Consider the following 115,343-nt stretch of genomic DNA (forward strand, 5'->3'; position numbering starts at 1 on the left):
CCTCAAAGTTGATGTAGGCACACCGAGAGCTTCCGAAACATCGCTGATCTTTATAAATGGTTTCATATCTTATTTCCTTTACTTAAGTTATTGACTTTAAAGTTGCTTTAAAGTTTATAATTTTTGATTGTAGCATATTAGAAAGGCGAATAGAACTAAACTTTCATATGCGCATTTACTTAGAGAACTTGTAAAGCATCGATAAAGAGGAAACACAGGGGGAGAGCAACGATGGTTACGTTACTGCTAATTATTATTTATCTCGCATTTATAGGTCTTGGATTGCCAGACGCCTTGCTAGGCAGTGCTTGGTCAGTTATGAAACTCGATATTGGCGCCAGAACAGAAATGGCAGGTTATATATCGTTAGTGATCTCATTTTGTACGGTTATATCCAGTTTATTTGCAAGCAGATTGTTGCATAGATTTGGCACAGGTAAGGTAACTTTATTCAGCATCCTATCAACAACGATCGCCTTATTTGGATTTTCTTTATCAAACGAGTTTTTATTCTTTATATTCCTTGCAATTCCTTTGGGCTTAGGCGCCGGTTCTGTAGATGCAGCATTAAGTAACTATGTAGCGCTGCATTTCAAAGCCAAGCATATGAGCTGGCTGCATTGTTTCTGGGGAGTTGGAGCCATGTCGGGACCTATTGTTATGTCATTTTCGCTTGATAATGGAGGTGACTGGCGTGCAGGATACGTTACGATAGCGATATTACTTACTGTTATAGTGGTAATATTATTGGCATCGCTGTCTTTGTGGAGAATATTGGATAATAAAAAGCTAGGAAATGACGACGAAAAGAAAGCAGTCAGTAACAGAGAGGCTTTGCGAATCCGTGGTGTTAAAATGTCCATGGTTTCGATGCTTTGTTACAATGGCTCGGAAACAGCCGCAGGTCTATGGATGGCGTCCTTTTTTATAGCTAGTAAAGGGATTTCTCCTGGGAAAGCAGCGGCCCTGTCCTCCTTATTTTATATTGGCATCATAATAGGACGTATCTTTTCAGGATTTCTCTCGACTTATGTATCAAGTAAAAGCCTTATAAGATATGGTGGATTAGTTGGCTGTGTGGGACTGCTGGTTCTTATTTTACCGGTTCCATACGGGGTTGCTGCAGGAGCTTTGTTTGTAGTAGGGCTAGGTGGCGCACCCATCTATCCTAGTATTGTTCATGCAACACCGGAACGATTTGGGGAAAAAGCTTCTCCGAGTGTAATTGGACTTGAAATGGCAAGCGCTTATACGGGTTCAACTCTGATTCCATTATTAATGGGGATTATTGCAAGCCAATTCGGTATGTTCATGGTACCCATTATTTTGCTGATCCTGTTTAGTATTATGTTTGCATCTTCAGAAATGGTTAATAGAGTTCACAAGCATAAGCTTGTATAACGCAGTACTAATTCAGCAAATATCATCATCCTACATAGTTTTCTTTAAAATTCATGGCTGATCTGGCCTCAAGTTCATCCCTCTGCTTGTTCCTTCTCTTATCTGCGCATGATATCATCATTATTATTCGTAGTTTTGGAATCGAGCAAGCAGGGGGGCAAGGAATCAATGTGGGGTATAAAGCAATTCGTGCAGCAGCGCAAGTTGTTGTTAAAAATGATCTTCTCTTATTTAATCGTCAGTTTTATATTAATCGGTATTTTTTCATTTCTTGTCGTCGATAAAGTGACCGGGAATTTGACCGATGATATTTTCGACTCGGTGGAGACGATGAACAATCAATCCTTTAATACGGCGAATGTGCTGCTTTCATCGACCTATCATTATTTTTCATCCGTCTATATTGGCAATGAGCATATCATTAACGGGTTGTACGGGGAACAATTCTCCGTTTTGGATACGTACCGAATTAATCAATATTTAATTGATTTAAAGGCAGCCAACCCCTTAATTGAATCGATATATATTTATAATTTTGAAAATGATGCCGTTTTCTCATCGGAGACGATGCTGCAAACCGTAGACGATTTTTATGATCAAGATATGACCCAAATTATTAAAAATACGAATACGTCCAAGCTGGGCATTTTTATACCGCGCCATTTGGTCGCCTTAAAATCGGATCTGAAAATAGATAAAAACCTGATCTCGCTCGTTTATTCCAAATATGCGACCAAAGAAATCGTGGACAGTACGTTTGTTGTAAATCTGGACCAGCAGACGCTGCAAAATCTAGTCACCAAGGGCATCGGCAATGAATCCCTTCAATCGATGATCATTAACGAGGAAGGAACCGTTATCTCTCATTCTGATTCCAGCCTGATCAACCAAAATTGGGGGAGCGAGGCGCATATTAAGAAAGTGATTCAATCGAAATTCTACAAAGGCGAATTGAGGGAAGAGATTGATGGCAAAAGCTATCTGATTTCATATATGAAAGCGGATTCTTTGGGCTGGAGCTTCATTGGCATGGCGGAAATAAACAGCCTGCTCACAAAGGTAGATAAATTAAAGCAATTTATTGTATGGCTGACCTTTATTTTTATCGCGATTGCGGCGCTGACGGTGCTGTTCTCTATTCGCTTAATCTACACCCCGATACATCGGCTGATTAAACGAGTGGGCTCCTCTCTCGGAGAGCTGCGTGATGGCGCACAGCTTAATGAATATGAGTTTTTAACAAAATCCTTTCAGCATTTGGAAAGCAAAGTGAGCGATTTGCAGCATAATATTTCGGGTTATAAGCCTGCGAGAAGGAAGGAGCTGCTGACCTTTGTCGTGAAAGGCGGGTACGTTCCGCATGTGCATGACAAGCAGCTTTCAGAGCTGGGCATTCGTTTTAAAGGTGACCGGTTTCAGGTGTGCATGCTGCGCTTGGATGGTTTCGAGCAGCATTTTGGACGGATGGATTTAATGGATGTGTCCTTAATTAAGTATGCTGCGGCGAATATTGCCGAGGAAATTATTGCAGGCCAGCTTCAAGCAGCTGTGTTTGACGATCAGGATGATGGCATCGTTATGCTGCTGCATTGGTCATCCGAGAGCGAGATTACGCAGCATGCTATTTTGAAAATGATTCAGGATGTGCAGGCTAGCATTTCCTCTTATTTGAAAATCAGTGTGACGGCTGCGGTAGGCAGCGTCGTTCATACGATAGAAGAAATTCCGCATTCCTGGAATTTGACCTATCATGCGTCCCGTTATCGTTTGATTTACGGCCATCATGCTTTCATCACGTCTGAGGCTATTCGCGCTAATGAGCAGCAGGAGCATGAATACCCGCTCGCTTTCGAGAAAGCGATAACGGACAGTCTGAAGATGGGGGAGCGGGAGAAGCTCCAGCAGGCGATTGGCGATTTTTTTCATGAATTAAAGGGTTATCCGTACGATGAAATTATGTTTTTCCTGTCCCAGCTTTGCGGAAGCATGATCCGAATTTTCAAAGGCATGCTGAACGAAGAGGATTTAATGTACAATGGCATCTCTACCCTGCCGGAGAAAATAAGAAAGCAGGAAACGATTGAACAAATGGAAGTCGAATTTCAGGCGGTATGTGGGCAAATCATGGAGCGGAGAGATCAAAATTCATCGCAGAAAAACGTGAAGGTCGTTTTGATCATTACGGATCTCATTCAGCAGGAATACGCTAATCCGAATTTATCGGTGGAAGGATTGGCGGAGCAAGTGGGCTTATCTACCAATTATGCCCGCAAAATATTTAAAGATCAGACAGGCAAATCCATTACCCAATATTTGACGGATTATCGTTTTGAGAAGGCGAAGCAGCTATTGCTGGAAACGGATCATTTGGCAGGAACGATATGTGAAATGATCGGCTTGACCAGTAAAAATCATTTTTATGCCGCGTTTAAAAAGTATACCGGAAAGTCGCCGATTCATTTTCGCAAGGAATACCAATTAATCGATAAATTGAAGGATATCCAAACGCAAGAAGGCTGATTCAGCCATTGATTTCGCGTGGAATGGGGGGATTAGTCGTGAAGGCAAGTCACTTATCAAATTATAGATTAGCTCTTATACTCGTGTTGGCCTGTCTTCTTCTTGCAGCGGGCTGCCAAGGAGGCTCTGCCAAAAGCCTAAAGAATGCAACAGCAAAGCAAGGAGAGAAAGCGGGTGATCCCGTCACCTTAAAGGTGATGTTCTTTGGGAGCGAGCCAGCCGATATGGACAAAATTTTGGCGGAATTCGAGCGTTTAACGAAAGATACCCTTCACATCAAGCTGGACATTTCATGGGATATGGCCGATACCTATAATCAGAAAATGAAATTGAAAATGGCGGCAGGCGAGCAGATTGATATGCTGTTCGATGCTTCGTGGATGAATTTGGAGCAAAACATTGGACAAGGCTACTACCAGCCCTTGGATGATTACTTTCAGAATGAGAAGTACCCGGGCTTGAAGCAGGCGTTCCCGCAAGCGGTTTTGGATGCTAATCGGATCAATGGCCGCCTGTATACGATTCCTTTGATGAGCAATTATGCGGATTTTGGCACGATATTCATTCGGAAGGATTTGCGGGAGAAATATGGGCTGCCCCAGATTCAAAACATGGAACAGTTCAAAGTGTTTTTGGAAAAGGTTGAGCAAAACAATCCGGAAATCATTCCGTTCGGAATTGGCAATCGCGGATTTTTTGATATGTTTTATAATTTTAACGATAAGCAAACCCGGTTTCGAGCAGTGCCTCATGTGATTTATGGGACGGGCGTTGAATTTAATTTAGTTTTGTCTGACGACGGCAAGCATGTTTTAGGCGCAACAACAATAGGAGATCCAGACGCGGACTACGCCAAGCTGCCTGCGCCGTTTAATCAATCCGATTATTTCTACAGCCACAATGATAAGAGAGTAGAATTCAGCCGTTTCATTCCGAGGGATGTGCTGAGCAATGTAGAGGATCTGGTCGTTACGGGGAAAGCGGCTGCGGGAGAAGGGGCCATAAGCGGCATTTCAAAAATCAAGCAGCGGCTGAAGGCAGCCGTGCCGGAAGCGGATCTAGAGGTTTTTGTTTATAATGATGCGGCTCGCACGATGCAGCCGAAGGCGATAGGAACCTCCTATAAAGCGTGGAATAATATCGTCATCCCGATCTTTTCCAGGCATAAGGAGGAGTCGATGAAATTTATAAATTGGCTGTACGAGAGTGAGGCCAATCATGATCTATTCGAGCTAGGTATTGAAGGGCTGCACTGGAACCAGAAGGGCGACCATATGTATGAGATGACGCCGTATGCGAAGGATTATTTGTTTCCCGCCTACGAATTGACGCTTAACCCGTTATTATCCCGTCTGAATGCTGATCATGACGAGCAGACGCTGCAATATTTGCAATATCAGGCGAGCGAGGATTCTTATTATCGGGTAGCCTTAAGCGGCTTTACCTTTAATCCCGAGCCGGTGAAAATTGAAATCGCGAAAGTGCAGCCGCGCTACGATGCTTTTAATCTCATTACGCAGGCCGGGCTTGAGCCGAACTGGCGAGAAGAGGGAAGCAAGCTGAATGCCGAGCTTCGCAGGCTGGGACTGGAGAAGATCCGGGCAGAGTTTATAAAACAGGTACAGGCATATATCGATAGCGGTGGCCACTAGATAAGGGCTAGCCCACAAAGTCATTTCATGACGGCGGGGGCGGCCCTTTTTTGTGCGTTTTAGGTAGAAAAAGTGAGATTAGATAGTTCATAAATGGTAATAAACATGGTTTTCCCTAGATTGAATTCTAGCCTCGAACAGCCCGAAACGAAATAATAAAGGAGCCAGTTGGAGCTTATATAAGTTGAACGAAAGCAAGCGATGGGGCAAGGGAGAATCGGAGAGAAAGGTTGGAACTGGAGAGAGCGATAGCGTCCGCCTTTGTTTTCTTATTTCAACCTAAACAAGGAATAAAATCAAGAAATCAGAAAACAACAGCGGCCGGAAGTCCAACCTTTCTAGCAGTGAGACCAGCGTCCTCATGCTAATTAATCGTTCAACTTCTATAAACAACAATCAGATCAGATAAAGGAGGTTCAGCATGGAAAATTCCATAGCGCATCAAGACCAAGCATTAAAGCGAATCACACTGAACAAGAAGCCCTCTTTTTTTAAGGAGATTCGAAAAAATCATTTGCTGTATTTGTTAACACTGCCCGGCATTCTGCTGTTATTTGTCTTTTCCTATTTGCCGATGTTCGGGATTGTCATTGCCTTTCAAAATTACAATCCGGTAAAGGGGATTTTGAAAAGCGAATTCGTTGGCTTTAAAAACTTTCAGTTTTTTCTGGAATCCAGCGATGTGTATCGTGTTGTCTTTAATACGCTGTTTCTAAATTTCCTATTTATCGGCTTCGGCACCCTTGCTTCATTAATCATCGCCATCATCTTCTCGGAGCTGAAAGGAAAATATTTTAAACGGATCGCACAAACGATTGTAACCCTGCCGAACTTTTTGTCCTGGACGGTGGTCGCGACCTTTGCTACCTCATTCCTCTTGTACAAAGAGGGGCTGATTAATCAAATTCTGAGGGATTTTGGTTTAGAAGGCTTGGCCTTCTATAACACAGCTGCGTATTGGCCGCTTATTCTCGTCATCATCAAGCTGTGGCATGCCGCAGGCTTTGGCTCAATCGTGTATTTGGCCACCATATCGGGCATTAATCCGGAAATTTATGAAGCGGCTTCCATGGACGGCGCCACGCGCTGGGGCAAAATCCGCCATATTACGCTGCCGATGGTGAAGCCAACGGTTATGCTGCTGCTGCTGCTTGCTATGGGGAACATTTTCTACGGGGATTTCGGCATGATTTATGCGATCGTAGGAAAAAATGCGCTGCTCTATCCGACAACCGACGTCATCGACACCTATGTGTATCGGGCACTGGTGGATTTGGGCAATGTGAGCATGGCCGCCTCCGTCGGTCTCATTCAATCCATCGTCGGCTTCGTGCTGGTCGTAACGGTAAACCAATTGGCAAGGAAATTTTCGCCTGATTCAGCGCTCTTCTAATAAATCTATCAGTAAAGGTGTGGCGTAGCATGATAAAAGAAAGCGCTGGAGACCGGCTGCTCCTATCGCTCATGTATGTCGGAATTACGGTATTTGCTCTCGTATGCCTTATCCCGTTTATGACCGTCATCAGCGGTTCATTATCCACGGAGGGCTCCATCATTAGAAACGGATTTACGCTGCTTCCTAAGGAATTTTCCCTAGAAGCTTATAAGCTTTTGCTTAAGGACAGCACAATTTATAAATCCTATGGCGTTACGATTTTTGTGACGGTCGTTGGTACCGTATTGGCGATGATTGTGACCTGTGCCCTTGCTTACCCGCTGTCTGTCAAATCGCTCAGATATCGCAATTCGATTAACTTTTATGTCTTTTTTACGATGCTGTTTCATGGTGGTTTGGTAGCTACATACCTGCTCATTTCCAAATATTTAGGGCTTAAGGATACGATCTGGGTGCTGATTATTCCCGCCCTTATTAACCCATGGAATATGTTCCTCATGCGTAATTTCTTCAATTCCATTGATGAATCGATTGGCGAATCGGCCAAAATTGACGGGGCTAATAATGTTTATATTATGTTCCGCATTATGATTCCGATCTCCTTGCCGGCTATTGCGACGATCAGCCTGTTCTATGCGCTCGCCTTTTGGAACAAATGGTTTGAGGCGATGCTTTACATTTCGAATGAAGATTTGTTTCCGCTGCAATATTTGATTAAACGAATTTTGGATAATGCGGCATTTGCCAACAATCTTGCATCAGGCGTAACGGCTCCGGGCTATATTGTCCCTACTTTGACCTCAAGGCTCGCAACGACAGTCGTGACGATCGGCCCGATCATATTCCTCTATCCGTTCTTGCAAAAATATTTTGTAAAAGGGCTGCTCGTTGGCTCAGTCAAAGGCTAATCTCATCGCAGGATGATTTTAGATAGATGCAGATAGATTCAGCAGCACAAAAAAGGGAGGAAAAACAATGAAAGCAAAAATGTTTATGGCGGCAACGCTGGTTATGGTGCTATTTTTAATGGCGGCATGCAGTGGAAACAACGGCAGCACCGGAACTAACGGCAATGCGAGCGGGAAGCCTTCCCCAAGCAGCAGCGAGACGGCAGGTACGAGTAACCCAGATGCGGCAGCACCGGATCCGGTGACCTTGAAGTTCATGCTATTCGGCGATAAGCCTGCGGATTTGGATAAGGTTCTCGCTAAGTTTGAAGAAGTGAGCAAGGATTCGCTTAATACGAAGCTTGAATTTGAATACAACACGCCTCAGGATCATCGGCAAAAAATGCAATTGAAGATGTCGACAGGCGAAGCCGTTGACGTCATGTTTGATGCGGGGTGGATGAATTTGTACAATCATGTCAGCCTCGGCTATTATGCAGAGCTTGATAAATATTTTAACAATGATGAATATCCAGGGCTGAAAGCGGCATTCCCTGCGGAGTTCGTTGAAGCGAACAAAATTAATGGCCATCTTTATACGATTCCGCTTACTTACTACTATACAGATCTTAACGTCATCAGTATCCGCAAAGATATTCGCGAGGAATTGGGACTCGGCCCGATTACAACGTTGGAGGAATTAGAAGTTTATCTTCAGCAGGTTCAAGAAAAGAAGCCGGACTATACGCCACTCGCCTTAGGAGGCCGAGGCTTTCATAAGCTGTTCACGCCATCCGAAAATGGGCGGACCGATATTCGCCTAGCCGCGATTGGAAGCGATTCCTTTACCGGAGGCATTCCATTCAGTGTCGCGCTGTCGGAGGATGGCAAGAAGGTTATCGGCGCCGCAACATTGGGTGATCCGGATTCGGAATTTGCGAGCTTCCCTGCACCGTTCAATACGCATGCTTCGATTTACGGCCACTTCCAGAAGCGGGTGGACTGGAGCAAGTACATTAACAAGGATGCTCTAGCTCCAGCAACGGGTGTTGTCTCAGATAAGGGCGGCGCTGGAGAAGGCACGATTGGCGGCATTTCAAGAGATCGGCAAAAGCTGCAAGAAGCATACGGTACAGGGCTGGATATCGAGCCGTTCGTGTATGAGAGCGACGATGTCCGCAATATGAAGCCAGGCGCTATTCGTACGGATTTCCGCGCGAACAACAGCGTCGTTATTCCGGCAAGCTCCAAAAATATTGATCGCACAATGAAGTTTTTTGATTGGCTGTTCAGCAGCAAGGCCAATCATGATTTATTCGAGCTTGGCATTGAGGGCGAGCATTGGGTAGCCGATGGCGACAATGGCTACAAAACAACGGCAAATACGACGAAATATCAATTCCAGCCGTATGAGCTAACCTGGAATCCGAGCTTATCGAGGCTGAATTCAGATCAGGACCCGGCTACGATGAACTATTTGCAGTATGCGCTTGATAACAAAAACTACTTCCAAATTGCGCTTTCGGGCTTTATCTTCGATTCCAAGCCGGTGGCGACAGAGCTTGCCAAAATCAAGCCGAAATTTGATGAGGTCGAGCAAATTCTCAAGGTAGGATACGAGAAAAACTGGCTGGAAATGGCGCAAAGCTTAAACAAACAAATGCGCGATTCCGGACTAGAAACGGTACGTGCGGAAGTGCTCAAGCAAGTGCAGGCTTATTTGGATGCAGGCGGTAAATAAGTAAAGGGAACAATGTTGCGTATAGCGGCAACATGTTCGATGTAACGGGAAATGCAGCACAAATAACAGCCCCTTCCGTCATTTGGTGACGAAGGGGCTGTTTCCTATTAATCGGACAAAAACGTAATGTTCTTGGCAAATGGATTGATGCGAAAATGGCCCTTAGAAGCATCACTAATCCATTGGTTATTGATGCGGAGGTTAACAAAAGTAATATTTTCAACAGGTCTTTGTTCATCAAAACCGTAAATCCGATTGGGATTGCTATTCTCTCCACTATAGGCGACATTGCGGAACGTAATATTTTCGATACGGTTGCCAGGTACAGGATTATAATCAGCATTGTGCACGACCCGAATGTCAATCAGCTGTCCTTGCTCGAATGGCTCGACGCGGATATTATCGTACAGCACTTGGCGAACAATATTTTTATCTCCTGCATTAATGGCCAGCGCTCCCCAATAATTTTCTTGAGGCTCGTGATGCTCAAGGATGTCCAAATTCATAAAGGTAATATCCTCAATCGTATCTCCGTCATGATGGTGATCGCCATGGGTCCCAATCATTAGCGGGTGAGCGACGTCCGCCCACAGCACTGAATTGCGGACACGCACGCGGCGCGTATTTCCTTTATAATCCCAGCGAGTGCCATAAATAGCGATGCAATCATCGGATGTCCGCAGAAAAACATCATCAATGTCAATATCGGAGCTAGCCATCATATCGATGCCATCTGACCAGCCTCTTGTGCTGAACGATTTGAAGTTGCTAATGCTTATATGAGAGGACTTTCCAATATAAATGCTGTAATGGGGCGGATCGAGCAAAATAAGCCCCTCAACCTGAATCTTTTGCGAGAATACAATACGTACGCCACGGAAAGCCGAATAGCGATGGAAATCGGACAGGTACAAGATGCCTCTTCCTCTAATGGTTACATCCTCAACATGCTCGCAGACGAGCGAGCCGACAACGATGGCGCCCCCGGCAATATAAACTGTTTTGCCTGAAGGAATGCGGAGAATCGTTTCTTCTAAATAATGCATACCGGGAGCGAAATAAATGACATCGGGCGCATGACCCGTCTCAGCTGTCGGGGTCTTGGCTAATTTTAAAATATCCTCTGTTCGGTGAATGGCGGGCTTCCCGGCTCTCTCCAGCACGAGCACGCCTGGATCTCCGGGCCTAGGTGCTGTAAGCTCAAGCTTACCGGCGAATAGATGCAGATTGCGGAAGCGTTCGTCATTAACCTCAATTGATAACTTTTCAGGTCGATCCAATGTGAAGCGAATGGAATGGCTGCTATATTCAGTCTGAATGCCAGTCGATAGCGGGCGTACGATGACGCTGCTTATAGGCGTGAAGCAGCAGTCGATTTCTACCTCAACCGTGCCCTCCATATCAAAATAAGCCATGGAAGCTTTGCGAACGTTATGCATATCCACCTTGACTTCGTACACGAACAGCTCTTGCCAGTCGCCTCCAATTTCCCGTACGCGAACGCGATAGTTATCTGAACCAATTGCACCTTCCGGTGCTGGATAAATGATCGTCTGACTCATATGTACCTCCCAAATACGAAATAGTGATTGCCTGTATTCAGGTTAATATAATGGGGCGGCCGCTAACAATTGCATAAGTTAATGATAGCAATGAATTTTAATCATTTTGGGTTTTATTATTTATAGGATGAGTTGAACAGTGATGGGGATGTTTATATATAAGAGTATGTAAGAGCGCTTGTATGAACAAGCACTCCACAAGCTTAGCAATGATTTTTCTTTGTCCAATGCTTCTTACCGATAATAAGAACTTTTTGACCAGGTTTAACAAAAATTACTTTTACCTTTTTCTTTTTGTCATATCCGTATCCCATTCAAATCATCTCCTTTCCAGCTAGTAATCTATTATATACATGGATTAATGGATTCGATTGGGCTATTTGACAAATTGGATAAAATTGGGTGTTTAGTTAGGCTTACGAATCAACATGAATAGTGGAGTTCATAATGTTGAATAGGGTGATTTATGGATGGACTGAGTAGCAAGCTTCAGCATGTAAATAATATTGGTGAAGGAGGGGGGAAGTGCGAACATATATGGAATTAAGAAAACCATTAATTGACTATATGAAAAAATGAAAGGAATTAAGAATCTTTATATCTACCGTTTTTTGATTTGAATGATGATACATATGAGGTGTTTATTTTAGAAGACAGATTGTCAAGCCAAGTGCGACACTTCAACCTGAAAAGCTTCGTGTGCGGTTTTCCATCCTAGACACTTTCGAGGACGGTTATTAATAAAGAACAACGCGCACGCTAATTCCTCTTCTGTAACGTCTGCGAAATCATAGCCCTTAGGAAAGAACTCTCTTAGCAGTCCGTTCGCATTTTCATTCGTGCCTCGCTGCCAAGAGGAATAAGGATTGGCAAAATACACCTTCATGCCATGCAAAGCAGTTAGGCGTTCGTGGCAGGCAAACTCTTTACCACGATCAACGGTAGCCGTTACGAAGGCCGTTGCCGGGATCGATAGGACAGCCTGTTTATAAGCCATCTCCATGGAAGAGGCTGTACGATCCTGCATTTTAATCGCGTGGTAGAACCTTGTTTTACGCTCAGCGAATGTAGCTACGCAGGCTTTGCTTTTTCCACGACTAGAAACAACCGTATCCAGTTCCCAGTGCCCAAAGGTCTCACGCTTACGGATCTCTTTGGCGCGCTGGTGAATGGACAACCCGATTGTAAAACGTCCGCGCTTCTCCAGCGGTTGACGACGTTTCCCTTTATGCCTTAGAAAGGCTGTATTTCCTTTAACAAGCCTTCCTTGGTACAGCCATCGGTAGATCGTTTTATGGCATACACGAAGATGAGGCTCGTCCCGTTTCATCCTGCCTTCAATCTGTTCAGGCGACCAGGTCTCTGCGAGCTTCATCGTGATGTAACGTTGCCTTTCAGCATTCCATTTACCCGAAGGTTTACAACGGGCTCGCTTGGTTATATACGATGTCTGGGCTCGATCTGCACAGTAAGACTCTTCTGTTCCTTGACGCTTGAGCTCACGGGATAGGCTGGAATGATGGCGCCCGAGCTTACGTGCAATCGCTCTAGCCGACCATCCCAATTGATGGAGTAATTCTAGCTGACTTCTCTCTCTTGTGGTAAGATGTTGGTAGCTCATGGCTGATTCTCCTGTGTAGGGGTAGTGTGGTAACTTCATTCTACACACGAATCGGTCATGGGTCATTTTTATGTGTCGCACTTCATATTACAATCCGTCAGAAGAATTAATGAGATAGCTAAATATAAGTTTCGATATAACGGAATTATATAACCAATATTTATTATGACTTCACTGATCAGCATAATATGGTGAAACTAGGAGTCCGTTGTGAAATTAAACATGAAAAGAAAATAAGGAATATATTATATAACATGTACTCAAGGGCAGAGATAAAAAGTAAAATAAAAGAGAGTAATGATGATTTACTGAAGTTGGAAATCAGCAGCATATGTAACCAATGCACACCATAATGTTCAGTTATTATAGAGGGGTATTATATGAAAAAATTCCGTGGTTTACGTCGGCATTATCGAAAGATAGAAAAACTGATTTTTACCCATCAATTTCATTTTGATGATGAAACGTGGTATAACCACTGGCATATGCACCTTGACTGGAAAGGAATAACGGATGAAAGTATCAGGCATAGAAGGAGACATTTTAAATATTACTTAAATATGTTAGACCAAATTGAAGAACAATCAGACGGGAATGAAATCGACTTTCAAGCTTGGATATATATTGATCCTGAATTTGGTTCGAGTGATGCAGTATTTATGCATACAAAAAATCCGTATAGTAAGTTTCCAGTACAACTATTAGAAATCGAATGGGATATTGAAGTACCTGAACTTTTAAAGAAATTGATCATGAGTAATGATTATGTAATAGGAAGAACGAAGCATGAAGCTTCTTATAGTTATTATATTTATAAAATAGGGATTGGAATTTCATTGAAGTAACGCAGGGAGGTTGAGCGATGGGCACCGAGTGGTACGACATGATCGCTAGAAGAAATGGCGGTTATAAAAACAATGCGATATTTACCATTGAAGGAATTTCAGCGGAACAGATCTTTGAAGAGAGACTGAGGGGCATGTTGCCAAATTTTAATTCAGTTTTAGATGCTGGGTGCGGACATGGGGATTTCACACTAAAGATGTCGAGACATGCTAAATCAATCATTGGATTTGACAACTCTGTTGAAATGGTAAAGATTGCTGAGACAATTTCAGAAGAAAGTAAAGTGAATAATGTAAGGTTTGTATATGCTACGACCAAAACTGACTTACCTTTTAAGGATGAACAATTTGATTTAATTTATGACAGAAGAGGGCCAACTTCTATATTAAATCATAGTAGAATCCTTCTTTCTGGAGGTGCGATATTCGGAATTCACTCGGGAGCATTAGACACAGTTAAAAACAGATTAAACAGTAATGGATTCATAAACATTGAAATCGAAGAGTTTAATAGCGCGATTATCTTTTTCCCTAATGAGATTGAATTTGCTAAGTTTATTTCAGGAATACCCGGCAATCCAGATTATACAAAGCCTGAATTACAGAAGGAACTAGAATTGAAGATTCAACAGAATATAATTAACGGAAAACTTGGATTGCGAGATTATAAATACATATGGAAAGCAAACAAACCTTAATGTTGTAAGTTACTTGAAGAAGATGGCGACATTTTCTAAAACCATAGACTATTAGGTTCATAAAAATAATCATGTTAAATGCAAGAGGTCGAAAGTTTATCAAAGTGGGTGATTTCATTGGGAAATTGGATAGAACTCGATTCGGAACTTTATCGAGTTGTTTGGGATAAGTTCTCTAAGGATTTCAATTTTAAGCCTGGTGGCCTTAAAGAAAATTCACCAACATTTATTACACCACGCCCGTTTGTTATTTATGATATTTCGCATCTTTATGGTAATGGTTTTGAATTTCGCTATAAGGATTTAGAAAAGTGTATTGTCAATGCCATGTTAGAATGCACGGATGAGTATGAATATATATATGTACTTGATTGGCAACATGATTCTTATCTATTTAACCCTCATTTAGAGAGTACAAAAAATGAATGGGGTGAATGGCCTATACCACTTTATCCAAATGGTGACTATTATTTTTTCCTAAACAAGACTATGACATGGGGGTATTTAGGCCACCCATGGGAGAATTCCATTTGTATCTTTGGCAATGAATTTTTAAAGGCCGTAGAAAGAATTAAACCTAAATTATTTAATAAAGTTATCAGACAAGGTTGAAAACAGGAGAGTTATAATAGATTTTCAAGGAAGCGGGTTCAACCTGATAATCTGCAAGACTAATCTCGCTTCTGAAATCGGTATGCTGGATAGCTATGTAGATTCGAACAATCCCCTAAGTTTTTCGATGTGGCGAATCTCAGAAAATTATATGCAATCGTGGTGAACAATTTAGGAGGTAATTTCATGGGGTAATTTTTACTGCTTTAATTCAATTTCCTCAAAATATAGATTTTAAGACCCTTTACCAAGATATTAAAAATAAAGATAGCTTTGTTTACTTAAATCTTTTAAATGACTTTGAAACAAAGGAAAGAGAAACTAGTGGAGAAATTAATGTGTTCATGGAGAAATATATTGAAATAGACTATGGATTAATAGATCTTACATTTAATAAAGATATGGTTTGTTGTGTTAGGGCAAATCGATACTGGGATCATTTTTTAACCCATTTAGAGACGAGAGATACTTTGAGAAAGATATGTATCGAGTTTGCAAAATATTTTAGAGAAGAAAAAATTGTGTATTTGCCAGATCATTTCGGTCTGGATTATGTATTTAGTGATATGGATTTAAACAATATTTTAGAGTCACTTGAATCTCGTCTTGGAAAAGATGCTCCAAGCATTGAATCCATATATAAAGAATTTGATGAGCATGTAGAAAGTGATGGATATTATATAGAAAGGTTATGATTTTGAATGCTATTTAGTTCCTTAAATCTATTGGAGTCGTAACTACACGAACGCTATCAGAAACTATCAAATAAATAATTTACTCATGAGGGTAACTACAATGAAGCTATTTAGATTACATGAATTAGAAAATTTAAATTACATTGAACTATTTCCTAGACGATACACTGGTGGTGGTTATCTGAAGCCAGAGTCAGTATACTTAACCGATGATGCTTTCAGTTTTATAGTCGCAGCAGTAAAGAGGGGCTTCGAAGGATATGAACCGTTCAACTGTTTTGTTTTAGAAAGAAGTCAATGGAAATTAATTATGAATGAAGTTAAGAAGCAAAATGAATTCTTAATCAAATATCAAGATGAAAAGTTAGAAGAGTACATTTCAATATTCTATAAAGAAAGAACTCTAAGAGCATGCAAAATAGAAGAGTTTCAAATGATTAGGCATGAGATAATTTCATTGCTTAAAGATTTTCTTGATTGGATCGAATCTCAGCTTGAAATCAATGAATTTATTACTTTAATAGGGATTTAATCAGTGCTAGCTTATGAAGAGGTCAACAGCATAAGCTAACAAAGTATTCACGCTGTGGACATTCGCTCTTGGTCTGGTAGCGTCTTTTGGCATGGAAGTTGAATCAACCAGGGTTTAAACTAGTACGTTTGGTGAAAAAGGGCTGACACTGATTAAAAAGTATCAAGAAATATACCCCAAAAGGCGTTGATTGTTTAAATGGAACTGACTATCGATCAATTTAAAGAATTACTTGAAGCTGGTCAAAAGACTTTTTCAGGGATAGAGGTAGAAGAAGGGAGCCTTCAAAACTATAATCTGAGTGGATGCTCATTTATAGAGTGCATATTTGCCCTTGATTTTTCAAATGCAAGTTTAAAAAACAGCAAATTTATAAATTCGAATCTGAAGACCTGTAATTTTACGGAAGCGGATCTGACAGAATCGGAATGAACAGGAAATATGTTATGTTCGGCTGTGTTTAATAAGGCAAAGAGAGATAGCATACGATTCGTTGGAAATTACTATCATTCCGTGATTCTTGAAATAAAAGATTTAGAAAAAATGATATAGGCTAAATACGGGGGAGGGTTATGATGGACAGGGAAGATATTTTATTAGAACGCTTCGGGTTAGAACCAGAGCTAAAAAATTTACAAGAAATTAGGTCGTTACTAATTGAAGAAACGAATGATTCTAATACAGAAGAACATGAGTATTTGAAAACGCTCTGTATTTTGCTTTTTACCTTTGGTTATCCCGAGGACACTCTCCTAATCTGGAATGCTAAGATGAAAGATTTTGATGCAGGCTGCTATATTGACGGAGAATTGCTAATGGGTGCAGGACTTAATGAGACTATTCATTTTTTGAAAGAATTAAATACGACATTAGCTAAAGAGATATTGGAATACATAGAGCAATATAAAACAAATGATGATTACATGACTAGAGAAAAAGTAATTGATTTTTACAGTAAGTATTACAGGTTAACATAAAAGAAAGATGTGTATGTTGGTAAGCATAAGGAGTGGCTAAAACCACACTGTTTAACAAAGCGATACCAAGATATACAACCCATTAAGGAGCTCAGTATAGTATGAAATTTTTTAACAAACCCCCACGAGAAATAAGAACTAAATTTGAAGTGGATTTGTTATATAAAGCACAATCAATGAAACCAGCCAAACCACCGCATCCTTGGGAGACTGAGGTTATTATTCCCGCAGCTGGCTGTATGGCTTGTGGGTGGAATAGTGATGAGGAACTTGTCCTAATTAGCAGTTCAGGCTATAGCATTAATCAAGCTAGAACAGGGGTTTTAATACATAGAGATAGGGATTCTAATTTAACTTACGAAAGAATGAGTAATAACGATTTAACTTTTCAATTGCCATTAAATAATGAGTATATAAGTATTTTTGGTTTTGAATCAGGGGATGGGATTCATACAACAAACGATGGCTGGATCGTTGAGGTTATTTACCCTTGGTGGCCAAGAGCATCTGTAATCATAGATAATGTTTTTAAAGCAGCTTATACATACCTAAATGATGCTATTATGCTTGATATAAACCGTTTAGATGGAAACATTAAATGTGGATTTTCACCATCGGGCAAAAAATTAGCTATTATGGGCTCAGGCGGAGCATTGATTTATTCAAGAGACTAAGGCCTTTTAGTAAATTCAAAGAAGGCATTATTATCACCTTAAGAAGAACTTCTAAAGAACATGGAGAAAGCCATGAAAACCATAAAACAATTATGCGGATACCATTACATTGGATTAGTTATCGGATACTTTAGTAAACAAGACATCATAAAATGGGTAGATACTGTGATTGAGGATATGGAAGATTTTCCGTATGAATTAATTGAAGTCTCATTGTCCAATAATAAGTCTCTTAAAGAAACCATTTCAATGCTAAAAAAAGCCAGTTGTGAGAATACACTTTTTGAACCACTATACAAAATAATAGGTGAATTGGTAACTGAACTTGAAGAGGCGCGTATGACAAATGAGAATTTTTTTAGATATATTAATAATATCCTTGATCAAGGAATTGCTTTATTAGTTGATGATAAGTTATCTAAAATATTGGATCGATTGGATGACGGATATTACTTGGCGACACAAGGAATCTATGGAGATATAGAAACTATTCGAGAAGAAGCATTAGAGGAATTAAAACATTTTAAAAACTATAAGTAGATTCAGCAAATAACCCTGCATGTACTAAGATAAGAGCTATCTAAATCTGTGAAGGTTTGTGATTGTGACAACCGTATCTGCAAGTATCGAAAAACGATGAAATTGTTGAAGAATTCAAGAAAGGAATTTAATATGGCCATTAATCATGTCATTTTAGAATTGTATTGTGGATTTGATAAAGAAAAGAACAGAAAGGCTCCTCTGTATTGCAGATATGGATCGTATCATCCTGGTTACCATTGCTTAGAAAACTCTTGTGAATCTTTATCTTATACAAAGGCTCCAAGTGAAATTGCCTACTCTGATAGTGAAGGCGAGTCAGAATTCGAAAAGAATGCTTGGATTGGTTTTGGTGGTGATATGAATCCGGAATCATTTGATGATGAAAATAACTATGAAAGCTTAAAAAATATATGGGAAGAAATATGTAAGAGAAAAATTCAAGAATCTTATATCGAGTACATGGAAAGAACTGAAGGAATGCGTAATAATAAATAATTATTCTGGGAAAGGCAAGAATCATTAAAAAAATCAATTCACGTTATGGGAATTCGCCCTCGGTCTGGCCGAAGCTGAAACCATGTAAGATGATTCAACCAGGTGCAGTTAATATTAGGCATCGATTATCCGAATTTTTGTTTAATGCTGCTGGGCATATTGGGTATGGCATTCGACCGTCCGAAAGACGGAAAGGCTTCGCTACAGTTTTATTGCAATTATCTTTAATCGAGGCAAAGAAGCTAGGAATAGAAGATGTTCTAGTTGTTTGTGATGCTGGTAATGTAGGATCTGAAAAAACGATCATTAATAATGGCGGAAAACCGGACACAGATTTCATTGAGGATGATGGAAATATAATTAAAAGGTATTGGATAAAGAATAACTAAGTTCATTTATAAACTTAGACGGAACAAATTAGTGTATCATTTGACTATTTAATTATAGACCGCATGATCAGCCTCTGGGCTGTGCATGCGGTCTTCTTTTTATTTCTGCAGCTAACTCTGCATGTAGGAATTGCGACTAACGTAGCATTCAAGCCTAGGATGCGGTTCAAGAAGCGTTCGCGGAGGCCTTCGTCAATCTCGCTAAATTGCAAGAGACGGATGCGTTTCCGGGATGGTTCAAGACCATTATCGAACGTCAATGCCACCGGGTTCTGCACCGGAAAAACATTCCACGATGCCGATGGATGAAGTGACTGCAATGGATGAAGAAAAATTCAACGTGGAGTCCATCGTAGAGAGAAAGGAATGGCAGGAAAGGCTTCATCAATTCGGGGAGGGTTTGTCCAGCCATTCAAAGCTATCTGTTATTTTATTGAATGGGCTAAGTAGATTCATTTTTTAGAATATGGCGCTACCCCCTTTGTATATAGGTTTTCCACTAACTCGAAAAATTCTTCTGGCGATAAATCCTTTTGTCGCTGGAGCCAAAGACGAAATAAAGAAAGTGATGTTGATATGTGAAACTCAATCAAGTATGGCGTTATGGCGTTGTTTTGCGGAAGGTTTAATGCCAAGCTATCAAGGGTGATTTCTCTTTTCAAGCGTTCTAAAAAACGAATACTGCCATAATCGCCCAAGAGGGCTTTGAGAATCGAGAGATACTCCCTTTTCTCCATGCAATGAAACGGATTTTGAACAGCAGTATGTGTAGAAAGCTCATTATTCGCCAATTCTTCTTTTATGTAGTTCAATAAATCATTTTCAACAAAGTCTAACAAATCGTAAATATCAGTAAAGTATTGATAAAATGTGCTGCGGTTATATCCCGATTTATTCGCAATCTCTTGAATCGAGATTTTTTCAATAGGCTTTTGACTATATAACTCACAAAAAACATCTATAAACACTTGTCTTGTTTTTTCCGTTATTTGGGGCTGCTTTTTCATTTTTTTTAGTCTCCTATTGGGAACAAGAATATCATCCGACAAATCATAAAAAACTGATGTTTGATGAAGGCATCATAAAGATTTATGATTATATCATACAACATGTTGTCTGATATTCAAGAAAAAATGGTTAAAAAATAGGGGTGATTTTTATGTCAGTAAAACAAAATAGAATTTTAATTTTTGGTGCAGGTGTTATAGGGAGCATATACGCAATTAAATTCATTGAAGCAGGGCTTGACGTTACTATGTTAGCACGTTCTAATCGATTTAATACATTGAAAGAAAATGGCCTGAAATATAATGAAAAAGGTGTGGTCAAATCTATAAAAGTAAATGTCATTGATGAGCTTGAAAATGATGATGTTTATGATTTTATTTTCGTTACCGTTCGTTACGATCGATCCGAATCAGCGTTGTTAGCACTAAAAGACAATCAAAGCAAAAATATTGTTACAATGATTAGTAATCCAATTGGATTTTCTTCATGGATGGATATTGTAGGGGATAGACTTTTACCAGGCTTCCCCGGCGTTGGGGGACAGATTAAAGATGGAATATTGTACGCTCGAATTCCACCAAAGTTATTAGCGGCTACGAGGTTCGGAGAAATTAATGGCGCAGTGACAGAACGTATAGAAAAACTCGCAAGATTATTCAGAATAGCAAAACTTCCTTACGAAATAAATAAGGATATAAGTGCGTATTTAATAACTCATGCCGTAACGGATATTGCAATGCTTAGTTTTTTGAAAAGTGATAATAAGATCATTGACCCCAAAACAGCTAGAACCAGAAAAACGGCACATCAAATAACATACACGCTGAAAGCGAATTTAAGGGCTGTACAAAAAGCTGGTGTTACGTTTGATCCGTCTAAAATTAAAATTTTGCTTAGATGTCCGGATTGGATTTTGGATTTTTTCTTTATGATATGGTTACGGACGAACATGGTAAAGGATATGATGTTGCCGGATTATGCGAGTAATGCAAACAACGAAATTGTACAGTTGAATAACGACTTAATGAAGTTTTTAAGTCAAAATGAATCCACACCATATGAACGATAACAGATATTGGATTGTCAAATTTGACCATTCCCTAATAGATCGCATGATCAGCCTCTGGGCTGTGCATGCGGTCTTCTTTTTATTTGTGAAATCATTAATTATTATTTTCAACAATTCTGATCAACAATACAGCAATATAGTCCTGATTCTATTTAAATGACTATGATACAATTCAATATAAAGCGCTATCATTTTTAATTATTGATCAATATTGCTGATTCTATTCATAGAAGGGAGATAGTTATTGGTGCTATCCATCCACACCCCGACGAATGTTGCTTTGGAGGAAAATGAAGTTTATGTGCGGTCAGAAGCGGATAATTTTCAGGATGAATGGCCTATTCATACTCATAACGGTTATGAAATTCATTATTTTATACAGGGGGATGCGACCTTCTTAATCGGAGATCGAATCTATAAGCCTTCGCCTGGGGATATGTTTGTATTCAGAGGGGCGGTGCCGCACCGGATTAATCCCTCAAGAGAAATCGTATACAAGCGAAGCTTCGTCAATTTTACAGAATTGTTGCTTTTGGACATGCTCAGCGTTAGCCAACTCGAAAATCTGATGTCTATCTTTCGTCATCCTAATGGATTGTTGGTGCACTGGTCCTTGGAGGAGCGTGAACAGATCAAAAGCATTTTCAAAGGAATCAAGGAGGAGATGGAAGCCAGAAATACAGGATATAAAATGATGGTCAAAATGAGCCTGACTCAATTGCTGCTGCGTATCTACCGGAAAATGAAAATGGAGCAGTCGGTGAATGAGATTCCATCTTCTACTCAGAAGCAAACAAGCGTGAGCCGGGTTCTTAACTATTTGAACCAAAATTATACAGAAAATGTTTCTTTGGATGAGCTGTCCAAGATGCTTCATTTGAATAAATATTACATTTGCCACTCTTTTAAAGAGACGACGGGATACACAGTGAGCAATTACGTGATACGAAAACGGGTGGCTGAGGCCAAAAAGCTGCTGCTGTCTACGGATGAGCCGATTTTGTCCATATCAGAAACGCTGGGCTTCAACACACCAGAATATTTTAGTAGAGCTTTTAAACAATATGTTGGTGCATCGCCACAGCTATTCCGAAAAAATAAAGTGCTTAACTAAAGCGAAATTCATTAATCATTTCAAAGGAGATGTTTGTATGAAACGAAGAACGAACTTCAAGCTCAGCTTTAGCCTGGTTTTGATTATGTCACTCATTATGCTATCTGCTTGCGGCAATACCGATAATAGCACGGTCAATACCGGTAGCACCGGAGGGGCCAAGCAGGCTACTCTAGATTTCTTGTGGTTCTCTGATGGGAACGAAGGAGAAGTCATCAAGGGGATTATTAAAGAATACGAGCAGTCCAATACCAATGTCAAAATCAATCTGATTGAAGTCGGCTTCAAGGATCTTCAAACAAAATTGAAAACGATGATATCTGGCGGCAAGCCGCCTGCTCTGAGTCGGATCACGGATACGGGATCGTTCGCTAATCAGGCAGTGGATCTTGCCCCTTACGTGGAAAGTGCCGATCAGTTCGAGGGTCAATTTATTGATTCGCTTAAGCCTTATTATGTGATTAACGACAAGCTGATCGCTGCCCCGATGGATGTAACAGCGAATGGGCTGATTTATAACAAAACCTTATTTGATAAAGCGGGCGTCAAAGTACCGACTTCCCCAGAGGAAGTGTGGACGTGGGATGAGTATATCGCTGCGCTGAAAGAGGTTATGGCGAAAGGCGGAGCAAGATATGGCATGGTTTGGGATGTCACACCGCATAGATGGTCTACCCTTCTGTATCAGAACGGCGGAAGCATTGTGACCGAAGATGGCAGCGCAGCAGCGATTAATAGTGAAGCCGGAGTTCGCAGTATGGAGCTCTTTAAGCAGCTTCATAAGGATGGGATCATGCCGGAATCCGTATGGCTCGGCGGGGAGAATCCTAACAATTTGTTCCGTTCCGGGACGGTAGCTGCCCACTGGGCTGGCAACTGGATGATTAGCAATTACAAGGACATTACTGATTTTGAATGGGGAGTTACCTATATGCCGAAAGGAACACAACGTTCCTCGGTGCCAGGCGGGAAATTCCTTATGGCTTTCAAAGGCAGTGGCAATGAGCAGGAGGCAGCAGCCTTTATTAACTATTTGACGTCCAAAGAAGTGAATTCTAAATATAATCAAGAGTCACTGTTTATGAGTCCTCGCAAGGACAGCTCTGTGCTGGATTATGAGTTTGGCAAGGAAATGTATGAGGTCTTCTCGGATGAACTCAAAAATACTTCGCCGCTTGCAGCCAATGACTGGTCCAGACAGACGCTTATCTCCAAAATTTCGACGGACTTAAAAAATAATATTATCGACGTTCTGTCGGATAAAGCAACTGCTCAGGAAGCAATGGACAAGACAGCCAAGCTGATTAACGAGGCTATTGGAAGCCAGTAGGCGAGCCTAAGGCTACAAATCGTATTACTAAAGGGGTGGCGGACCGATTTCTGTCAGGCCGCCCTTTCATTTTATTCATATGGAAGGGGCAAGCAGATGAACGGAGGTCAAAGTTTAAACCGTAAAAAGCAGACAGGACAGACGAGGAAGCTCGCCATTGCTCCTTATCTGTTTATTCTTCCCAACCTCCTGATATTTGGTGTTTTTATCGTAATTCCCTCCTTATTGGGCTTGTTTTATTCTTTCCATGTTTATGATGGCTTGAATCCAATGAAGTTCAATGGACTCGGCAACTATATCAAAATTATTGGGGATAAGGAATTTTGGTCGACGATAGGACGAACGGGGATTTATGCGGCGATTGTTGTTCCGCTCATTTATGCAGTGGCATTAGGCATTGCGATGCTGCTTGCGCGTGAGATTAAAATGCGCGGCTTGTTCAGAGCCATATTTTATTGGCCGACGATGATTTCTTTTATCATAGTAGGTTTGACCTGGAAGTGGATTTTTGGAGATTCATTTGGCATTTTGAACCACATGCTTACTCTGATCGGAGTGGAGCCGGTCGGCTTTTTAACCTCGCCATTCTGGGCCAATGCGGCTGTTATTATCGCGACGGTATGGTCACGGGCCGGCTTTTTCATGGTCATTTTCATAGCGGGCTTGCAGGCGATACCTACGGATTATTATGAGGCTGCTCGATTGGACGGGGCAACGGGACTAAAGGTGTTCCGCCATATTACACTCCCGCTCTTGAAGCCAACTAGTTTGCTCGTATTCATGCTGTCTCTGATTGATGCGTTCAAAGCGTTCCCGCTTATGTTTGCGCTTACAAGCGGCGGGCCGGGCAAAGAAACGACCTATATTGTTCAATACATTTATGAGATTGGCTTTACGAAGCAGGAGCTTGGCTTGGCTAGTGCGATGTCCGTGATGTTATTTGTCATTATCGGCGGGTTTTCTGCCCTGCAATTCCGTATTTCCAAAGGGGGTGCTGTCTAATGGAGCTTAGGCCTCTAACCAAAATCGCCATCTACAGTCTGTTAAGTGTAGCAGCATTATTTTGGCTGCTGCCGGTATTATGGGTCGTCATTTCTGCTCTAAAAACGAATAGCGATTTGTACAGTTATCCTCCAAAACTATGGCCGCAGCCTGTAACCTTCGAGCATTTCAAGGAGGCGTTCAGCAAAGGCGATTTTGGCTTGTATTTCAAAAATAGTACGATCGTGACGCTCACTTCAACGCTGCTCCTGCTGCTGATCAATTCCATGGCAGGCTTTGCATTGGCCAAGTACCGCTTTCGCGGGAGCTCTATCATTTTGATCGGTTTTATCTCCACCCTGATGATTCCAATCGAGGTCATTATGATTCCGATATTCAAGGTGCTGAGCGCACTTGGCATGTATAATAGCATGCTTGCGATTATTATCCCGCCTGCGGCCACCCCGACAGGGGTGTTCCTGATGCGGCAGTATTTGCTGACGGTACCGGATGAGCTGCTGGAAGCTGCACGGATGGATGGAGCAGGAGAGTGGAAAATTTACTGGAGCATTATTCTTCCCATGGCTAAGCCTATTCTTGCCGTGCTGGCGATCTTCTCCTTTATGTGGAGATGGGATGATTTCCTATGGCCGCTCATTGCAATTAGTGATCCAGCTAAATACACGATCCAGCTGGCACTGTCTAATTTTATAGGAGAATACAGCGTGGATTGGGGAAGCTTGCTTGCCATGTCCGTCATCACGATGATTCCAGTGCTTGTCGTTTTTATCGTTTTCCAGCGCTATTTTGTTAGCGGCATGATTACTTCAGGTATGAAAGGATGATTAGAATGTCTGACACCATAAGTGGCGGAATTGACGCCTTATCTTATAAGCCCATGAAATTAGGGCAAAATCAAATGATTAATCATTGGTTGATTAGCGGAATTTACACGAAGCCTGTTAAATTTGTTCCAACAACGATGGAGGGGGACATTAATGATTGGCTCATAGAGGGTTTTGCCATTCATGAAAATCCTTGCCGCAAGGAATTTGTAGACAATCGGAGAATGCAGCCCCCGGGTCGCTTCTTCGATCAATGGAGCAAGTTTCCAACGCCAGGAGACAGACTGCAGGGAATAGAGGGTGAGAGATCTTGGGAGCTGTATTCGCCTTGGAATAATCCGAGGGTGGAGAAATCAGGATTTTGGTTCGTCCCGACCCATCTTCGCAGCTATGCGGCGACACGGCTTGTATCGCCTGCTAGCCATACTGCCTCGTTACGGGTGAGAACCTACGGCAGCTTGGCGCTGTGGATTAATGGACAGCTGGTGGCAGACTTTGCCCCGCTCACCCGGAACAAGGAGCAGGAAATCGTCCTTGAAGCAGAGCTTGTGGCCGGAATCAATGAAATTTATGCCTGCTGGGAGGATCTTGCCGAACGGGATACGATGTATGCTTTCGCAGTGGAATATCAAGGCGGCGAGGAATTGGCTATTTCCTTGCCTATCGCTCCCGATCTGGTGCAGCTTGTGCAATCGGCAGAGCAAGCTCTTGAACAGGCTTATTTTCCTTCGGATATTTTTAAAGGGGAGGAGATCAAGCTGCGGCTCCCGCTCCCCTTTTCTGACATCGTTACAGAGGCAGATATACAGTATGGCAATTTTTTTGATGGGACGGAAAATAAAACGATACGCATTGCTGAAGGTGCAGCTGATCTGACCTTGGCACATACGAATGAAATCGGCCATCATTACGTTTATTTCACATTAACCATTTCCGTTTCAAACGTTGTACTGACGAAGAAATTTGGTTGTCAATCCTATGATACTGCCTATGACGAGGCTGCTCAGAAGGCTGCGGATATAGAAGCTCGAAAATCTCTCGCTCTGCGCTGTATGGCCGAGAAGGGGAGTCCTAATATACATAAGGCCATCGCCATGCTGAAAACAGGAGGCGATCCCCAGGCAGCAGAGAAGATTTTGCTGGATGGGGTGGAAGGGATAGAACAGCGGAAAGATTGCAGTGACTTCTACCTGGTCGGGCTATTCCGCCTCTGGAGAGATGAGCGAAATAGCGGTTTGTTTACCGAATCGTTCTGGGATCGGGTAAAAGCAAGCATTCTGGGTTATCGCTATTGGATTGATGAGCCGGGCGATGATGTGATGTGGTTTTTCAGTGAAAACCATGCCCTATTGTTTCATACCAATGAGCTGCTGGCGGGCCAGCTGTTCGAGGAAGAAACGTTTGGCAACAGCGGGGAATCCGGTGCAGTACACCGCCAAAAAGCAGAGCAGAGGCTTTCGTTATGGTTCGAGCGCTTTTTTGACGAAGGACTGGCAGAATGGAATTCCAGCGCCTATATTCCTATTGATGCGGTAGGGCTGCTGCATATTTATGAATTTGCCCATAGTGACCGGCTCCGGGAACAAGCGAAACAGGCAATGGACCTCTTATTCTATTATATTACCGTCCAAATGCATCGAGGAGTGATGACGACAACCTTCGGCCGCAGCTATGAGAAGGAATTGTTGGGCCATTATGCAGCGGGAACGACCTCCATGTGCTGGATTGGATATGGAGTCGGCAATGTAAACAATTATTCAATTAGCAATGTCGCCTTGTGTTTATCGGATTATATGCCACCGGCAGCGTACCAGGAGCATCTGCTGCTCGGGGAAAATCAGCAATTAGTGTTCATCAATCAGCAGGGCAAGGGCGGTTATGCCCAGCTCTATCACTATCGCACTGCGGAGTACACTTTATCTTCCATTATTCGGTTTCGTCCAGGCAAACAAGGCTATCAGGAGCATGTCAATCATTTATCATTGTCTCCTGAGGCGCAAATTTGGGTGAATCATCCGGCAGAAATCTATAAGCATGGAGACGGCAGGCCTTGTTTTTGGGCAGGCAATGGAATATTGCCCGACGTCGTTCAGCATGAGAGCATAGCGCTCATGATTTTTGACATTCCGACTAATCAAAGCTCAGATTGGACACATGCTTATTTTCCTTCCTATTCCTTTACGGAATGGACAAGGGAGGGGAACTGGCATTTTGCCCGTCTGGATAAAGGATATGCAGCCATCTATGCGGCCAATGGGGCAGCTATGGAGACAGCTGGGGTGACGAAAGAGCGTGAGCTCATTTCGCACGGCTTGCGCAACGCCTGGATTATAAGGGCAGGCAGCGAGCAGCAGTTCGGAAGCTTCAGCCATTTCAAAAACCAAATGTTAGCTGCAAGCCCGCAATTCGACAGTCCAACCTTATCGCTTACCCTAGCAGACCCGATATATGGTCAAATGCAATGGGGGATGGATAAGCCTTTCCTTATAGAAGGAGAGGAAATCATACACGGCGGTTATGGCGTGAGAGGACAATTGCAGCTGCTGGACATGGGGAACTGAGCCTGGGGCAACAAAGCAAAGGAGCGAATACGAACATGCTGAACAGAACGATGCTGCTGGAGAAAATAAGCAAGGTATCCCATGCGATGGAGTCTATGGAAAACACGGCAATGGACGAGCAGTTTCCAATTGGACTGATTGATATTCACTTATGGGAATGGCCGCAAGGTGTCGGTCTATATGGCTTGCTTCAGCTTTATGAGGCAACGAAGGATGCCAAGGTGCTGGAATTTCTGGAGTCATGGTACAATGCCAGGCTGATGGAAGGATTGCCGGAAAAAAATGTGAATACATGCGCCCCGCTCCTTACAATGATTTCGCTCTGTGAGATTACCGGGAACAAGGAATATGAACGTGTCTGTGAGGAATGGAGCGGCTGGATTATGGAGGGGCTGCTGCGCACGGGAGATGGTGCATTTCAGCATATGATAACTGGAGATGCCAATGATGGCCAAATTTTAATAGATACCCTTTTCATGACGGTTCTATTTTTGGCGAAGGCAGGGGTTTACTTTAACAAACCTGAGTTTGTAGAAGAAGCCAAGCGACAGTTCCTTGTGCATATCAAATATTTGTATAATAAGAAAACCGGATTATTCTATCACGGTTGGGATTTTAACGAAAATCATAATTATGGTGCTGTCCATTGGGGCAGAGGCAATGCGTGGTACACGGCGGGAGTTATTGATTTCCTTAATATTGTGCCGCTAGAAGAAGGGCTGAAAGCCTATTTGCTGGATACGGCGACTGCTCAAATCAGAGCACTGAGCAAGCTTCAGGAAGCGGATGGCATGTGGCACACTGTACTGGATGATCCGGACTCTTACAAAGAAGCCTCGGCTACAGCAGCGTTTGGCTACGGTATTCTTAAGGGAATCCGGTATGGGTACGTGGATGAAGCCTATCGTCAGACAGGCTTGAAGGCACTTGAAGCTGTATTGCAGCAAATTGATGAAAAAGGGATTGTACAGCAGGTGTCCTACGGAACTCCTGTGGGCACGAATGCCCAGTTCTATAAGGACATTCCACTTAGCCCGATGGGCTATGGACAGGCGCTTGCTTTGTTCATCCTGATAGAGGGATTGAACGCAGCAACTGCCGAATAATAGCAAGGCTTGCTTAGGGGGTGGATATGGGAATGAAAGTTCCTGTATCCTCCCCTTTTGTGTGATTTTATAGTAATATTATTCCAAGTCATGGGGACGAAATTTCATATATGACTTATTGCCCAGGTGATTAAAAAATGAATAAGAATCAAAAGAAGAATAAACCAAAAGAATACCTGATTGATTTTTTAGAGTTACGGGAAATAGTAAATAGCTACGATCCCTTGGGACTTATTAAGGGTGGGGCCCCTGAAGATGAACATGATAAATTAACAAGTGAATTGCAAAATTTACTTTGTGGAAATAAATTGAATGAAATACGTCCTCTATTAATTAATTGCTATGAATGGTATGGGTCTGATCCCAATGAAATAAAAGATGAATATGTTGAGAGATTTCAGAAGAAAGTTGATGAAACTCTTAATAGGATTATGGGATGGTATAAACACAAAAATGATCATGAATGAAATAGGTGATAAAAATATGAGAGAAAATCAATTTTGGTTTTTTATTAATAAGGAATTAAATGATATAACGGAGTTATGGCCAAGTTCAATATGAGCGTTCTTTAAAGTATTCATATAACAGGATTAGAGAATGGAGTATTAATTAATTTTCGTAAATAACAAGAACGTAATCGCAATTGATTAAGATTCATGAGTATTGGAGGTAATAAATTTAATAATGCTATAAGAACGATTAGATAATTCGAAGACGAGGAAACTGCGTATAACACTCTAGTCATGCTACGTCACTATCGCTCCTTGATCCAGCAGAAGTGAAGATAGGGAAGAGGATTTAGCCGGACAACTACTACAAGTTTGTTACCTATAGCCACTTAAAACTATCAAGTTCGTGAATACAAGAACATAAATGAGGTGAACTTCATGGAGATTAAAATGATATCGGACACAGAATATACGGTATCAGGAGTGTCTATTAAAGATATAGTGAAGCAAAGATATTGTGTATTTGATTTTGAATCTACTGGAATAAATCATGAGACAGAGCACATTACGCAGATTGGTGCTGTAATCATAGAGAACAAATGCATACAGGAATCAAAGACTTTTAATACTTTTATTAAATCTCCAAAACCAATTCCTAAATCAGTTGAACAATTTACTGGAATTTATAATACACAGCTAGAAAACGCGCCTTTATTCAAGGACCAGTATCATGACTTTCTCGAATTCACTAAAGATAGCATCTTAATTACACATGCAGGGTATGAGTTTGATTTGCCTCTGTTATTAAATGAATGCAAGAGAAACGAACTTCCAATGATAACGAATACTTGTATAGATACTAAAGCGTTATTTTCATATTTATATCCAGAAGTAACGGAAATCATTTGGACAGATTATTTGATCAAATATTATAACATCCAGGATAAGGATCTACGAAGGCATGATGCACTAGGTGACAGTATTTTAATTGGACGGATTTTTTTGAGAATCATCGAAGAGCTGCAAGCTAGAAACATAAATGATATCGAGTTTATAGATCCAGTAATCGTTAAGAGATTTCAGATCAAACCATTAGTGTAAGCTGCTCATGAAAGACAGCAATCCCAGATTACACTGTGTTTGCTCTGCAGGCATATGCCCGTTGTCTTCACACTATTAAGTCGATGGGATATCGTGAATACGAAAGCGTTAGATGAAAGAACAAGAAGTCTTAGTTTGGAGGAACTCAATGGAGGTATTTATTAAAGAAAATGGTACAGCTCATGAAGATTTAATCGTAAGCTTTAAAGAAATGGACTTATTAGTCATTGCTGATACCTATTATTTTGAGATAGAGGATACGATACAACCTGAAAAGGATGGCTTTTGTAAGATAGCTGCATCGTTAAAAAGTCTATTATCATACTGGATTGAAAACATAATTAACCTCGGTAGTAAAGAAGAACGCTACTTACCAATTGATTTCTCAGATCAATATATAGGATGTTTTAGAATCAGAAGAGTTAGTAATCAGCAAATAGAAATTTCTTATGATTATTCTTTAAGGGAGGGATGGAGCGTCTGTCCATCAGATCCCAAAGAATATGCTACATCAATCCATGATTATAAAGAAACCTCGAATAAATTATTAATAGGACAGGATGAATTAATAGAGCAAATAGTACGATCTCAAGAACGGTTGTGAGTAGTTAATCATATCCACAGCCGCCCATTGAGCTTAAGGTGGCATGGCGCACAAAATACAGAAACGTTTTCTGAAAGGTACGAAAGGCAGGTTGAAAAAAATGAGGAAAGAATTTAATTCGACAACCATCGAATTGATGAATGGGGACATTACAAAATCTGAAGTAGATTGTATTGTCAATGCTGCAAACACTAGTTTACTGGGCGGTGGAGGCGTTGATGGTGCCATTCACCGTGCCGGTGGAAGTGAAATACTGGAACAATGCAAACAAATAAGAGCCAGACAAGGTGGATGTGCTGTAGGAGCAGCAGTTATAACGACTGCTGGTAAGTTGAGTGCGAAATATGTCATACATACTGTAGGGCCGGTATGGAATGACGGAAAAAATAATGAGGAAGAAAAACTGCAGAGTTGCTACATAAATAGCTTAGAACTTGCATGTAAGCATAATATAAGAAGCATAGCTTTTCCTAACATAAGTACAGGGATATATCGATTTCCCAAAAATGTTGCAGCTCAAATCGCGCTGAAGTCAGTCAAAAATTATATTGAACTGCATCCAGTTATAGATAAAATACAATTCGTTTGTTTTGATGAAGAAAACTATCAGATCTATCAGAAGATGCTTGAAGAATTGTATATGTAGGTTCAAGAAGACAGGTACATCGTGAATACAGTAAAATTAGGCGAAATTGCTGGAACTTATTAAAAAAATGATTATATAATCCTTATTCAATCCAAGGAGAATAGACTGATGAAATACGCTTACTTACTGCAGCATGGTTACGAAGTTGGTGAATATGACGAAACAAAGATAATCGGAATTTATTTTTCTAAGGCTAATGCAGAAGATGCAATTGAGAATTTTAAAAGTCTAAATTAGAAAATTAGAAGTGAGTGAAATCATGGAAGATAGATATGTTACTTGCAGGAGCATAGGTAATTACGGCCATGCGATAAGCAAAGGGAAGACCTATAAAATCATAAATGAAGATGAGGAAAAGTATAGAGTAAAAGGAAACCATGGAAGCGCAGTATGGATCTCGAAATATTATTTCATAGAGGGAATTGCTTCAATACCGTTATTAGACAGCTGGAAATTTGATGATAATATAAATGATTTTGATTTAGTGGAAGTTACACTTACTTTTACTGATAGAAGCAAACGATGGTGTCTTGTGACAACTCCACAAAAGCTAGTAAAACATTTTAGCAGCGATAACCTTGATCCGCCAGGCTTTAATATACAACATTTAATAATTAACAAGACATTAGATATAAGTGACGTTGACAAGATTTTGAAGCATCTGGATGAACAAGATGAATTAATAATTGCCAGCAAACCTTTGTTTGAGAGCTGATTTGAAAAAGAAAAGTGATAGAGAAAAAGAGAGGTGTACAGAATGAAAGTATATATACAGACAGATAAAAACGGAGAGTTCTACAATGTGAATGCTTTTATTGCTAACGAAGGTTTCACGTCATTAGGGTGGGAGATCATTAAGTTTAAAGATATAACAGAAATCAAAGAAAATAATCCAGAAGATTTAGTAGTTGGCGGAATTGGTAATGTGAGAAAGCGCCTTGAGATTTTAGGTGTAGAAAGGAGTCAAGGAGAAATTGATTATCCGAATTCCTTGTCTCATTATTTTGGCAGAAAAATATGGACAACTACTACTCAAGAGCTTTTTGAAAATAAACAGAACTGGAACGTTTTTATAAAACCAAAAGACATAACGAAAAAGTTTGTTGGAACCGTTGTGAGTGAATATAAAGATTTTATAGGTTTAATTGCAGAAAATGAGGATACGAATATTTGGTGTTCAGAAGTTATTGATTTTACAACGGAATGGCGTTGTTTTATACGCTACGGACAAATACTTGATATTAGATATTATAAAGGTGCTTGGGATTCAAAATTGGATTTAAATATTATAAAAAGTGCGGTTAGGGATTTTATTGATGCGCCAGCTGCATATGGTATGGATTTTGGCATTGATCAAGAAGGCAATATGAAGCTGGTAGAAATAAACGATGGTCATTCGCTAGGGAGCTATGGAATCAGTCCTGTGAACTATGCGAAATTTCTCTCAGCTAGATGGTCAGAATTAACAGGGACTACGGACTATTTAAGAAGCTTATAGGTTAAGGGGGCATCTTATCTGGCTCTGGGCTACTAATATCCCTTTAAGAATCAGTATATAAATCAGGAGGGATGCGAAGCTGTGAATATATATGGACATATAAAACATGCCACAGAAGAGTTAGAGCCCATATTTTCTGAAAAAAATATAATCGATAATGATGTGATTATCGCTGCGATCAGGAGCTCATGGATTTATATTCACAAATATATTAAAAACATAAATCCTATGTGGACAAACCACTTTAATGATAGACTCAATTGCATAAAAGCATTGGAAATAATGATTACGAAAGATATGTTAACTGACACGTCACGGGCTTATGAAAGGCTGAAAAATGAACGAATAGTTAAGAGCTATATGATGATTTATATTGGACTCATGCAATCATTGTTAGTTTTTAATAAGCCATTTGAAGAATCCTGTGATATATGTCAAGGAGACCTTTATTACTATACTAACTTAACAGAGAACATTCTAATTAAAGAATGTAACACTTGTTCAACTTGGTATGATAGTAAAACAGGCAAGAGTCTTCAAGGAAACAGAGAAAGCATATTACGACCAACAACAAGATTCGAATTGATATATGCAGAATTATATAGAGAAACAAGGGATTAGAATGAGCCAGAAGCATCTGCGACAATAATTTTTCTTCTCGAGTACCAGGACGTTATTATGAAAGGAAAGTAACGAATGAAATTTATATTTGAAAACTTTTCATGTGATGTTGATGTTTTTTATAAAGAGGATGACCTTTTATTAAGATTTTATGATAGTTCAAGAGAGCAAGAGGAAGAAGAGATTATCAACTTGGTTATAGTAGACCCTGGATTTGGGTATCTTTGTTTAAAAGTTAAGGGTGAAGCAGCCTTGCTGAGCGGATATTTAGATGAAAGTGTTTTTCAAACTAATGAAATTGTAGAAGCTGCTATCACTTTTATAGAAAATCTATCCCCACATACAAGGAATAGTTATATTCCAAGTCATGTAGCACGATTTAGACGAACAAGTTTTATTGAATATAATGGCGAGTATTAAATTCAGATTTAACGCTACCCAACCATACAAGAACATGAAATAAAATCGGCATAATTCATAAATAGAAGGAATGGTTAAATGAAAGGAATTATTGGATCCATTTCTATTTTCATTATCTATTTGTGCTCAGGAATCTTCTTAGGAACTTGGCCGTTCAAATACGGATATGAATCATGGCTACTTTATTTAATTTCTTATTCTATAATTTCTATAATGCTTTATTATTCGTCAAAAATCGTGAATAGGTATAGAGGCATAAAAGGAATAATAATATGTTTGCTTTGGGTTTCAATATCGACCATTTGTGGAGTCATTAAAATGAAGGAAGACCATGATCTGTTTTTTTCTGGAGACTGGAATAAGTTCTTTGGATGGGAGTTTGTCTTATGGGAAGCTGGAATTCCAATATATATTGGGACTTCTCAATTAGTTTTTATTGTGGGGTATTTTGCTATCCGTACTGTAATTCTAGCAAATAATCTTCGAGACGATAGTAATAAGAGAATTAGGTAGGCTAGATCAATGAAGGAACATACTTCAAATGGCAGCATATTCAAGCATAGTATCAATCCATAAATTCAGTTTTTCAGGGGGCAACATATGTTCAAATCAATCATAGATCAGGATTCCTACATTTCACTTTTAGAAAATAGACACGCGGAAGAATTATTTGAGTTAATTGATAATAGTCGAGACAGCATTGGAGAATGGCTTGATTTTCCCAATCATACACACGAAATAAATGATACAAGGAAATTTATCGAACGAACATTAAATTCATTTGCAGCTAATAACGGCTACTGGGTTGGGATTTGGCATAAAGGAAAACTAGCAGGATCAATTGGCTATTTATATTTTGATTGGCAAAGCAAGAAGACGGAAATCGGATATTGGTTATCTAAAGATTTTGGAGGATTAGGTTTAGTTACTAAGGCGTGTTCGTTATTTATGAAATATGCTTTTGAAGAACTTAAATTAAACAAAGTTGAAATATGCATGGCTACCAGCAATATTAGAAGTAGAGCTGTTCCAGAACGCCTAGGGTTTAAGGAAGAGGGAACCGTTCGCTGCTTCGAATTTCTAAACGGCAAATATTTAGATCGAGTAACTTACGGGATGATTGGTGAAGAGTGGAGTGGAAATTTCAAAGACCAAAAAATTAAAGGAGAATTATATGGCATTTATTTTGAAAATGAACTGACAGGAATTATCGGTTTGATCCATCATGCATTGGAAACAGAGCTAAAACATATAGCCGTACATCCAAATCATAGAAACAAAGGGCTTGGCAGCAAATTGATAGAAGAAATACAGAAACTCACGACACCAGCACATATCATTGCTGAAACCGATAGAGAGGCAGTAAACTTTTATAAGAAGAATGGGTTTATTATTACGAGTTTAGGTGAGAAGTACCCTGGGGTAGAACGATTTAAATGTATATATAATTTTATGAAAGCATAACATCCACAGCATAATTTGGGAGGATCACTTGACTTCTTGCGAATTCTTCCCACTTCTCCTGCCATTGTTTAGCATCCCCTCAATAACATGAAAGAACAATACTTATTCCAGCCTTCTCCATAATCAATTGTTTTGTCTCTCCGCTATGAACGCATTTTGTTCATCTTACCCTCCTCAAAATCCGACCGGTCGGTCGTCCAATTACGCCATGATTTCACTTAAATTTCAATGTAATAAAAATGAGGGATATGGTGCACAGGAAGTTCACTAGGATGTTCTATTGAAAACTGTGCTTTAGTGATATATAATGTACTGCAACGATAAGTACATTGTTGGGAAGTGAGCTTGATTGGAAATTATTATCAGCAGCAACTCGAGTAAGCCTATCTATGAACAAATCACAACACAAATCAAAGCGATGGTGATGCAAGGAGAATTAAAAACAGGCGATCCGATTCCGTCTATGCGCTCGCTCGCCAAGACGATTCATGTAAGTGTAATTACAGTGCAAAAGGCATATGAAGATTTGCAACGAGATGGGTTTATTGAAACGACAGTTGGACGAGGCAGTTTTATATCTGCACAGAACAGGGATTTTATACAAGAAGAACAGCAGAAAAAAATAGAAGAGTATTTAATGCTGGCTGCGGAAACCGCACGAACAAGCGGGATAAAATTAGAAAAGCTTACGGAGCTTTTAAGCATGTTCTACAAGGGGGACTAGTCGATGAATTATTGTTTGGAAGTTAAAAATCTATCGACGGCCTATGCCGGATCTCATTTTCATTTGGATAATGTTTCTTTTTCTGTTCCTCAAGGAAGTATCATGGGGTTTGTGGGTGAGAATGGAGCAGGTAAGACAACGACGTTTAGTTCAATTCTGAATACAATCAGGAGAGACAGCGGGAAGATCGAAATTTTTGGGGAGGAGATGACAGATGAACAACCGGACATCCGCAATCATATCGGGGTTGTTTTTGATGCCATTAATTTCCCGGGGGATCTCACTGCCGATAAATTAGCTGCAGTATTCAAAGATATTTATCAAAAATGGGACGATGATCTCTTTCAGAATCTAATTCGCAGACTTCAGGTGCCTGCTCACATCAAAGTAAAAGACTTGTCACGTGGCATGACGATGAAGTTGGCCACGGCAGTGGCTATGTCGCATGGAGCAAAACTGTTGCTGTTGGACGAGGCGACTTCCGGACTTGACCCTGTTGTCAGAGAAGAGATGCTGGATTTATTTTTAGAGTTTGTGGAAGATGAAGAACATTCTATTCTCATGTCTTCCCACATCACCAGCGACTTGGAAAAAATTGCAGATTATATCACATTTATTCACAATGGAAGAATCATTTTAACAGAGAAAAAAGATACGCTTTTATACAATTACGGGATTGCTCGTTGCAAATCGGAGCAGTTTCAGATTGTTGACCAGTTGGAGTATCTCGCATACAGGAAAAGAGGACTGCAGATCGAAATGTTGATCTCTGACAAAGCTAAGTTTGCCAAAAAGCATCGTGAAATCATCATTGATGATATAACCATTGATGAAATTATGTTGTTATTAGTTAAGGGGGATCAATAAATGAGGGGACTACTCCGCAACAATTTTTATTCCATGGCAAGCAATATCCGACTTTCCTTAATAATGGCTGGATTTTTATCATTGGTTCCTTTGGTTCTTAAGGAGTCGGCTGCGATTCCCATGATTTTGTCCATACAAATATTCCTGTTTGTTGTCAATACCGGTGCCTCGCTGCGAGTGGATGAAACTTCTAAATGGAACAAGTTTGAACTGACGCTGCCAATCAGGCGTCGTACGATTATTGGGGCGAAGTATGTGTCATTTACCTTACTAATCCTCCTTGGTGTGATGATGAGCTTGCTCACGCTTGGTTTTGTGTATGTTGCAGGTTTTGAACTCGATCCGAAGATTGTGATTTATAGTTATGGATTCGGGTTGACGTTGTCGATCACATTAGTGTCTTTGATGTATCCGATCATGTTGAAGATTGGCACGGAAAAAAATGAACTTGTCGTATTTTTCTCGGGCTTTGCTGCGATAGGGATGATGCTGGTACTTGCCGCGTTACTGGCCCCTGTTACAGGAGGCATGCAGCTTCGTCACCCGCTGGTTGGTATGATCTCTTCGTGTATGGCAACAATCCTGTTTGTCATATCCTACTTTGTGTCAGTCCACATTCATCGGAAGAAAGAGTTTAAGTAATGTAAGAGTAGCGCTGCCACTACTTCACGCGGAATCGTAGCTATAAGCAGGCACTCTTATTGAATGCAACCTACATCGGATGTTGGTAATTAGGGAGGGGAAATAATGAAGCCAATATCTATTATCGTAATTATTTTAACGGTAGGAGTATTCATTTTTTTAAAGACTTTTCAAGATTCAATTCCTAAAATTAATGAGCCAATAACTAATCTATTCGTATTTGTAGGCTTCGTAATTTTTGCTGTTATATATGGCATTTCACGAATTAGAAAAAAATAGGCTCTTCACCTTTAGCAATGCAACGAGCAGGATAGCATCTTATGCAAGTCAGGTTTAGATGTTAGACGCTAACTTAAAGATGGCTGCAACTATATATTAACTCTAAGGAAGTTGATTCAATTCATAACTATCCGTCATTCATCCTTGGAGAGTACTATTGTAAATCTATTGATTTTTGGAATGAGCATATTGATTTCTATAATAGGACTTTTGAAAGTGATTTCATGATTGAGTGGAAGCATTTATTTATTGAAATTTATCCGAAAACAGGTAATGAAATTAAAGGAGGATACTTTTAAAGACTCTAGAACTCGTTTCATTAAAAAATCCCGGTGATTGGCATGTATATTGGAATCATTTTTATGTGAAGATCTTAGGCATAGCCTATAATGTAACTCCGGTTGCGGACAGGCTTGACCGCCGACGTGTGACCGAGCACCACGTGCCGGGATGGCTTTGATGTGTGGGAGAATCATGATTGCGAGCTGGTATTCTGACAGGCGTGAAAATATATATAAACTTAATAGGAGGTGACACTCATATGTTCTATGTAAATACGAGAGCATTTATTGAGAGGAATCGAAATAAGGGTACAGAAATTATTGTCCAGGTTCGCAATAAGAAAAATGAAGAAGCCATAGAGCTGCCTGGTGGAAGATTGGAACCCTATGAATCTATATTAACTGGATTAAAACGAGAGGTGCTGGAAGAAACAGGTTTGACTGTTACAGAAGTAGAAGGCAGTGAAAAGCGTATTGACACGGTTGGCATTAATTCTGATTTTGAAGTGGAATGCTTAGAGCCTTATTGTGTGTATCAGACCATTAAGGGACCCGTGGATTCAATAGGAATGTACTTTATTTGTAGAGCGGAGGGTCAATTATTATCTGTTGGAGATGAAACCTTACATATTCGATGGGAAGCTATTGAAGATATTTATTTATTAATGAAAAATGACCCGCGCAAATTTTCAGATGTCGATCGAGCAGGACTGAAATACTATTTGAAACATAAGTTTGGAAAGCAATTTGAATAAGCGAGTATTCTCTTATAACCATATATTCGTACTTCGGCCGCGTACCGTTCAGAAAACGTATAGGGAGGAGATATAGAATGGATATCATCTTATGCAAGTCAGGTTTAGACGATTGGAAGATTATTCATGCACAAATTTGATAAAACGATAATAGGGTGATTATATGTATGACTATGTAAGTGTATATTCGGATCAGCATTATAGCAAAAAGATTAGAACAGAAGTTATTGAAGCTTTTTTTGTTGAGACATTACATTTTGAACGAACCAGTCGATTAAAATTTTCTAAAATGATTTGCGGTGAGCTAGTTACTGCAAAAGGTATTTCTGCCAATCAGAATGGAAACTATGCTTTTGATACTTTAGATGATGTTAAGGAAATAAATTTAATTGAGATAGATATCCCCCAAGCCAGTACCGGGCAAATGGAAGACGAAATTGAAGAAATCGTATATGCGATAGCCAAAGAATTTTCATGGATCGTGGATTTACGAGAATGATTATGAAATGGAAGGGAGCTGGCCCTATGCTTGTCGTTCACTGGTCGCCAGTTAACAACACAAAAAATATTTTAAAAAATGGCATTACAAAAAGTCAAAACGGGGTGTACTGTTTTCCGGTAGACTATCAAATTGTATTAACGAAATCAATCGAGGCGAACCGAATCATTCGGGTTATACCGCCAACAGAGCAGTTCGGTACAATATTATATAAAAACAAGAAACATAAATATGATAAGGGGCATTTGAAGGAAGCCCAGCGCTTCGACTAATGGCCCATATTTGGAGCATAAGGAGCTTTTATGGTCATTGAAATCAATGTTTTTCTCATCATAGGCATATTTATTGTGCTGATAGCGGGGTTTGTTCAAGGGTTAACCAGCTTCGGTTTCGCGTTAGTGACTATGCCTTTTTTGGTGAAAATGATTCCGCTGCAAGAGGTCGTTCCGATCGTTGTCATCCTCAGTCTATGCACGAATATTATCGTACTCCTAAATAGTTGGCGGCATATCGCTATTCGAAAAATATGGATCTTAATCCTATCAAGCCTATTGGCTGCGCCGCTAGGAACCTTGTTGCTCGTCTATCTCAGTGCAGACCTTCTAAAAGGATTTACAGGAATATTAATTATTGCTTTTGCCGGCATACTGTTATCAGGGAAATCCTTCCCCGTCCGTAATGATAAAATCGCTTTTATACCGATCGGCATGACAAGTGGCTTATTAAATGGAAGCATCTCGCTCAGCGGGCCTCCGGTAGCGCTGTTTTTGTCCAATCAGGGATACAGCAAAAATGAATTTAGAGCCAACATAACCGTTTACGGCGTTATTTTAAACATGATCACAATAGGTACATTTTTTTATAGCGGCCTGCTGACTCCAAAAGTGATGATGTACACCTCGCTATTTGTTCCAAGCGTGTTAATCGGTGTTTTCATTGGCATTATAGCGATCAAAAAGTTAGATGACCAGCTGTTTAAAAAGCTGACCTTGTGGCTCATCATCCTCTCGGGGGTGTGGACGATTCTGGGTTCGCTGAAGCTCGTGTAGGGCCTAAGAAATCATCAGAATGTAAAGTGATATTATAGCGGAAATTATTAGAGGATTGATTGGGAAGCAGCCGTAAGGCTTTATTTTCACTTAGTATAAAATACGGAGGAGCACTCAATGATGAACATGGACAATATATACTTAATAACCGATATTCCTGGATATTCTCCTCAGATCAGTCGACTGATTTCCATGATGAATTATGCAAGATTTACTACACTAGAGGCAGTGAAAGATTTGTCGAAGGATCAGCTTGATTTTTTACTGGATTCTGAAAGCAATTCAATTGGTGCTTTATTATTACACTTTGCCGCTGTTGAATATGCCTATCAGGTAGAAACGTTTGAAAATAGAGAGTTAAATGAAGAAGAAATTAGAGTTTGGGGCCCTGCACTTGATTTAGGTAAAGAAGGACAAGAAAAGATAAAAGGGAATGACTTACTATTTTATCTTACTAAAATGGAGCAAGTAAGAAATAGAACATTGGACTTTTTGAAATCAGTTAATGATGACTGGCTATATATGGAGGAGCAATTTTGGTACAACAAACAAGCTAACCATTATTTTATGTGGTTTCATGTATTTGAAGATGAAATCAATCATAGGGGCCAAATCAGAATGATTAGAAAAAGATTGAATGTATAGCGAAGAAGATTTGGTCAGCATCAACAGAAGTCTAATATTAAGTTACTGATTGAACCGTAAAGGTTTCAGGAGAGGATGAAAATATATGTCGACTAAAAGCTTTACGCACTGTCTTCAAATTTTTCCAAGCTCTGATATAAACAAAACAACAGCCTTTTATGAATTGATTGGATTTAGAGCCGTTCGTTATCTTGATTCAGAGGAACCGCATATTTGTTTATATAGGGATCAAATAGAGATCGTTTTAACTAAATCGACTAAAGAAGTTATCGCACCTAATCGAGAAATTCATGGTTATGGATATGATGCTTATTTTATAACAAATAACCAAGAGGAAATGGAGAATGAGTTTAGAACATTAGGAGTTAAGATCGTTCGACCTTTGTCAACGACGGATTATAACAATAAGGAATTTGTATTTGAGGATATAGATAGAAGATGGATTGCTGTTGGGAACAAACAGTAGAGAAGAGGGTTATAAAAATATATGAATAGAGTTTTCGAAGAGTGCTTGAGCATTATGCATAATTAATGCAAATCTTGATGGGAGAGTCGATGGAGAAATGGATCATATTCGGTTTCCTATAGGTCAGTTTAAACCAGTAATTAATCGAACAGATGAAGAACGGGTTTTCCTCATCACTCGAATACCAGAAATCATAAAGACGTTAAGAATGATTTTGAGTGATTTGGAGCCTGCTCAAATTAACATTCCATACCGCCAAGATGGCTGGACAGTGAAGCAAATCGTTCATCATCTTGCTGATAATGATATGAATGCTTACTTAAGATTTAAGAGGGCGCTAACTGAAGAGGGACCGATGGCGAACTCTTATCGGGAAGATTTATGGGCAGAATTAAGCGACTATAAAAATATACCTATTGAAGACTCTTTATTACTAATTGAAATCCTTCATAGACGATTTCTGATCTTACTTAACCATTCAAGAACTGAAGATTTCAGGCGAACTTTGAAAACTCAAGCGCTAGGCGAAGTAACATTAGATATAGCCCTTCAAAGATTTATATGGCATAACGAACATCACATAGCTCAAATCCAATCTTCTTTTAAAACGAATGAATATTAAGCTAAATGAGATTTTGTAAGTACATGGAAAAGAATATTCGAGCTAGTCATTCGAAAAAGCAAAGAACAGAAAGGGCGGAAATCATTTGATTACAGTTAAGACTCAGATTGAGATTTCTGCTCCTATTCAGGTTTGTTTTGACTTAGCAAGAGATATAGACGTACACACAAAAACAGTCTGGAAACACACAAAAGAAAAAGCCATTATGGAAGCTGCCTCAGAGACGATCGGATTAGGCCAAACCGTAACTTTTGAAGCTACTCATTTCTTAGTAAGGCAAAGGCTGACCTCGAAAATGACCGAATATCAAGAACCTGTTTTATTTGTCGATGACATGCAAAAGGGAGCGTTTAAAAGCTTAAGGCATGTACACGAGTTCAAACAACTAGGTGATAAGACTATAATGACGGATACGCTGTATTTTGAAGCCCCATTTGGGATGCTTGGAAAAGCAGTTGAAAGACTGATACTTAAGAAGTATATGCAAAAGTTTTTGGAGCATCGGAATCAACAATTAAAGATATGGATCGAACAACGTTAGGTGAAATCTGTGCAAGTAGCAAGGAGAAAAAATGAAAACAATTAATGACCTACAAACGAAACTATCAAGTCGCTTTGATGAATATGATCCTGATCAGGATGGAAATAAAAACACCAAATTTGCTGATATCATTATTGATGGCAGATCGCTATACCAGATGCTCAAAAAGAATGATATGGTTCCATCTCTAGGTTGGGGAAGCGAAGAGAATCAAAGGCAAATGATTGATTATTTTCTACTGAAAAAACAACACGAATATATGTATTCTAGATACCCAATACTAGTCTGCCCTTGGTGCGGGGATGAAGAATGTGGTTTTATCTCCGTTAGAATCGAAAGGGAAGATGATATTGTTGTATGGAAAGATTTCAGAAAAGAGCCGGACAATCAACGTATTCAACTAGGGCCTTATTATTTCAAGTGGGATAATTATGAGAAAGCCATTAATGATACTTTTGGGACTGCAGGAATTCAATGATATTTAGGTTAGTGATACGTTTTATGACAGAACCAAAAGGAGAAATATGAAATATAAAATCTATAAAGAAGTTTTAAAAAATAAAATAAAGAGTTACATCCCGCCAAGATATTTTTGTAAACTACCTGTATCATGGCCTGAAAAAATTACAATCATTGTTTTCAAAACAGATAGAAATAATGTTGTTTTATCAAATACTGTAGAAGCTGCTTTATCAAATGAAGACTTAAATAACCAAATAAATATTGTTGTTTTTGGAGGTTGCTTTACAATTGAATCAATTCAACTATTAAGGGATAGAGATATTAGCTATATATCTATAAGTGATTTTCTATGGACAGATGAAAGCTATAAACAAATATTAATGAATAGTTAGGCAGATACAAATGACTGTAACTACTAAAAGTTAAGGAAGTGTTTTAGTGTCAGACCAATGGGATGTATATCTAACTCAAGTGAACAACAATCGTATTTTTGTAAGATTAGATATGGGGATAAGGAATGAGGTTCCCGTCAATGATGCGAACAAACTTGTAATAGTAAAAATTCAAACTAAAAGCTTATTTTCAAAGAAGTTGGACTTTAAGCTTCTCAGTGATATTGAAGATGAATTCAATATACAATTAACGGAGATGGATTTCTTTATTGGAGCAGTAACAGGCGCGGATTTCAGGACATTTTACATATATACAAAGCAAGAACAAGTATTAAATAAAATGCTTGAAAGAACACTATCAAAAAATAAAAAACTTAAATTTGAAATTTCAATTGAAGACGATCCTAATTGGAAATTCTATTTAGAAACTCTCTATCCTAATATTTTTGAAAATCAATGGATACAAGATAGGAATGTTGTTGAACAATTGAAAGCAAATAACGATAATCTTCAAATTCCTCGTGAAATATGTCACTGGCTTAATTTTAAGGATTTTGAAAGTAGAGAAACCTTCAAAAGAAATTTGAATACGAATGTATATAAATGTGTTAAAGAAGAAGCTCATGACGAAGAATCAGAATTCCAATTTCAACTTTTAATATCCCATACAAGTACTGTCGAACTTGAAGCCATTTATCAATACACAACGGATTTGCTTAACAAAGTAATAGAAGTCGGCGGAGATTATGAGGGATGGGAAACCCCTGTAATGAACAATAAGTAAATCAAGAAGCCGTCTTCGCCAGACGTCGTGAATTAGGAGGAGGGTGACTGTTATGTGCAGATACGCCATGTATGGACCCTATAAAGATATCTATGCTTGTTTTAGCTGTAGAAAAGTATTCAAGCAAACATCCGATCAAGAACTTAGCAAAGCCGAAATAGGGAATAGAGAATATAAATGTCCGCAATGCAGCGAAATCATGAAGGATATGGGGCATGATTTCCAAGCTCCTAAAAAAGATGATATTAAACAATGGATGAAAGTAGAGATTTTATATCGTAATGGATTTACTTATCACTCTTGCGGTTGTAGCGTAGGATATAGACCCGCAAAGTTATCCGAAGTGGAACAATTTTTGGAGAAAAATAGAGTGTTTAAGTCCGCTGGAGAAGCGTTATTAAACCGTCTAACGATGAAGCAATCTTATATAGAGGCGAGGTAAGCATACGATTGATAAACGAATTAAAACAAGCCTTGCTAACTTTTGGCCGTGCCCAAGTCAGAGAACGTATATTTAGATATAATCAAAATAATAAATCCAAAAAAGCAGGAAGCCTTGTCACACAGGGGTTTTCTGCTTTTTTTGGTTTATATGAGGACTTTGCTTGAAGACTCATTTTCGGATCAACGTACTTGTAACCATATAGATAAAAACAGGAATAAACATCCTTATTATCCAATAATATGTTACGTAATGAGGAGGGAGACAGTTGTTTCCTTTGGTTGGTCATGCCTGTAAGAGCCGATCCTTGCTTACAACGCAAGCTGGACTGATGAAGAAGGGAGGGCGGGGATTTTTATATCGTTGACTATGAGTAATTATGGTATCTGTTCTACTTGTTGCGCAACCAAATAACATTACCGGAGGTTTAGACATGCTCGCAAAAATGAAGAAATACGGCATTTGCAGTTTAGCTTTTGTCTTGCTGACTACAATGGTTTTTACGGGATGGAGTGCTCGGGCATCGGCAGCAACACCCATTACATCTGATTTCAGGTCATTGCAGGCTTCGCAAATCGTTTCCGAAATGGGCGCAGGATGGAACTTGGGCAATCAGCTTGAGGCGACGGTGAACGGTACACCAAGCGAGACAGCTTGGGGCAATCCTATTATTACATCGGAGCTGATAAAAAAGGTGAAGGCAGCAGGCTTCAAGACGATTCGCATCCCCGTCTCCTACTTGAGTCATATTGGAAGCGCTCCCAACTATACGATTAATACCGCATGGCTGGATCGGGTGAAAACGGTCGTTGACTATGCCTACAATGAAGGTCTATATGTTGTTATTAATATTCATGGCGATGGCTTTAATTCTATCCAGGGTGGATGGTTACTGGTAAATAGCGGAAACCAGGCTGCCATCAAGGAGAAATACGAACGTGTTTGGCAGCAAATTGCCAACAAGTTTATCAACTATGACGAGCGGCTTATTTTCGAATCGATGAATGAAGTGTTTGACGGTACTTACGGGAATCCGAATTCTGCATACTACGCTAATCTTAATGCATACAATCAAATTTTCGTAGATACAGTCCGAAAGACCGGGGGCAATAACAGTGCCAGATGGTTGCTGATTCCAGGCTGGAATACGAATATTGACTATACGGTTGGCAATTATGGCTTTGTCCTCCCAACGGACACGTACAGATCCTCCACAATCCCTATCTCGGAGAAAAGGATCATGATTTCGGTGCACTATTATTCCCCGTGGGATTTTGCAGGCGAGGAAAACGGCAATATCACCCAATGGGGAGCCACTGCGACGAATCCTTCCAAAAAGTCTACTTGGGGACAGGAGGATTACCTGAACGCACAGTTCAATTCCGTGTATAATAAGTTTGTGACTCAAGGCTACCCTGCTGTAATTGGCGAATTTGGCGCGATTGACAAAACCGCATATGATTCCACAAACAATGCGTACCGCGCAGCATTCGCCAAAGCCGTTACGTCAACCGCCAAGACATACAAAATGGTTCCTGTATACTGGGATAACGGCTACAATGGCCAGCACGGATTTGCATTGTTCAATCGTTCCAACAACACCGTAACACAGCAAGGCATTATTAATGCAATTATGCAAGGCATCCAATAATTGCTCAATGAACTTCATCGGTGAAATCGGCGTGTTCCTTGGAAAAGGAGCGCGCCGTTTTTTTTAAAACAAACAACCACAGCCGATATAATCAAGACAACGAAAAAGGTCGAACAGCTCTCTAAAGTAGCCTTTCCATTTAGTTTAATTATATATTTTTGTAGGCGTTAATGTTCGGCCTTTACAAGTAGCTTCGTCAGCCAGCGCGTGAGTTGTAGCAAGCTGTGTTTCACCTTCGTTTCCAGCTTCACCAGCACGAGCAAACAGAAGGCGATGAGTGTGATCCAAATCTGGTTGGTAACGGCGTGCTCACTCGTCCCATAAAAATGCTTGATCTGTAAGTGCTGCTTCATCCACTTGAAAAAGGTTTCAATGGCCCAACGGCTGCGGCGTAGGCTATAGACCCACAAACAGGCAGAGCTCGGCTAATTACGCCGTGCTCTGCCTGTTTCTATCTGCAGCTAATTATCTAAGCTCTATTTAATTGTATACCTGCAAGCTTATACTTGTATTATAGCCGCTAACGAGAAATGAAACCTTATTGCTATAGGTTGCAAAAATATCATTTTTTCCAGTTCCGGCCATGACAGAGCCTTTCGTAAAAGTATTTATTGTCGTGTCACCTGTCTTGAGTGTCTCCAATATATCCGCAGATGCTGTCTGTACATCTTTAATCGAACTAGTGAAACCCCCTGCCGAGGCCCACCCTTCCTTCTTGCGACGCTCATCATCCTTAAGATACTCATTAAATTGAAGAATATCCTCATTCAGCAGGCGATGCAATTCCTCATATTCCTTCACATCAAACTCCAAAATGTTATCTTCCCCAATATTTTTCTCATAGAAGGCGGTTTGAATATTTTGGGCACGCATTAATAAGCTCATTGCGTAGTAACGAATCATGTAGTCTGAAGCTTTCAATGCTTCCATTTCCTCCAGTTTTGACTGCTCTGTTAATTTCTCTAAATCTTGGAAATATATCTCCGACAATGTTTCGTATTGCCCATACAGCTCGAATAGCTTAGCGTGAAGTGCCTTCCCTTGCTTCCAATCGTCTTGCTTATAGGTTCCCTCCTGATAATACTCTAAAGCCTCATCTAGCGTTTTCATAATGTCCGTCATATATGGAATCAGCTGTTTTATAGAATCGTCAACCGCACCGAAGGCAGGTTCACTTGAAGCCAATTTCATTGTTTCATTCATTGTGTCAACCGCATCCAGCCCAAACGGACTGCTGTTAAACTCAGTGAAGCCTTTTGGGATAACCATTTCTTGCTCCAATCCGAACTTGCGTACATAAACAGTCAGCAGTTTTTCAAACAATCCATCATTCATCTTATTTGCCAAATCGATATAGGCATTGTATTTCTTCGTTTCGAGATCTTGCTCCGCTGAAGCATTCACAGCAGACCCGCTTGTACCTTCTGTTCCTATTGCTTCAGAAAGCGGGCTGCAGGCTGTCATCGTCATAATTGCTATAACCAAACCAATAACCATGAATCTACTCATTCTTTATTTCTCCCTTTATGTGTATTTACTTGTTGTTTATCGGCGATCAACTCATATTTTTTAATACATTGATAATAAAAATAGTGAATTTATTTATGGGGTTATTTATATTTGAATAAAATTGAATACTGATCTTCAATGGTAAACTATTATAGTGAAAAAATCCCACGTTAAAGCCGATTATATTAAAGTATGGTCCATATGGTTGCAAACCTATTTCGTGAAAGGAAGGTATAAGTGAAGCATTTAAAGGAAATCGTCACTCAGGCTGCTGCTTATAATGAAGATGGCAGATACGAGGACGCAATAAGCTTGCTCGACCCTTCTTCTGAGTTCAGCAGAGCTTTTTTAAGTCCGAAGGAAGAATGGTATTTGAATTTTCGTAAAATGTACATATACATAGAAGCGCTATTGTACACCGGGGAGGTGGCTGAGGCGAAGCAAGTCACGTCTTTGCTGCGGCAGCATGCAGTGAACGGACAGGAACGTTTTGGCCTGAATAAAGAGACGGATCAGTTGCTGCAGTTTATACAGGGGATTATACCGGCGTTTGATGCTGATCAGAATCAGTATGAGATTGTTCGTTCGTTGGGTTGGTTGATCTATGAAAATTCTCTGCCTGCAGATTTGAAAGGGCAGGCGCTGTATTATTTGGCACAGTCACATTATCGCGAAAATAATGTTGTAGATGCTCTTAATAGGCTGAAGGAGCTTCCGGAAACTGCACCTTCATCTTTTACAAGAAAGGTAGATGAACTACGTAAACAAATAGAGCAGCGAATGCTGCTTCATGCCAAAGAGCCTCGCAAAGAGCATCAAGTCTTTATAGAAATCGGCGAGAAGGAAAATGTCTGGATTATAGAGCTCCAACATAATTCACAAGGCACGATGCTTGCTGTTATGTACAGAGATGGTATTCTCAAGCTTCTGAATGCTGAAGATGGAGCAGAGATTGTCTCGTTTGAGGATAATGTGCCACTTTACCGTGAGGAGAAGGCGGAAGAGGTTTGCCTTGCTTTTAGCCCGGACTCTCGTTATCTTGCGGTTGGGCTGGGTGTCGGTATTGTGAAGCTGGAATGTATTTATTATGATTATCGTGATGGCGGTGACTTCATAGGTAAGGATGGCAAGCTATATCGTTATATTCAGGGTACCTATTCCATTTTAGCAGACAGCGTTCAGGAGTTTTTGGAGAGTGAGGCTGTTAAATATGGGTTATTGCAAAAGCAAAAGCAATGGCTTGTAAAAACAGTATACGATTCTGATATTTCAAGATGGCTCTTAGATAATGAATTAGGACTTACTGAAATAAAAGAAGCGAGTGGAGCATATATCAAGTGGTGGAAAAGCAGCGATGGCAACATTTTTATTCATGAATATGATAAAGAAAGGCTCGGGAATGCCAACGCATATGTGGCGAATACAGTGGATTTACAAAGATTGTACAATAATAGTTGTCTGTCCATTCAAGGTTTTCCGTTCCATTGCTATTATAACATCGAAGCGAAAAGTGCCGAAATTGATAATGTAAGAGAGCGGTATTATTTTAATCATCAGCTGTACAACACCTGTGATTACTCCCGAATCCAAATTAAACAGGTGGAGGGGCCGGAAGATATATATTTGAGCTATTTAGGTGAAAAAGAGTTCATGCTAAGACAGCCGGTGTCAGATTTTCTGAAAAAACTTCCTGTGCTGTCTCTCCCCCTTACCGATTATGATTCAGACTTGGTGGATTTCGCCATTAAACAGGGCGATGAAAGTATATTAAAGCTCATATCCTATCTCACGAGATTAGAGGATGCAGAGGATACAGGAAGACGAACGGTAGCGGAAAGCGATGTAGATATGCTGTATGTCAGTGAATATTTCCGCCGTTTGGTTCAGTTTAGTGAAAAGATGGGAATTAAAACGCATCCCCTTTTCTTTCATCCTTACGAAGCGGCAGGAATTAGCTATGAGCTTACGGCTGAGGATTGGTATCCTCAATTGAAGGAAATAAAACTTACCCATGCTCAAAGGGCTTGCAAGTACACATTACTGTACATGAAGCTAGCGCAAGAGGGCAATGAAGTTGCGGCAAAGGTGTATCCTATATATGAGCCTCTGCTTATGTTCTATATTTTAGGGGGATGTTTCAGAAAAGGGCATGGTTTTATTGATGTTGGCACCTATTCGTTTCATCAATCCGGGTGGCAGTCCATGGCGGCAATACAGCCGATAGATGTTTACAGCAATACGATTGGCACCTACAAAAAAAGGTATTTAGGACATGCCGTAAGGAAAATCGGCGAAATCAATTGGGTTGAGAAAAAAGGGGAGCTCTCTCATTTTAACGGGAATTCGTTGAGTTGGTGGATTGAAAATGTAGGAGCAGCACCTGCTTTTTTGTTTAAGGCAAAGGAGCTTAATATAGATTACTCGCCAAATGTATTTTCTTTGTGTCCGGATATGATACGGGTGGAGGGCACTCTGGTACAATGGATTTGTGAAAGCTACTTACAGTGGGCGTCTTTAGTAGACAATCGAAACCCTGAAGCTATGAAAAATCCATGTCTGTATGATCCGTTTATTGAATTGTTTAGGAATGAGAATGAATTAGCCGTTATGGAGAAAAAGATCATTGATTTAATCCATCTGATGGAGAAAGAACCGATGATCAGTTATGTAGAAGCATTGAAACGGGAGAAATTTTCTTTGTAATAATAACTCTAGAATCAATCATACAACATTAAATAAATCAACAATGAAAGGGTGAGCAGCCATGTTATGCATTTCTGTCGAAAACATTCAAACGCTCAATCATAAAAATAAACCAACGAATGAAAAGGATGGTTCTTGATTGAAAATTAAAAATAGCAGCCATGTACCTGTACGTTTTTTCATTAATGACGATATGAAGCTTGAGAAAAATGCGTTGGCAGAGCTGGATCAGCTCCTAACGGTGAATGAATCGGTCGAAATGCTGAAGCAGCAGCAGACCGGCTATTTTTCTAATGCGGATGCCAAGATCGAAGAAGTTGCGATTACGCCGGATTTCCATAAAGGAAGCGGCATCCCAATTGGCACAACCCTACTGACCAAAGGCTTCGTCATTCCCCAAGCTGTAGGCAACGATATTAACTGCGGCATGCGGCTGTACACGACCTCGCTTCAGGAGGACGACATTCGTTCTAATTTCAAGAAAATCGAAGCCGACATTCGCCACATTTTCTTCGAAGGCGGCCGTAACATCCCGATGACCAGATCGCAGCGCGAAGCGATTTTCAAAGAAGGCTTAATGGGTGTTTTGGCATCGCAGCAAGGGAGCAGTCGCCAGGGACTGTGGGATTTTTATGATGCGAGGCAGCAAGAGCAAGACCTTGCCAGAGTCAATCGTTCCGGCTCGTTCATTGCAGGCGAAGTAGACGGACTCGACAGCTTTCTGGGCAGCTCAGAGCTTTCCTATGACAGCCAAATTGGCTCTATTGGCGGCGGGAACCATTTTGTCGAGATACAAAAGGTAGTAAATATTCGCAATCATGCCTTGGCTAACGAGTGGAACATTAAGCACGGCCAAGTGGTCGTGATGATTCACACAGGCTCCGTATCCATTGGACATCATGCAGGTGTAAATATAAAGGAAATGCTGAAAGACATTTATCCTGCATCATTAAAGCATCCGAGCAATGGCATCTATGTGCTGCCGCAATCTGAGCGCTATGCGCTGCAATGGAAGCGTTATTGGAACCTCCTTCATAATGCGGCTAATTTTGCTTTTGCGAATCGCTTGTTTTTGGGACTCATGCTGCAAAAAGCATTGCATCAAAGCTTGAAGTCGTTCGATTATAAATTACTGTACGATGCGCCGCATAATTTTGTTTGGGAAGAAACGATTGATGGCAGCGCGGGTTTTATCCACCGCAAGGGTGCCTGTACTGCAAAGTCGGCAGAACAAATGATGAATACGCCTTTCCAATATACGGGGGAGCCTGTATTCATCCCGGGATCAATGGGCGCAAAAAGCTATATTCTTGCAGGACTCGGCAATCGGGATAGTCTGTTCAGTGCCAGCCACGGTGCGGGCAGAAGTCTTTCCCGAGGCGACTCGATCAAGGTGGATAATGCTTTATTTCGTGAATTTATTGCCAAGTTTAATGTGGTTACGCCGATTGATCCGAACCGCAACGATATTAAGTCGAGGCCGGATATTTTGAAGAAGTGGGAAGAGGAATTAAAGAAAGAAGCTCCTTATGCCTACAAGGATATCAATGCCATTATTGAATCCCATGAAGAACACGGCATGGCCCAAGTCGTAGCCGAGGTTGAACCGATTTTAACGATTAAAGGTTAGTCAACCGCTTAAAAGCATGGCAGCTTCTACGGTACGCTTAAGCGTATAAAGAACTTTGATAACAATTGCTTTGAGTCCAAAAAAACCGCCTGTCAAATGTCTTATGACAATGACAAGCGGTTTTTTAATGTTACAAGATGTTACGAGGCGTTACAAGATGTTGCATGTGCTGCAAATCCAAGCTTTAAACAGCTCGAGCAATCAGCGCAGCCAGCACTTTTGCCCCTTTTGCCGTCAGATGAACACCATCCTGTGAAAAATAGTCGTCTTTCCCCGAGCTGGCAGCGTGCCAGTCAACAAGTACCATATTCTTATTATCTTTAGTTGCTTTGGCTAGAGCATCGTTGACGATTTGCTCCCATGGACGGGGAACACGTGTATTCACTAAAATAATTTTTTTATGGTCCTTAAGCAGCTCGGAAATTCGCGCAAGCTGCTTGCTTGCAAAAGCGCCATTCGTTCCCAGCTCTATAATAACGGTGTCGCCAAGCTTGCCGTTTTTCTGGAGCTGCTCAAGGATAGGCGGAGCTTGGGACATTTGTCGGCCAATTTGACCGTCTACCGCTATGCCCGGAACGAGTTTTTCCAAAGCGCTCTGAATGTCGAGCATGACGGAATCGCCAATTGCGGTTACCTTCGATTCAGCTTGTGGAGGCTGCTCCTCATGCTCAGGCGCCCGCTTGACTCCATCCTCACCCGACTCGCTCGGTTTAACAGACGGGCTCGGCTCGGTGCTTGCATGGGTGATCGCTTCGCCGCTTCCTTCCGGGCTTGCCACTGCACTTGGCTCCCCGCTTGGCGACGGCTTCTGCTCGGGTGCGCCCGTGCTGGGCTCGCTCGGTGCAACGCCCGTACCAGCCCCAGAGCTCCCTTGCTCAGCGGGCTCCGTCTCCGAACCATCGGCATTCCCCGCGGCATAATTACCCGACGCCTGAACATGTGAGAACGGTTTATTGCTCCAGATCGACGCTAACCCATCCATTCGGAGCGCATACGACATCGTGACGACTAAGCAGACGCTGAAGAAAGCGATAAAGGCTCTTCGATAGGAATGGGCGGCCATCCAACTGGGGAATTGCTTGCACAGCTTACTAATGCTTCCGTGACGAAGGGGCTGCTCAACATATTTATAGGATACGGTGGCAAGCACAAGCATCAACACAACTTGCAGGCTTAGGCGCATAACCGAAACTTCACCCGTATCAACAGCTGGGCCCGTCAAAATAACGACCGGATAATGCCATAAATATAGCCCGTAAGAGCGAACGCCGATAAACCGTAGCGGCGGAATCGAAAGCAAACGGCCAATTCGGCTGGCTGGATGCGCCGCTGTCATAATGAGCAGCATGGACACAACGGACAGCAGCAGCATGCCCCCCAAATATAAGAAGGGCTGATATTCGTTCGTATACCAAAAAGCTAGCAGCGTTAGGAGCAGTGCCGTTCCTCCAATGATATCCAGCGTAAGCCGCGCTTCATTGGATACGCGTGGTTTAAGCTTATGAAAAGGCCATATCAAAGCTAGCACCGCCCCCATCAGCAGGCCGAACATGCGCGTATCGGTTCCATAATAAACACGGCTAGGATCGCTGTCAGGCTCGTAAAGCCATGCCATAGCAGCAGCCGATAATAGTGTCAGCACAAGTATGCCCAGCAGCAGCGCACGGCGCCGTTTCAAAAAACGCAGCCCTACTAAAAGCATAAGCGGCCACACCAAATAAAACTGTTCTTCTACAGCAAGCGACCATAAATGACCGAGCGGCGATGCGGGTCCAAAGCTTTCGAAATAAGAAACGTTATGTAAAATGAGCCACCAATTGCTTACATATAGCAGTACGCCGGGCAAATCGGTTAAAAAAGGAGACCAATGCGGATAAGCAAACAGCAAGGTCGCTGCTCCGGTGACCGTGATCATAAACAGCATGCCGGGAAGCAGTCTTTTTGCCCTGCGGGCCCAAAAAGCTTTCAAATCTATTTTTCCATGCTGCTCTAGCTCATGCATTAGTATACTAGTAATCAAATAACCGGATAGGACAAAAAAGATGCCTACACCGAGCAGTCCGCCCGGCATCCATCCGGGATGAAGATGATATACAATAACCGCAATTACGGCGACTGCTCTAATTCCGTCAAGCCCAGCCCTGTACGTTTTGTTTCCTGATTGCTCGTTTGCATTTCGTGCCATATGTCCTTGTGACTGCCTGCTGTTGTCCATTTTGCCTCTTACCTGCCTATGTCTAATTTTGTTGCACAACATTTGAATCGAATGAGGGCTGTAACCTTTATTATCATAATGATTATAGAAAAATGCAAAGGATAAAAAGTTACAAATCAGGTATTGAAATTGTGATCTTTTACCATGCAACTATTTAGACATAAGATTCGTTTTGGTGGATGAAGGGTATTAAGAAGACAGAATCATAATGTTTATTACACCACCTACGAAGCAGGAGGACATTCATAATGAAAACATCCAAACGATCGATCTCCAAAGGGAAAAGCATGATGGCAGCAGCAGCAATTGCAATTGGTTTGGCTGCGGTTCTGCCGACAGCGCAAGCTGCGGATCAGGCAGCAGGTCAGGATTTGTTCGGCGGCAAGCCAGCAGGCGACAGCGCGTACCATTTTAGCGATATTCAATTTTTAAATGCAACGACGGGAAGGGCGGCCGGAAATGGCTTTCTAATCGGGACATCCGATTCAGGCTCCCATTGGCAGTCGATTTATAAAGGAACGTGGCAGTTTGCACAGCTCGACTTCATCTCCAATACGACGGGCTGGGCGCTAGCTAAATCTGCAAGCAATGGGCCGAACGCTTTACTATTTACGACGGATGGCGGAAGCAAATTTTCGAAGCTGCCTACAGGCAAGCTTCAGCTGCAGCGTATTCATTTTATAGATAAAAATAACGGCTTTGGTTATACGAATGCCTTTGCCTATAAAACGAAGGATGGCGGGAAAAGCTGGGCGAAAATCGCAACCCCGGTAAACACGCGCTATGCGGAGTTTGTGAATGACAAGCAGGGCTGGGCGCTAGTCATCCTGCCGGGACTCGGCTATAACTTGTCGAGAACGACGGACGGAGGCGTGACGTGGACAACTTCGCTCCATGTGAAGGCGGACGAGCTGAGCGGCGGTAAAATCGTTGCTGATGGCACTCAAGTTTGGGCGCAATTTAATGGCGGAGCTGGCATGTCGCAGCAATCCTATTCGGTGTACGCTTCGGCTAACAACGGTGCCAGCTGGCGCAAAGTCATTAGCCAAAGCACAGCGGGCGGCGGCAATGCGCCTGGCGAAGCAAAGGGACTCGTGTCTCAAGGGCCGGCATCCCCGGGCGGACATCCGAGCGACCTTGAGCTTGTGGGTGGAACAGCGATTTTGAGCGCATATTCCCCAGCGGCGCAGCGCATTGGAATCGGACGTTCCTCCAATGGCGGGCAAACCTGGTTTGCGCCGTCCGATACGGTCGGTTATGCCAATACGATCTCGTTTACGAGCACCTATGTCGGGTTTATGGCGGACACGAGCCTGAATTCACCAGCGATCTACAGCACGGTGGACGGCGGGAAAACCTGGTATACGAAGCTTGAAATTCCGACTAAGCCATAAGCAGCAATAGAGCCTATTTAGCATTTGCAAAATGGCGAATTTCATAACACAGCCGCTTGCCGAACTGGATCATCAGGCAGCGGCCGTTTGAACAAACAAACCTCTTGGCAAATCGCCAAGAGGTTATTTTTTTGTGCTTCTCTTGGTGCGTGAATTCCAATTCAAACATAAATTTACACATTTTCACCATAAATCTGTATTCAACAACTTATGAAAACGCTTTATTATTTGTGAAGAACGTGAACACGCATGCCAATAAAAACAAGGAGGTTCAACTTTCATGGTTTTTTTGCGCAATAAGCTTTTACGAGATGTCATAGCAAGCACGATGGTGCTGTTGCTGTGCTTCTCTGTTGTGTCCCCGGTGTTTGCAGCGGATGAGAATACAATTTATACAAATGCGGAGGCTGTTGTAACAGAAGCTCCTGTATCAGAAACGGCTGACCCAACTGCTGCGGCAGTGCCAGATGGTCTGCTGCTTCATTACAACTTTGATGAAACAGCAGGCAGCACGGTGAAAGACCGCTCTTTGAACGGACATGACGGTTTATTGGCAGGAGGAGCGGCCTTCACGGCAGATGGCAAAATAAATGGAGCCATTGATTTATTTGGAACGGATGGTTATGTTAAGCTGCCCGATGGATTGCTTTCGTCCACCCATGATATGACCATCGCCACTTGGGTGAAGGCGGACAGCTTGGGAACGTGGGCGCGAGTGTTTGATTTTGGTACCAGTACGACAAATTGGATGTTTCTGACTTTGAAAAATCATGCTGGTGTGGCGCATTTCGCGGCACTACCGCAAGGGAACGGGGAAAATGCTTTGGCTGGCCCGGCTTTTCCGGCATCCAGCTCATGGCAGCATGTAGCGGTTGTCATTTCCGGCAACACGTATACGATGTTTATCAATGGCATTCAAGTGGCCACCGTAAGCAACATGCAAAATGATCCCTCCGAGCTTGGCTTTACGACGAACAATTATATTGGCAAATCCCAATTTGCGGCTGATCCTTATTTTGACGGCAAAATCGACGATTTCCGCATCTATGACCGCGCCTTATCATCAAGTGAGCTTGTCTCTCTAGTTGGAGAGGCGCTAAGCGATATCGAAATCATTGCTTATGATAAAAACTGGCTGGAGCTGGGCGATACGACGCAGCAGACGAAGGATTTGACACTTCCCGCGGCAGGTCCCGGGGGGACGGCTATTACTTGGGTTTCTTCTGATCCGGCAACGGTGAGTGCACAGGGGAAGGTAACGCGTCCGGAAGCGGGCCAAGGCGATAAGACGGTCATCCTGACAGCGACGATTGCGAAAGGGGCGGAGCAGGATACAAAATCCTTTACCATCGTCGTATGGGAGCTGGATTCGGCATCCTACACCTTGAATATTAACGGAAGAGAGGCGGCTCATGAGGTGAGCCCGACGTTATACGGCATTTTTTATGAAGATATCAACTATGCGGCGGACGGCGGATTATATGGGGAAATGGTGCAAAATCGCTCCTTCGAATTCGGTACTTCTTTGTTTGCTTGGAGCAAAACCGCTTATGGCGGCGCTTCGGGCGAGCTGACGACCGCAACGGATGGAGCGCTGAACGCCAGCAATCCGCGATTTGCACGCCTGACGATTACGAATGCGGGAAGTACTGCCGGGGCAGGCGCTGGGTTAGCGAATGCGGGCTATTCTGGCCTAGCTGTAGCAAGCGGCGAAACTTATCATTTCAGCGTGTATGCACGGAGCGCAAGTCCTTTGACAAAACCGTTAGATGTACAGCTTAGAGGGCAAGATGAAGCGGTTTATGGCTCCTGCGAGGTGACAGGCCTTACAGCTGATTGGCAGAAGCTTGGCTGTGCGATTCAATCGAATGCCGCCAGCACGAACGCCAAGCTCGTCGTTATCGGAACGGAGCAGGCGGTCATCGATCTGGATATGGTGTCGCTGTTCCCGGAGAAGACGTGGCAAAATCGCACAAACGGGCTGCGTTATGATCTAGCCGAAATGCTGGACAATTTAAATCCGGGCTTTCTCCGTTTTCCGGGCGGCTGCATCGTCGAAGGCGGTTCTCTTGAAAACCGCTACAGATGGAAAAATACAATCGGCGACGTAGCGGAGCGCCAAGTCCAGCGCAATCAATGGGCGGCGAATTATTATCAGTCGTTTGGCCTCGGCTTCCATGAATATTTCCAGCTGTCTGAGGATATTGGCGCCGAGCCTTTGCCGATTATTTTTATCGGTCAGGTGTCCTGTCACGGCAATCCGCCGAAAGTGCCGATGAACGAGCTTGACCCTTATATTCAAGACGCGCTTGATCTCATTGAATACGCGAATGGGCCGATTGATTCCACTTGGGGGGCCGTACGCGCTGCAAACGGTCATCCTGAGCCTTTTCAGATGAAATATCTTGGAGTGGGCAATGAATTGTGGGGCCAGGATTATTTGGACCGGTATGAAGTGTTTTATGATGCGATAAAAGCAAAATATCCCGACATTCAGCTGGTGCTGAGCGCGGGCGCTTTTCCAGAAGATTCGATGTTCCATTATGCCTATGATTGGCTTGGAAGCAATGGCAATAAAGCGGATTTGGTCGATGAGCATATGTATCAGAGTCCGCAGTGGTTTTACAATAATGTCAATCGGTATGACCATTACAGCCGCAGCGGGCCGAAGGTTTTTGTAGGCGAATATGCAGCGCACGGAACGGGCAAAAAAAACAATATGGAAAGCGCCCTTGCCGAAGCAGCATTTATGACAGGGCTTGAGCGCAATTCGGACGTAGTAGCGATGTCTTCGTTCGCGCCTTTATTTGCAAGGCAAGGCAATACGCAGTGGACGACCGATTTAATTTGGTTTGACAACAGCCAGGTGTACGGGACGCCGAACTATTACGTGCAGCAGCTGTTCAGCCGCCATGTCGGCCAGCAGCTTATGCCATCCCAGCTTCAGAAAAATAAAAGCTATAGCAGCAGCACCGTTCAAGGCTCGATTACACTCGGCGCTTGGAACACAGGTGTAGAGTATGATGATGTAACGGTTACGGCTAACGACGGTACGATTTTGCTGCAAAATGATTTCAGCGATCCGTCGACGCTTTCGCAGTGGAGCAGCTTCAAGGGCGCATGGTCCATTGACAGCGGCGTGCTGAAGCAATCCTCCACAAGTACAACGGATGCGCGGCTTCTATTGAAGGAAGGCCAGCAATGGAGCAATTACACGCTGCAATTGAAAGCGAAGAAGGCGGCGGGCTCGGAAGGCTTCCTGATCGGATTTGGCGCCAAGGATACCGACAACTATTATTGGTGGAATCTTGGCGGCTGGACGAATACGTTGACTGTAATTGAGCAGGCGGTTGGCGGCACCAAGTCGAACGTCAGCAATTCCTTGAACAGCGGAGTAGAAGCCAATCGTTGGTATGATATTAAAATCGAATTGCAGGGCTCGCTCATCCGCTGTTATTTGGATGGCGTGTTGGTGCATGAGGTGGATCGTGACCCTGGCCCGCTTTACAGCGTGACGACGAAGGATGAGAAGACAGGTGATCTAATCGTCAAAGTCGTGAATATTGGCGGCAGCGAGCAAACCTCAATCGTAAATGTGGATGCTGATTATATCGACGGCAGCGCTACCGTGCTGGAGCTGAAAGCGGCATCGGATGCGGCGGAAAACTCGTTTGCCACGCCGGAAAATGTAATGCCTGAGGTTAAGGAGGTTGCCGGATTAGGCCAATCCTTTACTTATGATTTTCCCGCCTATTCGGTCACTGTATTAAGACTGAGAACAGTGCCTGGAGCAGCCATAACAGCGATTCAGCCTGTGCAGGTTAAGGCAACTGTTGGAGCGGTGCCACAGCTTCCAGCTTCCGTTTCCGTCAGCAAGAGCGACGGCAGCGAGCAGCATGCAAACGTGCAATGGGGAAAAATAGATGAGGAGCAAATGAGCAAAACAGGCCTTTTCAAAGTAAAAGGCGAGGTGGCCGGCACCTACTTGACGGCGGAGGCAACCGTCCTTGTTGCGGAAGAGGACGAAGGCCCAACGCCGACGCCAACGTCAACCCCGACACCGGAGCCAACGCCAACGTCGACGCCTGAGCCGTCTGCAAGTACAGCGCCGCAGCCGACGCCAAGTGCGACACCATCGCCAGGCGAGACGCCGCAGCCAACTGCGAGTCCGGCACCGACGCCAAGCGCAACACCGAATCCGACATCTAGCCCGTCTGGCGGTTCGAGCTCATCGCAGCCAACTGCGACACCTGTGGTGACGGGAGGCGGCAAGCAGCTGGTGGAGTTGGATGAAAATACGGTGAAGGCCGCGCTGGAAAGCGCCATTGATGGCAAAATCAAGCTGAAAATCAAATCAAATGCGGAGGCAAATGCATGGCAAGTGAAAATCCCGCTCACGCGATTATTGGAAGCTGGAAGCACAGAGAAAGCCGAGTCGCTCGAAATCGATACGGGTTTTGCCATCGTAACGTTATCCTTGAAATGGCTTGAAAATAATAAAGGCACAGCGCCAAAAACCTTGACCCTAACTATAACGAAAGCGGATATTTCCAAGCTTCCTTCCGAGACGCAGCAGCAATTGACTGGTGCAGTCGTTTATGACTTTCAGTTGGAAGTGGATGGGGTGAAGGTCAGCGATTTTGATGGGCGAGAGGATATCGTTGTAGCTTTTCCATATTCATTGCAGCCTGGTGAAAATCCGCATCAAGTCATTATTTGCTATATCACGGATAGTGGGGCGCTGGAAGCTGTGAAAAATAGCAAATATGATTCGTTAAGCGGAAGCGTGGTGTTTAAGCCCAAGCATTTCAGCAAATATGCTGTCGTGTACAAGAAAGTCGGCTTCAAGGATGTAACGAAAGCATGGCAGCAGGAGCCGATTAACGCGTTAGCTGCCCGAGATATCATCAGCGGTACGGGCGGAGGACAATTTAAACCGGAAGCTGTGGTGACGAGAGCGGAGTTTATCGCCATGCTGATGAATGGACTGGATTTGACGGAGGCGAATGCTCTAACATTGCTGAGTGATGTCCAGCAAGGGGCATGGTATTATGACGCCGTTGCCACAGCCTATAAACTCGGGATCGTTAAAGGAAAATCAGACGGCAGTTTTGGGGTGCACGACAAACTTACAAGACAAGATATGGCGGTCATGGCCTATCAGGCAACGAAATATGCGGAGCTCGAGTTAGCTGAGGAAGCAGCAGCTCCATTTTCAGACGAGAATGCTATTTCGGTATACGCCAAAAAAGGTGTTGCTGCCATGCAAGCGGCTGGAATCGTGAGCGGCATGGGCCAAAATGAATTTGCTCCACAGGCCGAGGCTACACGGGCACAGGCAGCATTAATGATCTACAAGCTTCTGGGCTTGCAAGGCGAATAACTAAAAAAGGATCTCCTTTCCCTGCTGGATAGCAGTTGGAATGGAGATCCTTTTTTGCTGTTCTATATTGCTGCTTGCATCGATTGTTAAAAGCCGCCTATTTTCCGCCCTGCGCGAAATTGCTTGTACCAAAAATAAACGGTGCAGCCGATGCAATAACCTAGCAAGGCGGCGCTGGCGGCTAGCAGCAGCATAACGGAGAACGCATACGCTGCAATGTCCCAGCCAAACGCTGCGGTTGCGAGCGCCAACGTAAGGAAGAGCACAGCCAGCACATTGTTGAAACGCTGAAGCTCAGCCGCTTGCATCTCTGTGCCTGTCTCTTTTATAAACAGCTTCGCGATCCGGACAAAAAGATTAAGCTTCCCAGCGGAAGCAAGTCCGACCACTTGAATCATCCATAATAGTCCCAATAACAAAGGCTGATTGAAGAAAAAGGAGAGAAGAACAAAAGCTACGATTCCAACTTGGTTCGCTTTTACATAGCGCATCGGCACTTCACGCATCACCGTTCACCTCTAATTCCAATTTATTTACTTGGTATTATTGTATGCCGTAGTTGAAATTTGAGCAACACAAATATTTTGTATCGTCGTCTAAAGGAAACAAGCTTTAAACCGGGCTATAAAGGTGCTATATTTTAGCTACTATTATTTCTCGCCCTTGGGACTGTGCAATGGCGGCGAAATGCAAGGAAATGATTCAAGAAATAATGCTTGAAAAAACGCATGAAAAAAAGATTGTACTTTTGCATCGCTGTGTGTTAAATTAACTTATGACCAATTGACCAAAAATGAATTTTAGTCAATTTTGATCATTAAGTTGAGCAATAAACGGTTGTAACGCTTTTTGCAAGGGAGGTTATGGGGATGGCGGTTGATCGCAAAACATTGATTTTGGAAGCGGCGGCGCAGTCGTTTGCACAGTTTGGCTATAAGGCGACGACGATGGATCTTGTTTCGAAAATCGCAAATGTAGGCAAAGGGACGATTTACACCTTTTTCAAAACGAAGGAAGAGCTGTTTGAGGAAATACTTGGCAAAGCCTTTGCAGAGCTGCAAAGCATTATGTGTGAGGGGACGAAGCAGGACGCGGCTTTTAGCGACAATTTGTTTAATGTGCTTGATTCGATTCTCGATTTCCGCTCCGACCATGAGCTGGCAGTGAAGCTTTCGCAGGAGGTTCGAGACATTGGAACGGTGCAGGCGCTTGATGGCATTCGCCGAATGGAACAGTTCGCGCTGGATTTTCTGAAGCAGCAGCTTGAACGGGCGATTGATAATGGCGAGGTGAAGCCTTGCAATCCGGCGATTGCCGCGTTTATGATTTTTCGGCTGTACATTGGATTGACGTCCGATTGGAATAAGCTGAGCGAGCCGCTTAGCAAGGATGAGATTAAACAAAATATGCTTTCCTTCATCGCATATGGCATTGTCGCCGATCCGGTGAAGTAATGGGCAAAGTCAGAGCAAGACGGCGATGCCTATTTTTTTGAAAAAAACTGACCAATATACCGAAATGGTCATTGGTTCAACATATAAGCAGCATAGATCAGCATATTGAAAAAGGACGTGTTCGCGATGGGTGTATTTCAAGTGTTTTGGAAGGAAATCAAGCTGCTCGGCGAGAAGCCGATGGTGCTGCTGACGTTAGCGGGGGTTGCTCTGCTGCCAATGCTGTATAGCAGCTTTCTAGTAGAAGGCTCGTGGGACCCTTACGGACAGACGAGCAAGCTGCCGGTAGCGGTTGTTAATCTTGACCAAGGGGCAGACTATGAAGGCAAGCAGCTGCATATTGGCGAGGATTTCGTCGATGAGCTGGGGGGAAATACTGACTTTAGCTGGTCATTCGTTACGCAGGATCAGGCAAAGACCGGCATGAGCAATAATCATTATTATATGACGATAACGATTCCTGAGCAGTTTTCGCAGGATGCGGCGACGCTGACAGAGGCTGAGCCGAAGCAGGCGGAAATTATTTTTGAACCGAATAGCGATTATAACTTTGTAGGCGCACAAATCGGCAGCACGGCAATGAAAGAGCTGAAGTCGAAGCTGACCGTGCAAATCACGGAAGCCTACACGCGCAGCATGTTTGAGCAAATCGATAAAATTTCCGATGGGCTTGGAAAAGCAGGCTCCGGTGCAACGGAGCTGCAAGATGGGGCTGGCAAGCTGGGCGAAGGCATTACGACGCTGAAAACGAATTTGAACAAGCTGGCGAGCGGCACAGCGGACGTTCAGGTAGGTGTGAAGCAGCTCGCGAGTGGCGCGGGCGACCTTGCCAAAGGCGCAGGCACGCTGAAGTCGGGAACCGCGACTTTGTCGAGCGGGCTCAGTGAGCTGTCTGCGGCCGCTGCCAAGCTCGGCGCTGGGGCAAGCAGCGCAGGCGATGGCGCTGCGAAGCTTGAAGCTGGCTTGCAAGCGGCAAGCGCAGGAAGCGGGAAGCTGTCCGCTGGCCTGACGGCTTCGGAGAAGGCCAGCGCGCAGGTTGCGGCCGGCGCAAGCCAGGTCGCTGATGGTTTGGAGCAGCTCGTGGCAAGCAGCCCGGAGCTGCAGAGCAATGAGCAGCTGGCAAAGCTGCTGGCTGCAAGCCGCCAGGTGGCGTCCGGCAGCGAGCAGCTGCATGACGGACAGAAGCAATTGCTGACGGGCAGCACGGAGCTTGCAAAGGCGCAGAAGCAGCTGCTGGATGGTGCAGCTAAGCTTAGCAGCGGACAGCAGGAGCTGGCTCAAGGGCTGCATACCTTCAGCACCAAGATGAAGGAAGCTGCGGCCGGCGGCCAGAAAACAGCAGAAGGGGCTTCAAGTCTACAGGCTGGCGCTGCCAAGCTGCAAACAGGGCTTGGCAAGCTGAACGGCGGCGTTAGCGAATTGGCCGACGGCTCGAAGAAGCTTGACGATGGCGCAGGCCAACTGGCCGACGGCTCCGTGAAGCTTGTTGACGGATCGGGCGAGCTTGCAAGCCAATTAAATGAAGCGGCTAGTAAATCGTCAGAAGTGCAGTCAGGAGACAGCACGGTTAGCATGTTTGCTGCTCCAGTCAAAATTACGGAAAACACCGATCATAAGCTAAGCCATTATGGGCTGGGCATTACGCCTTATTTCCTATCACTGGCGCTGTTTATGGGAGCTCTCGTGTTTACTACCGTGTTCTCTTTGAGAGAGTCTGGCATTGCCAGTGCTACACCTATGCAGCGTTTTGTCAGCCGGACGATGACGTTTACGATGGTCAGTCTCGTGCAGTCGGTCATTGCCGACACGGTTCTGCTATACGGCCTCAAGCTCGAAGTTCATAGCAAGCCATTATTTTTCCTATTCACGATTATTACAAGCTTGACCTTTACATGGATTGTCCAAATGCTCGTCACATGGCTTGACAACCCGGGCCGCTTTGCGGTCATCGTGCTAATGATCTTGCAGCTCACTTCAAGCGCAGGAACGTTTCCGCTGGAGATGCTGCCGGACTGGATGCAGAAGGTGAACCCTTGGCTGCCAATGACACACAGCATTATCGGCTTCAAAGCGATTGTGGCAAGCGGGGATTTTGGGGTTATGCGCGAACAAATGATGCTTTTAGGCATTTTTGCGATTATTGCGCTCGCCTTGACCTTCCTGTATTTTTATCGCCAGACTGGCAAAAATGAAAAATTACAAGCCATTACTGCTTAATGAAGCAGCAGAAAGAATGAAGAGGAATAATCGGAAAGAACCTCCTCTTTCATTCAACACGCAAATGCGTTAATATAATCTTAACAATTATCATTCAGGAAGCGGCCATCACGTGTTGATGGCTTCTTTTTTTTAAATATTCACCTTGATTATATTAACGTGGAATGCGAGAGAGTGAGTGAGGCTTATGCAACAACAGCTATTTGGGGAAAATAAGCAGCGGTCGCCTTTTTTGCTTGTTTATGCAGCGCTGCTGATCAAGCTGGCTTTATTTCGCTATTTTATTTTTGATACGATTACGATTAGAGATGTGGCGATGGACGGCCTAGGCTTGCTAGGCGTATTATTACTGTTCGAGCTGATTGCCCCCGGCAAGCGCAAAGGCGCTCTTTTTTTACTCGTTAATGCGGTGCTGTCGCTGCTGCTGTTTGCCTCGACGGTTTATTTTGACTATTACGGCTCGGTGCCGACGTATAATGTGTTGAAATCGATTAATCAAGTCGGTCAAGTACGGGCAAGCGTTCAGACGCTAATCCAGCCTGTCTATTTTACTTATTTTCTTGATGTGGCCATTTGGCTGGCGGTATATGCGGTGAGGCGCTTTCGCACGCGGAAAGTGTATGAATACAAACGTATGGGCCGAGTATCGGTGCTGCTTGTCGTGCTGATCGTCAGTACATCGTTTCTCAGCCGCCAGGTTTATATGGATCAGTCGATTGCTAATGAGCTGGAGCGGGCTAAAAATCTCGGTTTTATCGGCTTTCAGGCATCTGCCGCTTGGCAGGCCAGCACGGAAGCCATTGAGACCGAAACCGGCAGTCTGTCAGAAACGATAGCTGAAATTAATAAGCTCCAAGCGAGCTATCCTTATGCTGAGGCTGGAGCAAATAAGGATGCGAAAGGCAAGCTAGCGGCGAAGCAGCCTGTGCAATTTGGTACGGCAGCAGGTAAAAATCTCATTGTGCTGCAAATGGAAGCTTTCCAAAAATTCCCGATTCATCTTAAGGTGGACGGCCAAGAAATTACGCCGACTCTCAATCAGCTGGCGGATGAGGGCTATTATTTTCCTCATGTGTATCAGCAAATCGGTCAGGGCAATACGTCGGATGCCGAATTTATGTCGAATACGTCGATCTATCCGGTTGGGAGCGAAGCAATGTCCAAAGGCTACGGGGACCGGGCGTTCCCAAGCCTCCCGAAGCTGTTACAGGAGAAAGGCTATGATACAGCTACCTTCCATATTAATAATGTGACGTTCTGGGATCGCGATAAGCTGTATCCAGCGCTTGGTTTTGATGCTTATTATGATAAGCCTTATTATACAGATGACCATTTTAATGATTTTGGCGCGTCGGATGAGGAGCTTTATCGGGTCGGGGTCCAAAAGCTTGCAGAAATGAAGCAGCCGTTTTATGCGCAGTTCGTTACAGCTTCCAGCCATTTTCCCTTTAAAGTGCCAGCAGATCGCGTAACGCTAACGCTGCCGGATTCACTTGCAGGCACTCAGCTAGGCGACTATTTGACGGCGATTCATTATACCGATTATGCCATCGGTACATTGATTAGCAAGCTTAAGGAGCAGGGATTGTGGGACAATACGGTGCTGGTTATGTACGGCGACCATTTCGGTCTGCAGCCTGACAAAATCGATCCAGAGCAATTTAAGACGGAGCTTGGCATGACGTATGATGCGCGGCTCAGCCGTTTTAATATTCCGTTTATCGTCCATGTTCCAGGCGGCGCCAAAGGCGGCAAAGGGCAGGTAGTCGAGCAGGTCGGCGGACAGCTGGATATGATGCCGACGATTGCTAATTTGCTTGGTCTTAAGCCGGAGGAATCGGGTGCTACGCTGTTTGGCCATGATCTGCTGAACATTGATCGAAACGTGCTCGGGATGCGTTATTATTTGCCGAGCGGATCATTTTTCAACAATGATATTTTGTTCGTTCCCGGCAAAGGCTTTGAGGACGGCACTGCCGTATCGCTTGATACGATGGAGCCGGTTACGAATTTTGAGCAATACCGCAGCGATTATGATTATATTATGAAGCTGATGGGCTTGTCAGATAAATACGTGCGAATGCTGCCAAAGCGCGAGCTTGAGGCGTATTAATAAGATGATCTGGGTTAGAAAAATATAGTTTTTTGTTGTAAAAAAGCTCCGCCTATTGGCGGAGCTTTTCACGATTGCTATTCAAATTTTTCCACTCTTCAATGGCTTCGCTAACTTCTTTATCGCGTTGTTCGTCTTTCGGTCCGGGTATAGTCGGGGAGACTTCATAAACATTAAAACGAGTGTCTGCTACATCTGTGCGTCCTCTGCCAGAGCTTTTTACATAGTTGCTACTGTTCATTTGAAATCCACCACCTTTAATTCAAGTATAACCTAATCAGGTTATGCCCAGCAACATTAGGAATAAACATACGACTACTGCCCATAGAGACTGCGCCATATTCATTGACGTAATGATGAATAAGTCCACTTTTTGCTTCGTAAGCTACAAATCCGTCTCCACCTTGCTCAATATGTCGCTGAGCAGCATAAGCAAAGAGATGGTGGGCCACGTATTTATATTTTTCTCTCACCCCACGATTATGAGGAGCCTTTTCAATTAAGTGTATCCATTCATGGTCGCCACGATTTTCTAATGCTATGGCACCCTCTATTTGATCAGAGCCGACGACACAGATTTTATACACTTCCACATTACCCATCTGAAAGTACAATCGCCAGTTAAAACCTGGTGTCCAGTTTGGCCGCATTCCTTTTACATCATCTATATTCATTTTTGTTATGTAAATTGGAATACGGTAGCCTGTCTCGTTTTCAAAAAGCATAAAACCACCTCTAAAATTGTCAGAAATAGCCGGATTTTCAGAAGGATTTATCTGAATTGTTTAGCAATATTTCTTTAAATGAATAAGACAAAAAATACCTCCAACATTGCTGGAGGTGCTTTTTGTAGCTTATTTGAAAAAGAAAACGGCAGGACAGGCAGGCGGCTATTCCCGCGAAAAGCCTTCCTCTTCCAAATACTCGACAGCCTCTTCGTAGGTTTCGAAGGCCATCTCCAAATTCATGCCGTCGTAAATCATCCAAGTATCTTCCTCGAATCTCACTTGAAGCGTCTGCGCGTCATCGTTAGCCCATTGCTGATCGGAATTGGCCTTTTGTCTTCTGCGCTGTGCTCTGGTAAGCGGCACTTCAGGCTTGAACGATAGCGATTTGATCGCTTCGGCAATCAATGTGCGAAGCTCGGATTCATCCAGGCTGCGAATGTTGACAAGGCCCTTGTCGTCGATGTCATAGCCGTCCAGCAGGGCGGCGTAAACAAAGCCATTGCCGTTTGGATGAAGGTGGTAAACGACATTTTTGCGGTCGTATACGCTGCCTGCATATTGAAAATTAACGCGTCCGAGCGACACATCGCTGCGCTCCAGCTCGGGAAAGGACGTAATGATTTCAAGCTTTTGTTCAAAAGTTAGCATAATTTCCTCCATCGTTGAATCCATTTTACTTTAGCGTAAAGGGCGCTGGCTACAAATGCGCCTTGTTGACCTGCTCGTTGCGTACCATTTGCTCCAGCTTGTCGACGAGAGCCTGATGCTCAGGCGGCAGCTTCCGCAAGCCGAATAAACGTTTGGCTTTGTTTTGCTTCAGCGTCTTCAGCATATACAGCTTCTCCCGATAGGTGAACATGGGTACCAGCCTCCAATCCAATTGCACCATAAGTTCCTCCATTATATAGGCTTCACCGTCAGGATGAAAGCTATAACCTGAACAATCAAGCTTTTTAGCAAGGGCAAGGCTGGTGGAAGGGTCTTCTTCTTTTTTTGCCTAGCCAAGCATAAGCTTGAATACGGAGTGGGACGATCCTTATGGCGGGAGGCGATAGAAGCATGGCAAGATGGGGGCGAAAATGGGGACTGCTTCAGCTGTTGAACCGCAATCGCAAGCTATCCTGGCCTGGACTGCCGCTGCGGCGGGTGAAGACAGTGAGCTGGAGCAGTCGTGGAAGCGTTAGCGAAAATTCAGGCAGCCGCAGCGGCAAAAGCTGGGGAAATGGCAAACTAACTGGCGCAGGCATTAGCCGCCCCAAAGGCTGGGGCAGCGGCAAGCTGACTGGCGCAAGCATGGGCCGGCGCAAAAGCTGGGGCAGCGGAAGCCGTCCTAGCTCCGGCAAGAGTCGCCCCAAAAGCTGGGGAATGGGCAAGCCGCTGTTTGGCAAAGGCAGCAGCTCTAGCGGTTTTGTAGCAAAATCGCCGTCAGGGCGTACGGCTTCCAGGCCAACTGCTTATGATGCCTTTCAGCCTGGGCAGTCACAGTCGTCCGGCGGGGGAAGCTGGGGCTCAAAGCCGAAATCGCCCATGCGAAAGCTCAAAATATGGGCGGTCATCATTGTGCTAACGCTGCTCATTGGCGGCATTCAGTCTTTTATATACGTAGATAGGCATTTGCGCGAGCCGCTTACTAAGGTTGCCCAGCTGCGAATTAAGCAAGTAGCAACGCAGGCAATTAATAAAGCGACGACGGAGCAGGTGTCCAGCCAGTCCGAGTTCGAGAAGCTGGTCGATTGGAAAATGAACAGCAATGGCAAAGTATCGGGGTTTATGCTGAACTATAACGAGCATACGAAAATTAGGGCGCAGACGATTGAAACGGTGCAATCGACGCTTGAGCATCTTAAGGAAATTCCCGAGCATATCCCTATTGGCAATGCGCTGGGCAGTCCGCTTATCGCGTCTTATGGTCCTCGTGTTCCCGTCAAGTTTGAGCCAGTCGGCGCGGTTAAAGTAGATCTCAGCACACGCCAGCAAAATGCAGGCATCAATATGATTTTAATTGAGGTGTATATTCATATTGTCGCGGAGGTTGCCATCATTATTCCGTTCGAAACGGAGCCGCAAATGGTGGAGACGGAAATTCCGATTTCCTATTTGCTCGTCGTTGGCGACGTCCCGATGTATTATTACGACAACAAAGGCAATCCAGTTGGCAGCTCTGCCCCTGGAGCCCCTAATATTGCTCTGCCGCTGTCAAAAGGAAGCGGAGTGACGCAGCCATCGGACGGCAGCATGCTGGAGGAGCAGCTTGATGCACCGGTGCTGCCTGCGCCGAGTGCAGAGAATGAGAGCGAGCATTAGAAGCAGAAGCAAGGAGCCTGCAATACGGAAGCTGAAAAAAGGAAAGCCACTGATGCAATTGTCGCCTCAGTGGCTCATTCATGATTTTTTAGTTAGTAGCTGAATTACATGTACAGCATGAAGAAATTCAAGTCATGCCCGTTTTGCTTCAAGTAGTTGTAAAGCTGCGAACGGTGATGGAACGTATGGGTAGTGACCTCAATCAGCCATTTGACCTGAACCATGCCATGCTCCAAATAATAAGCTTTAGAAGATTTAGTCAGCAGCTCATCCTCGCTTAAGGAAAGGATATACTGCTTGAACAATTCAAGGTTAGCTTGAAAACGCTGAATCAGCTCGTCCGGGCTGGTGATGCCAGCGGCTCCATTTTCAACCTCTGCAACTTCCTGCTCTGTCCTTTCCTGCAAAATAGCAAGATCGGTAGCGGGAATAGCCACCAAATGATGAACGAGCTCCATCAGCGAACGCATATTGTCCTGCGGGCGAAAGTCCCACTGGGTTGGCTGAATTTGGGCAATTAAGGTGCAGCTTGTCCGAACGGACAGCTCCAGCTCCTCCAGCAAATGATCTCTAACTGCAAATGTTCCTGACATCATGTATCGTCTCCTTGTTTGGTCGATTATTTTTTTATTGCTGCTCATAGCGGGCAGCGAGCTGGCATACTCGTTGATAGATAGCTGCCCGCAGCTCCGGCGGTTCTGTCACTTCGGCATCCATGCCGATATAGGTGAAAAACTGAACGGCCCAATCCCATTCGGACATGGGCAAATCCATCTCAAGCTTCCAAAGCTGGCTGTCGACCTGCTTGACCAGCTGTCCAAAGTGGGGGTCCTGCTCAGCGAGCAAAGCTCCCCTGTACGTTAATTGGGCAGCGATGTGTACGAGCTTCACGGCGTTATTTTCAGCAGGTGCAGCCTTATCCAAGTACGCGAAAGCCGCTAGTGGCGGCTCAATGGGCTCCAATTCCACAAAACGGTCGACGCGGAACGTTCGCTGTTCCTCATGCACGACGGAATAAGCTTCACAATACCAGAAGCCATGGGCTGTGTAGAGCCGAAGGGGCAGCAGCTCAAGCGACCTTTGATGCTGCTCGGAGCGGTAGAAGGCGCGAATCCAGATCGACGTTCCTGCATATTTCAGCAGTTCCTCCAGCAGCGGCGTTTTGTAATTCCGATCGGGAATGGCAATCTCCAAACGATCCAGGATCGGCTCTATATGCTGCAAAATATGCTCCGGCATCGTGGCTCGAATTTTATCAATAGCTGTAAAACGTGCTTGGTTAAAAGGGGTGTCGGCCATTTTGGTCATGGCATTCAGCGAAAACAACACAGCGAGCGCTTCCTGTGAATCGAAATGCAGCGGCGGCAGCTTATAGCCCTCCATTAATCGGAAGCCTCCCGCAGGTCCCGATAGGGCATATAGCGGTATTCCCATCTCGGCCAGCGCCTGCATATCGCGAAGAATCGTTCGCTTGGATACTTCAAGCTTGCTGGCCAAAGCCTGCGCTGTCTCGGGCCGCTGCTGCAAAGCCATCATAATGGCAATGAGGCGATCATTCCTTTTCAAACGTGGCCTCCCTCCCTTTTTAACCCAGTATAGCATGCCATTAGTGACAACATGTTTGTCATCATTAAATCAGGCTGCTCACGAAAAATGAAGGCTGCTATCCATGAAAAAAAACCGCTAGTCGCCAGCCAGAGGCCAGCAATTAGCGGTACATAGTGGAGCTGGACTGCTATTTACCCATTTTTCAAAATATAGAGAAAGCATATCCTAACGCAATCCTTTCTCTATATTTCTCGGAATGAAACGCACCGCTCGCCAAAGAAGGCGACAGCCGTTTCACCTTGATCGCCGCAGTTCCTCGCGCTCCCATGCTTTAAGCAGCGGATACGGGTCGAAGGACCATTCGATCAGGCCGCGGTCACGGTAAATGCCGTAATGAAGATGGGGCGGGAATTTGCCCTGGGTTCCCGGCTTGCCATAGCCGGAGCTTCCAACCCAGCCGATCACTTGCCCCGGCTTGACCACCGTTCCGGCGGCGAGCGATTTATCGAACCCGGATAGGTGTGCGTAATAATGGTAATAATTGTTGAGATCACGGATGCCAATGCGCCAGCCGCCAAACGGGTTCCAGCCCATCACCTCGACAATGCCGTAGCAGGTGCTTTTGACCGAGAGGCCGTAGCCAGCAAACAGATCGGTGCCTTCGTGGCTGCGTCTGCCGCCCCAGCTGCGGGCGTTGCCCCAAGTGCTTTTATAAGAATAGTTATTACCGACTGGCAGCGGAAAAGCATGCTCAAATAGATCTAGTCGCCCAAACGTTTCATAAATGCGCGTAAACTGCTGGATGCGCTGGACAGATCGGCTGTTATGATAATATTCCCATAGTCCGATAGCCAAATCGTCCTCAGTCGTTCCATGCTGCAAAATTTTGCTAGCGATCGCATACAGCAAATCAAAATCATTGTTGCGTTCCGCTTGCCCGTCGCCATCGCCGTCCCGGCCAATGCCGTTGAACCAGCGAATGGAAAGCGGCGATACGTCGGCTTTATTCGGATTCAGCAGGCCGCTCCATTGATCCTCTTCAATAAAGACGCCAACGGTTTGGCCTAGAAGCGGCCGCGTTTTGGGGCGTGCGCTGGACAGCGTGCGCTCATATTGATCAATAGCGGCAAGCTGGGGCCAGGATATGCCCGTCATCAAGCTTAATTTGTCGTACAACGTTTGCCGGGTAGCGAACACTTCGGCAGCTTTTGGCGTGGTCTGCGCGGAATGGACTGGCAAAAGGCTTTCATCCTGATGCTCTGCAGGTCGGGACGCCGCAAGGACTTGCCCGGAGTGCCCGGTTAATAGGCAGGCGGATAGTGTGAGTGCTGCTGCAAATCGCACGGTCTGTTTCAAGCTGTCCATCCTTTCTGTAGCTGTATGGCTTGATGGTTAGGTTTTGCAAATCATTGGTTTTTATGCGAAGCATGCACACTCGTCATCCATCGTAAATCTGTATGGCTTTTATCTGAAATTCGAATGAATCTAATGTGCGATAACGTGCTACATAGGGAAGAAACATGCTATAATAGCGAAAGTGATACGGCCAGGGCTTATCTTGAGACGGGACCATTAGAGCGTTTGAAGATACGACCTTGTTAAATGGAGTGAAAGCAGGGATGCCGGATGAAACCAACCAAACAAACAGAAAAACTGCCGAAGCCCGATTGGCTTCGCATTAAATTAACGACTGACGGCAATTACGCCGAAATAAAAGACATGATGCGCACCAAGACGCTGCATACGGTATGCGAGGAAGCGCGTTGTCCAAATATTTATGAATGCTGGGCGAATCGTACAGCAACCTTTATGATATTAGGTGACATTTGTACGAGGGCTTGTCGCTTCTGCGCGGTGAAGACAGGTATGCCGACGGAGCTTGATACACAGGAGCCGGAACGCGTTGCTGAAGCAGCTGAGCAGATGGGGCTGCGCCACTGCGTCGTAACATCCGTAGCGCGTGATGATTTGAAGGACGGCGGCGCATCCATTTTTGCCGGAACGATTCAAGCCATCCGCGAGCGCGTTATGTTTTGCCGCGTCGAGGTGCTCATTCCGGACTTCCTTGGCAATGAAGCTGCGCTTCAAGTGGTCATGGATGCAAAGCCGGATATTTTGAACCATAATATTGAAACGGTAGAGCGCCTTTCTGACCGCGTGCGTGCCCGGGCCAAATATGCCCGTTCACTGGAGCTTCTCAAACGCGCGAAGGCGATGAATCCGAAAATTCCGACGAAGTCGAGCATTATGCTAGGCCTTGGCGAAACATTTGAAGAGATTTTGAAAACGATGGATGATTTGCGTGCTGTGGATTGCAATATTTTGACTTTAGGCCAATATTTGCAGCCAACGCCAAACCATCTGCCGCTAGTTCGCTACGTGCATCCAGATGAATTCGCCGCTTTGAAGGAAGAAGGATTGAAGCGCGGATTCCGGCATGTCGAGTCTGGCCCGCTCGTTCGCAGCTCTTATCATGCGCATGAGCAGACGGATTCCGCTGTCGCCGCTGAGGAGCGCGAGCTGAGCAACGTATAAAGCTTGAACTGAAGCTTCGAGAGGTGGGAAGTCGTCTTGATTCAAATCGGTGGTAAAATTTATGAGCTTGTTCATGAGAACAGAAATGGCTGGAATCAAGAGGCCTTTCGTGCCCGCTACAGCGAGGTGCTGGAGCGGTATGATTATATCGTGGGCGACTGGGGCTATAGCCAGCTGCGCTTGAAAGGTTTTTTTAAAGACAACCATATGAAGTCAACTCGTGATACGATGTTCTCTTATGCATCGGATTACATTAATGAATATTGCAACTTCGGCTGCCCTTACTTTGTGCTGGAGAAGACCGGAAGCGTGAAGCAGTCTCCCGAGCTTGAGGAAGTGGACGAGGAGGATGCGCTGACGGCTGATCTCAACGACAAGCTGTTCACGGCGCTGGAGGAGGCTTTTCAGTCGGTGGGGCAGGAGGAAGACGGCCAAGTTGTGCAGGCTGCTGCTCCGGCAGCCAAGTCTCCTGGCGAAGCACGCGCTCTGAATCAGAGCCAGAAGCCAACCCAGCAAGGCCATAGTCATCATTCACGCGGCAGCTCTGCCAATCGCAGCGAGGATTCTTCGCAGCGCAGCGGAAGCAAGCAGCGTGAGCGCCGCAGCTACCGGCCGAATGGCGGCAATGGCGGGGGCGGAGAACGTGCTGATCGCAGCGGCGGCAAGAAGCCGCCGAGAGGACTTGCGGCAAGCAAGGAAATTGCCGCTTCCGCTGAAAGCAATGAAGGGTCGCCGGCTCAGCCGCAGCGCCAGAAATCGCCATATCGCGGCAAAAACCGCCCGCCGAAAACAAATCATTCCGAGCCAACCGCAGAATAAGCAGGCTCGGGTACAGGCTTAAGTTTAATAAAGCAGGAATGCTGGAGCTCATCCAGGTTCCTGCTTTTTTTTTTGCAAATATAAGAATTTATAAGTTGTAGCTTATAAATAGGACTTATATTTCTCGGACTGAAACGCGCTGCGCCACCAAAGGACGGCGACATCCGTTTCACCTTGGTTCAACAGCAATTGGTAAAATCGGACAAAATGCTACATGGACGGTCACAGTCGTTGCCGATATCATTGATAATGAAAATCAATTAAAAATTCCAGGAGGTGCTTCAAACGGGAATGGCTTACGCGAATAAGGCAGCAATAGGCGAACTGGCAAGCTCACAGGCTTTTCAGAGGGCGAGAAGGCGGGTGTTCACCCAACTGATTGAAGCGCTCGTATTTGAAAGGCTACCCGCTTTCACATGCACAGAGCAGCGGGACGGCCAGCTGGAAATACTTATTTTCGGTCGCGATGATCAAGAGCGGCCGGTCCATTATAGCTGCCAAGGCAGAAAAATGCTAAGTTTTGGAAAAATAAAGCTGACGAACAGCATCATAACTCGCCTTCAGGATGGAAGGCAGGAAGAGGCGCAAGATATTGCCCTCTTTCTGGAGGAAATGGCTCGCTCACTTGCTGAGGCACCTAGCCAGATCAGCGCCTTTGCCGCTGAACTTGAGCAGACACTGCTGAAGGAAGCGGCTGCTTTGCAGTGGATAAGCGAGGAGGAGAGCAATAAACGGGGCGGCAGCCGCAGCTACGACGAGCTAGAGGGAGATGTGCTGGAAGGGCACCCGTACCATCCATGCTTCAAGTCGAGAATCGGCTTTACGATGGCTGATAATGAGGCATACAGTCCGGAATTTCATCCGCAATTTCGGCTGCTCTGGCTCGCTGTCTGGCGTGAGGATGTGGAAGTGACGGCATCCGAAGGGATAGATGGACGAGAGCTTATCCGTGCGGACGCTGGCGTGGAATTGCTCACGGAGTGGGAGCAGCGTCTGGAGCAGAAAGGCAGCAAACCGAAGGATTATGTATATATGCCTGTACATCCATGGCAGTGGCGGGAGGTGCTCTCTGGACTATTTTTCCTAGAGATCGCTTTAGGGAAAATCGTCGTATTAGGCGAAAGCCGCCACCTCTACTCGCCCCAACAATCCATTCGTACTTTAGCTAACCGCACAGAGCTTAAAGGGCTGTCGATTAAATTGCCGCTAAGCATCCGCAATACTTCATCAATGCGGACGATTAGTCCGCGGCATGCAAGGAACGGTCCGAGATCCTCAAGCCGTCTTGCGGCTATGGTGGCGGGGGATCGTTATTTGAGCGAAACGCTGCGGCTCATTTTATTGCAGGAGCGGCTCGGCATTTCTTACCGTTATGAACGGCTCCCAGAATCAGTGCGCGGGCGGGCAGAAGGAACCCTTTGCGCCTTATGGCGGGACAGCGTCCATCTCTATGTAGATCAAGGTGAGCAGGCGGTACCATTCACGGCGCTATGCCATGTTAGGCGAGACGGGCAGCCCTTTATCGCGCCATGGGTGCAAGCGTCAGGAGTAGAGGTATGGCTCCGTCAATTGCTCGACGTTGTTTTGCGTCCGCTGCTCCATCTGTTGTTCGCACATGGAGCCGCAGTTGAAGCGCACGCGCAAAATCTTGTGCTGCTGCATCGCAGCGGCGTACCGTCGCGGCTAGCCGTAAAGGACTTTTCCGGCGGCGTATTGTTTTATAACGGAGAAAATGCGGACTCCGCGGCCTTGCCGGAAACGGATGTGAAGCATGAGGTTCGGGACGTTGTGCATAACGCTTTGTTTTTTGTGAATTTGGCGGAGCTTGCGTTGTTTTTGAACAAGCATTATTCATTCGCGGAGCAGCATTTTTGGCAGGCGGTTGCGGATGCGATCGGCGAGTATGAACGGGATTTTCCGCAGCTTGCAGAGCAGTTTGGGGCCTATAATCTGTTTGAAAATCGCGTCTTCGTCGGGCTGCTTGCCGCCCGCAGGCTGCGAGGAGATGGCGGAGAGCGGGACCACTGGATTGCGAATGCATTAGCTGGCTACCGTGACAGTGACAGTAACCGTAAAGCTAACCGCGAAGCTGGGCGTGATCAATCGGACTTCATAGAGGAGGAGAACAAGAAATGAAGGCACTTGAGCTGACGCAGCCCGAGGCGGGAATAGAGGAGATTGTCCATTCGGAGGCTTATCCGCCAGCGCGGCGGCGCGTATTTCGCCAACTGCTGGAGGCGCTGCTGTATGAGCAGATGATTGCTTACGACAGCCGCATCGCTGCTGATGGAGCGGAAGAAATAACGATCACGGGAACGGATGCCGAAGGGCGTCCCGTCTATTATCGCTGTGCATTCCGGCGCAAGCTGAGCTTTGGCAAGCTTCGCTTAACCAACCAGCTGCTGTATAGACAGGCAGCGGAGCATCAGGATGGACTCGGGCAGGAGGCCGAGGATATTGCATTATTTTTGCAGGAAATCGTTTCTGCGATGGTAGAGGAGCCGCGTTACCTGGAACGCTTCACGCAGGAGATTGAGCAGACGCTGGTCAAGGAAGCTGCTGCCCGCAGTCATCGCCTGCTGCATCCGGTTAGCGGCAGCCGGGAGCTGGCGGATTTGGAAGGCGACGTCATCGAGGCCCATCCGTATCATCCGTGCTTTAAATCGCGAATCGGCTTTCAATTGGAGGATAACGCGCGGTATGGCCCAGAATTTCATGGACGCTTCCAGCTAGTCTGGCTAGCGGTCCATAAGGAGGATCTGATTTTCGCCGTATCCAAGGATCGTTCATGGACGAAGCATATTGCCGATGAGCTTGGCGAGGAGACCGTTGCCCGGTTTGTACAAAAGCTGGAGCGGCAGGGGCTTGCGGCAGCGGAATTTACGTTCGTCCCGGTTCACCCCTGGCAGTGGCGGGAGAAAATCGCTCCACTATATTTCCGCTTCATGGCCAGTGGGCGTATGGTTGTGCTCGGCGAAGAAGGGGATCATTATTCTCCGCAGCAGTCGATCCGTTCGTTGTCCAACCGCAATAACCGGCTCAAAAATAATGTCAAAACCGCGATCAGCATCGTCAATACATCCGCTGTACGCCTTCTCGGAACGCATCATGTGACGAATGCGCCGATTTTATCGGATTGGCTTGAAAGCATTGTGGCTAGTGACCGCTATTTGCACGATGAGCTTAAGCTTGTGCTGCTTAAGGAGCATGCGGGCGTCTCCTTCCGCTACAATTTATTGCCAGGCCCTGTGCGGGCCGCCGGCTATGGAACGCTTGGCGCTATATGGCGCGAGAGTGTGTATGTCCACTTGGAGGAGGGAGAGGAAGCAGCTCCGTTCACCGTTTTATGCCATATTGGCGCAGACGGCAAGCCTTTTATCGACAGCTGGGTGCAGCGCGAAGGACTTCGAAGCTGGCTGGACAAGCTGCTTGCAGCCAGCATGCTGCCGCTCATTCATCTGCTGTTCGAGCATGGCATTGCAATGGAATCGCATGGTCAAAATTTAGTGCTCATTCACAAGCAAGGCGTGCCTTCGCGGATTGCGCTTCGGGATTTGCCTGGCGGCGTGCGTTTCCATACTCGCGATGGCGAGGAGGAATCGAGACCTGAGCATTTGCTGGACTCCGATCCGCTGCATCCTAACAGCTACAGCACGTCGCCAATGGAAACGAATAATGTTCAAAAGATTCGGAATTTTCTGATGGATTCTTTTTTGCAAATTATGCTGGCTGACCTTTGTCTCGTTCTGGAGGAGCATTACGGGCTAGAGGAGACAGAGTTTTGGCAAGCCGCTGCGGCGCCGATCCATAGCTATTTGAGCGCATTCGGTCTGCATAAGGCAGAGCGCTATGATCTATTTGCTGAAACGATAGAAGTCGGGCAGTTAACGAGGCGCAGGCTGTTCGGCGAGCATGTGATCCGCAATCATTCAGTCGTCAATCCGCTATATCAAATGAGAGAAACAGGAGTGTGAACAAGATGAATGTGAATACGGTGCGCAGGCAAGAGGCAGGAGTGACTTCAGTAGTAGATTGTGTGGGCGGAACGCCGCTCGTCCGGCTGAAAAGAATTTTTCCAGACTCAAGCGTCCGGCTGTTCGCCAAGCTGGAGATGATGAATCCGGGCGGAAGCATGAAGGATCGATCCGCACTGTATATGATTGAGCAGGGCTTCGAGAGCGGCTTAATCGGGCCGAATACGCATTTAATCGAAAGCACTTCCGGCAATCTCGGCATCGGGCTGGCGATGGTTGCGAAGATTAAGGGGCTGAAGCTTACCTGTGTCGTCGATCCCAAAATATCAAAAACGAATTTGCAAATTATTAAAAGCTTGGGTGCCAACATTGATATGGTTACCGTCAAGGATGAGCAGGGCGGCTATCTCAAAACGCGGATTCAGCGGGTCAATGAGCTGCTGGGCCAAATTCAGGATTCCTACTGGATCAATCAATATGCCAATGAGTGGAACTGGAAAGCCTACTATTCTACTGCGGCGAGCGAAATTTTAGAGCAAATCGATGAAAAAATTGACTATTTGGTTTGTGCGGTCAGCACGACCGGCAGTATTTTGGGCTTTGCCCGGCGGCTGCGCGAGACGAATCCTCATATGAAAGTAATCGCAGTGGATGCGGCAGGCTCCGTTATTTTCGGCGGCCAGCCGGGCTCGAGAGAAATTCCTGGCATTGGCGCAAGCCGCGTGCCGGAGCTGCTCAGCAGGGAGGAAATCGATGAGGTCATCTATGTGCGCGATTTGGAATCGGTAGCCGGATGCCAGCAGCTGCTTGGACAAGAGGGGATTTTTGCCGGGGGCTCTACGGGGTCGATCATAGCCGCGTTAGGCAAGCTGCTGCCGTCTATTTCTCCGTCCTCGACGATTGTTACCGTATTCCCCGATCGCGGGGACCGTTACATGGATACGATTTATAACGACGATTGGGTCAGTATGCTTGAACAAACAGGAGGAGCACTAGTATGAATAAAATGCTGTATTTGAACCGCGAGGATATTCGCCGGGCGGGAGGCGATTCGTCAGAGCTGTATGTGCAGGCGGTCAGCCGGGCACTTGCGCTGCATGCGGAGGGGGATTTTGTACAGCCGCTAAAACCCTATTTGCGCGTCAATGAACAGAGCGGGCATATTGCCGACCGGATTATCGCTATGCCAGCACATTTGGGCGGAAACGAGCCGGTATCCGGCATTAAATGGATCGGAAGCAAGCATGACAATCCATCACGGCTTGGCGCTGAGCGGGCCAGCGGCGTCATTGTGCTGAACGATCCACAGAGCAATTATCCGGTAGCAATACTGGAGGCGAGCTTGATTAGCGGCATGCGTACCGCAGCCGTTACCGTTATTGGCGCCCGTTATTTGGCGAAAAAGCATTTTGCTGCTTTAAGCTGCATCGGCTGTGGCGCGATTGCCGGTATGCAGATGCAGGCGATGCTTGAGCAGTTTCCAGCTATAAAGACGCTGCAGCTTTATGATTTGAATGCAGCGGCGGCGGAGCGTTTCGCCGAACGCCTTCGCGAGCGCTTCAACCATGTGAACATTACAGTTATGGGAAGTGCGGAAGAGGCTGTTCGCAGCGGCGAAGTGATCGTAACCTGCACCGTAGCCGACCAGCCGTACATTCCATTCGAATGGCTGCAAAAAGGCGCTTTCATCAGCAATATTTCGATAATGGATTTGCAAAAGGATGTTTTTCTCCGTGCGGACAAAATCGTCGTTGACGATTGGCAGCAGGCAAACCGGGAGAAAAAAATTATTCACCAGCTCGTCACGGAGGGCAATTACTCGCGCGAGCAGCTGTATGGCGAGCTGGGCGAGCTGGTCACTGGCCGGAAGCCGGGGCGCGAGAATGATGAGGAAATTATCGTGCTGAATCCAATGGGCATGGCCATTGAGGACATTGCCAGCGCCGCAGAAATTTATCGGAAGGCGAGAGAGGCGGGCATTGGCAGCGAGCTGGAATTGTTTGGCGCTGAGCAGGCCGCGCCATCTGCAGGGTGATGCCATGAGTGAGCGGAAAACAATCGCGGCTCCGCCTTCAATAGCGGAGCAAGCGCATGTGGAGCGGCTGCTCAATGCATATATGCGGGAAGCGGGACATTTTCGACCGCTTCTTCATGAGGAACAGCAGCTGCCGATGGAGCTTCATGCGGCGATCGCTCGTGAAGGTGGGCTTGGGGCATTTATGCTGGAGCTGCCCCATTCCCGTTCCGCAATTGTTGGCTCTATTCGCTGGCTATCGGCGATGGGCCATCATAAATATGGCGACTCGCTATGGCTGGTGGAGGGAACAGGAAGAGCTGCCCGTCATGCCCCGTTTAGCAGGCTGGATGGTGCAACTGGGCTAGCGGCCATTATGGTAGCCGAGCTCTCGCTTGCGAGCGGAAGCCGAGATGCAAGCAAAGAAGAGGCGTTTCTGGCGCAAATCTCCAGCTCGTTGAGCAATATGAGCCATTTCCTAGAGCAGTCAGGCAGTGGCGGGAGCCAGCTTGCGAGGACGTATGGCAGCGGGCGAATTCGGCTGGCAGAGCAGTCGATGCTGCAGGGCCATCCGTTCCATCCTGCTCCGAAAAGCTCGCAGGGTTTTACGGCGGACGATAAAGTCCGCTACGCGCCCGAGCTTGGCGCTGCGTTTACGCTGCATTATTTTGCCGCTGAGCCGGAGCTCGTGCAGCAGCAGTGGATTGGAGATCAAGCATTGGGCGAGAAAGGCGATTCGGTTACCCCTGAGAAGGTGCGCCTTGCCGCGCTGAAGCTGCTGCCTGCTGCTCGGCAGCATTACGTTCTTCTGCCTGTTCATCCTTGGCAGGCGGCGTATTTGCTCCGCTTGCCTGTGGTCGAGCGGCTTATGGAGCAAGGCGGGCTTGTGCATTTGGGCCCGCTGGGGAATGAAGTGGTACCAACCTCATCTGTGCGCACGGTTTGGGATGTGCAAAGCCCTTATATGATCAAGCTGCCGCTGCAAGTGCGAATTACTCATTTTGTGAGAAATAATCCAACAGAGCAGTTGGTAAGAACGATTGAGGCAAGCCGAATTCTCGCGCAGCTGGAGCAAAGCAGTCCGTTTGGAGAAACGTTCCATATTATCCTTGAAGAAGGCTACCAGACGATCAATTTGCTGGAGGATGTGCCATCTGAATCATTAGAGTCTGCTATAAGCGCAACAGAAGCGGCGGAGCTGGCTGCGAGCTTCGGCGTCGTGTTCCGCCGCAATCCGGCTTATATGACGTCGGGGGATGAGCCTGAAGAAGCGGCTAGCCCGCTAGTAGTCGCCGCGCTGCTTGAGGAGGGAGCAGAACCGAAGTCTGCGCCAATAGGTGCTTTCATCCAGCTTGCTGCAGAGTCTCGGCAGGCGGCACCTGATCTTTCCTTTGCCCAGAAATGGCTGGAGCAGTATGTAGAAATATCACTGGTGCCGCTGATTTGGCTATTTGCAGAGCATGGAGTCAGCATGGAAGCACATGTGCAAAACTCACTTGTGGCATTGGAGCGGGGCTGGCCGGCACGTTTTTACGTCCGGGATTTGGAAGGGACTAGCCTTAGCGAAGAGCGGCATGGACAGCCAGCTTCCGGGAGGAAGTCCAGTTACGCAGCACGTGGGCACAGCTCAATTGGTAAGACTACCTTTACACTGCCGCAGGGCCATCCGGCGCTTTATGCAGACAAGCAGGCATGGGATCGATTTAAATATTATGTGCTGGTCAACCATTTCGGCCATCTCATTCATGCTATTGCTTATTCGCTGGATGTGGAGGAATTGGCGCTGTGGCAAACCGTTCATCATACGCTTCGCCGTTCTTCATGGCTCAGTGAGGCTGAACCGTATATGACCGATTTATTTCAAACGCCCCAGCTGCCAGCCAAAGCGAATTTGTCCAGCTGGTTCAGCCAGCGCGGCGAAAATCCGTCCTATGTCACGGTGCCGAATCCGCTTTATGCGGTGGCGGAGCGCAGGGACGGGCCTATTGCTGCCACCGTGCTGAAGCGGGTAATGTCGGATAAGCAGGAGCATGCCGATCAGCCCTATTGCGCATATTTGTACAATTTGGCGGAGCTTCGCTCGCATATTAGCCGCCTGACCGCCAGCCTGCCGGACTTCTGCCAGCTGTTTTATGCGCTGAAGGCAAACTCCGAGGCGCCTATTATAGGAGCGCTTGCTCCTTATGTTCATGGGTTTGAGACAGCTTCCGCAGGCGAAATCCGCAAAGCGCGCGAGGTGGATGCTACCATTCCGGTTATTTATGGAGGTCCCGTCAAAACCGATGAAGCGCTGATGGAGGCTATGGAGCGAAAGGTTCGCCATATTCATGTGGAAAGCAGGCATGAGCTGCTGCGATTGAATGAGCTTGCCGCTAGGCGCGGGGAAATCATGACGGTGCTGCTGCGCGTAAATGTGAGCATTCCTTTGCCGGATGCAAAGCTCGTAATGGCGGGACGGAAATCGCAGTTCGGCAATGACGAGCAGCAAATTCCCGAACTGCTGGAGCTGTCGCGCACGTTAAGCCATATCAAAATCGACGGTTTTCATTTCCATTCGCTATCGAATAATTTGAGCGTCGATCGGCATTTGGAGCTGCTCGCCTTTTATTGCCGCCGTGCTGCGGAGTGGACGCAGCAGTTTCATCTGAACATCGCTTACCTCAATGTAGGCGGTGGAATTGGCGTCAATTATGCGGATTTGCTGCGCCAATTCGAGTGGGAACGGTTCACGGACGGGCTGCGGGAGCAGATTGCTCCGCTATGTGCCTCTGGCGTCAAGCTCGTATTTGAATGCGGCCGCTACATTGTCGCTTCTTGCGGCTATTACGCGGCTGAGGTAGCCGAGGTGAAAAATAATCATGGCAGCCGCTTCGCCCTGCTGCGCGGCGGTACGCACCATTTTCGCCTGCCGGCATCATGGCAGCACAGCCATCCGTTCCGCATTATAGCGGTGGATAGCTGGCCCTATTCCTTTGAACGTCCGCAGCTGTCTGACAGCCGGGTAACGATAGCCGGCGAGTTGTGTACGCCTAAAGATGTGCTGGCGCGTGACAGCTATATCGAGCGGGTGCGTGTCGGGGACATTGTGTTATTTCCTTATGCAGGCGCTTACGGCTGGGCGATATCCCATCATCAGTTTTTAAGCCACGCGCAGCCGCAGCACATTTACCTTGATTAAAGAAACGGAGCTGAGAACGATGACCCAGACGAAAAAGCAGCTGCATCTGAATTTATTTCTGATGAGCACCGGCCATCATGAGGCTTCATGGCGGCATCCCGACAGTACGCCGGAGAGAGCAGTCGATGTGCATTATTATGTAAAGCTGGCGCAGACCGCGGAGCGGGGCAAGCTGGATTCGATTTTTCTGGCCGATTCATACGGTTTGCCGCCTACGATTCAATACAAGGTGCTTCAAGGGCTGGAGCCGTTTACGCTGCTGTCCGCGCTTGCGATGGCAACGAAGCATATCGGGCTCATTGGCACCGCCTCGACCACTTATAATGAGCCGTTTCACATTGCCCGCAAATTCGCCTCCCTGGATCTCATCAGCGGAGGTCGGGCGGGCTGGAATATTGTGACCTCTACCGGCAATACGACGGCTTTCAACTTCCGCGACGAGCAGCTTCCTGAGCATTCGATGCGCTATCGTCGGGCCGAGGAATTTTTGCAGGTTGTCAAATCGCTGTGGGACAGCTGGGAGGATGGTGCGCTCATCATCGACAAGCAGTCCGGCGTATATGCGAATCCTGAACGGATCAAGCGGATCGATCATAAGGGAGAGCATTATGCGGTTCGCGGTCCGCTGAACCTTCCACGCATGCCGCAGGGGTACCCGCTGCTTGTGCAGGCAGGCGCTTCGGATACGGGTAAGGAATTTGCCGCGATGGCGGCGGAGGCTGTATTTACGGCACAAAACACGCTGCAGGGCGGGCGCGACTTTTACAGCGATTTGAAATCGAGAATGGCGAAATACGGCCGCAGTGCGGATAGCCTTTGCATTTTGCCTGGCTTCTGCGCCATCATTGGTGATACGGAAGCAGAGGCGAAGGAAAAGGAGCAGGAGCTGCATGAGCTGGTACAAATCGATTACGGATTATACAGGCTGTCTAATTTATTTGGGATAGACCTGTCTGCTTATCCTTTGGATGGACCGCTGCCTTATGCCGACCTGCCGCAAACCGAGCAAATCAATTCGCAGAAGGGCCGGCATCAAATGTTTATTGAAATGGCGCAGCAGGAAAAGCTCAGCATTCGCCAGCTCATGATGCGCACCGCATCTTCGCGCGGACATTTCTCCATGGCGGGCACGCCGATACAAATAGCAGATGCGATGGAGCGCTGGGCAGTCGCAGGAGCAGCCGATGGCTTTAATTTAATGCCGCCTTCGCTGCCGTCGGGGCTGGATGACTTTGTAGACAAGGTCATTCCTGAGCTGCAAAATCGCGGCTTGTTCCGTTCCGATTATACTGGCAGCACGCTGCGGGAGCATTACGGCCGCAGCGCCGCGGCTCGGTCTGGCGTTCACGCGTGAAGGGGAAAGGGGCGCCGGCAGGAGCGGACAAAGCAGCGGTTAACTGGCGGCTGAATCTCACCATTTTATGGCTGGGCAATTTTCTCGTTACGGGCAGCGCGACGATGGTCATCCCATTTCTCCCGCTGTTTCTTGAGGATTTGGGCGTGAGCTCGGTCAGTGAAGCAGGGTTTTGGGCGGGGGCGATATTCGCTGCCCATTATGTGACCTTATTCATTTGCCAGCCGATCTGGGGAAGAATAGCCGACCGCTATGGGAGAAAAATGATGCTGCTGCGCGCAGGCTTCGGCATGGCTGTTGTCATTGCTATGATGGGCTTCGCTGAGGCGCCATGGCAGCTTCTGCTGCTTCGTCTGCTCAATGGCGCTTTTGCTGGATTTTCACCTTCGGCAACGGCTATCGTATCGACGAATACGCCAAGCAGCCGAATGGGCTTTGCGATGGGCACGCTCCATTCCGGCAATATTTCCGGCACGGTCATGGGGCCGCTTATTGGCGGCTTGCTGGCGGAATGGCTTGGGCTGCGGAGCGTTTTTTTCATAACGGGTACGGTGATGTTTATGGCGGCATTGTTAACTGCTATCATCGTGAAGGATCATTTTGTGAAAGCCGATCAGCGCTCCGAGCAAAATGTTTCCACGATCGGCGGCTTTCTCGTGCTATGTAGGGTCCGGCAAATTCCCGCGCTGCTGGCGGTCAGCGTCATGATTCAGTTTGCGCTGACCGGATCACTGCCGTTTATTCCGCTGTTCGTCAAGGAGCTGCATGGCGAGGCTGGCATGCTGGCTTTATATGTTGGGCTGGTCAGCTCGATAACGGGTGTGTCCAATATGATTTTTGCACCGCTGCTGGGCAGGCGCTCCGACCGCACAGGCCCGCACCTCATATTAAGCTACTCGATGCTCGGCGCTTGCCTAATCGTACTGCTGCATTATTTTGTCGCTTATTATTGGCAGCTGCTGCTGCTGCGGTTTCTGCTGGGCATGTTCATTGGCGGGCTCATTCCGACGGTGCGGACGCTCATTAAGCAGTATGTGCCGAAGGGGATGGAGACGCGGGCATACAGCTTTGATACGAGCGCAGTCAGCCTGGGGGCTGTTCTTGGGCCTATCGTTTCTGGGGCAGCTTATGGCTACGTGGGCATAAGGGGCGTATTTCTCATGTCTGCTTTTCTCATGCTGCTTAATGCTGGCTGGAGCTACAAAATGCTTGGAGGCGGGAGCAAGTCCAAAAGCGACTCTAGAGCAAATCCCGAAACTCTTTCTGACACGATTGCCATTGCTGAAAATAACGCTACTACGCCCCGATCTGCGGGCGAAACATTCAAAAAGCCTATGTAGCCGCGATACCGCGGCCGCATAGGCTTCTTTTTGTTGAAAGCGGGATTTTTTCATCCGTGGTGAAAAATTAACCATGCTGCTGGCCGTTCGTATAAAGGAGCAGCGAATCCATAATCGTTTTGCGGCCGATCGGCGTCCAGCACATGGCATACCAATTCGGGATGAAGCGCACGCGGCCGCTCTGGACAGCCTCATGCTTTTTCCAGAAGGGGCTGCTCTGCATCCGCTGCAATATTTGGTCGCTGCTCGGTCCATGATGCAGCTTCTGAACGAACAAATAATCGGATTGAATGGACAGGCCGCTGAGCTGCTCCGGCTGCATTTCGACTTTGTGGTCAATGGCGGGAGAAGAGCTGCCCGCCGTCAGTCCAAGCTCGGTGAACAGCAGCTCATTGAGCGGATGGTCTGGCGCTCCTTGAATGCGGACGGCGTTATGCGTAACCCGCATTAATGTCAGACTTCCGCTGCCGACGGAGCGGCCGAGCAGCTTGCGGGCATCGTCGGTTTGCTGCGCCAGCTCGCTGAGCATCGCCTGCTCGGTTCGCTCGCAGCCGATCATTTCTGCAATTTTATGCAAGGCGATACGCCAGTCGGCATGATGCTCCAAACATGCGGTGGACGCAATTTGTTTAAGCGGCTCCTCATATTCATGATGATAGCGATCGATAAGAATTAAGTCGGGTTTGAGCTGCATCAGCGTCTGCAAATGACGGGTCACTTTGCCCAGATGCTCGGCTTCTCCCATTCCGGGATAACGGAAGCAGTTCATGTTGGCAATCGGAAAAATGCCGAGCGAGCGCAAGCTGTCGTCAAAGCTGGAGCAGGCGACGACCGCGATTTTTAATTGATGGCGCTTCATATAAAGATTGGGAGAAATGCCAACCGATGCTTTAAATACCCGGCTGAAATAAAACTCGCTGCCAAAGCCGACGCGCTCAGAGACGCTTCTGACAGATGTCCCATTCAGCGAGAGCTGGGCCTTTGCTTCCTTGACGCGAAGATCCGCTAAATATTCAAAGGGAGTGACGCCCATTACTTGCTTAAACTTGCGGGAGTAGGAGGTTGGTGTCAGCATGGCGATGCTGGCAAGCTGCTCCAGATTGATTTTTTCATGCAGATGTTTATGGAGGTAGCTGATGCTCTCCTGCATGCCCTTCTCAGACGTTGGAATGCGATTAAGCTCCAGCAGCTCAAGCAGAACCGTGCTGTAAAGCTCCTGAAATTGCAGCTGCATCATCAGCTCGCGTTCAGGCTTGCTTTCAAACTTGTCAACTTGCGAGGCTGTCTCATATAGACGTATGATCCTCTCGGAGGTTTGCTGCTGGCTGCGCAGCTTGATGCCGCTGTTAAACAGCTCGGCCGGCAGCTCGGGAAGCTGCACCTTTCGGTTGTCACGCTGTTTGGCAACACCAACCGCATCCAGAATCAGCACATAATATTCAAAATCTCCCCGATCTGATTGGAAGCGTATGGACATGCCGGGAAGCAGCAGAAGCGGCTCAAGCGCTTCAAGCTTTCGCTCATGCCCGTTAATAGCGAGGAGGCCGGAGCCTCGGGTAAGAAAGACGAGCATCGGAGCGGGTGCTGTCCGCTGAATAGCAGCGTGAGCGGGCTTGCTGTATTTATAAATGGAAGATAAAAAAACCATTGTACGTTTCATTTTGGCGTCTCCAGTCTATTAGTCTGGTAAGAGGCATCCATCGCTGCAAGCGGTCTTGTTTATTGTAAATGAAAATCATTATCATAGTCAATTATGAAAATAGACTATCGGCTGCCATTCGATAAATGATAAAATTTTATATGGAATCGGACAAAAAGTTCGATGTACAAAAAGAGCGAAACGTTTTATGATTCTCGTTGAGAATAGTTCTCATAAAAAAGGTCGTTATGGGCCAAAGATACATACAGGGAGGGTTTTTCAATGTTATTCAAGTTACAAATCAATTGGCAGGCGCGTGCGGTACTGGTGCTGCTGCTGATGCTCGTCGTATCAGGCTGCGGAGCTGCGGCAAATGGATCTGGCGGTGCATCGTCAGGGCAGAACAGCTCTAGCCCAGCTGCGGTAGAAAGTGAGCAGCCAGCCGCTGAAGCAAATGCAGCAGAATCGACAGAAAACCGTACTTTCAAGCATGCGATGGGAGAAACAGTCGTTGCGCCTAATCCGCAGAAGGTTGTCGTATTGGATAATGGCGCACTCGATAATATGCTCGCACTTGGCGTGAAGCCGGTTGGCGCGCCATCGATTATTTCTGTAGATGACGGTTTTGCGACCTATTTGACGGGAACAGAAGGCATTGCGAATATCGGAACGGTAGAGCAGCCAAGCTTGGAGACGATTGCCTCGTTGAAGCCCGATGTCATAATAGGCATTAAAGATACGCAGGAGGCCATCTATGAGCAGCTATCGCAAATTGCGCCAACCGTATTTACTGAGGTAGGCGGCGCACAATGGGAGGCGAACCTGGCTTTGCATGCAGCTATAGTTGGCAAAGAAGCAGAGGGCAAGAAGCTGATTGAGCAGCTGGATGCGCATATCGCAGATCTTCATGCGAAGCTTGGCGACAGCTTGAATACGACGGAGGTTTCGCTGCTTCGTCCAAGGAAAGACCGCGTTTCCGTTTATTTGAAGCCTTCGTTTACTGGAGGTGTAGTAGAGCGTGCTGGCATTAAGCGTCCAGCTGTACAAAGCGGGGATGACGATTTTAACTTTAATGCGACAGAGGAGCAAATTGCCGATCTGGATGGCGATGCCATCATTTTGTTCGGACGCGAAAGCGAGCAGGACTATTTTGAACAAAAAATTAAAAGCAATCCGCTGTGGAATACGCTTGAAGGTGTGAAAAATGATCGCGTCTACGTAGCGAGCTGGGAGGTTTGGCTGAGCGGACATGGCATACAGGCCGTCAATATCATGATTGATGATTTGGCTAAGTTCTTAGTCAAAGCGTAACTAGCGCTAGCGTTTAGTGGAGTAGAAGCGTGGTGAGTAGGCAGAGTGTCCCTGTTCAGGCAGAGCTGGGCGCTCTGCTGCCACGCTTTTAGGGAGGAACAGATTTGAACATTCGGCTTACGGGCATTGTGCTCGGTTTTGTATTTGTCATCTTAGGCCTTGCTGCCAGCATTGCTGTAGGAAAATCAATGGTTCCACTTCATACGGTCATCGAAGCTTTTACTTCTTTTGACGGCTCAAGGGAGCATCTGATCATTCGTTCGGTCCGGGTTCCGCGCGCCCTAATGGCGATGATGGTCGGGGCATCGCTCGGCATGGCGGGAAGCATTATGCAGGCGATTAGCCGCAATCCGCTGGCGGGCCCTGAGATGCTCGGAAGCAACTATGGAGCGGCGCTGCTGCTCGTCATTTCTATGTTTGTATTTGGCTTTACGTCTTCGCTCATCCATATGTGGGCGGCACTGCTCGGGGCTGGGCTTGCCTGTCTCGTCGTATTTATGCTTGGCTCGCTGGGTAGGGGAGGCCTGACGTCCATTAAGCTGATTTTGGCTGGTGCCACTATCAATATGCTGCTTGCTTCCATGGTGCAAGGCATTCTAATTTTCAGCGAGGAGTCGCTGGATGAAATGCGCTTCTGGATGGCGGGTTCATTAACCGGCGGCAGTATGGAAATGTTCGTACGCGTGCTGCCGTACATGATGGTCGGGATAGCAGGGGCTCTGGCGCTCAGCCGGCAAATTAATTTGCTGAGTCTAGGTGATGAGGTTGCCCATGGGCTGGGGCTGAAAGTCGGGCTAATGAAAACGGCGTCCCTGTTCATTGTCATGTGCCTTATGGGAGGCTCTGTGGCTATTGCTGGGCCAATCGGCTTCATTGGCCTTGCGGTACCGCATATCGTCAGGTTTATGGTCGGACTGGACTATCGCTGGATCATCCCTTATTCTGCGCTGTTTGGAGCAGGCTTGCTGCTGCTGGCGGATATCGCCGCCCGCTTTATTTTTCCCTATCAGGAGCTTCCGGCAGGTGTAGTGACGGCGATGGCAGGCGCTCCCTTCCTCATTTATTTGGCCCAAAGGAGGGAGAAACGATAATGTCCCGTTTCACTTTATCCGCATCTGCCCGTTTGTGGCCCGTTATTGTTGTCCTTATTGCTGCTAATTTTATCGTGCTCTCCATGAGCATTATGATCGGCGAATACCCTGTTCCGCTATCTCAGGCATGGAAAACAGTCATTGGCATCGGCGAGCCTGAATATGAGTTTGTTGTCAATCAGCTGCGGTTTCCAAGGTCGCTGGTAGCTTTTTTGGTCGGCTGCGGTCTGGCGCTTTCGGGCGCGATTTTGCAAGGGATTACCCGCAATCCGCTAGCCGCTCCAGGCGTCATTGGCATTAACGGTGGTGCTGCTCTTATGGCCGTTACCGCCATTATCGCACTGCCGTCAGTGCCGATTGCGCTGCTGCCCTTTATTGCGTTTAGCGGGGCGCTGGGTGCTGCTGCGCTTACCTATTTTCTCGCTTGGCGCCGTGGCGCAGCTCCGATGCGGCTGCTGCTTGTCGGTGTGGGGGTGGGCGCGGCCTCACACGCGTATATTACCTTTTGGATGACGACGCGTCACGTTCAAAACATCAAGCAGGCGATGATCTGGCTGATGGGAAGCACATATGGCAGAACGTGGGATCATTTTTGGCCGCTGCTTCCATGGCTGCTCGTGTTGTTTCCGGCAGCGCTTCTTATGTCGCGGACTTTGGACATTTTGAAGCTTGGCGATGAGCTATCGATCGGGCTTGGCAGCGCGGTCGAGCGTTCACGCGGCCTTTTATTGCTCATTAGCGTAAGCTTGGCAGGCGCTTCTGTCGCGATGGCCGGAACGATTGGATTTATTGGTTTAATGGGACCGCATATTGCGAGGCAATTGGTTGGCCAGACGAGCCGCAGATTGCTGAGCGTATCGGCTTTAGTTGGCGGCTTAATCGTGATGTCTGCCGACCTGCTGGGACGTGCGCTGCTGCCGCCTATTGAAATTCCTACAGGCATTATAACGACAGCTATCGGAGCGCCTTATTTAATTTATTTGCTGTACCGCAATCGCAATCGTCCCTAACAGGACATAAAGGAGGAGATAACGATGCATACGGACAGGTCCGCTTTGCCGAATACGGTATCGCAAATCATAAAGGAAAGGCGTACGGTGAGGGTTTTCAAGGATGATGCTGTATCCGTGGAGACGCTGACGGAGCTGCTCGATGTCGCCGTCTGGGCCCCTAATCACAATTTGCGCGAGCCTTGGCGTTTTATCGTATATGAAGGGGAGGGGCGCAAAATTTTCGCCGATGCGGTGCTTTCTACCTTCTCGCCGGAGGAGCTGGCGAAATATGGCGAGCACCGGATGAAGGAATACATGCATACCCCGCTGCATTTAATGGTCGTGCTGAAGGAGGATCCCCGTCAAAAGCAGTGGGATGAGGATTTTTCGGCCGTATGCTGTCTCATTCAAAATCTTCAGCTTGCTGCATGGGAGCAGGGAATTGGCATGGTGTGGAAGTCGAATCCTTATATGTATAATCCTAAATTTCGCGATGAGTCTGGGGTGGGCGTGCGGCCGGGTGAGAAAATTGTCGCCGTGCTCCACATTGGCTATCCGCGGGTTATTCCCAATGCCGCTCCACGCACATCAGCACGAGAGCTTCTTACAATTGTTAACAAATAATTAATGCTAATTGTTGTTTAAATTTGTATTAAATTCAATGACTCTTGGAATCTAATGATTCTAAGAGTTTTTTAATAATTTTAATTTAGAAAAATAGGGCAAAAATGTACATGGATTAACTTTAAGTATTTCGATAAAATCGTAAATGAAAATCGTTATCAATTTCAGAACGCAGAGTCGCCATCCTGTTCCAGGGTGACCCTATATCCTTTTGAGGAGTGGTAGAAGATGAGTTATGGCAAAAAGAAAATGCATTTGAACTTGTTTCTGCGCAATACAGGTCATCACGAAGCGTCATGGCGCCATCCGGGCAGCGACCCGAATGGGGTGACGGATATCGACTATTATATAAAATTGGCGAAAATTGCCGAAGACGGCAAGCTGGATTCGTTATTTCTCGCCGATTCCTACGGTCTGCCGCCGACGATGCAGTTTTTGGTGCAGCAGGCGCTGGAGCCGTTCACGCTGCTGTCGGCGCTGGCGATCGCGACAAGCCGCATCGGGTTGATCGGAACGGCTTCTACAACTTATAACGAGCCCTTTCATGTAGCCCGCAAATTTAATTCGCTGGATCATATTAGCCGGGGGCGGGCGGGCTTTAACATTGTCACCTCGACGGGCAATGCGACGGCCTTCAACTTTGGCGCTGCTCCGCTGCCGGAGCATACCGACCGTTATGAGCGGGCTGGCGAGTTTATGGAGGTGGCGAAAGGGCTGTGGGACAGCTGGGAGGAGGACGCGGTCGTTGCCGATAAGGAGCAGGGACTTTATGTGGACCCAGACAAGCTGCATGAAATCAACCATGTCGGCCGCTATTTCCATGTGAAGGGCCCGCTGAATTTGCCAAGGTCGCCTCAAGGACATCCCGTGCTGGTGCAAGCGGGAGCATCGGATACCGGCAGAGAGTTTGCCTCTCGTATGGCGGAGGCTGTTTTTACCGCACAAAATACGCTTGAGGATGGACGGAGCTTCTATGCGGATGTGAAAGGGCGGATGGCGAAATATGGCCGCTCGCCAGAGCAGATTAAAATTTTGCCAGGCTTTTGTCCTGTCATTGGCGATACATCGGCGGAGGCGAAGGAGAAGGAGCGCGAGCTGAACGAGCTGACCCAGCCGGAATACGGGGTGTACCGTTTATCTAATTTGCTCAAGATGGATTTGCGGGGTTATCCGCTGGATGGTCCGCTGCCATTCGCAGAGCTGGCGAAAAATCATGAAATCAATTCGCAAAAAGCGCGGCATCAGCTGTATCTGGAGCTGGCGCAGCGGGAAAACCTGACGATCCGTCAGCTTATTTTGCGGACAGCAACGTCGCGCGGGCATTATTCAATGTCTGGCACGCCGATTGAAATTGCCGACGAGATGGAGCGCTGGATTGAGCAGGGGGCAGCCGATGGCTTTAATTTGATGCCTCCCTATTTCCCAAGCGGGCTTGAGGAATTTGCCTTGAAGGTAATTCCCGAGCTGCAAAATCGCGGCTTGTTCCGTACCGATTATGAAGGCACGACGCTGAGGGAGCATTACGGGCTGGAGCGGCCAGAGCGTTCCTCGTCCAGGCAGTCGGTCATTTCCGCCCAATAGATGGGCAAGTGGAAGGGGAGGAAAGAATGAAGGCGACCGACAGGCAGCTTCACCTGAATGTGTTTCTTATGGGCAACGGCCATCATGAGGCCGCTTGGCGGCTGCCGGGCAGCCGCCCGCAGGATGTAACGAATGCAAGCTATTACGTCAAGCTGCTGCAAACGGCGGAGCGCGGCAAGCTGGATTCCTTATTTTTGGCTGATTCGTATGCGCTGCCCCCGACTATTCGCTACAAGGTACTGCAAAGCTTGGAGCCGTTTACGCTGCTTTCTGCGCTTGCTATGCTGACTAGTCGGATTGGATTAATCGGTACGGCCTCTACGACTTATAGCCATCCATATCATGTAGCGCGGCAGTTTGCTTCGCTTGATTTTATTAGCGGTGGCCGTGCCGCTTGGAACATTGTGACGTCAACCAATGATGCAACTGCCCACAACTTTGCTGATGAGAAGCTTCCGGAGCATGGGGAGCGCTATAAGCGCGCTGCCGAGTTTTTGGAAGTAGTGCAGCGGCTGTGGGACAGCTGGGAGGATGATGCGCTTGTGCAGGATAAGGCGAGCGGCATTTATGCCGATCCCGGAAGCATACATGAGATACGCCATGAAGGCAGCTATTTTTCGGTGCGGGGCGCACTGAATTTGCCGAGGCCCCCCCAAGGGCAGCCCGTGCGGGTACAGGCCGGCGCTTCGGAGACGGGCAAGGAATTTGCCGCGCATGCTGCGGAAGTTGTGTTTACGGCGCAAAACAGCTTTGCGGACGGCTGCCTCTTTTATTCGGATCTGAAATCGCGGATGAAGAAATATGGAAGGCAGCAAGATGAGCTGAAAATATTGCCGGGCTTTTGCCCAATTATCGGCGATACGGAAGCTGAGGCTAGAGACCGGGAGGCAGCGCTCCATGACCACATTCAATTTGATTATGGCCTGCTGCGCCTGTCCAATTTGTTCAGCACCGATATGACCGGGTTCGAGCTGGATGAACCGGTACCCGTCGATTTTCTGGCGCAGCAAAGCGAAGTGAATGGCCACCGCGGGCGCTACCAGCTTTATGTGGAGCTTGCCCGCCGGGAAAAGCTGACGATGCGCCAGTTGATTGTTAAAACAGCCGCCTCGCGGGGGCATTATTCGATGGTGGGCACGCCGGTGCAAATTGCCGACGAAATGGAAAAATGGTGGCGCGGCGGCGCGGCAGATGGCTTTAATGTCATGCCTCCGTATTTGCCGGAGGGCCTTGAGCTGTTCGTGGACAAGGTGGTGCCGGAGCTGCAAAACCGCGGTATTTTTCGCAGTGAATATACAGGAACCACTTTAAGGGAGCATTATGGCCTGCAGCGCCCTGCCAGCATCTATGGGCAGACGAGGCCATTGGCAGCCAAGAAATAACGGCAATGATGCCTTATCATGCTATGTCGAAAGGAATGAAGTAATGATTTCAGCTAAGCGGAGCATGCATATCAATTTATTTCTGATGAACACGGGACATCACGAGGCATCTTGGCGCCATCCAGCAACGGATCCGCACCGCATTACCGATTTGAATTATTATCGCGAGCTTGGACGAATTGCAGAACGCGGCAAGCTGGATTCGCTGTTTCTCGCGGACACGTTAGTGCTGCCTCCGACTGTTGAGCATAAAGTGCTGCATGGACTGGAGCCGTTCACTCTGCTGTCAGCCATCGCCGCCGTTACCGATAAGATTGGGCTGATTGGCACAGCCTCAACCACCTTTAACGAGCCCTTTCATATTGCGCGCAAATTCGCCTCGCTGGACTGGTTAAGCGCTGGACGCGCTGGCTGGAACATTGTGACGACGGCAAGCGAAAGCGCAGCTTATAACTTTACGGATGAGGCTTTGCCGCCACATGACGAGCGCTACCGCAAGGCAAGCGAGTTCGTTGAGGTGGTGAAGGCGCTTTGGGACAGCTGGGAGGATGATGCGCTCGTTGCCGATAAGGCAAGCGGCTTATACGCCAATATGGCGAAAATCCATCCGCTTAATCATAAAGGCGAACATTTCGCGGTGCGCGGCCCGCTTAACATGCCGCGCTCCCCTCAAGGGCATCCGCTGCTCGTACAGGCGGGGTCATCCGAGGATGGCAAATCGTTCGCTGCGAGGGTGGCGGAAGCGGTATTCACTGCGCAGCCTACCTTCGAGAGCGGACAGGCTTTCTACGCAGACATCAAATCGCGTATGCAGCCGTTTGGGCGGAGCCCGGACGAGCTGTGCATTTTACCGGGTTTCTTCCCGGTTATCGGAGATACGCTAGCTGAGGCGCAGGACAAGCAGCGTGAGCTGGATGAATTGACGATTGTTGCGTACGGGTTGAAAAGATTGTCGACACTGTTCAAGATCGATTTGACAGATTGTCCGCTCGATGAGCCAGTACCGCTCCATCTGCTGCCGCGTCATGAGGAAATCAACGGCAACCGAGGGCGCTTTGAGCTTGTTGAAGGCATGGCCCGCAAGGAAAAGCTGACGCTCAGGCAGTTGATTATGCGCACAGCAGGATCGCGTGGACATGCATCGCTTACGGGTACGCCGCTGCAAATCGCAGATGAGCTTGAGCGTTGGTTTGTCGGCAGGGCGGCGGACGGATTTAATTTGATGCCTTCGCATATGCCGGATGGGCTGAGCGATTTCGTCGACAAGGTTATACCCGAGCTGCAAAATAGAGGCTTGTTCCGTACCGAATATACGGGAAATACGTTAAGAGAGCATTACGGGTTCAGCCGTCCAGCTGGCCGGCATAAGGTGGAGGCTCACATATGATGGGCGGCGGGAGCGAGAAGCGACAGCTGTACATGACCGTTGCAATAGATGGCCTGGATTACTTGGATTGCGTACAACTGGCGGAGGCGGCAGAGCGTGCTTGTCTGCACGCAATCCTTGTGCCTGACAGCAGCATGAGCCCGACGCCTCAGGAAGCAACTGGGCTTGTCGGTCAACGGGCCTCGGCTAATGGGTATGCCGCGTCTTCTGCCGTGCTGGAGCCGTTTACTTTGCTGGCCGCCTTGTCGGCTTCCACGAGTACAATTGGCCTCATTGCGGAAATTCATACCGCCTTCCATGAGCCCTTTCACGCGGCGCGCAAGCTGGCTGCCCTGGATTATATGAGCAGCGGCAGAGCAGGCTGTCTTGTGCTGCCGGGGCAGGAAAATGCGGCTGCAAATTTCGCTCGAACCGATAAGCAGCAAATGCGGCTGCCCTGCTACGAGGCTGCCGCCGCTGCGGAGTTTGGTGAAGCTTTGCGACAATTGTGGGACAGCTGGGATGATGACGCGCTTATGTATGATAAGCAGGCAGGGCTGCAATTTGATGAAGCGAAGGTGCGCGAGGTTCATTATACAGGACGCTATTACAGTACGCGTGGCCCGCTGAATATTGCTCGTCCCCCGCAAGGCTATCCGCCGCTAGTAGCTCGGATCAGGGAGCAGGCAGACAAGCAGCCAGATATGCTGGCAGCAGCCAGTGGGGCAGACGTCATCATTATTGAGCCGCAGTCGCTGGAGGAGGCGGCCAAGCTGGCATGCGAGCTGCGAGAGCTGATGCGTCAGCAGGGAAGGCAGCCGGAGCAATGCCGGATTTTGGCCAGTGTAATGCCGGTTGTACATAGCAGCGCCAACCGTGCGGAATGTTCGCTGCAAATGGGCGGCGGCTGCGAAGGCCGGGCAACAGAAGATGAGTTTTCCCGTGAGGGAAACGCACAGCAATTAGCAGATTGGATGCGGAAGTGGCAGCTTTCAGGCGCAGTTGACGGTTTTCATATGGAGCTGCCGCCGCATGCTGCGCTTGACAGCTTCAGGTATGTTGAAGAGCGGATCATTCCAGAGCTGCAGAGAAGAGGGGTATTTCGCCAGGCAGCGATTGATGGCGGGACGCTGCGGGACCAACTGGCGCTTCCAAGGCCGATCAATTCATTTCACGCCGTGCGGTAAAGGGGGAAGTTGCAACTGAATGAGGACAATCGCAAAATACGCTTAAATGTATTTATACATGGAACGGGTCATCATGAAGCAGCTTGGCGGCATCCTGGGATGCAGCCCCGCCAGACGCTGGATATCGGCTATTACCGCCATTTGGCAGAGGTGGCCGAGCGCGGGCTGATGGATTCTATTTTTGTCAGCGATGCCTATTTCGGAAAAATCAATAAGCTGGAAGCGACTACACTGCTAGGAGCGCTAGCTGCTGCTACAAGACATATCGGCCTCATTGCTACCGTTGGGACGACCTACTATGAGCCATATCATCTTGCCCGGCAAGCGGCAACGCTTGATCATATTAGCGGCGGCAGAGCAGGCTGGAATATTGTGACGGGAAGCGCCGATGAGACGGCCTTTAATTTTGGCCGAGCAGCCCATCCCGAGCATGCACAGCGCTACCAATTAGCGAAGGAATTTGTTGAGGTTGCAAAGCAGCTGTGGGATAGCATGGAGGAGGAAGGAGCCGCTGTTCATGCTGCTGGCAGCACTAACGGTGTTGGGGCTGCTCGACATTATGCGGTGAAAGGGCCGCTCCATGCTCCTCGTCTGCCGCAGGGCTATCCGGTGCTCGTCCAAGCGGGCTCCTCGGAAAGCGGCAAAGCGATGGGCGCGGAAATAGCCGACGTTATTTTTACAGCCCAGCAAACCTTTGAAGCAGCTCGTATTTTTTATACAGACGTCAAAGGCCGTCTTCCGGCTTACGGAAGAAAGACTGGCGAGCTGTTGATCATGCCTGGGCTATGTCCGATCGTAGCGGATACGGTTGGGGAAGCCCGGGAGCTCGAAGAAGAGCTGAATCAGCTCGTTCATATGGAGGATGCGCTGAGGCGATTATCGCGGCGCTTTGCCGCAGATTTGTCCTCGTATCCGCTCGATGGCCCGGTACCGCTGCATTTGGCAAAATCGCTTGGCGAAATTAATTCGCTGAAAAGCCGTCAATCGCTGCTGCTTGAGCTTATCGAAGAGGAGCGGATGACGATTCGCCAGTTTGTTCACCGCTTTGCGAATGGGCGCGGCCACTATGCTTTTACGGGAACGGCGGTACAGCTTGCCGATGAAATGGAAAAATGGTTTCACGGCGGAGCGGCGGATGGCTTTAATGTGATGCCGCAAATTTTTCCGAGCGGGCTGGAAGCTTTTGTGGGAAAAGTCATTCCTGAGCTGCAAAATAGAGGGCTGTTTCGAACAGCCTATGAAGGAGCATCATTGCGTGAGCGTTTGGGGCTTAAGGCGCCAGCTCAGCACTGCAAGGTCTAAGGTTAATTAGCCAGAGGAGTGAGCGCTATGGGAGAAACATCGTTGAATGGATCGAAGAGACTGATTGAGAAGACGATACACTACATGCAAACTCATTTTCATGACAAAATCGATATGGTTACGTTATCCTCAATGGCGGGACTGACAACAAGCTCATACTCCCGGCTGTTTAAACAAACGATGAAGGAGCCGCCAATTAAATATTTAACGAGATTGCGCATCGAGCGGGCCAAGCGCCTGCTTTACCATAATGCAGGTCCGGTTAAGGAAGTATCTGCCGCAGTTGGCTATGGCGATGAATTTTATTTTAGCCGCATCTTCCACCGTATGGTGGGCATACCGCCTTCCCGTTATGGCAAGCAGAAGGATATGGGCAAGGAAGAAGGCGGCGTGATAAACGACGAGCTGTTTAAATAAAAGCAAGAAGCTGCCCCGCAGGCTAATCGCCTGAGGGGCAGCTTCTTTGCTCGGCACTTGCTCTGATTTACACTTCGTGCATATCCACGAAAGCGTCGCGGACCCGGTTCCAGAACGGGAATGGGCGATAGCGCGCAAAGCTGACCTTGCGGCTCGACACATTGCAGCGAATCGATAAAATGTCGCTGCGCAAAATGCTGAGCTGGTCGATGGTCAGCAGCATCCGCTGGTTTTTCTTCGAGATGATGTCGCAGTGGTGATGCTGCGGCAGCAGCAGCGAAGAGCCCAGCGTCCGGAAAACGCGATTGTTGATGGAAGCAATTTCGGCAATTTGTATCGATGCAATGGACGGATGGACGATTGCGCCCCCGACGCTTTTATTATAGGCGGTACTGCCGGAAGGCGTCGAAATGACGATACCATCGCCACGGAACATTTCGAAAGGCTCATCATTGACATTGATTTGGGCGACGAGCGTGCCGTCTACCCCTTTAAGCGTGAACTCGTTCAGCGCCATATAATGAAATTTTCCCTCGGCCGTCTCGACCTCGATTTCCGCGAGCGGATAGCGGACGATGCTAAGCTCCTTCTCGGCCATTAGAGCGACGAGCTCAGGCAGCTCATTTTTTTGCCAGTCGGCATAAAAGCCCAAATGTCCGGTATGCACCCCTACAAAGGCAACATCCATAATGCGATCAACATATTTGTGAAAAGCTTGCAGCAGCGTACCGTCTCCACCGATGGATACGACAATTTCAGGTGCGTCGTCATTTCGAGTGAAGCCGCGCTCCGCCGCCAGTGTATGGAACTGTTCCGCCAGTGACTGGGATATGGAATCGCCTCTGTCGATAACGGCATATTTCAAGGAATGCAGCCCCTTTTCAAATCTTCTGGTTACGTTCCCTTAAATGATATCGGAATACAGCTGTAAATTCAATGCGAGAAGCACATTTCATCCGATAAATCTGGGTATTAGGGCCCGAGCCATCCCCATAACGCATAAACGAGCCCAAATGCGATAAAACCGTGCAGCAGTCTTGCGAGCATAAGCGGCTTGTAGCGCATATCGGTTTTGCTGACGAGGCTGGCCACCTGTGCGTGGACGGACAAACCTCCCCATGACAGCACCCATGCTGCGATTGCCGTTTGATGCAGCAGACCTGTGCCAGCTTCACCGGCGGCGCGGGCGCCAAGGGTTACTTCGAACAGGCCGAAAATGGCGGCATCGGCGAGTGCTGCCGGAAGCCCGAACAGCTCAAACAGCTGCCGCAGCATGGCAGCGAGCATGGTGATCATGCCTGCTGACGTCAGCATTTCCATAATGACGGAGAAAAAAACAACGAGGCCGCCGACGACGATCATTAATCGCAGAGCAGACTGAATCGCCTCTTGCAGCAGCTGGCCGAGGCCCCGTCCATCGAGCAGGCGAGCCTCATGCATCGCCTTCAGCGCGTCCGCAAGGCGCGAACGGCGCAGCGAGCGTGAATGCTGCGAGTGTTGTGAGTGCTGTGAGTGCTGCGAGTGTTGTGAGTGCTGCGAGTGCTGTGAGTGCTGCGAATGCTGCGCAAACGCTGTCGTATGCAGCGGATGCTGTACCGGGCCGGGCCTTGCGCCGAGCTCAGTCAGGCTGCTGCTGCGCCGTGCTTCGGTAATCGGGGCATGCAGATCGTGGAAGCGCATGAGCAGGCCGATGATGAGCGCACCGCCATAATGGGCGGCCGCAAGCACGGGCGCCAGAGCGACATTGTGGAAGAAGCCGACCGATACGGCGCCGATCAGGAAGATGGGGTCGGAAGTCGTCGTAAAAGCGACAAGCCGTTCTCCCTCTGTGCGGTTGATGAGCTGCTGCTCATAGAGCTTGGCTGTCAGCCTAGCCCCAACCGGATAGCCGGATATATAGCCCATCGCCACAACGAAGCTGCCAATACCGGGAAGCTTGAACAGCGGGCGCATGAGCGGGTCCAGCAGCTTGCCGAAAAAATGGACGATGCCAAAGCCAAGCAGCAGCTCGGAAATGACGAAGAAGGGGAAAAGGGCAGGAAACAGCACCTGCCACCATATCGATAAGCCTCGCAGGGCAGATTCCAGCGCTTCATTCGGAAATACGGCCATTAGCAGGGTGAGGAACACAGCAGCTAATCCTGTTAAGGCAGCGGGATGCGAGAGCGTGCGCAGCATGGTCAAGACCTCCCCTCAAAATGACGCTTCACAGTCAAAGGGACTTGTCCCGGAAAATAGGCAAGCAGCCCGTAGATCTGGCAGAAGTCCTTTTATCATCTTTATGCAGAAACTAGGACATCCATCACTTGCAAAGGAGGAAAAGCCTATAAAAATATTTTTGGTCCCGGAAAGAAAACGCTTGCAAAAAGGGTAGACGCGGGATTATTTTATGGTACAATGGAATTACCTTTGAATGCTTGGAGTGATGAGAATGAGTATAATCGCTGGCATCCTCGTCTGCGCTTTCGTCTATGTAATTAGGGAATCGCTTACAGCACCAGGAGAAGAGGACTACGAAGGCTACCACTAAATTAAACCTAATCCTTTTACAAAGCCCGCATAGGTATATGCGGGCCTTTTTTCATATAAAGGATTGTACATCTATGTGCTGGAGCCAAACTATGAAGGCTGTGTGGGTGCCGATCCAAGCAGGCTTATTCCAAATAACGTTCAACTTCAAGCGACGCAAGCAGCAAGGGGCCTATACCCATATAATGGTCAGATACGACCGCTTCAGAAATGTAATACTCGAAGGAGCCATTGCGATCTTTGCTGAGCCCCGCGCCATGGCAAATTTGATGTAGGTGGACGCCTTGGCTATCCTCCGTGACCAAATGGCGGATAATCCCTTCGTACCCTTTCAGCATGGCACCGCGTAAGCCGGACTCCAAATAACGTAGACGCAAGCCTTTAGCCATCGCGTAGACGAACATGATCGAACCTGTCGCCTCCAAATAATTGCCTTTCCGCTTTCCTTGATCAAGCACCTGATACCATAAGCCGCTGTCTTTATCCTGCACGTCAACAAGCGCAAGGCACATCCGCTGAAAAATGCCGATAAGCGTACCGCGTTTCGGGTGATCAATCGGGAAATGCTCCAGACAATCGACCAAAGCCATCGCATACCAGCCCATCGCCCGGCTCCAAAAATGCGAAGACAGGCCGGTATGCGAGTCTGCCCATTCCTGCTCCCCGGATTCATCCCAGCCATGATACAGCAGCCCCGTGCGCTTGTCGCGGGTTTTACGCTCGACAAGCAGCAGTTGATGCGCGACCTCATCGAGCAGCTCCGGACGTTCAAACACTTTCGCATATTCCGCCAGAAAAGGGGAAGCCATATACAGCCCATCAAGCCACATTTGGAATGGGTACACTTTTTTATGCCAGAAGCCGCCCTCGGAGGTGCGGGGCTGACTAATCAATTGGGCAGCCAGTGTATCGGCGGCTTTCGAATAGCGTTTTTCACCCGTGTTCTCATATTGAAAAAATAAATTTTTGCCCTGATTGATCTGATCCAGGTTGTATTCCTCCAGCGTGTAGGAGCGTATCGTTCCGTCTGCTGCAATATAGTGATCCATATGGAGCTGCATGAAATGATAATATCGTTTTTCGTTCAGTTGAATGCCCGCACGGGCCATCGCCATCAGCAGCATGCCGGGAACATAGGCCCAACGCTCCATTGGATAATGGTGCAAGCCGTCCGAGCCGCATTGGCTCATGATGGTTTCGGCTATTTTACCCGCCCATCCTGTCAAATGTACCTGTGGTTGCTCCGTCATCGTTACGATCCCCTCCTGCAATTGTCGTTTGCTCCAGCAGCTGAGTTCGAAGCCAGGCGTAAGCAGCTGCTCCGTGAATTTCATGTCCTCCATCAAAAAAGACAGCTTGCACAGCATCTGGCGCCCCGGCGGCGCTATATATGCTGCCCAGCTCGGCGTATGCCTGCCGTGCAGACTGCTGCGGGAATAAGTGGTCAACAGCCCCTGCTTCCAGAAAAAGGCCTCGCGGCGCAATGAGTCCGAGCAGCTCAGGCATTTCCGCTTCCAGCAGCACGCCCGGAATATAATTGTCCAGGCAGTGATTGCGTGCCAAAATGCTGCCTTCAAACAAGCTTGCATAACCGCTGACTACGGCGCAGCGGATTCTGTCGTCCAAAGCGGCCGTAAAGCCCGCAACAAGACCGCCGCCGGAAATGCCCATGATGGCAATGTTATTGGAATCCACATCGCCGCTTTCCTGCAAATAATCAATGACTCTCGAAGTCTCATAGACGCGCAAGCCTGCAAGTGTGCGCCCCGTAAGCAGCAAATGCACAGCTAGCATGAAGCAGGAGTTTTTTGCAGGCGATTCTGCAGCTTTATCCTCATCCAGCCTGCGGTCGCCGAAGCCGAGCAGCTCAGGAGCTGCGACCACATACCCTTCTTTTACAAGCGCTATGGCAAAATCTTTATGCAAGCCCGAAGCGCCGGAGCGTTCCGAGCCATCTGGATCAAGCCCGACGATTTCCCGGCTGCCGTATCCGTGGCCGTGGCAGGCAATGACAACCGGAGCGGGCTGCGCCGCGGGATTATCCGGCAGCAGCACATACATGGCCATCCGCAGCCCGTCCGTCGTGGCGATTTCCACACGCTCCCGTATATAGCCTTCGCATTGCGTTCGTTCCAACAAGCGCGGCTCCAGAGGCTGATGCTCGTTCAGAGCATAATGGCCAAGCAGTTGTCCAAACGAAGCCCTAACCGTTTCCCGGCGCTGCTCGGGATTCGCAGCAGCACGGGCGGACTGTCTATTAGCAGCTGCCTGCTGGACAAGCGATTGCAAATATTGCTCAAGCTTTAAGGACATGCTGTTGCCCTCCCTCTTTAATCGTCCTATTGATCAGTAGCCTTCGGGATGCCAGCCATCAAGGATGGCAATGATGCGATAGTTGGCCGCTTCGTCTGCTTCAAGCTGCCTGGACCAAGAAACGCGCGCTCCCGCAGCTGCTCCTTCTCCAAAGCTGCCAAACTCTTCATAGCGGCTTGTAGCTTCACGATCCGGCTGCCCCCAGTTATGCCAGCCTTCAGGTGTGATCGAGCCGTCTATCGATGTGCGGATGAATGCAACATGGGCATAGGGCCGCCATGGCCTGCCTAAATAAACATCCACAACTCCTTCGGCTCCGGTAATTTTGCAATCGAGGAATACATAGCCGAACGCGGCATCCTCGGGTGTCGAGGCGGCCGTAATATAGCCTCGGGAGCGTTTGTTATGCAAGTGGCAGCTTTCAAATACAGCCGTCGCTGCCCCGAAAATATAATCGACATCGCCCTCAATGTAACACTCGCTATAATATTGCTTGCCTTTGCCCGTATATAGCGTATCCTGATCGCCCAGCAGCCTGACGCGGCGGAATACAGCTTGATCGGCATCGACGAACGCGGCTACAGCCTGGCCTGTGCCGGGCCCCGAGGCGTTGCGAATCGTCACATTTTCCGCTGTGAATGCTTCTGCCCATACATTTAAAGTGCCTGAACGAAACGTTCCGAGCGGCTCCCCGTCCGGTCCCAGCGTATGGGCATTGTCTGACCAAGTAATAATCGTTTTCTCGCTGTCTTCCCCGAGCAGCAGTATAGGCGGGGCAGAGGCTGGAATCGTGATCTTTTCCTCATAAATTCCCGGCCTGATGCGAATCGTGACCGCTTCGGCACATTCCGCCGGAATAGAGTCAATGGCCGCCTGCAAGCGGCTGTAATCAGCATGGTCTTCTTTGGATACGGTAATCAGCATAGCGAGCGCTCCTTTCAAATAAGCGAAGTTTTATCTATAATGGGAGGTATTACTGTGAACCTTGTTTCCATACGGAGGAATGCCCATGACCGCGTCTGCGTCCGATAGCCTCAATCCGAAATATCATATGGAAGACGGCAAGCTGAGCATTCAGCATATGAAGCGCAAAGGCGCCACCGCGATGCCTCGTCCACACAGCCATGCCTCGGTCGAGCTGTACTACCTGCTGGATGGCGAGCGTGTCTATTTTGTGGACGGACAGGTGGTTACCGTGCATAAAGGCGAGCTTATTATGATTGCCGGGCATGAAATTCATGCGACGGCCAGCTCCGAGGTAGCGGAATTTGAGCGAATCCTCATTAATTATGACCCTGTCATTTTGCCGCAAGCATTGCAAAAGCTGGAGCTGCTGCTTCATGGACGAGGGTTTCGCGTCTTCCCGCTTTCGCTGCGCGAGCAGGGGGAGACGGAACGTCTCCTTAACAAAATGCTGGATGAAAGCCGGCAGGAAAAGCCATTTTACGAATCCTATTGCCTATCCTTGCTGGCGGAGCTGATCATTTTGCTAGGCCGCTTCGAGAATACGGCAAGTCGGTCAAATCCTTCTCGTTACTCGCTGCATCATAAAGTGTCTGAAATCGCGACTTACGTGCGTGAGCATTATCGTGAAGCCGTGACGCTGGAGGATACGGCGAAGCATTTTTATTTGAGCAGCTCCTATCTCAGTCGAATTTTTCATAAGCTTACCGGCTTCCGCTTTCGGGAATACATCATTCATATCCGGGTTCGTGAAGCGCAGCAGCTGCTTGGCGGTTCCCGCCAGAAAATTCAGGAAATCGCGTTAGCTGTAGGCTTCGAGCATTTATCCCATTTCAATAAGACGTTTAAAAAAGCGACCGGCCTCACGCCGATGGAGTACCGCAAGCAGGCAAAAAACGGACAAGCTCCGCCGCATCAGCCTTTTTAAGGGAGGTGCTTCGCCTGCGAGCCTCTATTGCCGTCCTTTTTTACGCCAATGCTACTCAACGATCGAATGGTTACATTGATACAGCTGAACCTCGGAGAGCGTTGACGTATGAAGCTTCAATTTCTCCAGCTTTAAATGATCGGCATAGCGGGCGATTACCCCGTTAACCGCTGTTGCCTCCAGCCCATCAACCGTTAAGCCGCTTAGCGGCAGCTCGGGAAGCCCGTTAATGAGCAAAGCTGTTGCAGCTCCATGGCAGGTCAGCTCGCGCAGTGTAATATTGCGGAAGACGGGCGTTTCCTCTGTCACCTCAAAAAGCTGCTCATCGCAGCCCTCCGAGCCTTCCACCCCGGCATAAAAGAAATGAAACGAAATGGCCTCGCGCACAATATCCGCCATTTGAATTCTTTCCATGACAATATCTTCAACTACGCCGCCGCGGCCGCGTACGCTTTTGAAGCGCAAGCCAATATCCGTGCTGATGAACTGGCAGTCAGAGGCATATACGGCTTTGACGCCGCCGGACATTTCGCTTCCGATTACGATGCCGCCATGGCCATGGTAGACGGTGCAATGCCGGATCGTTACGAATTCGCAGGGCAGTGCCCGTTTTCTGGCCTCCTCGCCCTTGCCTGACTTCAAGCATATAGCGTCATCGCCAACGTCGAAGGTGCAATGCTCGATGAGCGAGTGGCGGCAGGATTCCAGATCAAGGCCATCTCCATTTTGGGAATGCCAAGGATTGCGAACGTTCAGCCGCCGGATTGTTACCTGCTCACAGTTATACAGGTGCAAGCACCAAGCGGGGGAATTTTGAAATGTTGGCCCATCAAGCCTTACCCTAGAGCAGCCGCGCAGACTAAGCAAGGTGGGACGGAGATAGGCTCTTGCAGGCAAATACGCCTCGCAAGTCGTCACGCCACGCTGGTGCAGCCCATGAGCAAGTGCTTCTCCTTCCATCGCCTCAAGCGACGGCCACCACATATCGCCTTCCTCATTAACGGCCCCGCCGGATTGAAGCAGCCCATTCCATTGGTCATTCGTCAGCTTAAAGCGTTTGACCGGACGCCAGCCCTGTCCGCCCCCATCGAAAATGCCCTCACCCGTAATCGCGATGTCTTCCAGATTCTCGCCATCGAGCGGCGCTTGGCAGCGAACAGCCGATTCTCCCTCAAAATGCGAGGCCAACAGCGGATACAGTTCAGCCTTTGGCTCAAACATAACCAGTGCGCCTTGCTGCGCATGAAGCTCGAGCTGGCTATGCAGACGCAGCGGCCCGGTCCGCCATAGGCCAGGTGGAATGATCACCCGGCCGCCTCCCGCTGCGGAGCAGGCGTCGATCGCCTGCTGAAACGATGCAGTACACAGCGTCAGGCTGCCCGGCGCAGCTCCAAATTCCGTTACGAGGAAGCTTTTGTCTGGAATAGTCGGCAATGCCGGAAGCGGATATCGCATCTTTTCCGTAGTATCCATTCGTCAAGCCTCCCGCCTAATCTGCAATCGGTTCGTAGCTGAACCAATCGAAATCCGCATAATGCGTGCGATCCGCCCGGGTGCAGGCAGCATACATCCCCATATAGGCGCCCGTAAAACCTCCGGCCTTATCGGTGCTGAGTAGGGTACCATCTGCTGCTTCGCCAAGCGGCAGCCAATTTGGCGACCCGGCTTCACGCCAGAAAAAGCTATAGCTTTGGCCATGCGCCTCGGCCTTCAATTCCAGATGGCTTCCGCTGTAAGGAATGGAGGCGAGCACGGTTTCTTCCCCTTGCCTCCGCTCGGTAAGGCGGATTTCTGAGCTTCCATCATAGCTGCCATATTCTGCGCGGAACTGGAAGTCGGCATTTTGCAGCAGGACGATGCCGGCGACATCGCCAGCTTGCTCTGGTGCAAAGTTCATGGTGGTCTGAGCACGGAAATTCATATGCTGCTGTCTGCGTCCGACGAAGGAAGGGTTGCTGTCAGCAGCGATGGAGTCCGGCTTCAGCTTAAGGCGCAATGAGCCCGGATTTTCTGTGAGACTCCAGAAATCGCCGCGCGGGGTGCGAATAAAGTTCCAGATCGGCGAGAGCTCCGGCTGGTCGAAGTCATCACGCGCCGGCAACTGCGGCCATGCCGTCTCCGGCAAGCTTGGAGCCAAAGCTTCCAGCTCCAAAATTCCTTTGCCTGGATTGACGACCGGCCATTCCCGCTCCCAAACAACGGGCACAAGGAACGTTTCACGCCCCAAATTGCGATAATAGCCGCCATACGGCCTGGAAGCGAGACAAAGCATCCACCAGTCTCCATGCTGGGTTTCAATTAACTCGCCATGGCCGACATTGACAATCGGATAGCTGCGGCCCAGATGGCGATGAGTGAGAATCGGATTGCCCTTATACCCCTCATAGGGACCAGCTACCGATTCGCTGCGCGCAATCGTAATCGCATGGGTATGGCCAGTTCCTCCCTCAGCGATCAGCAAATAGTACCAGCTGCCGATTTTGTACAAGTGAGGGCCTTCTTGGGCGTGGGCCACCTTCAGTGCGCCTTGCCAGATGCTCGTCTTCGGTCCGACCAGCTTACCGCTCTCCAAATCCAGCTCTTGCAGCCAAATGTCCATATGCTTCGGATAAAGCTGGCCTTCTGGGGGGAAGCGGTTCCCGGTATAATAAACCTTGCCGTCTTCATCAAAAAACAAGGAAGGGTCTATGCCCGGCGCATCCTCCAGCCATACGGGGTCCGACCAGCTTCCGGCGGGATCGGTTGCGGTGACATAGAAGTTATGGCATTCCTTGTCGTTGTCTACAAAGGTCGTAATCATATAATAGGTCCCGTTATGATAGCGCAGCGTTGGCGCCCAAATGCCCCTTGATGGAGCAATTGCATCCAAATTGAGCTGGGAAGGACGATCAAGCACATGTCCAATTTGCCGCCAATTGACGAGATCCTTGCTGTGAAAAATCGGAACTCCGGGGAAAAACTCAAAGCTTGATGTAACCAAATAATAGTCTTCTCCGACGCGTATCGCTGACGGATCGGGATAAAAGCCGGGTAGAACAGGATTTTGGAATGTGCGCATGCTATTTGCCTCCTAGCAGTAAATAAAATGTAAGCCCATACAAGTATAGATCAAAAAAACATCATAATCTTGAAACATTCATGCTCAATTTTATATTTTTTATATATTCTTGTCATGGTTGTGCTAGTTTCAGCTGATAAGGCAGTTAACTTTCCTTGAAGAAATGTGTATAGTGGAAACTATAAAGGGGCGATAGAGATGGCAGGAGAGAAGCAACTGCAAGTCCGTTTTTTTATGAGCTTAGCGCTGATTTCGATTTGCTCGGTGCTCGTTCTGTCCACGGTACTGTTTTTCTGGTTCCGGGAAAAAACGATAGACAATGTCAATAAAACGAACGAGACCGTCCTCCTCAATACAGAGACGGTATTTATGAAATATATGGACATGGTGCAAAATTACACGATGGACTTTTACCATAATCCGAACATTTATACCGTTATGCAGAGCGGAGACAACAGTTGGAGCGAACAGCTCTATAGTGCGCTTAGCCAAATTCGCGGCACGCTGACAATCAACAATTTTATTGAAAACGCTTATATTTTGGGGCCGGGCGCTCCCGTCATGATGTTCGAGAACAATCCGCTTGGCAAGGCGGCAAAGCAGGAGCTGTTCGAACGGGTTCGGGACAGCGAAATTAGGCAATCCCCGTTTGTCTGGAATGCGACGCTGAATAATGGGCAAAGCGAAACGATGATGACCATTTTTTATAATGATCGAGCTTTCAGCAGCAGCGAATACAATGGTGCCATCGCGATGACGATCAACCTGAGGAAGCTGCAGGAAAACTTATTTAATACGAGCAATGAAGGAGATACGCGCTATGCGGTTCTAAATGCAGACCGAATTGTGCTCATGCAGAGCAACTCTTCGGAGGAAGCGTTCGATAGCAGGCTGCTGCAGCAAATTGTGTCTGTACAAAGCAAGGAGGGCACGCTTGTATGGAAAACAGACGGCGGGGACAAAAAACTGATTACGTATCATCAGTCGCAAAATGGAGGGCTGTGGTTTATTTCGGAAACCTCCTATAAAAACAGCGTCCGCGACATTGCAAGCGCCCGCAATCTAATGGTCGGGCTTTGCCTGGTGCTGATCGCTGCTGCTTCAGCTATCGCTGCCTTTGTGTCCTATCGCATGTATAAGCCAATCGGTACATTGTTTGGGACGATACGCAATTTGTCCGACGATCGGCTTGCTTTCCCGCATGGTGGTGGTTTTGATGAAGCGAACCGGGAGCTTGAGAAAATTGGGCATCGAGTCAAGGCGCTCAAGCAGGAAAACGAAGACAGCGCGCTGCTGCGCTGGCTTACGTCGCCTTACCGGGCTGACGAGCATGTGCCTTCTGCACTGCCGCCGATAAATCAGACACGTGACAATGGGACATTTTGCGTGGCCGTTCTGCATATCGGTTTGTCCAGCGGAGATGGCAGCCTGCCTGCGACAAGGTGGAGAGAACATATCCGCGGTTTGCCAGAGCTGACTGAGCAGCTGTTTGCTGGGACGGGCACCTGCCGCGGCTTCTTCCCGCATCATGAAGCCGCCGTTCTCATTGTCAGCGAGACGGAGAACGGCAGCTTTGGAGATTATGTAACGTTCCGCGAACGATGGGAACAGCTATGTGGCTCCATAAGGCAGTGGGATGGGGCTACATGCTCCATTGGCATAAGCCGTCTATCTGCCGATTCCTTGCAGCTGAAGCAAATGTACGACGAAGCCAGCAACAGCCTTCAATATATAAAGCTGCATGAGCATTTATCTCTCAGTTTTGCAGATGACATCATTCATTTGAACAGCAGCTCCGTTCCTGACAGCACGCTTGAATTTGTGCTTCAAGCGGTCAGAAGCCAGGAGCGCGAGCTGCTGCCAAAAGCGGTCGAGCGTTTGCTTGCAGTCGCATGCAGCTACAAAGTAGAGCAGGCGACGGTTGCGTTGTCCAGACTAGCTTCAGATCTTCAGAAAATAGCGGAAACCGGCCTTGCCGAAAGCATGCCGCGGCATACGGATTTCCTGGATCATTATCAGCGCATCTGGCGTATGCGAAGCTACACGGAGCTGCGAGCATGGCTGGAGCAGCTGTGTGTTGAGGCATATGGGAAGCTGAATGAAGTAAATACAGTACAAACCCGCAATTTGGCTAGTGAAGCCATCGCGTATATCCGCAGCCATTTCGGTGACCAGACGCTTTCCTTGAACGGTCTTGCAGAGAAGCTGACGATTAGTCCGCCTTACTTGAGCCGCCTGATTACAGAAGCGACGGGCAGCAGCTTTCCCGATTTTGTCAATCTGGTTAGATTGGAGCATGCTCGCAGCCTCCTCATTGCCGAGCTTGAACTCGACATCCGTGAAATTGCTGAAAAATCAGGCTATAACAGCAGCACCTATTTTACAACGCTGTTCAAAAAACGCTATGGCGTAACGCCATCCAAATGGCGCCTGAATTATATTTTGCAGAAGGAAAATTAAAGATTATGGCGGGGCGAGCAAACGGAAAAAGGGGGCATATAATGCGGTCCTTCCTCAATCGAGGAAGGACCGCATTTTCTATTTTAGCTTCGCTATCTACCCTGCAAAGCCCCATTTCTAGGGCTTTTTTTTATTTTTTAAGGGATTTCACTTTTTTTAAGCCTGCCCATTTCGCACTGTTTAAGCGTTTTCATTTATTTGTGATTGCGCTTTCATTTTGAGCGGGGCTATAGTGGACCCACAGACCGAAACTAAAACCAGAGGGAGTGAAACATCATGTCAGACGAAGCTATTCAGCTTAGCAAAGCAGCAGGCGGAAGGCGACGGTTCAAGTCGCTGCGCAATGACAGCTCGCTGTTTCTGCTTGCGCTGCCTGGCGTTATTGTACTTGTACTATTCGCCTATCTGCCCATGAGCGGGCTCATACTCGTATTCAAAAACTACAATTTCAACGGCGGCATATTCGGCAGTCCTTGGGCAGGCTTCGCAAACTTTGAATTTTTCTTCTCAAGCATGGACAATGCGATCCGCGCCACGCGCAATACCGTCATGCTGAACGTATTGTACATGCTTACGGGTACGTTTTTCTCAGTAGCCATCGCGATCGTGCTGAATGAGCTGAGAGGCAAGCTTTTTATCAAAATTACGCAAAGCGTCATGTTTTTTCCTTATTTTATTTCCTGGATCGTCATTGGGGCGATATTGTTTTCCTTCCTCGACTTTGACAAGGGGGTCATGAACCGCCTGCTCGAGGCAGTAGGTATGCAGCCTGTTGACTGGTACTCCAATCCGTGGCTGTTCGTAGTTGTGCTCGTGCTTGCGAATATTTGGAAAAGCGCGGGCTATGGCGCCATCATTTATTATGCGGTGCTGCAAGGCATCGATCCTTCTTATTATGAGGCCGCGCGAATAGATGGCGCCTCGCGCATACAGCTGATTACGCGCATTACGCTGCCTCTGCTAATTCCGTCGATCATCCTGCTTACTTTGCTTGGAATCGGGGGGATGCTCAAGGGCGATCTCAGCATGATTATGGGCGTCACCTTCCTGAATCCGCTGCTGCTTCCGACTACCGACATTATCGACGTGTATGTATACCGTACAGCCATCCGCTCCGGCGAATTCGGCTTCGCTTCAGCTATTACGCTGTATCAGTCCGTCTTCGGGTTTCTGCTCGTGCTGATCGCAAACAAGCTGGCTGGATGGTACGACAAGGAAAGCAAACTATTTTAGGAGACATGTGATATGGCTAATCAAGAAAACAAAACGCTCATTATCTTTTTTTATGCCTGCATCAGCCTATTCGCCCTTATTTGCCTCATTCCGTTCGTAATGGCCGTCTCCGGCTCATTCTCGACAGAGTCGAGGCTCGCAGCGGAAGGTTATTCCTTCCTGCCTCGGGGCTTCAGCCTAGACACGTATGCCTTTATGTTTGGCTCGAAGGCGGAGCAAATTTTGCAAGCGTATTTGACGTCCGCAGTCGTTACGGTGCTCGGCACAGCGTCCGCCGTGCTCGTTACGACAGCCTACGCCTACGTTATATCGGTGAAGGGCTTCCGCTACCGCAACTTTTTCGCCTTTATGGCTTATTTTACGATGCTGTTCAGTGGCGGCACGCTGCCTTGGTATATTTTAGCTACGAAATATTATCATCTGGACAATACGCTTGCTGGTTTGTTCGTTCCTTACTTGCTCAACGTGTTTCTTATGTATTTGCAGGCCAATTATTTCAAAAGCATTCCGCATGAAATTATCGAATCCGCTCAAATCGACGGTGCGGGCCATATTCATATCTTTTTCCGTATTATGCTGCCGCTTGGACAGGTTGGTCTTGTGACGATCTCCCTATTTTATGCGCTGCAGTTCTGGAATGATTTCTACTTGCCGCTGCTGCTTGTTTCGGAGGAGAGGCTGTATACGATCCAATACATGATGTACAACATGATGGCTAACATTCAATATTTGGCTTCTGGAAACAGCGCGCAAATTGGCGGCGCTATCGTTGCCCCTCCTCTGGAGACGGCCAAGATGGCGATGACCTGTCTGACCGTGCTGCCGATCGCGATTTTGTATCCGTTCCTCCAGCGTTATTTCGTAAGGGGAATCATCGTCGGTTCCGTCAAGGGCTGATACGGCTTTTTGCGGTTGTACATGGTATGATGGACGAATTCCTTTATATTAGATCAGCGTCCATGTTGCCATTGAACAATATACAAACATAAAAACAATACAGGAGGGTTCACACATGGTAAAGAAACGCGTATGGTCAGCTCTGCTCTTGGCAGCGCTGCTGCTTGTCACTGCCTGCGGCACGGGAAGCAATAACGGGAATGAATCTGCATCGCCTGCTAATGGCACAAATAATGAAAGCGCTGGCAGCGGGCTTAAGCCGGCCAAGCTCAAAATCGTCCTTTACGGCGACGAGTCGAACCGCATGAAGGAGCTTTCCAAAGCAGAATTTAAGGATCTGATCAAAAAAGAAATCAACGCCGACATTGAATTTCAGTTTCTGCCCTGGACAGAATACGGCGGCGGGAAAACTGATTTGATGCTGTCAACCGGCGAGGATTTTGCAACTTATACGGATACGAATTATATGGTCAAGTCCGTAGCAAAAGGACTTTATACCG

At 46.6% G+C, this 115,343-nt stretch carries 105 protein-coding genes and 2 pseudogenes (2 of these 107 running past the window's edge); 84 read left to right on the plus strand and 23 right to left on the minus strand.

Annotation, left to right across the window (positions count from 1 at the left end):
• Window positions 1-66, minus strand: the 5' portion of a protein-coding gene (locus tag ASF12_RS26170) for a MerR family transcriptional regulator (RefSeq protein WP_056041082.1). Its footprint begins 675 nt before the window's first position; only the first 66 of its 741 coding nucleotides appear in the window; it begins with the start codon at window positions 64-66; its stop codon lies beyond the left edge, outside the window.
• A 165-nt stretch (window positions 67-231) separates the two neighbouring features.
• Between ASF12_RS26170 and ASF12_RS26175 the strand changes: the two genes are divergently transcribed.
• The 6 genes from ASF12_RS26175 to ASF12_RS26200 all read left to right on the plus strand — a co-directional run bounded on the left by ASF12_RS26175 (window position 232) and on the right by ASF12_RS26200 (window position 9,597).
• Window positions 232-1,401: an MFS transporter gene (locus ASF12_RS26175; RefSeq protein WP_056041083.1), complete on the plus strand. Its 1,170-nt coding sequence runs from the start codon at window positions 232-234 to the stop codon at window positions 1,399-1,401.
• Window positions 1,402-1,569: 168 nt separating this feature from the next.
• Window positions 1,570-3,921: an AraC family transcriptional regulator gene (locus tag ASF12_RS26180; protein ID WP_056041085.1), complete on the plus strand. Its 2,352-nt coding sequence runs from the start codon at window positions 1,570-1,572 to the stop codon at window positions 3,919-3,921.
• A gap of 224 nt (window positions 3,922-4,145) precedes the next feature.
• The gene (locus ASF12_RS26185; protein ID WP_235533288.1) at window positions 4,146-5,573 is read left to right on the plus strand and encodes an extracellular solute-binding protein; all 1,428 of its coding nucleotides are present in this window, start codon (window positions 4,146-4,148) and stop codon (window positions 5,571-5,573) included.
• Between the two features lie 421 nt (window positions 5,574-5,994).
• Window positions 5,995-6,966, plus strand: coding sequence for an ABC transporter permease (locus tag ASF12_RS26190; protein ID WP_056041087.1), 972 nt, complete (start codon window positions 5,995-5,997; stop codon window positions 6,964-6,966).
• 29 nt (window positions 6,967-6,995) lie between these two features.
• A complete protein-coding gene (locus tag ASF12_RS26195; protein WP_056041088.1) occupies window positions 6,996-7,877 on the plus strand; it encodes a carbohydrate ABC transporter permease in 882 nt (293 codons plus the stop codon).
• A 67-nt stretch (window positions 7,878-7,944) separates the two neighbouring features.
• Window positions 7,945-9,597, plus strand: a complete 1,653-nt coding sequence (locus ASF12_RS26200; RefSeq protein ID WP_056041090.1) for an extracellular solute-binding protein — start codon at window positions 7,945-7,947, stop codon at window positions 9,595-9,597.
• Window positions 9,598-9,704: 107 nt separating this feature from the next.
• Here the strand turns inward: ASF12_RS26200 and ASF12_RS26205 are convergent, their stop codons facing one another.
• Complete coding sequence (locus ASF12_RS26205; protein ID WP_056041093.1) at window positions 9,705-11,159, minus strand: glycosyl hydrolase family 28 protein; 1,455 nt, start codon at window positions 11,157-11,159, stop codon at window positions 9,705-9,707.
• A 661-nt stretch (window positions 11,160-11,820) separates the two neighbouring features.
• Entirely contained in the window at window positions 11,821-12,780 is a 960-nt protein-coding gene (locus ASF12_RS26210) for an IS30 family transposase (RefSeq protein ID WP_056041095.1), read from the minus strand.
• A 380-nt stretch (window positions 12,781-13,160) separates the two neighbouring features.
• Here ASF12_RS26210 and ASF12_RS26215 point away from each other — a divergent pair, with 380 nt between their 5' ends.
• The 12 genes and pseudogenes from ASF12_RS26215 (at window position 13,161) to ASF12_RS26270 (ending at window position 19,703) form a co-directional block, all read left to right on the plus strand.
• Entirely contained in the window at window positions 13,161-13,625 is a 465-nt protein-coding gene (locus ASF12_RS26215) for a hypothetical protein (RefSeq protein ID WP_056041097.1), read from the plus strand.
• A gap of 17 nt (window positions 13,626-13,642) precedes the next feature.
• Window positions 13,643-14,323, plus strand: coding sequence for a class I SAM-dependent methyltransferase (locus ASF12_RS26220; RefSeq protein WP_056041098.1), 681 nt, complete (start codon window positions 13,643-13,645; stop codon window positions 14,321-14,323).
• A gap of 117 nt (window positions 14,324-14,440) precedes the next feature.
• Window positions 14,441-14,935, plus strand: coding sequence for a DUF2716 domain-containing protein (locus ASF12_RS26225; RefSeq protein WP_056041100.1), 495 nt, complete (start codon window positions 14,441-14,443; stop codon window positions 14,933-14,935).
• 344 nt (window positions 14,936-15,279) lie between these two features.
• Window positions 15,280-15,630 carry a hypothetical protein gene (locus ASF12_RS26230; RefSeq protein WP_155973473.1) on the plus strand — a complete coding sequence of 117 codons (351 nt, stop codon included), beginning with the start codon at window positions 15,280-15,282 and terminating at the stop codon, window positions 15,628-15,630.
• Window positions 15,631-15,730: 100 nt separating this feature from the next.
• Entirely contained in the window at window positions 15,731-16,162 is a 432-nt protein-coding gene (locus ASF12_RS26235; RefSeq protein WP_056041103.1) for a hypothetical protein, read from the plus strand.
• 198 nt (window positions 16,163-16,360) lie between these two features.
• Window positions 16,361-16,594, plus strand: coding sequence for a pentapeptide repeat-containing protein (locus ASF12_RS26240; protein ID WP_056041105.1), 234 nt, complete (start codon window positions 16,361-16,363; stop codon window positions 16,592-16,594).
• A 140-nt stretch (window positions 16,595-16,734) separates the two neighbouring features.
• Window positions 16,735-17,139 (plus strand): hypothetical protein, encoded by a 405-nt coding sequence (locus ASF12_RS26245; RefSeq protein WP_155973475.1) that lies wholly within the window; start codon window positions 16,735-16,737, stop codon window positions 17,137-17,139.
• Window positions 17,140-17,240: 101 nt separating this feature from the next.
• Window positions 17,241-17,813: a hypothetical protein gene (locus ASF12_RS26250; protein ID WP_056041108.1), complete on the plus strand. Its 573-nt coding sequence runs from the start codon at window positions 17,241-17,243 to the stop codon at window positions 17,811-17,813.
• A 72-nt stretch (window positions 17,814-17,885) separates the two neighbouring features.
• Window positions 17,886-18,353, plus strand: a complete 468-nt coding sequence (locus ASF12_RS26255; protein ID WP_155973476.1) for a hypothetical protein — start codon at window positions 17,886-17,888, stop codon at window positions 18,351-18,353.
• A gap of 132 nt (window positions 18,354-18,485) precedes the next feature.
• Window positions 18,486-18,851 (plus strand): hypothetical protein, encoded by a 366-nt coding sequence (locus tag ASF12_RS26260; RefSeq protein WP_056041111.1) that lies wholly within the window; start codon window positions 18,486-18,488, stop codon window positions 18,849-18,851.
• Window positions 18,852-18,952: 101 nt separating this feature from the next.
• Window positions 18,953-19,240: pseudogene (locus tag ASF12_RS26265) on the plus strand (GNAT family N-acetyltransferase); the annotation flags it as partial.
• 232 nt (window positions 19,241-19,472) lie between these two features.
• Entirely contained in the window at window positions 19,473-19,703 is a 231-nt protein-coding gene (locus tag ASF12_RS26270) for a hypothetical protein (RefSeq protein ID WP_056041114.1), read from the plus strand.
• Here ASF12_RS26270 and ASF12_RS26275 read toward each other — a convergent pair.
• On the minus strand, window positions 19,693-20,247 hold the full coding sequence (locus ASF12_RS26275) for a TetR/AcrR family transcriptional regulator (protein WP_056041116.1): 555 nt from the start codon (window positions 20,245-20,247) through the stop codon (window positions 19,693-19,695). The two genes, ASF12_RS26270 and ASF12_RS26275, sit on opposite strands and share 11 nt — an antisense overlap.
• Window positions 20,248-20,399: 152 nt before the next feature.
• On the opposite strand from ASF12_RS26275, the gene ASF12_RS26280 reads away from it, so the two are divergent.
• From ASF12_RS26280 to ASF12_RS26440, 34 genes are all read left to right on the plus strand, one after another.
• On the plus strand, window positions 20,400-21,317 hold the full coding sequence (locus ASF12_RS26280; RefSeq protein ID WP_056041120.1) for a ketopantoate reductase family protein: 918 nt from the start codon (window positions 20,400-20,402) through the stop codon (window positions 21,315-21,317).
• A gap of 247 nt (window positions 21,318-21,564) precedes the next feature.
• Entirely contained in the window at window positions 21,565-22,431 is an 867-nt protein-coding gene (locus tag ASF12_RS26285; RefSeq protein ID WP_056041471.1) for an AraC family transcriptional regulator, read from the plus strand.
• Window positions 22,432-22,468: 37 nt separating this feature from the next.
• Window positions 22,469-23,761, plus strand: coding sequence for an ABC transporter substrate-binding protein (locus ASF12_RS26290; RefSeq protein WP_056041123.1), 1,293 nt, complete (start codon window positions 22,469-22,471; stop codon window positions 23,759-23,761).
• Between the two features lie 96 nt (window positions 23,762-23,857).
• Window positions 23,858-24,763: a carbohydrate ABC transporter permease gene (locus ASF12_RS26295; protein WP_056041125.1), complete on the plus strand. Its 906-nt coding sequence runs from the start codon at window positions 23,858-23,860 to the stop codon at window positions 24,761-24,763.
• Window positions 24,763-25,587, plus strand: coding sequence for a carbohydrate ABC transporter permease (locus ASF12_RS26300; RefSeq protein ID WP_056041127.1), 825 nt, complete (start codon window positions 24,763-24,765; stop codon window positions 25,585-25,587). Before ASF12_RS26295 ends, ASF12_RS26300 begins: the two co-directional genes overlap by 1 nt.
• Window positions 25,588-25,592: 5 nt before the next feature.
• The gene (locus ASF12_RS26305; protein WP_056041130.1) at window positions 25,593-28,148 is read left to right on the plus strand and encodes a hypothetical protein; all 2,556 of its coding nucleotides are present in this window, start codon (window positions 25,593-25,595) and stop codon (window positions 28,146-28,148) included.
• A gap of 35 nt (window positions 28,149-28,183) precedes the next feature.
• Window positions 28,184-29,254, plus strand: coding sequence for a beta-galactosidase BglB (bglB, locus tag ASF12_RS26310; RefSeq protein WP_056041133.1), 1,071 nt, complete (start codon window positions 28,184-28,186; stop codon window positions 29,252-29,254).
• Window positions 29,255-29,391: 137 nt separating this feature from the next.
• A complete protein-coding gene (locus ASF12_RS26315; protein WP_056041136.1) occupies window positions 29,392-29,721 on the plus strand; it encodes a hypothetical protein in 330 nt (109 codons plus the stop codon).
• Window positions 29,722-30,141: 420 nt separating this feature from the next.
• Window positions 30,142-30,804, plus strand: a complete 663-nt coding sequence (locus ASF12_RS26320) for a 3'-5' exonuclease (RefSeq protein WP_056041140.1) — start codon at window positions 30,142-30,144, stop codon at window positions 30,802-30,804.
• Window positions 30,805-30,952: 148 nt separating this feature from the next.
• Window positions 30,953-31,408 (plus strand): hypothetical protein, encoded by a 456-nt coding sequence (locus ASF12_RS26325; RefSeq protein WP_056041143.1) that lies wholly within the window; start codon window positions 30,953-30,955, stop codon window positions 31,406-31,408.
• Between the two features lie 100 nt (window positions 31,409-31,508).
• A complete protein-coding gene (locus ASF12_RS26330; RefSeq protein WP_056041473.1) occupies window positions 31,509-32,054 on the plus strand; it encodes an O-acetyl-ADP-ribose deacetylase in 546 nt (181 codons plus the stop codon).
• A gap of 108 nt (window positions 32,055-32,162) precedes the next feature.
• Complete coding sequence (locus tag ASF12_RS36225) at window positions 32,163-32,291, plus strand: DUF7336 domain-containing protein (protein WP_268795464.1); 129 nt, start codon at window positions 32,163-32,165, stop codon at window positions 32,289-32,291.
• Between the two features lie 22 nt (window positions 32,292-32,313).
• Window positions 32,314-32,769 (plus strand): hypothetical protein, encoded by a 456-nt coding sequence (locus ASF12_RS26335; RefSeq protein WP_056041146.1) that lies wholly within the window; start codon window positions 32,314-32,316, stop codon window positions 32,767-32,769.
• A 42-nt stretch (window positions 32,770-32,811) separates the two neighbouring features.
• A complete protein-coding gene (locus tag ASF12_RS26340; RefSeq protein ID WP_056041148.1) occupies window positions 32,812-33,552 on the plus strand; it encodes an ATP-grasp domain-containing protein in 741 nt (246 codons plus the stop codon).
• A gap of 81 nt (window positions 33,553-33,633) precedes the next feature.
• Window positions 33,634-34,173 carry a hypothetical protein gene (locus ASF12_RS26345; RefSeq protein ID WP_056041150.1) on the plus strand — a complete coding sequence of 180 codons (540 nt, stop codon included), beginning with the start codon at window positions 33,634-33,636 and terminating at the stop codon, window positions 34,171-34,173.
• A gap of 75 nt (window positions 34,174-34,248) precedes the next feature.
• Window positions 34,249-34,593 carry a hypothetical protein gene (locus ASF12_RS26350; RefSeq protein WP_056041152.1) on the plus strand — a complete coding sequence of 115 codons (345 nt, stop codon included), beginning with the start codon at window positions 34,249-34,251 and terminating at the stop codon, window positions 34,591-34,593.
• Window positions 34,594-34,671: 78 nt separating this feature from the next.
• Window positions 34,672-35,106, plus strand: coding sequence for a hypothetical protein (locus ASF12_RS26355; protein ID WP_056041153.1), 435 nt, complete (start codon window positions 34,672-34,674; stop codon window positions 35,104-35,106).
• Between the two features lie 87 nt (window positions 35,107-35,193).
• Entirely contained in the window at window positions 35,194-36,057 is an 864-nt protein-coding gene (locus ASF12_RS26360) for a GNAT family N-acetyltransferase (protein ID WP_063892660.1), read from the plus strand.
• A gap of 349 nt (window positions 36,058-36,406) precedes the next feature.
• Complete coding sequence (locus ASF12_RS26365; RefSeq protein ID WP_056041156.1) at window positions 36,407-36,781, plus strand: GntR family transcriptional regulator; 375 nt, start codon at window positions 36,407-36,409, stop codon at window positions 36,779-36,781.
• A 3-nt stretch (window positions 36,782-36,784) separates the two neighbouring features.
• Window positions 36,785-37,648, plus strand: coding sequence for an ABC transporter ATP-binding protein (locus ASF12_RS26370; protein ID WP_056041157.1), 864 nt, complete (start codon window positions 36,785-36,787; stop codon window positions 37,646-37,648).
• Complete coding sequence (locus ASF12_RS26375; RefSeq protein ID WP_046232804.1) at window positions 37,649-38,290, plus strand: ABC-2 transporter permease; 642 nt, start codon at window positions 37,649-37,651, stop codon at window positions 38,288-38,290.
• 820 nt (window positions 38,291-39,110) lie between these two features.
• Entirely contained in the window at window positions 39,111-39,605 is a 495-nt protein-coding gene (locus tag ASF12_RS26380; RefSeq protein ID WP_056041159.1) for an NUDIX domain-containing protein, read from the plus strand.
• A gap of 163 nt (window positions 39,606-39,768) precedes the next feature.
• Window positions 39,769-40,104 carry a hypothetical protein gene (locus ASF12_RS26385; protein ID WP_056041162.1) on the plus strand — a complete coding sequence of 112 codons (336 nt, stop codon included), beginning with the start codon at window positions 39,769-39,771 and terminating at the stop codon, window positions 40,102-40,104.
• On the plus strand, window positions 40,101-40,376 hold the full coding sequence (locus ASF12_RS26390; protein ID WP_056041164.1) for a hypothetical protein: 276 nt from the start codon (window positions 40,101-40,103) through the stop codon (window positions 40,374-40,376). Before ASF12_RS26385 ends, ASF12_RS26390 begins: the two co-directional genes overlap by 4 nt.
• A 30-nt stretch (window positions 40,377-40,406) precedes the next feature.
• Complete coding sequence (locus tag ASF12_RS26395; protein WP_056041166.1) at window positions 40,407-41,153, plus strand: sulfite exporter TauE/SafE family protein; 747 nt, start codon at window positions 40,407-40,409, stop codon at window positions 41,151-41,153.
• Between the two features lie 117 nt (window positions 41,154-41,270).
• Window positions 41,271-41,798 (plus strand): DinB family protein, encoded by a 528-nt coding sequence (locus tag ASF12_RS26400; RefSeq protein ID WP_442952558.1) that lies wholly within the window; start codon window positions 41,271-41,273, stop codon window positions 41,796-41,798.
• 85 nt (window positions 41,799-41,883) lie between these two features.
• Window positions 41,884-42,264: a VOC family protein gene (locus tag ASF12_RS26405; RefSeq protein ID WP_056041168.1), complete on the plus strand. Its 381-nt coding sequence runs from the start codon at window positions 41,884-41,886 to the stop codon at window positions 42,262-42,264.
• A gap of 97 nt (window positions 42,265-42,361) precedes the next feature.
• Entirely contained in the window at window positions 42,362-42,886 is a 525-nt protein-coding gene (locus ASF12_RS26410) for a YfiT family bacillithiol transferase (protein ID WP_056041170.1), read from the plus strand.
• An 85-nt stretch (window positions 42,887-42,971) separates the two neighbouring features.
• Window positions 42,972-43,427 carry an SRPBCC family protein gene (locus ASF12_RS26415; RefSeq protein WP_056041173.1) on the plus strand — a complete coding sequence of 152 codons (456 nt, stop codon included), beginning with the start codon at window positions 42,972-42,974 and terminating at the stop codon, window positions 43,425-43,427.
• 31 nt (window positions 43,428-43,458) lie between these two features.
• Window positions 43,459-43,905 (plus strand): hypothetical protein, encoded by a 447-nt coding sequence (locus ASF12_RS26420; protein ID WP_056041176.1) that lies wholly within the window; start codon window positions 43,459-43,461, stop codon window positions 43,903-43,905.
• 46 nt (window positions 43,906-43,951) lie between these two features.
• Window positions 43,952-44,281 carry a hypothetical protein gene (locus ASF12_RS26425; protein ID WP_056041177.1) on the plus strand — a complete coding sequence of 110 codons (330 nt, stop codon included), beginning with the start codon at window positions 43,952-43,954 and terminating at the stop codon, window positions 44,279-44,281.
• A 46-nt stretch (window positions 44,282-44,327) separates the two neighbouring features.
• A complete protein-coding gene (locus ASF12_RS26430; RefSeq protein WP_056041179.1) occupies window positions 44,328-45,065 on the plus strand; it encodes a DUF695 domain-containing protein in 738 nt (245 codons plus the stop codon).
• 52 nt (window positions 45,066-45,117) lie between these two features.
• Complete coding sequence (locus ASF12_RS26435) at window positions 45,118-45,507, plus strand: hypothetical protein (protein WP_056041181.1); 390 nt, start codon at window positions 45,118-45,120, stop codon at window positions 45,505-45,507.
• Between the two features lie 433 nt (window positions 45,508-45,940).
• Entirely contained in the window at window positions 45,941-47,158 is a 1,218-nt protein-coding gene (locus tag ASF12_RS26440; protein ID WP_081419063.1) for a glycoside hydrolase family 5 protein, read from the plus strand.
• A 167-nt stretch (window positions 47,159-47,325) separates the two neighbouring features.
• Here the strand turns inward: ASF12_RS26440 and ASF12_RS26445 are convergent.
• Both ASF12_RS26445 and ASF12_RS26450 read right to left on the minus strand, forming a co-directional pair.
• A pseudogene (locus tag ASF12_RS26445) lies at window positions 47,326-47,547 on the minus strand (transposase); the annotation flags it as partial.
• Between the two features lie 91 nt (window positions 47,548-47,638).
• Window positions 47,639-48,667 (minus strand): DUF3829 domain-containing protein, encoded by a 1,029-nt coding sequence (locus ASF12_RS26450; protein WP_056041185.1) that lies wholly within the window; start codon window positions 48,665-48,667, stop codon window positions 47,639-47,641.
• 237 nt (window positions 48,668-48,904) lie between these two features.
• Between ASF12_RS26450 and ASF12_RS26455 the strand changes: the two genes are divergently transcribed.
• A complete protein-coding gene (locus ASF12_RS26455; RefSeq protein WP_056041187.1) occupies window positions 48,905-51,370 on the plus strand; it encodes a hypothetical protein in 2,466 nt (821 codons plus the stop codon).
• A gap of 139 nt (window positions 51,371-51,509) precedes the next feature.
• Complete coding sequence (locus ASF12_RS26460) at window positions 51,510-53,000, plus strand: RtcB family protein (protein ID WP_235533289.1); 1,491 nt, start codon at window positions 51,510-51,512, stop codon at window positions 52,998-53,000.
• Window positions 53,001-53,184: 184 nt separating this feature from the next.
• Here ASF12_RS26460 and ASF12_RS26465 read toward each other — a convergent pair whose 3' ends face one another.
• Complete coding sequence (locus tag ASF12_RS26465; RefSeq protein WP_235533290.1) at window positions 53,185-55,215, minus strand: acyltransferase family protein; 2,031 nt, start codon at window positions 55,213-55,215, stop codon at window positions 53,185-53,187.
• A 248-nt stretch (window positions 55,216-55,463) separates the two neighbouring features.
• Here ASF12_RS26465 and ASF12_RS26470 point away from each other — a divergent pair, with 248 nt between their 5' ends.
• Together ASF12_RS26470 and ASF12_RS36230 are read left to right on the plus strand one after the other, a co-directional pair.
• Window positions 55,464-56,609: a hypothetical protein gene (locus tag ASF12_RS26470; RefSeq protein ID WP_056041190.1), complete on the plus strand. Its 1,146-nt coding sequence runs from the start codon at window positions 55,464-55,466 to the stop codon at window positions 56,607-56,609.
• 280 nt (window positions 56,610-56,889) lie between these two features.
• On the plus strand, window positions 56,890-61,992 hold the full coding sequence (locus tag ASF12_RS36230; protein ID WP_056041191.1) for an S-layer homology domain-containing protein: 5,103 nt from the start codon (window positions 56,890-56,892) through the stop codon (window positions 61,990-61,992).
• Between the two features lie 86 nt (window positions 61,993-62,078).
• Here the strand turns inward: ASF12_RS36230 and ASF12_RS26480 are convergent, their stop codons facing one another.
• Window positions 62,079-62,498 carry a DUF4395 domain-containing protein gene (locus tag ASF12_RS26480; RefSeq protein ID WP_056041193.1) on the minus strand — a complete coding sequence of 140 codons (420 nt, stop codon included), beginning with the start codon at window positions 62,496-62,498 and terminating at the stop codon, window positions 62,079-62,081.
• Window positions 62,499-62,861: 363 nt separating this feature from the next.
• Here ASF12_RS26480 and ASF12_RS26485 point away from each other — a divergent pair, with 363 nt between their 5' ends.
• The 3 genes from ASF12_RS26485 (at window position 62,862) to ASF12_RS26495 (ending at window position 67,776) form a co-directional block, all read left to right on the plus strand.
• The gene (locus tag ASF12_RS26485) at window positions 62,862-63,446 is read left to right on the plus strand and encodes a TetR/AcrR family transcriptional regulator (RefSeq protein WP_056041194.1); all 585 of its coding nucleotides are present in this window, start codon (window positions 62,862-62,864) and stop codon (window positions 63,444-63,446) included.
• A 126-nt stretch (window positions 63,447-63,572) separates the two neighbouring features.
• Window positions 63,573-65,663 (plus strand): YhgE/Pip domain-containing protein, encoded by a 2,091-nt coding sequence (locus tag ASF12_RS26490; protein WP_056041196.1) that lies wholly within the window; start codon window positions 63,573-63,575, stop codon window positions 65,661-65,663.
• 187 nt (window positions 65,664-65,850) lie between these two features.
• On the plus strand, window positions 65,851-67,776 hold the full coding sequence (locus tag ASF12_RS26495) for an LTA synthase family protein (protein ID WP_056041198.1): 1,926 nt from the start codon (window positions 65,851-65,853) through the stop codon (window positions 67,774-67,776).
• 52 nt (window positions 67,777-67,828) lie between these two features.
• On the opposite strand, the gene ASF12_RS26500 is transcribed toward ASF12_RS26495, so the two are convergent.
• The 4 genes from ASF12_RS26500 to ASF12_RS34755 form a co-directional block, all read right to left on the minus strand.
• Window positions 67,829-68,017, minus strand: coding sequence for a hypothetical protein (locus tag ASF12_RS26500; protein ID WP_056041200.1), 189 nt, complete (start codon window positions 68,015-68,017; stop codon window positions 67,829-67,831).
• Window positions 68,018-68,033: 16 nt separating this feature from the next.
• Window positions 68,034-68,501, minus strand: a complete 468-nt coding sequence (locus ASF12_RS26505) for a hypothetical protein (protein WP_056041202.1) — start codon at window positions 68,499-68,501, stop codon at window positions 68,034-68,036.
• 165 nt (window positions 68,502-68,666) lie between these two features.
• Window positions 68,667-69,152 carry a hypothetical protein gene (locus ASF12_RS26510; protein WP_056041204.1) on the minus strand — a complete coding sequence of 162 codons (486 nt, stop codon included), beginning with the start codon at window positions 69,150-69,152 and terminating at the stop codon, window positions 68,667-68,669.
• A 49-nt stretch (window positions 69,153-69,201) separates the two neighbouring features.
• The gene (locus ASF12_RS34755) at window positions 69,202-69,393 is read right to left on the minus strand and encodes a hypothetical protein (RefSeq protein WP_150131560.1); all 192 of its coding nucleotides are present in this window, start codon (window positions 69,391-69,393) and stop codon (window positions 69,202-69,204) included.
• Between the two features lie 170 nt (window positions 69,394-69,563).
• Between ASF12_RS34755 and yunB the strand changes: the two genes are divergently transcribed.
• A complete protein-coding gene (gene yunB / locus ASF12_RS36390) occupies window positions 69,564-70,808 on the plus strand; it encodes a sporulation protein YunB (RefSeq protein WP_327204951.1) in 1,245 nt (414 codons plus the stop codon).
• A gap of 104 nt (window positions 70,809-70,912) precedes the next feature.
• Here the strand turns inward: yunB and ASF12_RS26520 are convergent, their stop codons facing one another.
• The 3 genes from ASF12_RS26520 to ASF12_RS26530 all read right to left on the minus strand — a co-directional run bounded on the left by ASF12_RS26520 (window position 70,913) and on the right by ASF12_RS26530 (window position 73,721).
• Window positions 70,913-71,401, minus strand: a complete 489-nt coding sequence (locus ASF12_RS26520) for a DinB family protein (protein ID WP_056041207.1) — start codon at window positions 71,399-71,401, stop codon at window positions 70,913-70,915.
• Between the two features lie 34 nt (window positions 71,402-71,435).
• On the minus strand, window positions 71,436-72,374 hold the full coding sequence (locus tag ASF12_RS26525; RefSeq protein ID WP_063892662.1) for a helix-turn-helix transcriptional regulator: 939 nt from the start codon (window positions 72,372-72,374) through the stop codon (window positions 71,436-71,438).
• Between the two features lie 276 nt (window positions 72,375-72,650).
• Complete coding sequence (locus ASF12_RS26530) at window positions 72,651-73,721, minus strand: M23 family metallopeptidase (protein ID WP_056041211.1); 1,071 nt, start codon at window positions 73,719-73,721, stop codon at window positions 72,651-72,653.
• A gap of 261 nt (window positions 73,722-73,982) precedes the next feature.
• On the opposite strand from ASF12_RS26530, the gene lipA reads away from it, so the two are divergent.
• The 9 genes from lipA to ASF12_RS26575 all read left to right on the plus strand — a co-directional run bounded on the left by lipA (window position 73,983) and on the right by ASF12_RS26575 (window position 87,570).
• The gene (lipA, locus tag ASF12_RS26535; protein ID WP_056041212.1) at window positions 73,983-74,891 is read left to right on the plus strand and encodes a lipoyl synthase; all 909 of its coding nucleotides are present in this window, start codon (window positions 73,983-73,985) and stop codon (window positions 74,889-74,891) included.
• Between the two features lie 36 nt (window positions 74,892-74,927).
• Window positions 74,928-75,710, plus strand: coding sequence for a YutD family protein (locus ASF12_RS34055; protein WP_081419064.1), 783 nt, complete (start codon window positions 74,928-74,930; stop codon window positions 75,708-75,710).
• 291 nt (window positions 75,711-76,001) lie between these two features.
• Window positions 76,002-77,846, plus strand: coding sequence for an IucA/IucC family protein (locus ASF12_RS26545; protein ID WP_056041213.1), 1,845 nt, complete (start codon window positions 76,002-76,004; stop codon window positions 77,844-77,846).
• Complete coding sequence (locus tag ASF12_RS26550; RefSeq protein ID WP_056041215.1) at window positions 77,843-79,684, plus strand: IucA/IucC family protein; 1,842 nt, start codon at window positions 77,843-77,845, stop codon at window positions 79,682-79,684. Before ASF12_RS26545 ends, ASF12_RS26550 begins: the two co-directional genes overlap by 4 nt.
• Window positions 79,685-79,689: 5 nt before the next feature.
• The gene (gene sbnA, locus ASF12_RS26555; protein ID WP_056041216.1) at window positions 79,690-80,685 is read left to right on the plus strand and encodes a 2,3-diaminopropionate biosynthesis protein SbnA; all 996 of its coding nucleotides are present in this window, start codon (window positions 79,690-79,692) and stop codon (window positions 80,683-80,685) included.
• A complete protein-coding gene (gene sbnB / locus ASF12_RS26560; RefSeq protein WP_056041218.1) occupies window positions 80,682-81,719 on the plus strand; it encodes a 2,3-diaminopropionate biosynthesis protein SbnB in 1,038 nt (345 codons plus the stop codon). Before sbnA ends, sbnB begins: the two co-directional genes overlap by 4 nt.
• Before the next feature lie 4 nt (window positions 81,720-81,723).
• Window positions 81,724-84,876: an IucA/IucC family protein gene (locus ASF12_RS34060; protein ID WP_081419065.1), complete on the plus strand. Its 3,153-nt coding sequence runs from the start codon at window positions 81,724-81,726 to the stop codon at window positions 84,874-84,876.
• A gap of 19 nt (window positions 84,877-84,895) precedes the next feature.
• Complete coding sequence (locus tag ASF12_RS26570; protein WP_056041485.1) at window positions 84,896-86,230, plus strand: LLM class flavin-dependent oxidoreductase; 1,335 nt, start codon at window positions 84,896-84,898, stop codon at window positions 86,228-86,230.
• Window positions 86,227-87,570, plus strand: coding sequence for an MFS transporter (locus ASF12_RS26575; RefSeq protein WP_063892663.1), 1,344 nt, complete (start codon window positions 86,227-86,229; stop codon window positions 87,568-87,570). Before ASF12_RS26570 ends, ASF12_RS26575 begins: the two co-directional genes overlap by 4 nt.
• Before the next feature lie 67 nt (window positions 87,571-87,637).
• Here the strand turns inward: ASF12_RS26575 and ASF12_RS26580 are convergent, their stop codons facing one another.
• Window positions 87,638-89,230: a helix-turn-helix domain-containing protein gene (locus ASF12_RS26580; protein WP_056041221.1), complete on the minus strand. Its 1,593-nt coding sequence runs from the start codon at window positions 89,228-89,230 to the stop codon at window positions 87,638-87,640.
• Window positions 89,231-89,491: 261 nt separating this feature from the next.
• Between ASF12_RS26580 and ASF12_RS26585 the strand changes: the two genes are divergently transcribed.
• The 10 genes from ASF12_RS26585 (at window position 89,492) to ASF12_RS26630 (ending at window position 100,462) form a co-directional block, all read left to right on the plus strand.
• Window positions 89,492-90,520 (plus strand): ABC transporter substrate-binding protein, encoded by a 1,029-nt coding sequence (locus tag ASF12_RS26585; RefSeq protein ID WP_056041224.1) that lies wholly within the window; start codon window positions 89,492-89,494, stop codon window positions 90,518-90,520.
• 104 nt (window positions 90,521-90,624) lie between these two features.
• A complete protein-coding gene (locus ASF12_RS26590; RefSeq protein WP_056041227.1) occupies window positions 90,625-91,611 on the plus strand; it encodes a FecCD family ABC transporter permease in 987 nt (328 codons plus the stop codon).
• Window positions 91,611-92,621 (plus strand): FecCD family ABC transporter permease, encoded by a 1,011-nt coding sequence (locus ASF12_RS26595; RefSeq protein WP_056041229.1) that lies wholly within the window; start codon window positions 91,611-91,613, stop codon window positions 92,619-92,621. The genes ASF12_RS26590 and ASF12_RS26595 overlap by 1 nt, the downstream gene beginning before the upstream one ends.
• Window positions 92,622-92,645: 24 nt before the next feature.
• Window positions 92,646-93,227, plus strand: a complete 582-nt coding sequence (locus ASF12_RS26600) for a nitroreductase family protein (protein ID WP_056041230.1) — start codon at window positions 92,646-92,648, stop codon at window positions 93,225-93,227.
• A 228-nt stretch (window positions 93,228-93,455) separates the two neighbouring features.
• Window positions 93,456-94,808, plus strand: a complete 1,353-nt coding sequence (locus tag ASF12_RS26605; protein ID WP_056041232.1) for an LLM class flavin-dependent oxidoreductase — start codon at window positions 93,456-93,458, stop codon at window positions 94,806-94,808.
• A gap of 26 nt (window positions 94,809-94,834) precedes the next feature.
• Entirely contained in the window at window positions 94,835-96,190 is a 1,356-nt protein-coding gene (locus ASF12_RS26610) for an LLM class flavin-dependent oxidoreductase (protein ID WP_056041233.1), read from the plus strand.
• A 43-nt stretch (window positions 96,191-96,233) separates the two neighbouring features.
• On the plus strand, window positions 96,234-97,577 hold the full coding sequence (locus tag ASF12_RS26615) for an LLM class flavin-dependent oxidoreductase (RefSeq protein WP_081419066.1): 1,344 nt from the start codon (window positions 96,234-96,236) through the stop codon (window positions 97,575-97,577).
• Window positions 97,574-98,743: an LLM class flavin-dependent oxidoreductase gene (locus tag ASF12_RS26620; protein WP_056041235.1), complete on the plus strand. Its 1,170-nt coding sequence runs from the start codon at window positions 97,574-97,576 to the stop codon at window positions 98,741-98,743. The genes ASF12_RS26615 and ASF12_RS26620 overlap by 4 nt, the downstream gene beginning before the upstream one ends.
• Before the next feature lie 15 nt (window positions 98,744-98,758).
• Window positions 98,759-100,045 (plus strand): LLM class flavin-dependent oxidoreductase, encoded by a 1,287-nt coding sequence (locus ASF12_RS26625; protein ID WP_056041488.1) that lies wholly within the window; start codon window positions 98,759-98,761, stop codon window positions 100,043-100,045.
• Between the two features lie 27 nt (window positions 100,046-100,072).
• Entirely contained in the window at window positions 100,073-100,462 is a 390-nt protein-coding gene (locus tag ASF12_RS26630; RefSeq protein ID WP_056041237.1) for a helix-turn-helix domain-containing protein, read from the plus strand.
• Between the two features lie 67 nt (window positions 100,463-100,529).
• Here the strand turns inward: ASF12_RS26630 and ASF12_RS26635 are convergent, their stop codons facing one another.
• From ASF12_RS26635 to ASF12_RS26660, 5 genes are all read right to left on the minus strand, one after another.
• Window positions 100,530-101,327 (minus strand): NAD kinase, encoded by a 798-nt coding sequence (locus tag ASF12_RS26635; protein ID WP_056041239.1) that lies wholly within the window; start codon window positions 101,325-101,327, stop codon window positions 100,530-100,532.
• 107 nt (window positions 101,328-101,434) lie between these two features.
• Window positions 101,435-102,640, minus strand: coding sequence for a nucleoside recognition domain-containing protein (locus ASF12_RS34065; RefSeq protein ID WP_056041241.1), 1,206 nt, complete (start codon window positions 102,638-102,640; stop codon window positions 101,435-101,437).
• A 476-nt stretch (window positions 102,641-103,116) separates the two neighbouring features.
• Window positions 103,117-104,241, minus strand: coding sequence for a glycoside hydrolase family 88/105 protein (locus tag ASF12_RS26650; RefSeq protein WP_056041245.1), 1,125 nt, complete (start codon window positions 104,239-104,241; stop codon window positions 103,117-103,119).
• The gene (locus tag ASF12_RS26655; RefSeq protein ID WP_063892664.1) at window positions 104,198-105,304 is read right to left on the minus strand and encodes a dienelactone hydrolase family protein; all 1,107 of its coding nucleotides are present in this window, start codon (window positions 105,302-105,304) and stop codon (window positions 104,198-104,200) included. The genes ASF12_RS26650 and ASF12_RS26655 overlap by 44 nt, the downstream gene beginning before the upstream one ends.
• 33 nt (window positions 105,305-105,337) lie before the next feature.
• Window positions 105,338-106,228 carry a pectinesterase family protein gene (locus tag ASF12_RS26660; protein ID WP_056041247.1) on the minus strand — a complete coding sequence of 297 codons (891 nt, stop codon included), beginning with the start codon at window positions 106,226-106,228 and terminating at the stop codon, window positions 105,338-105,340.
• Between the two features lie 85 nt (window positions 106,229-106,313).
• Between ASF12_RS26660 and ASF12_RS26665 the strand changes: the two genes are divergently transcribed.
• Entirely contained in the window at window positions 106,314-107,195 is an 882-nt protein-coding gene (locus ASF12_RS26665) for a helix-turn-helix transcriptional regulator (protein ID WP_056041249.1), read from the plus strand.
• A gap of 51 nt (window positions 107,196-107,246) precedes the next feature.
• Here ASF12_RS26665 and ASF12_RS26670 read toward each other — a convergent pair whose 3' ends face one another.
• Together ASF12_RS26670 and ASF12_RS26675 are read right to left on the minus strand one after the other, a co-directional pair.
• Window positions 107,247-108,668, minus strand: coding sequence for a glycoside hydrolase family 28 protein (locus ASF12_RS26670; protein WP_056041251.1), 1,422 nt, complete (start codon window positions 108,666-108,668; stop codon window positions 107,247-107,249).
• A gap of 16 nt (window positions 108,669-108,684) precedes the next feature.
• The gene (locus ASF12_RS26675; RefSeq protein WP_056041253.1) at window positions 108,685-110,253 is read right to left on the minus strand and encodes a glycoside hydrolase family 43 protein; all 1,569 of its coding nucleotides are present in this window, start codon (window positions 110,251-110,253) and stop codon (window positions 108,685-108,687) included.
• 198 nt (window positions 110,254-110,451) lie between these two features.
• Between ASF12_RS26675 and ASF12_RS26680 the strand changes: the two genes are divergently transcribed.
• The 4 genes from ASF12_RS26680 to ASF12_RS26695 all read left to right on the plus strand — a co-directional run.
• A complete protein-coding gene (locus tag ASF12_RS26680; RefSeq protein ID WP_056041255.1) occupies window positions 110,452-112,713 on the plus strand; it encodes an AraC family transcriptional regulator in 2,262 nt (753 codons plus the stop codon).
• Between the two features lie 276 nt (window positions 112,714-112,989).
• On the plus strand, window positions 112,990-113,946 hold the full coding sequence (locus ASF12_RS26685; RefSeq protein ID WP_056041257.1) for an ABC transporter permease: 957 nt from the start codon (window positions 112,990-112,992) through the stop codon (window positions 113,944-113,946).
• Window positions 113,947-113,958: 12 nt separating this feature from the next.
• Window positions 113,959-114,843 carry a carbohydrate ABC transporter permease gene (locus tag ASF12_RS26690; protein ID WP_056041258.1) on the plus strand — a complete coding sequence of 295 codons (885 nt, stop codon included), beginning with the start codon at window positions 113,959-113,961 and terminating at the stop codon, window positions 114,841-114,843.
• Between the two features lie 115 nt (window positions 114,844-114,958).
• Window positions 114,959-115,343, plus strand: partial view of a DUF3502 domain-containing protein gene (locus tag ASF12_RS26695; protein WP_056041260.1) — the beginning only. The gene runs 1,130 nt beyond the window's last position; the window shows 385 of its 1,515 coding nt (coding positions 1-385); the start codon lies at window positions 114,959-114,961; its stop codon lies beyond the right edge, outside the window.

The sequence above is a fragment of the Paenibacillus sp. Leaf72 genome (genome assembly GCF_001422685.1).
GTDB lineage: Bacteria > Bacillota > Bacilli > Paenibacillales > Paenibacillaceae > Pristimantibacillus.

Bases quoted from the DNA above. Each gene is read 5' to 3' on its own strand.
- ASF12_RS26390 (WP_056041164.1), top strand. From the start codon at position 40,101: ATGATTATGAAATGGAAGGGAGCTGGCCCTATGCTTGTCGTTCACTGG.
- ASF12_RS26450 (WP_056041185.1), bottom strand. From the start codon at position 48,667: ATGAGTAGATTCATGGTTATTGGTTTGGTTATAGCAATTATGACGATG.
- ASF12_RS26270 (WP_056041114.1), top strand. From the start codon at position 19,473: ATGGTTCAAGACCATTATCGAACGTCAATGCCACCGGGTTCTGCACCG.
- ASF12_RS26380 (WP_056041159.1), top strand. From the start codon at position 39,111: ATGTTCTATGTAAATACGAGAGCATTTATTGAGAGGAATCGAAATAAG.
- ASF12_RS34065 (WP_056041241.1), bottom strand. From the start codon at position 102,640: ATGCTGCGCACGCTCTCGCATCCCGCTGCCTTAACAGGATTAGCTGCT.
- ASF12_RS26655 (WP_063892664.1), bottom strand. From the start codon at position 105,304: ATGTCCTTAAAGCTTGAGCAATATTTGCAATCGCTTGTCCAGCAGGCA.
- ASF12_RS26215 (WP_056041097.1), top strand. From the start codon at position 13,161: ATGAAAAAATTCCGTGGTTTACGTCGGCATTATCGAAAGATAGAAAAA.
- ASF12_RS26335 (WP_056041146.1), top strand. From the start codon at position 32,314: ATGGAAGATAGATATGTTACTTGCAGGAGCATAGGTAATTACGGCCAT.
- ASF12_RS26610 (WP_056041233.1), top strand. From the start codon at position 94,835: ATGAAGGCGACCGACAGGCAGCTTCACCTGAATGTGTTTCTTATGGGC.
- ASF12_RS26175 (WP_056041083.1), top strand. From the start codon at position 232: ATGGTTACGTTACTGCTAATTATTATTTATCTCGCATTTATAGGTCTT.
- ASF12_RS26420 (WP_056041176.1), top strand. From the start codon at position 43,459: ATGAAAACAATTAATGACCTACAAACGAAACTATCAAGTCGCTTTGAT.
- ASF12_RS26690 (WP_056041258.1), top strand. From the start codon at position 113,959: ATGGCTAATCAAGAAAACAAAACGCTCATTATCTTTTTTTATGCCTGC.
- ASF12_RS26620 (WP_056041235.1), top strand. From the start codon at position 97,574: ATGATGGGCGGCGGGAGCGAGAAGCGACAGCTGTACATGACCGTTGCA.
- ASF12_RS26585 (WP_056041224.1), top strand. From the start codon at position 89,492: ATGTTATTCAAGTTACAAATCAATTGGCAGGCGCGTGCGGTACTGGTG.
- ASF12_RS26440 (WP_081419063.1), top strand. From the start codon at position 45,941: ATGCTCGCAAAAATGAAGAAATACGGCATTTGCAGTTTAGCTTTTGTC.
- ASF12_RS26615 (WP_081419066.1), top strand. From the start codon at position 96,234: ATGATTTCAGCTAAGCGGAGCATGCATATCAATTTATTTCTGATGAAC.
- ASF12_RS26400 (WP_442952558.1), top strand. From the start codon at position 41,271: ATGATGAACATGGACAATATATACTTAATAACCGATATTCCTGGATAT.
- ASF12_RS26680 (WP_056041255.1), top strand. From the start codon at position 110,452: ATGGCAGGAGAGAAGCAACTGCAAGTCCGTTTTTTTATGAGCTTAGCG.
- ASF12_RS26220 (WP_056041098.1), top strand. From the start codon at position 13,643: ATGGGCACCGAGTGGTACGACATGATCGCTAGAAGAAATGGCGGTTAT.
- ASF12_RS26315 (WP_056041136.1), top strand. From the start codon at position 29,392: ATGAATAAGAATCAAAAGAAGAATAAACCAAAAGAATACCTGATTGAT.
- ASF12_RS26305 (WP_056041130.1), top strand. From the start codon at position 25,593: ATGTCTGACACCATAAGTGGCGGAATTGACGCCTTATCTTATAAGCCC.
- ASF12_RS26340 (WP_056041148.1), top strand. From the start codon at position 32,812: ATGAAAGTATATATACAGACAGATAAAAACGGAGAGTTCTACAATGTG.
- ASF12_RS26435 (WP_056041181.1), top strand. From the start codon at position 45,118: ATGTGCAGATACGCCATGTATGGACCCTATAAAGATATCTATGCTTGT.
- ASF12_RS26195 (WP_056041088.1), top strand. From the start codon at position 6,996: ATGATAAAAGAAAGCGCTGGAGACCGGCTGCTCCTATCGCTCATGTAT.
- ASF12_RS26240 (WP_056041105.1), top strand. From the start codon at position 16,361: ATGGAACTGACTATCGATCAATTTAAAGAATTACTTGAAGCTGGTCAA.
- ASF12_RS26485 (WP_056041194.1), top strand. From the start codon at position 62,862: ATGGCGGTTGATCGCAAAACATTGATTTTGGAAGCGGCGGCGCAGTCG.
- ASF12_RS26375 (WP_046232804.1), top strand. From the start codon at position 37,649: ATGAGGGGACTACTCCGCAACAATTTTTATTCCATGGCAAGCAATATC.
- ASF12_RS26510 (WP_056041204.1), bottom strand. From the start codon at position 69,152: ATGCTAACTTTTGAACAAAAGCTTGAAATCATTACGTCCTTTCCCGAG.
- ASF12_RS26325 (WP_056041143.1), top strand. From the start codon at position 30,953: ATGGAGGTATTTATTAAAGAAAATGGTACAGCTCATGAAGATTTAATC.
- ASF12_RS26685 (WP_056041257.1), top strand. From the start codon at position 112,990: ATGTCAGACGAAGCTATTCAGCTTAGCAAAGCAGCAGGCGGAAGGCGA.
- bglB (WP_056041133.1), top strand. From the start codon at position 28,184: ATGCTGAACAGAACGATGCTGCTGGAGAAAATAAGCAAGGTATCCCAT.
- ASF12_RS26260 (WP_056041111.1), top strand. From the start codon at position 18,486: ATGGCCATTAATCATGTCATTTTAGAATTGTATTGTGGATTTGATAAA.
- ASF12_RS26425 (WP_056041177.1), top strand. From the start codon at position 43,952: ATGAAATATAAAATCTATAAAGAAGTTTTAAAAAATAAAATAAAGAGT.
- ASF12_RS26665 (WP_056041249.1), top strand. From the start codon at position 106,314: ATGACCGCGTCTGCGTCCGATAGCCTCAATCCGAAATATCATATGGAA.
- ASF12_RS26600 (WP_056041230.1), top strand. From the start codon at position 92,646: ATGCATACGGACAGGTCCGCTTTGCCGAATACGGTATCGCAAATCATA.
- ASF12_RS26395 (WP_056041166.1), top strand. From the start codon at position 40,407: ATGGTCATTGAAATCAATGTTTTTCTCATCATAGGCATATTTATTGTG.
- ASF12_RS26500 (WP_056041200.1), bottom strand. From the start codon at position 68,017: ATGAACAGTAGCAACTATGTAAAAAGCTCTGGCAGAGGACGCACAGAT.
- ASF12_RS26185 (WP_235533288.1), top strand. From the start codon at position 4,146: ATGGACAAAATTTTGGCGGAATTCGAGCGTTTAACGAAAGATACCCTT.
- ASF12_RS26200 (WP_056041090.1), top strand. From the start codon at position 7,945: ATGAAAGCAAAAATGTTTATGGCGGCAACGCTGGTTATGGTGCTATTT.
- ASF12_RS26595 (WP_056041229.1), top strand. From the start codon at position 91,611: ATGTCCCGTTTCACTTTATCCGCATCTGCCCGTTTGTGGCCCGTTATT.
- ASF12_RS26385 (WP_056041162.1), top strand. From the start codon at position 39,769: ATGTATGACTATGTAAGTGTATATTCGGATCAGCATTATAGCAAAAAG.
- ASF12_RS26255 (WP_155973476.1), top strand. From the start codon at position 17,886: ATGAAAACCATAAAACAATTATGCGGATACCATTACATTGGATTAGTT.
- lipA (WP_056041212.1), top strand. From the start codon at position 73,983: ATGAAACCAACCAAACAAACAGAAAAACTGCCGAAGCCCGATTGGCTT.
- ASF12_RS26280 (WP_056041120.1), top strand. From the start codon at position 20,400: ATGTCAGTAAAACAAAATAGAATTTTAATTTTTGGTGCAGGTGTTATA.
- ASF12_RS26370 (WP_056041157.1), top strand. From the start codon at position 36,785: ATGAATTATTGTTTGGAAGTTAAAAATCTATCGACGGCCTATGCCGGA.
- ASF12_RS26580 (WP_056041221.1), bottom strand. From the start codon at position 89,230: ATGAAACGTACAATGGTTTTTTTATCTTCCATTTATAAATACAGCAAG.
- ASF12_RS26360 (WP_063892660.1), top strand. From the start codon at position 35,194: ATGTTCAAATCAATCATAGATCAGGATTCCTACATTTCACTTTTAGAA.
- ASF12_RS26350 (WP_056041152.1), top strand. From the start codon at position 34,249: ATGAAATTTATATTTGAAAACTTTTCATGTGATGTTGATGTTTTTTAT.
- ASF12_RS26300 (WP_056041127.1), top strand. From the start codon at position 24,763: ATGGAGCTTAGGCCTCTAACCAAAATCGCCATCTACAGTCTGTTAAGT.
- ASF12_RS26545 (WP_056041213.1), top strand. From the start codon at position 76,002: ATGGCTTACGCGAATAAGGCAGCAATAGGCGAACTGGCAAGCTCACAG.
- ASF12_RS26320 (WP_056041140.1), top strand. From the start codon at position 30,142: ATGGAGATTAAAATGATATCGGACACAGAATATACGGTATCAGGAGTG.
- ASF12_RS34755 (WP_150131560.1), bottom strand. From the start codon at position 69,393: ATGGTGCAATTGGATTGGAGGCTGGTACCCATGTTCACCTATCGGGAG.
- ASF12_RS26630 (WP_056041237.1), top strand. From the start codon at position 100,073: ATGGGAGAAACATCGTTGAATGGATCGAAGAGACTGATTGAGAAGACG.
- ASF12_RS26205 (WP_056041093.1), bottom strand. From the start codon at position 11,159: ATGAGTCAGACGATCATTTATCCAGCACCGGAAGGTGCAATTGGTTCA.
- ASF12_RS26355 (WP_056041153.1), top strand. From the start codon at position 34,672: ATGAAAGGAATTATTGGATCCATTTCTATTTTCATTATCTATTTGTGC.
- ASF12_RS26410 (WP_056041170.1), top strand. From the start codon at position 42,362: ATGGATCATATTCGGTTTCCTATAGGTCAGTTTAAACCAGTAATTAAT.
- ASF12_RS26480 (WP_056041193.1), bottom strand. From the start codon at position 62,498: ATGCGTGAAGTGCCGATGCGCTATGTAAAAGCGAACCAAGTTGGAATC.
- ASF12_RS34060 (WP_081419065.1), top strand. From the start codon at position 81,724: ATGAGTGAGCGGAAAACAATCGCGGCTCCGCCTTCAATAGCGGAGCAA.
- ASF12_RS26250 (WP_056041108.1), top strand. From the start codon at position 17,241: ATGAAATTTTTTAACAAACCCCCACGAGAAATAAGAACTAAATTTGAA.
- ASF12_RS26190 (WP_056041087.1), top strand. From the start codon at position 5,995: ATGGAAAATTCCATAGCGCATCAAGACCAAGCATTAAAGCGAATCACA.
- sbnA (WP_056041216.1), top strand. From the start codon at position 79,690: ATGAATGTGAATACGGTGCGCAGGCAAGAGGCAGGAGTGACTTCAGTA.
- ASF12_RS26405 (WP_056041168.1), top strand. From the start codon at position 41,884: ATGTCGACTAAAAGCTTTACGCACTGTCTTCAAATTTTTCCAAGCTCT.
- ASF12_RS26550 (WP_056041215.1), top strand. From the start codon at position 77,843: ATGAAGGCACTTGAGCTGACGCAGCCCGAGGCGGGAATAGAGGAGATT.
- ASF12_RS26660 (WP_056041247.1), bottom strand. From the start codon at position 106,228: ATGCTGATTACCGTATCCAAAGAAGACCATGCTGATTACAGCCGCTTG.
- ASF12_RS26210 (WP_056041095.1), bottom strand. From the start codon at position 12,780: ATGAGCTACCAACATCTTACCACAAGAGAGAGAAGTCAGCTAGAATTA.
- ASF12_RS26530 (WP_056041211.1), bottom strand. From the start codon at position 73,721: ATGGACAGCTTGAAACAGACCGTGCGATTTGCAGCAGCACTCACACTA.
- ASF12_RS26570 (WP_056041485.1), top strand. From the start codon at position 84,896: ATGACCCAGACGAAAAAGCAGCTGCATCTGAATTTATTTCTGATGAGC.
- ASF12_RS26495 (WP_056041198.1), top strand. From the start codon at position 65,851: ATGCAACAACAGCTATTTGGGGAAAATAAGCAGCGGTCGCCTTTTTTG.
- ASF12_RS26245 (WP_155973475.1), top strand. From the start codon at position 16,735: ATGATGGACAGGGAAGATATTTTATTAGAACGCTTCGGGTTAGAACCA.
- ASF12_RS26505 (WP_056041202.1), bottom strand. From the start codon at position 68,501: ATGCTTTTTGAAAACGAGACAGGCTACCGTATTCCAATTTACATAACA.
- ASF12_RS26650 (WP_056041245.1), bottom strand. From the start codon at position 104,241: ATGACGGAGCAACCACAGGTACATTTGACAGGATGGGCGGGTAAAATA.
- ASF12_RS26670 (WP_056041251.1), bottom strand. From the start codon at position 108,668: ATGGATACTACGGAAAAGATGCGATATCCGCTTCCGGCATTGCCGACT.
- ASF12_RS36230 (WP_056041191.1), top strand. From the start codon at position 56,890: ATGGTTTTTTTGCGCAATAAGCTTTTACGAGATGTCATAGCAAGCACG.
- ASF12_RS36225 (WP_268795464.1), top strand. From the start codon at position 32,163: ATGAAATACGCTTACTTACTGCAGCATGGTTACGAAGTTGGTGAATAT.
- ASF12_RS26605 (WP_056041232.1), top strand. From the start codon at position 93,456: ATGAGTTATGGCAAAAAGAAAATGCATTTGAACTTGTTTCTGCGCAAT.
- ASF12_RS26235 (WP_056041103.1), top strand. From the start codon at position 15,731: ATGAAGCTATTTAGATTACATGAATTAGAAAATTTAAATTACATTGAA.
- ASF12_RS26180 (WP_056041085.1), top strand. From the start codon at position 1,570: ATGTGGGGTATAAAGCAATTCGTGCAGCAGCGCAAGTTGTTGTTAAAA.
- yunB (WP_327204951.1), top strand. From the start codon at position 69,564: ATGGCAAGATGGGGGCGAAAATGGGGACTGCTTCAGCTGTTGAACCGC.
- ASF12_RS26465 (WP_235533290.1), bottom strand. From the start codon at position 55,215: ATGGACAACAGCAGGCAGTCACAAGGACATATGGCACGAAATGCAAAC.
- ASF12_RS26675 (WP_056041253.1), bottom strand. From the start codon at position 110,253: ATGCGCACATTCCAAAATCCTGTTCTACCCGGCTTTTATCCCGATCCG.
- ASF12_RS26470 (WP_056041190.1), top strand. From the start codon at position 55,464: ATGAAAACATCCAAACGATCGATCTCCAAAGGGAAAAGCATGATGGCA.
- ASF12_RS26490 (WP_056041196.1), top strand. From the start codon at position 63,573: ATGGGTGTATTTCAAGTGTTTTGGAAGGAAATCAAGCTGCTCGGCGAG.
- sbnB (WP_056041218.1), top strand. From the start codon at position 80,682: ATGAATAAAATGCTGTATTTGAACCGCGAGGATATTCGCCGGGCGGGA.
- ASF12_RS26275 (WP_056041116.1), bottom strand. From the start codon at position 20,247: ATGAAAAAGCAGCCCCAAATAACGGAAAAAACAAGACAAGTGTTTATA.
- ASF12_RS26520 (WP_056041207.1), bottom strand. From the start codon at position 71,401: ATGTCAGGAACATTTGCAGTTAGAGATCATTTGCTGGAGGAGCTGGAG.
- ASF12_RS26230 (WP_155973473.1), top strand. From the start codon at position 15,280: ATGGAGAAATATATTGAAATAGACTATGGATTAATAGATCTTACATTT.
- ASF12_RS26330 (WP_056041473.1), top strand. From the start codon at position 31,509: ATGAGGAAAGAATTTAATTCGACAACCATCGAATTGATGAATGGGGAC.
- ASF12_RS26295 (WP_056041125.1), top strand. From the start codon at position 23,858: ATGAACGGAGGTCAAAGTTTAAACCGTAAAAAGCAGACAGGACAGACG.
- ASF12_RS26290 (WP_056041123.1), top strand. From the start codon at position 22,469: ATGAAACGAAGAACGAACTTCAAGCTCAGCTTTAGCCTGGTTTTGATT.